The organism is Pseudomonas sp. GW460-LB5 (genome assembly GCF_059423245.1).
The window spans coordinates 1-85461 of the sequence record NZ_JBWKXT010000022.1 but is presented as its reverse complement, the minus strand read 5'-3'; the positions used below and the strand labels follow the sequence as shown (position 1 = coordinate 85461).

Sequence of the window (85461 nt, the reverse complement as noted above, 5' to 3'; positions counted from 1 at the left end):
CAGGTTTCAACGTACGTCGTTTTTTGATGTGTTGGCTGCTCGATAGCCGGAAAATTTCCGGCTATTTCAGACCATCCATAGGCCTCATCATTACAAGAAGAACGGTCATTGCTCATGCTCTTTGCACAGAAATGCTCCATAGGCGCTAAGCTTCTAGTGTTGCCCATCTTGTTCGTGCTTGGCTTACTGTTTGTCTCCACTATGGCCTATTACGGGCTGGCTAGGCAGCAGGCAGTGATCAAAGAAATTCAACAGTTGCGCTTTCAGCAATATCGACAGGTTTTGGACACTACGACTGCCTTGCAGGCGGCGATTGTAGGTGCCTATGCCACGGGCTCACGCATACTTGAATCAGGTGGGAGGACGGCACAGGAGGAACTGGAGTCCTACTTCGAGGACATACGATCTAGTGTCGACGATATGCGTGCCGGCCTTGCCAATGGGGCTCGTGAGACACGCTTGGGTGACGACGAAAAAGCACTCTATCAAGCGGTGCAGGAACAGGCTGCTGTTGTTACCCAGGGTCTGGATGAATTTCAGCGTACAGCCTTAAAAGATCAGACTCAGGCTACTTCGTTGTTAGGACGGATACGCGCCGACAGCGACGGCTTGCAAGCGAAGTTCAACCGCCTATTAGCGATGCAAGCGCAACTGACTTCTAATGCGTTTGCCGCGGCCGATGCTTCGCAGCGTCAGGTGTCAAAGATGCTAATAGTGGTGTCACTGGCCGCCAGTGTTCTGGCATTGCTGGTCAGTCTTTTGTTACGAGGGCAGATCTTGCGCCCCATCCGGGAAATCGAGCAGGCATCGATCAGGTTGCGAGACGGTGATCTGACGTACCGAGTGCGCTTGATCGGTGGCGACGAGATCGCTCACACTGCGCAGGCGTTCAATGAACTAATTGACAGTTTCCAGCAGGCGATGCGTCAGGTTGCCGTGGTAGCCGCCTCGGTCAGTGCATCGGCTGAGACGCTGGTAGGCGCCTCGGCGCAGGTGGCCGAGAGCTCCTCAGCACAGACCGGTGCGGTTGGGGTAGTATCGATGACCATCGAGCAGATGAGCGCCAGTATTGCCGCCATCTCCAACCATGCCCAGAGCCTGCGAGGTTCGGCCGAGGCTAGCTTGCGAGGCACGCAGGACGGACACTTGGCGCTGTCGCGTCTACTCGAAAACATCGACAGCGTACGGCTGGCATTCTTAGCGATTCGCGGCTCGGTAGGTGCTTTTGTCGAAAGCACCTCGGCGATTACCGCCAGTATCACCCAGGTCAAGGATCTCTCTGCACAAACCAACTTGCTGGCGCTCAATGCGGCGATCGAGGCGGCGCGGGCAGGTGAAAGTGGGCGCGGCTTCAGTGTGGTAGCAGATGAAGTGCGTCAGTTAGCGCAACGCTCGGCCCAAGCGGCCAATTCAATCAATGATTTGACAGTTAACCTTGAAGGCCAGTCCGAGGCGGTTGGCGACGCTCTGCATGCAGGCACTGTGGCACTGGATGACAGTGGCAGGCTATTGAGCGAACTGGAGAGCACTTTGCAGCAAGCTGCGGACCTAGTTGGGAACTCGACTAAAGGTGTAGACCAGATCGCTGATGCGGTGAGTGTGCAAAGCGAGGGCGGGCGAGGGATCGCGGAGCACATCGAGCACATTGCCCGTATGGCTGGGGAAGGAGATGCGATTACACGTCAAGTTTCTGGAGCGGTGGTATCACTGCGTGAGTTTTCGGAGGAACTGAGCCTGGCGGTGAGTCGCTTCCGCTTCTAAGGAAACTCCGAACAAGTTGCCCATCAGCCGGAAATGGGCGGCTTGGGGACGCCGAAAAGACCGATTTTCAGCCGCAGATTATTGGAAAACCAAGGCATAGCCTTGGTTTTCTGCCCTCACGGGCGCACCTCTCCTGCCGCCGGCAATAATTGCCGGCGCACCATCCACAGATTCGACAGGGCAAACAGCGTGGTCAGTTGCGCCGTGTTCTTGGCCAAGCCACGGAAGCGGGTTTTCACATAGCCGAATTGGCGCTTGATCACACGGAATGGGTGTTCGACCTTCGCTCGCGCCTGCGCTTTGACCTTCTCGATCTTGCGTCTGGCTTTGTAGAGCATGCTGCGTTTGCTCAAGCGCTTGTAGGTGCTACGACGAGCCGCAATCTGCCAGATCACCGGCCTTTCTTCATGCTCCGGCCGCTTCTCCACACCGGTATAACCCGCGTCGGCACAGATAACATTTTCATCGCCATGCAACAGGTGAGCGACCTCCGTTACATCGGCCACATTCGCCGCTGTGCCGTGGACGTGGTGCACCAGACCCGACTCGGCATCTGCACCGATATGCGCCTTCATGCCAAAGAAATATTGGTTACCTTTCTTCGTCTGATGCATCTCGGGATCGCGTTTACCTTCCTTGTTCTTGGTCGAACTGGGTGCGTGGATGATGGTGGCGTCGACGATGGTGCCCTGGTGCAACGACAGGCCCTTGTCTCGCAGGTAATTGTTGATGGTTTCCAGAATGCCCGCCGCCAACTGATGCTTCTCAAGCAGGTGCCGGAAATTCATGATTGTCGTGTCTTCGGGGATCGGAGCGCTGAGCGTCAGCCGAGCGAACTGGCGCATCGAGGTGATCTCGTACAGCGCCTCTTCCATGGCTGGATCGCTCAACGAGAACCAGTTCTGCAGCAGGTGAATGCGCAGCATGATTTCCAGTGGATACGGCTTGCGGCCACCACCAGCCTTTGGGTAGTGAGGCTCGATCAATGCCGCTAACCCGCTCCACGGAACCACCTGTTCCATCTCGGCCAGGAAACGCTCGCGACGGGTTTGCTTGCGCTTACCGGCATACTCGAAATCGGAAAAGCTCATCTGGCTCATGGGATGGCGGGCTTGTAGAAGGCAGTTGGACGGAGGGCTATTTCAGCACAGGTCAGATGGCCTGTGCTGACTTGATCGGAGAATCCCTAAATCTGATTTTGTGGGGAGCGGCGCATGCGCCGCTCCCCACAAAATCAGTGAGAGCTAACGGTTACGAATCAGTTGTAGGAACTCTTGGCGAGTGTTATACGAGTCGCGCATGCATCCGAGCATGACCGAGGTGCTCATTACCGAGTTTTGCTTTTCCACACCGCGCATCATCATGCACATATGTTTCGCCTCGATCACTACCGCCACACCGGCGGCATGGGTAACTTGGGCAATCGCTTCGGCAACCTGGCGGGTCAGGTTTTCCTGAATCTGCAGTCTGCGAGCAAACATATCGACTATACGCGCCACTTTCGACAGCCCCAGCACTTTGCCTGTGGGGATATAGGCAACGTGCGCCTTGCCAATGAACGGCAACAGGTGGTGCTCGCACAGCGAATACAATTCGATATCACGGACGATGACCATCTCGTCGTTGTCCGAGTCGAACAGTGCGCCGTTGACGATCTGCTCAAGGCTTTGCTGATAGCCATGGCACAGGTACTGCATGGCTTTAGCGGCGCGTCTTGGAGTGTCCAACAAGCCCTCGCGCTGCGGGTTTTCGCCAATGCCCTGCAGAATTTCGCGATAGTTTCGGGTCAGTTCCTCGTTCATTGTTGTCCCTGTTTAGAGTTGAATTATAGAAATTTTGTCGGTGGCTTGGCTGGCGTCGTGAAACTGTGCAGTCGAGCCATTACGCCATTGCTCCAGTAACAGCGCTTGACGCTGGTGGGCATGATGTAGAAAGCGCTCTTTCACTGGCCCGTAACCGCGCACGCTGTTTGGCAGCTCCAGCAGCTCGCGGGCTAGTTGCAGGTTGTCGCTGCGCAGGCCTGCGAACACTTCATCCAGAATGCTTTCATAGTTACGCAACCAGTTACGCTCGACCCTGCGCTCATGGGTATGGCCGAACGGATCGAGCCAGCTGTTGCGCAGTATCTTGAGTTTGGCCAGCAGCTTGAAGCCTTGCAGCATCCAAGGCCCGTAGCAGCGTTTTTTGGGTTCTTTGCTAATGCTGTTATCGTTGAGCAGCGGCGGTGCCAGGTGGAAACGCAGGCGGTAGTTGCCTTCGAACGTTGACTGGATCTTTGTCAGAAAGTCGCCGTTGCTGAACAGTCGGGCTACTTCGTATTCATCTTTGATTGCCAGGACCTTGAAGTAGTGGCGGGCAACGCTTTTGGACAGCTCGTCCGGCTGGCCCAGCAGCCGAGTTTCGGCCTCCATAAACTGCTCTACGCGTTGCCGGTAACGCTGGGCATAGGCTTTATTCTGATATTGCGTCAGGACGCTCATACGCCGCTTAACCATTTCTTCCAGGTTTTGCGAAAGTATGCGGTCGGCGCTTTGCTTTTTGCCGGCTTCCACAATGCTAAGTACCCGTGGCAAATCGTGGGCACTGCGTCGGCCCCAGGCGAAGGCTGCCAGGTTGAAGGCTACCGCGGTGCCATTCAACTCGATGGCCTGTTCCAGCGCCTCTTCGCCGACCGGCAACCAGCCTTTCTGATAGGCATAGCCCAGCATGAAGGTATTTGTAGCGATTGAATCGCCCATCAGAGTCGTGGCAATTTTGCTTGCGTCGACAAAGTCCGCCCGCGCTGCGCCAACGGTTTCGGCTATTTGCGCTGACATGCCTTGCGTATGGAATTGCGGGTCAGGGTGGCTGGCCAGATCACCGCTTTGCGCCTGCAGAGCAAAGGTACGCACGAACGCACTGGTAATGCTTTGCTCGCTGTTGACCAGAGCGTGCGTCACACCTTGGCGCAACTTGGATAACGTTTCGGTGTTGGCACTGACAACCAGATCGCAACCCAACAACAAGGCTGCTTCACCTTCGGCGATCCGCGGGGCGAACAACTGATCCTGGCGGGCAGCGATGCGAATGTGGGACCAGACGGCGCCGCCTTTTTGTGCCATGCCAGCCATGTCGAGGTTAAGCGTTCCCTTACCTTCGATAAATGCCGCCATGCCCAGTAAGGCACCTATGGTTACTACACCAGTGCCGCCCACACCGGTCACCAGAATGCTGTATGGCTCTTCGAGGGCGACGACCGACGGAGCGGGCAAGTCCCAGTCATCGTCGGCCTTGGCTGCCAGGGCCTGTGGCTTGCGCAGCGTTCCGCCTTCGACGGTGACAAAGCTTGGGCAAAAGCCGTTCAGGCAAGTGAAGTCCTTGTTGCACGAAGATTGGTCGATCTCGCGCTTGCGGCCGTACTCTGTGTCCACCGCCACCACCGACATGCAGTTGGACTTGCTGCTGCAGTCGCCACAGCCTTCACATACCGCTTCGTTGATCACCACTCGACGTGCCGGGTCGGGGAACTTGCCGCGCTTTCGACGCCTGCGCTTCTCCGCTGCGCAGGTCTGGTCATAGATGATTGCCGACACTCCCTGGAACTGGCGCAATTGCTCCTGGACCTCGTCCATCTTGTCGCGGCGTACTACCGGGACACTTTGGGCCAGATCATCAGTGCCCTTGTACTTCTCAACATCGTCACTGACCACCACTAAGCGCTGAACGCCCTCTGCAGCCAGTTGGCGGCTGATTTGTGCCACGCTGAGGCTGCCGTCCACTGGCTGCCCGCCTGTCATGGCAACGGCATCGTTGTAGAGAATCTTGTAGGTAATTTGCGCCTTTGCCGCGATGGCGGCACGAATAGCGAGAATACCGGAGTGGAAGTAAGTACCGTCACCCAAGTTGGCGAAGACGTGTTGGGTGGTGGTAAACGGCGCTTGGCCGATCCAGGCCACACCTTCGCCACCCATTTGGCTGAAAGTTTGGGTTTGCGGGTAGATCCAGGCGGCCATGTAATGGCAGCCGATACCGGCCAGCGCGCGGCTACCTTGCGGCACCTTGGTCGAGTTGTTGTGCGGACAGCCAGAGCAGTAGTGCGGCACGCGTTCCATCAGGTTGCTGAACTGGCCTTTGCACGCCAGCTGCGCTTCCAAAAGGGCTAGGCGCATTTGAAGCGAACCGCCTGGGTGCAGGCGCAGGATTCGCTTGGCCAGGGCTCGTGCGATCATCGCCGGCGTCAGGTCATTTATAGCCGGCAGCAGCCAATCGGTGTGCGGCAGGCTCCATTCACCCTTGTCGTCGAACTTGCCAACGATACGCGGACGTACGTCCTCACGCCAGTTGTAGAGCTCTTCCTTGAGTTGGTACTCGATCATGTGGCGCTTTTCTTCCACCACCACAATCTCTTCCAGACCTTCGGCGAACTGTCGCACACCTTCAGCTTCCAGCGGCCAGACCATGCCGACCTTGTAAAGGCGCAGACCGATTTTTTGCGCTTGTGTTTCGTCGATCCCAAGGATGCGCAGGGCCTGGCATACGTCGAGATAGGACTTTCCCGAAGTGACAATGCCAATTCGTGCATTCGGCGAATCCATGACAATGCGATCGAGGCGGTTGGCTCGGGCATACGCCAGGGCGGCATACAGCTTATGCTCCAGCAGGCGCTGTTCCTGGGCCAGTGGTGGGTCGGGCCAGCGGATGTTCAGACCCCCTTCAGGCAACGCAATGGTCGGGATTACAGGCTGTACGCGATGAATGTCGATATCGACGACGGCCGCGCTTTCAACAGTGTCCGCCACAGCCTTGAGGGCGACCCAGCAGCCTGAGTAGCGCGACATGGCCCAACCATGCATGCCATAGTCGAGGTACTCCTGTACGCCGGAGGGCGCCAACACCGGCATCATCACTGCCTTGAAAATGTGCTCGGTCTGGTGGGGAAGGGAAGAGGAGCGGGCGCCATGGTCATCGCCTGCAATGGCCAATACACCCCCAAATTTTGATGTGCCAGCTGCGTTCGCGTGGCGGAAAACATCACCGCAACGGTCTACGCCGGGGCCCTTGCCGTACCACATGCCGAATACGCCATCATACATGGCACCTTCGAACAAATTGACCTGCTGCGTACCCCAGATCGAGGTTGCGGCAAGGTCTTCGTTCATACCAGGGTGGAACACTGTGTGGTGTGCTTTGAGGTAGTCAGGCGGTTGAGCTGCTCCTCGAGCACATCCTGGGGCGTGATCACCACGGTCAGGCTCATCACCGCCTGCTCAGGCAACTGATCAAACAGGGCGTTCAAGGCTTCACCCTTTCGCGTTTCGCCGGTCAGTTGGCCGATGTGCGGTGGCCTGCGCAGCTTGTCGACCACCATCACGGTGTGTGGCTGCTGATCGAAGTACCACAGACCTTGCTCGCTGTCGGAGCGCGGCTCTTGGAAGAACAGCCGCTCGGCGAAATCGTGGTCGAACGGCAGCGGCAGATTTTCGCCGTCATCCACTTCCGGGTAGGGCACACGTCGATAGAACGCGGCGGGGGATTCGCCGGTGAGAGCAGGAGCGGGGTTGAACCAAGGCAGTAACCAAGCGTAGAAATCGCGCCCGGTCAGCCGTCGAGGGCTGACCCCGCAGGCCTGCAGCGAGGCCACAAGGCGATCGCAGGTGCGGCTCAATAGCTGTACCGGGCTCTGCCCATCCTCGTCGGCTTGCTCCCCGAGCCAGCGGTAGACCACCAGGCGAATCCGGCGATTGCTGCCGCGCCAGGGCAGGTGAGACACCACGTGGTCGTCGAACAGCCCGCCCGGTTTGCCAACGGCTTCAAGGTGGCGCTGCATCGACGCGAGAAAGGCCTTGGTGAACGGCGTGCCTCGAGCGCGGGGCGCGATATGGCGCTCCAGGCGATCAAGGTATGGAGCAAAGTCACTGTCGTCCTGGCAGAAGAACTGCACCACCCAGGGCGCCTGGTCGAACTCGTCGAAGCTGTCCTGCAACGCATCTTCCAGCGCATCGCGTGCCGCCATCAGCCATTCGGGCTCGCGACCCTCGGTACCGATCGGCTGCAGCTCGAACACGGCGCCCACGGAACGGTTGTCGTCGAGCAGAAAGCACTGCGCAGCTTCGAGGTATTCGACCCAGGGCATGTGGTCGGTGAAGCTGGGGTTGTGCGCGTACTGGGCGGCCTCGTCGGCCAGCGTGGCGCGCCGACGCTGCACTGCACGCCAAGGCTTCCAGCATGGTGGTTCGCGACTCGCGTCATCGGCCATCACAGATCGTCCAGGCGCTCGCCGGGCAGCGCGTACTGGACCTTCTCGTACAGTGGGAACACGGTCGAGTAGCCTGGCACCGGCGTCTGTTGGGTACCGGCCAGGTGTGGGTACACGTACATGACCAAGTCTGGGTTGGGCAGGCGCGGAAACTGGGCACGGATTTCGTTGGCCGCCGTGCGCGTGTAGGCGCTTTGGTCATTGATCAGGCGCTCGGGATCCAGCACCGGGCGACGCAGTTCGCCACGTGCCTCCAACAGCTGTTGCTGAGTACCGACCGAGCCACCGCCGTTCCAGATATCCAGCATGGTGTGATCGCCGTGGGGCAGCATTTCTTCCTTGCTGGTGGAGCAGCCGGCCAAGAGCAGGCCGAGCAGCAGGCTAATCCAGATCCAGTACCGAGACGGATGGGCTTTCATGGTTCACTCTCCGGCCTTTGGGTTCGTAGTCGATGCTGATTTCGTGGTCCAGATGCAGGGCCACTCTGGCCCCAGGCGGCACGTAGATGGCGGCGAATGCTTCACCGTAGAGCTTGTTGATCCACTCGCGGATGTCGCCAATACCCCCGCTGATCACCGAGTTCAGCGCGCTGTTGCCGCTGTTCTGGGACAGGCCCAGGCTGCCGCTGGCCGAATTGATGAAGGAGGTATTGGTCTGCTCGCTGCCCAGGGCTGCAGCGAAGCCGGCGCCGGCTGCGGTGATCAGACTCTGGCTGCCCAGATACTGCTGGGCGTTGGAGCGGCGCTCGCCGGAAATGCAGGGAATGCCGTAAGGGTCGGAGATGTAGCCCAGGCCGCCGCGGATCTTCTCGGTGTCCGAGGTTTGAGTACTGCTGCGATTGCGGCTAACGATCTTCTGCGGCTGCGGCACCGTGCGGACAGTACCGTCGCTGAAGACGAAGGTGATCGACTCGACCTGGCCGCGCACGCAGGACAACGTCCAGTCGCCGGCGGCGGTGCCGCTCATGACCGCGCCAACTACGTCCGGCAGCTCGATACCGTTAGCGGTGAGGTTGTCCGGCCCCACCAGCACCTTGAACGGATAGGGGTCGTTTACTGTGCCGTCCACCGGCACCCGGCCAATCAGCGCGGTCATAGCGATCGAGCCCATCAGCGTCGAATTCTCGGGGATGGTATAGACGGGCCTGGCGCCTTCGGTACGGTCCTGAGCGTTCTCCAGATCACGCTCGCCTTTGGCGACGGCACGCAAGCGATCCTGGCCACGGTCTATGGCGTTGTTGTCCAGGGCGTGCAGGTCCTTGAACTTCGAGGTCAACGACGACAGCGGTCCGTCGGCTTTGCCGGTGTTCTCTTGGCCTGCGCGGGCATTCGATGGTTCGATCCACTGCACCGCATCTGCCGGTGCTTGAGCCCCTGCAAACTGCTGCTCGTCTCCCGGCTCAAGACCGAATCCCGCAGGAAATTCCGACTTTGCGGCGGGCTTACCGGTGAGCTGATCCTTGAGCCTGGAGAGTAGCCCTTGAGTCTCGCGGTGCTGCTGCTTAGCCTTCTGCCGAGCATCGTTGGCCTGCTGGCGCTGCTCGGTGACCTGTTGGGTGACGCTGCTCAGCGTGCTCTGGATGCGCGTGTCGATGTTGCCTTCGCGCGTGCGCAGCCGGTTGTTCTCGGTCTGCAGCGCATCGTTGCCTTTCTTCAGCGTCTGCATTTCGCTGCGCATCGCTTTGACCTGGCCGATCAGCGTGGCCATGGTGTCGCGCGGGGTGTCGCCGGCGATGCCCAAGGCTTTGGCCTGTTCCGCGCTGAGCGTGGTATTTTCCGGATCGTGAGTGGGCTGGCCATCCGGGGCGGTCACCCAGGATTTGATGATGATCAGCACGATGCCCAGCAGGACCGCAGGCACAAACCATTTCAGCAGGCCGTTAGCTTTCATGATCGGAAGCCTCCCGTTTGGGCGGGGGCAGCAGCAGCGCGTGCTTCAGGTCGCCGCCATGGGTGACGAGATACGCCACGGTGGTGTCTTCAGGCGTACCGGTGAGACCTAAGTCCGAGTGCTGGAATGTTGCGGCGTACAGCGTGGCCTGCAGGTGGCGCGGGTCCAGTGCCACCTTGCCAGGACCGCGATTCACGATCTTCACCGCGGTCACCCAGTAGTCGCCCAGCCGCCAGGCTGCGAGCGCCTTGATCGAAACCCGTTCGGTGGGCAGCAAGGTGCTGAGCGCGGTGGAGTCGCTCAGCGGCACCCGCCGCACACCGGGTAGCGGTGTCACGGTACGCAGGGGCGCATAAAGGTTCTGCGCCGCATAGCGGGTGAGCACCACCGGTACCGGCGTCTCTGCAGGTGACGTGTCCTTCGCAGCTTCCACGTCCGGTGCCTGAGCCTGGGCCACGATCTTGACCGGCTCCAGTGCCTCGCTGCCCTCGAGCGCCTCGATGTCGATCAGGATGATGTCGCCTGATTTCACCGACTGCAGTTGCAACCGGGTAGGGGGAAGGGTGTCAGCGGCGCGCAGGTACACCGTACCGCCGACGGACTGCACACGCAGCTTACCGGCGATCGTGCCCGGCACCCCGACGCGAACATCCTCATCTAGCATCAGGACGCGCTCCTGGCCCACCGTAAGTGGAACGGCCAGCGGCAGGCGATCCCAGTATTTGACCTCGACCGCACCGACTGCAGAGCACCAGCCTGCGGCTATCGCCAGCATCATGATCAGGACACGCATCATCCCGCACCTCCAGGCAGCGTCAGCTTCTGCGGTGTGCCTTCGTAGCAGTCCAGGGTGTGCTCGGGGTCGACGTCGAAGCGCACCACACGCAGCGGGTAGCGCACGACGACGCGTTTCACCGGCTCGGCGGCGTAATACTCGTCAGCGTTGAGGTCGAGCTTCACCAGCCAGCTGTGCTTGTCCAGCTGCTTCACCCGCAGGTCGGGGTCGTCGCTGTAGCCGCGGCCCAGCACCTCGTATACGCCGCGCACCCGGCCGCGGAGTTCGCCCGCGGCCTTGCGGTACTCGAAGTCACCGTCGAAGAAGGTCTTGCACGCCGGTGTCAGGTAGGGCTGCAGAGCAAAGATGGCACGGTGGTAGTCGACCTCACCGTCGGTTGGCCAGCGGTTGAGTTGGCCGAAGATGTACAGAGCGAAGGCGTAGATGTTTTCCGGGGGTACATCCCACCACTTGCGCGTACTGCCAGAGCGCAGATCGGGCGGCACGTGAATGGTCAGCTCGGAAGGCGAGGATTGCCAGCCGTACCAAAGCCCGCAGCACAGCAGTGCCAGGATCGAAACGGCCAGACGCAGGCTGAAGATATGCGCCTGCTGCGCATCCACCTTGTTGCGAAAGCGGCTCATGGCGTGGCCCTCGCATGTCGACGCGTGCGGCGGACGGTCCAAGGGCCTGAGTGGAGGATCAACTGATGAGTGCCGATGCCCCAGTGCACCGCCAAGTGCCACTGCAGACGTCGGTAGAGCCAGGTTTCCGGGCGGGCGCGCTTGGCTCGGCGCATCAGCTTGCCGCCGCCCAGCAACACCAGCGCCATGCAGATGAACATGCAGGTGGGGAGGGTCGCGATGGAGACGGTGGCCACGGCCAGCGGCGCGCCGAGAATCACACCTAGCCCTGCGCCGATGATCAGCGCGACCCACATCTCGTCGCTGGTGAGCCCACGGAGAACGGCCGGGTCACGATTGAGGCGCTCCGGGAGGAAGGTCAGCGTGCCGTCAGGCAGAGTGGCTGGGGCGTCGGACATGGTGACCTCATAGGATCGTCGCGGCTTTGGTGAGGAACCACAGGATCACCACCACCAACAGCGCGCCGACGCCGACCACGGCACCGAGGTCCTTCCAGGTCTTGCGCTGGTTTTGCACGTCGGCGTAGACGGTGAGCGAGTGCCAGGCCACGCCCAGGAAGGCGAGGGTGGCGATCAACAGACCGAGTAGGATGCCGCCGTCGTAGGCGTAGTTCTTGATGGTGTCGATCAGGCCCGAGCCCTCACCGCGAGACGGTGCTTCCATGGTCGGCAGGTCGGCCCAGGCCAGTGTCGAACTCAACAGCATCAGACCGCCGAACAGGGCTTTCGAACAGGATTCCGGCAGCAGAGCGAGCGGGCGATGACAATGACGGGGGAGGTTCATGGCAAAGGTCTCCTGATTACGACAGCATGAAAAACATCAGCACGATTAGGGCGAGGGCCAGGCGCAGCGTGCTGCCGCCGAGCGCACCGAAATTCAGGTTGCCGGCCGCCCAGCCGCGGTAGCCGGTCCACAGGGCCCAGGTGCACCAGAGCAATGCGAGCACCAGCGCTGATGAACGCCATAGCACTGAGCTGAGCTGCGGGGTGAACCCGGCAACGGCAGAGAACGCGCTGAGTTGGGCGTCAGTCATGCTCATCGGAGGTACCCGAGTGAGGCGTTTCAGCACGGTAACTACCAGTCAGCTCGACCAGATCGGCTGGCTGTGCACGCGAAGGAGACAGGTATTTTTGGATGCCTTGGCGCACACGTTGAAGATCCGCTGCGAACCTCGGGTAGTCGAAGCGATAGCGGGGCTCAGCGGTACTGGCTGAGGCGGTACTTGCGCGGGCGGCCAACAGTTCGATGGACGTGATCTGCCGCTGAACCAGAGCGAGATCTGAGCGCTCCGGCGCGTCTTGAGCGACGGCACCGAGCGACACCATCCAAGCAAAAAATAGGACGGAGCAGGTGGTTTTCATAGTGCATTCCAGTCTTGGATCTGGCATTTACCATGAGGAGTTATGTAGTGTTTGGCATGAATTAAAAGGATCTGCGAGCCTTCGCTTTAAAACCGAAGCCAGCAACGAATGGCTCGTGCTTCAAGGCAAGCTGAGCATGCAAGCCAGATGGCCTGGCTGATATCTCGGCGCAAGCTGATGCTCATCCCTACCATCGACCTTAGCCAGGCGATATTGGCACTCTGAACGGCATGGCTCTACGAGGAGCAGCTCCGTGCTTTATTCGGCAGGAATGATCGAAATCTTTCCATTGCGTTCGACAATAGCGAACTTGACCTGCTCAATGTTCTCGATGCCTTGGCTGTCCCGCGCTGATTCAAGGATATCGTCCTCCGTGAGGCGTGCCCGACGCATGCGATGATGCAGAAAGCGCCCATTCTCGACAACCAAGGTAGCGTGCCCATCCAGAAACCTGGCCAAGGGCCTGGAGTTCAGCTTCGCGAGTGAAAGGCCGACGTCCAGAACGATCAGCGTGGCAATCACCAGCATGGCATTGGTGAATGAAAAATCGTCACCCAGAAGCGCCTGCTGGGTGGCTTCCCCGATGATCAGCAACAACACGAAGTCGAAGGTCGTCAAATCGGCCAGCGAGCGCCGCCCGGCCACGCGAAACAGCAGCATGAGGGCGACGTACATTCCGGCTGCGCGGAGGATCGAATCCATGATGCACTCCTAGGGGTAAAGGAATGTGGAGAAGTGAACGGCGCTTTCAGTGCCTGCCCTGACGCTGCCCTTCAGGGTGCCCACGTGCTCACTTCGAAGGGTTAGGTACAAGGTGGCGACCCCATCGTGCTTAGTACCCAACTGGAACAGCATGGCCTGGCCATGCGACATCGACCGTTGCGGCTCCGGTTGTAACGTCTCGATACTGGCGTCACGGAGCAACGATCCCTCGAGTTGTACCTCCACCGGCTGACCAGGAGTACCCTGAACGGTGATGAAAAGGCTGTCTGTCGTGCCGCTTCGACTGAGGCGCTGATACTCAACCCGTACCCGGCCATCCTGGCTCACCACCTCGGCATCGCTCAACGGGCCATTACCGAACAGGCCTGCCAAGGCAAGCAATACGATGGCCACGAGCACGTACCACCCGATGCGCTCGAAACGCCAGACGCGCTGTTGCATCGGCATATCTTCTTGAACAGGGTGACGCCTGGATAGCAGTTCATCTTCCGACATGATCACAGCCCTCAGGTGCGCTCACCGCGTAACCAGCGCTGGTGATAGTGGGAAAGCCGGGTCAACCCGAACATGGCGCCTTGGCGCATGACTTCAGACCGCTCGCCGAAGAAACGTTGAGTGCGCGTGAAAACGGCAATTGGCTCGCCGGCGAAAGCCCACGCAAAGCACATCGTCCCCGGCGGTATCCCAGATTCGGGCGCGGGCCCGGCTACCCCGGTGGTGGCGATCACAGCATTTGCATCGCTGTCTCTCAAGGCGCCCAAAGCCATTTCCCAAGCTACTGCTTCGCTGGTCAAGCCGTACCTTTCGATGGTTTCGGCGCTGACCCCCAGCAGGCGTTTTTTGGCGCTGGGGGAGTAGACGACGTAGCCGCTTTCCAGCACCTCTCCTGTACCCGGTACCGCCGCCAACAACGCCACCAGGCAGCCTGCAGTGCACGATTCTGCTGTGCTCAGAACCAGTTTGTTGTTTTTGAGATAGCCGAGGGCGGCCAGTACAGGATCGTTTTCCATTCCAGAATCGACTCGCTTGTTTTGCGGTGGACGCGATCCTGGGGTAATTGGTTCATCGCACCTATTGCCCGCCCATCTCCTGCTGTGACACTGAGCTGAACTTTGCCCGTTGGATTGGCTTCCCTTGATCAAGGCAAAGGCAAAGGCAAAGGCAAAGGCAAAGGCAAAGGCAAAGGCAAAGGCAAAGGCCAGGAGTAGCGAGTGCCACGAATCATTACCCCAGCGACCCCTGAGCACGAGATCAGCGAGCACAATTCCAGGATGTTTGGCTCTCCCAAGGAGCGTCTGGATTTTTACCGACGTGAGATCCAGTACGAAACCAGCATCCTGGCCAACCGCACGGATGCCTACCTGGCGGCGCAGTCATTCCTGGTCATCGCCTTCGTCTCCTCCATGGGAAACCTCAATAAAGGATGGGGCGAGATGTTCACCCTGATCGTGCCCGCGTTCCTCGCCTTGCTCGGGGTACTGAGCTCGCTCAACGCCTGGCCAGGCATCCGGGCGGCGTACAACATCATCGATCACTGGCAGCTCAAGCAGAGCCACCTGCTGCGCAGCGAGCCGTTGATGGGGTTGGCTTACGACGAGTCGCCGCTGTTCTGTGAGGCGGAAACCTCGCGTGTAGGGCATCGAAAGTCATTGCAGTTCTCGCTACGGACGCCCTGGATCTTTCTGGTGTTCTGGGTGTTATTGGGTAGCTACTCGGTGTACATCCAGCTGGCCTGAACACGTTTGCGTGCAAACATGGAGGTAACGTTTTGAAGACTGAGGTATTACTGACCGAGCTCCTCAACGCCCGAGGGCCGGGCGGACAAGAAGATGAGGTGCGAGACATTTGCCTGCGAGAGCTCAGCCGTTTCTGTGAGCAGGCCCATATTGACCCTGCTGGCAATGTAGTGGGGGTGATTCGTGGGGGCCGCGCTTGTAGCCCCGAGGCAGCCATACGCGTCATGGCCCACCTCGATGAGATCGCGATGATCGTCAAAAATGTGCTGGAGAACGGCACCCTGGAGGTGCTCGCTCTCGGTGGCGCGCAACCGATAAGCTTCGGTGTCTGTCCTGTCGATATCCTGGGCGATGAACACATCCTGCCGGGTGTTTTGTCCTACGGTTCAATGCACAACAGCGGTCGAACTTCGAATGGAAGAGACGTGCTGGCAGGAAATGTTCAGTGGAAAGATGTCTATATCGTCACGCGCAAGACTAAGTCAGAACTCCAGGAGCTTGGCGTTCGGCCTGGTACTCGTGTCGTGCTCAGTCAGCACTGGCGTCAGCCCTTCAAGGTACATGACTGTATTGCCGCTCACTTCCTCGACGACCGAGCTCCGCTGAGCGCTGTCATTCTCTGCGCGGAGCTGCTGAGTGAACGGCGAGAAAAGCTGCAGCAGGACGTCTGGTTCGTGCTTACGACGCTGGAGGAAGAGTCGAATGCCGGCGCCATGTACGCAGCTTCCCGGCTGCCCGGCGACACCACAATCGCCGTCGAGGTCGGCCCGGTACTAGAGGAGTATGGCACGGAGCTCTCGGCCAACCCGATCATCAATACCGGCGACCAGAAGGGATACTACAGCCGCACCGTGGTGCAGGGCCTGATCGCCGCTGGTCGAAAGGCCGGTTATGAGCCCCAGGCGGCATTGCTCGTTGATTTTGCGTCGGATGCGAGTGCGGTATTGAGTGCCGGCATCGATGCCCGGGCCGGTTGCATTGCGATACCGACCGAGAATACCCATGGCTTCGAGATGGTGCATGTGGAAGGGATCACTGCCTGCGCTGAAACACTGTTCGAATTCCTTACAGGAAGTCAGGACAAATAGCACCGAGGCCCCACATGCACAGAATGCGTTACCACCCGCCATTTCGATGGAATTATTTTTTACCGGTTTGCTCAATAGCGCATGACTAGGGAGGGATTCTGATGGTGGGACAGCAGCTCTATGTAATTGAGTACGAGCTTCACAGTGAGCCTCGGACATTCATTATCCGTCTGGAAAAAATAGACAACGGTGTCGCTTGGCACTGGGCCAGTTGCGATGCCGGTGTTGGCATCATCCCGCGATTCAGTCAGCAGAACATCAAGCTGGTCAGTCGCCCGATGGCTGAGCGTTATGGCGTTGCCAAGGTGAAGTGGAGGCTGGCTGGCGAGGGCCCAGAATTCGTTCCGCAACCTATCGATGTCGGCAAATTCTCAGCTGCTACCTAAAGGGGCCTGAAGACCTACATACCATCAACGTGCCTGGAGGTGTTGCCATGCAGCCTAAAAACGGAAGGCTCAGAAGAGAAGGGCCCAAGCGACGTGCCCTTCATTAACGACCCTGAAAAGCCCACGTCGCCGCCACTGAATGATGCCGATGCCACGGATGCAGCTGAGGCTGAAGAAGACATTCAGGACGATGGCCAATCCCTATAGAGAGGAGAACCAAGTGATGGATAGTTATCACCTCAGCCCGACATCGGATGGCTGGGAATTGAAGAAAGCCGGTGCTGAACGCGCCTTCAGACGAGCTGCGACAAAGCAGGAGTTGGTCAGTACCCTTGCAGATTTCTTTGATGGTAAGACGGCGTCGGTGAAGATCCACAAAGCGGATGGCACCCTCGAAGAGGAGCGCACCTATCCACGATCTACTGACCCGCGCAGCAGCAAAGGTTGAAGACCATTACTGCCTGTGACCTTGGCATCGAGGTGACGGATGTAGGTGGCGTGTACAAATGGTTGTTGGCCAGTTTTCTCATGGGAAAGCGCATCCGCTCCACCATAGCAGTGGAGGCGTACCGGATTCTTGTCGATCAGCAGGGCCTGGATACGCCGGTTAAGCTTGCCCAGGCTTCTCATTCAACACTGGTTAGACTCCTCGGCCAGGCCGGCTATGCTCGCTACGATGAATCCACTGCCCGACGACTGCATGATCTTGGCAACAAGGTAGAAGTGGAACTGGTTGTCCAACTTCAGGCATTGCAGCAAGGATCAAATGCTGAGAGATTTGACGAAGTTCGAAGGCCATTGAGCATGTGTGGCCTTTAGCCCCCATCGACGCATGTCCGGATGAGTGAAACACTCGAAAATTGGATTACTGACTGGAGAGAGGGTGATGAAGCTCGACATTGAGGGGTTGTCGCTGTCAGGGAAGACAGTAGTTGTCGTAGAGGATGATCCAACGCTACAAGCCCTTCTGGTGGACATCCTGATCGAGTTGGGCGCCACCTGCGATGCGTTCGATAACTCAGAAGATGCCTTGATTCACTTGATGGGACTCAATAGCGACTGCTCGTTGATCGTTGTCGACCACGGTGTTCCGGGAAGCATCAAAGGTATGGAGTTCATCTCCATGGCACACGAAAGGTGGCCTGGGCTACCCGCCATTCTGACCTCGGGCTATCAGCTGGATGCTTCTCAGGTCACACCACCGGTTACCTACCTCTTCAAGCCGTGGTCGATAGACGAGCTCGCTCAAGCTATTGGCCAGGCGCTTCACCCTGCAAATGTAACTTCAGCTCTCCCGCCGCTCGACCAACAAGGACTCTAGCGCTGCAGGTTATCCCGAGCACAATCGTCCGTCTGATGCTCAGCAGGCGCATGATGGTGGGGATCACATTCGCTGCCCATTGCCTGGTATTGCTTGCGAAGTTTATGGATTTCCCGGTTATCGAGCGCTTCGAGATCCAATACTGATTGCTCCGCAGATTTCGTAGCGCGGATAAGCTCGTCGAGCTTGACGTGGATGATGTCGTTGTCCCGGTTCTGGGTGTTCTGAATCAGGAAAACCATCAGGAATGTAATGATGGTGGTCGACGTGTTGATGATGAGTTGCCAGGTATCGTTGTAGTGAAACCAAGGCCCTGACGCAGCCCACATGGCAATCAACACCACGGCGATCAAAAAGGTGCTCGGTTTACCGGCGTGGTTGGCGAGCCATTGGCAGAACTGGGCAAATTTCATGATGTAATCTCCACTGCGATCTATAGGGTTTGACCGCAGCGTCGCGCTGAAATCTTATTTTACATTCCCTCAGGTGCTGGGTGAGCCCACTAAGCGCAGCGGAACGACGCGGGGTACCGAAAAGTCAAAAAAATACTTGAACACTTTCCCAAGGCTTCTGCGCAGATGACCTTCATCGTCTGGTTCGCCATGCTGGGCGCAGTCTTGCTGCTGCTCGCACTCTCATCCTCCTACCTGCGCTGGATCCCTGTGACCTCGTCTGTAGTGTGCCTTGCCCTGGGTATCGGCCTGGGTACATCGGGGCTGGGTCTTCTTCAGCTGGATCTGAGCAAGTCGAGCGGGTGTAACACTGGTGCTGCATTACGGCCTGAACTTGGGGGGGCATCTCGCTACTGATCGGGGCGATCCTCGCACCCACTGACCCCGTTCTCGCAACCCTGGTGCAGGTGGTTGATGCCCAGGACGATGATCTTTTCCGTTTCAGCTTGTCGGGTGAGGCAGGGCTCAACGACGGCGTGGCGGTTCCTTCGTCATGCTTGGACTGTTCCTGCAACAGGACAATGGCCAGGCCTGGTTCAGTGACTGGTTGCTCAAGGACCTGCTTTGGGCAGTAACCGCAGGCATGCTGCTTGGCTACTGGATGGGGCGCGGCCTGGGCAAGCTCACGCTGTTCTTGCGTCTGCGCAACGACGACAGCACCGTCTCGCCCAATGACTATCTGGCCCTTGCCCTGATTGCGTTGGCATACGTGAGCGCCGAGTCGATACAGGCCTATGGGTTCCTTGCGGTGTTCGCTGCGGGTCTCGGTTTACGGCAGGCGGAGGTTAAGACCGCCAATAGTCCAGAGGAGCCGGCTGCTGAACATCTGGTACAGCCTGTGGTTGGTCACCAGCACCTGGCGCCAGAGCTGGCCGTCAAAGGCGATGTGAAAGGGCTCGACGATTCGCAGGTAGCAGCGGGGATCATGTTGGGTGACATGCTGGCTTTCGATAGCCTGATCGAACGGGCAATGGAAGTGTTTCTGGTGACCCTGCTCGGGGCAGTGCTCATTGAGCATTGGGACTGGCGGGCAGTGCTGGTTGCCGGCGCCTTGTTTTTTGTCATTCGTCCCATCAGCATCTTGCTTTTCCCGGCTCGAGGAATGCTACATATCCGCCAGCGCGGGCTTTTAGGGTGGTTTGGTATCCGAGGTATCGGCAGCTTCTACTACCTGTTCTATGCCCTTAATCATGGGTTGCTTCCCACCTTGGCCGCGCAGAGCATCAACCTGGTGCTGTCAGTGGTGGCGTTGAGCATTCTGCTCCATGGCCTGAGCGTCCAGCCGCTTCTTGCCAGGTACGAAGCATGGAAGGGATAGGGTGCATCCTCTGGATCAGTTTTCTACCTGAGGTAGAAGTGTTACTAGCTTGTTGATTAATAAGGCGAGATCGGATATCTGCCAAGGTTTGGGAAGAAACGCTGTTCGAGCAGGTAACAAGCCAGTGTCAATCACTGCATCGCCCGAAGTCAAAGTGACTGGCAGGGTAGGCCACCTGCGCCAAATCTCGCGCGCCAGGCCCAAGCCGTCCATGCTTCCAGGCATATGGATATCGGTCACCACCAAACTGGGAGCGTTGTCACGGGATAGCCTATCCAACGCCTCGTCAGCATTCGCACAGGGCTCTATGGTAACGGCGTAAAGTGACGAGAGACTCTCAGCGGTGAGGTCTCTGAGAAGGTCGTCGTCCTCCACAATCAGAATGGTTTTCGGCATGAAAGGTCTGCTCTTTTCTCCTATGTGTTAGGGCTCTGGCTTGTTGAGCCGTTGCTCCGAAGCGATGAGTGGTGTGTCATGCGCCGTTATGGATTTACGGCTATCGTAGGAGGCGGTAAGCGAACCGCCTTCACGCTCAAAAAGGAGTTTGGGCGTTTCCCGTTAATCCGGAAGGGAAGACTATGCAGCAGCTACCAGCGGACGAAACAATCCGAACGGCTTTGAAGAAGACCCATGCGCGGCTGCACCGTCAGCATGAACTCGTGGTCGAGTTCGGGGTGATGTCCTTGAAGGCTACTGATTTGGATGTATTACTCACCCATGCATGTGAAGTCGTCGCGGAAAGAATGAAAACTCGATTTTCAAAGGTGCTTCAACCAGTGGCTGACGAAGAAGGTTTTGTCTTGTCCCATGGTGTTGGTTGGGATGCCTCTGACATCGGACGGGCCACGGTGGGTGCCGACGCGGCTAGCCCAGCTGGATACGCTTTGAGTACCTATAGGCCCGTCCTCTCGAATCATTTAGGCACGGAGAGCCGCTTTCGGACACCGGAGTTACTGAAGAAATATGGTATTGAGCGTGCAATGAATGTCCCGATCCGGGGTGTTCTAAGCCCGTTTGGTGTTCTTGAGGCCGATAGCAGTTACGGAGACGATTTTGTAGAGAGCGATCTGGTATTTTTGGAAGGTATCTCGAACGTCATTTCCATGGCCCTCGAACGAATGTCTGCGGGTACGGATGCCCCTCTTGCCGACCCTTATTCGGAAACCCTTTTGAACGCTAGCCCTGATTGGGTTGAGATCTTGACGCCAAGCGGTGAGATCGAATTCATGAACGAAGCCGGGCTTACCTTCCTAGCGGTCCAACTACCAAGGTCAAAGGGTTGCGCTGGTATGACTTTTGGCCCGAGGAGGCTCGCTCTCTCGTCTGGGAAACAGTCGGGAAAGTTCGTGGCGGTGAACCCGCTAGATTTGAGGCATATTGTCCGATATCTCCCGACGTTCCGAAATGGTGGGATGTGACGGTGGCGCCGATATTAGGTACAGACGGCGAGGTCGAGCGAATTATTGCCGTTTCGCGGGATATCACAGAGCGTCATCAGTATGAAGCTGAATTGCTGTCGCTCATCGAGGCTCAGAATAGCAAGCAAAACCGAAGCGACCTCTATCTCGAAGAGATCCACCATCGCGTTAAGAACAGCCTTCACTTGGTAAATACGCTGCTGTTGCTGCAGGCCAATCTCACGCCTGATGCAGCGGTTAAATTGCAGCTTGAAACCGCTGCAGGCCGAGTAGTGACCATTGCCACGGTTCACGAGCGGCTGTACCAAGCTGCCGAAGATCAAGAACTTCGTGCTCGTGATTACCTTACTGCTCTGCTGGGGGATCTGGGCAGAGCCTTAGCCGACCGCAAAATTGTGCTGAAGGCTGATGACTTCGTATTGCCTCCAGAAAGAATGGCGCCCTTGGGACTGGTAATTTCTGAACTGATCACGAATGCCCTCAAGTATGGCAAGGGCGACATTGAGGTGGGCGTCAAGCATGCCGGCGACCATGCCCTACTCACCGTCAGGGATGAGGGCGACGGCTTCCCTGATAATTATCCTAAGCCGACAGGTACGGGGCTTGGCATGCGATTGGTCAAAAGCTATTCCGGTTACGGTAGCGCGGCAGTGGAGGTTGATCGGCAGGATAGTAAAAGCTGTATCCATGTACGCTTCAAACTCTAGGCGCGCCTGCACACACCGATGGCACTTAGCCAGATGCGTATGGTCGTAATCAGGCTGATTCGAGACCTGGCATCATCATTGGAGGAGTAGGGGATGCGTAACTGGGGATGGCTGATGACTGCGGTAGGCTACGCTGGGCTTTCAGGAATGTTGGCCATAATCGGCGCTGCGGCTTCAGGATTTCATAACCTCACTAGCCAAATGCTAGGGCTGAGCCTATTGCTAGCGGCAGCGTCATTGGCGCTAGTGTTCGTTGGCGGTCGTCTTCGAGCGAGAGGCAAACCCTTGTTGCCCATTTCGCTGTCTTCTTAAGACTGCTTTCATTTTCTCAAAAAGTGGCCAGAGTGCTATGCACCCCGGCCAGGCTCATTTCAAGTTAACGGTTTTCGCTACCGCGCCCGCCGCCGTGGCTGCTTTGCCCGCCTTTACGGCCTGCCTCGGAGGCACGCTCACGGTCATTGGCAAAATTGCCGCCTGAGCTCTGCCCGCCTTTGCGACCTGCCTCCGACGCTTTTTCGCGATCATTGGCAAAATTGCTAGGATTGTTCTGAGCAGTACCACCTTGATGGCCACGATTGGTTTGGTTGTTAGCCATGATCTTTCACCTCATGTCGTCACACAGGAAAGTCTGTGTTCAACTCGGACGTCACGGCGGGGGGTGTTTACTCCGTGGGTTTTGGCCGAGGCCGACGGATTGCGCGAAAGAACTGGTGCAGGCGAGTGTGGCGTCCTTAAGCTTTGTTCGCGAACGTTTGGGAAGGAACAAGCTTCGCAGACGCCGACCTTCCGGCCCCGTCGGCGTGAAGCTGAGCGCAGAGCAGTTCCTGGAGCTGGGTTATTGGCCACGGCTTAGGAAGGAACTCCGCACCTGGCGGCAACACTCTCCCTGCAGAGTCGTAGTATCCGCTCATGACAATGATACGCGTCTGAGGTTTTTGCTGGCTTGCCATCCAGGCAAGATCAACCCCATTGAGTAAACCAGGCGTTTGGACATCCGTTATCAGCAGCGTCCAATCTTGCTTCCTCAACGCCTCATTACCGTCATCGGCAGTCGCCACCGCTGTCACCATGGCCCCCCATTCTTCCAGGTACAGGGTCAAAAGCTCTCGAATCATGGGTTCATCCTCAACGATGAGAACAGTTGGGCGAATTATCTTCGCAGCGGAACGCAGCTCTTTCATACGGGTACTCGGACATGCGGCTGCAGGAAGGGAGGGACATCCAGGTCTGCTTGCTTTCTTCCAGCAAGACGTAGCAGCGCGCCATCACTACGACATCGCCAGCGTTCAAGAAATTCAGTCCAACATGAATTAGTGCCATTCATTCCCATCTGTAAGCGGATCTCTAAGGAATTACACCGAGGTCACTCCCGTCAATCTACTCAAGGTGGACCTGCACGGCAACAAGCTTGAAACCTCAGAGTATGTGGGTAATCCAGCTGGTTTTGCCCTGCACTCCGCCGTACATGAAGCGCGGGAAGACATTAACTGCCTGATCCATACACACACAACAGCAGTGAGCGCCGTGGCGCAAAAAGTCCGAGGATTTACTCACGACGATTTCTACGGTGCTCAACTCTACGGCCGAGTGGGTTACCACATCTTCGAGGGCATTACACTGTTTGATGATGAGAAATCACGGATGGTTGCCAGTCTGGGTGATAAGCACGTGCTGGTGCTGCGCAACCATGGAATCGCAGTGGGTGAAAGCAGCATCGAGAAAGCGTTGTTCCTAGCTTGGACTGTCCAGCGCGCTGCGGAAAATCAGTGCGCTGCTGGAGCATTGGGTGGCGAGGACCATATGCTGGAACATGGCATTGCCGCCAAGTGCGCGGGTCTGACGGCCATGCTGATCCGTGAGAGTGGTTTCGCTACACAGTTCTTTAGCGCGATGGTGCGCAAAATGAGCGATGAGCGTGGCTTGCATTGGGGTGTGGTCTGAATGACCTACGCGTCATAAGCGATGGCAGTGGGTTGAGCTGGCAAATAATATGTTTTTGTTCCGACCCACAGCCAATGGCCTGTATAAACATTGGAAGTCGTTGTTGGTTGGTCCCGTCATTTTTTAGAAATCTTGAGTGTCGATGCAAAGAGAGTAAGGCCGCTCCTATTGGGGGGTGATAGATAATCATTGGATTTCAATAGCTCGCAAGTCCGGTGCGAGTCTCGTTACCTGTTGAGTTTAGTTTATGGCTAGTTTGCAGTTGCTGGGGCTCGAATAATCGTTTTAAGGCGGTCTTCCACTTGGTTCAATCTGATTGTTCTTCTTGGTATAGTCATATTCCAGATAATAGCAGCGCGCCTTTAAGTCTCACTCGCAAGTGATTTTGACAATGATCAATGATCTCGAGTATCACACCAAGCTCATGCATCGTGGTCGTCCCGATACGGCGAAAGTCGTGTGTGGCCCATTCTCCCTGTATGCAATTAAGAACTAGCGAATCGTCGTGGCCATTTCAGCCCGCGTCGGCTTGTGTCAAGTGGTTTTGCAACCTGACAATGCATAGCAAGCCCATTCCTCCATAAGTTGTTTTCGTTTTTCCAGCAGATCGCCTCGTCGATACGCTGCTTCAGTAGCACTACTGATTTTATGCGCCAAGGCCATTTCAGGGACGATGTTGGCGAAATTAGTAGTCTCGGCGGCCCAATCTCTGAAGCTTGATCGGAAACCATGCATGGTGATGACTTCGCCAGCTTCATTGCGCCAGCCTGGTCCGTCGTTGGCTAAGGACTTCTCATCCATTCCGCGTATTTTTTGTAGCATTGCCATGTTCGAGAGCGGTCGACTCATGCTTCGACCCGGGAAAAGCAATTCGCTTTTGCTTTCCGCCTTCAGACATCTGAGCGTGTGAAGGACGGCTTCAGATAAAGGTACCCGGTGCTGGCGTCCGGCTTTCATTCGCGCAGCCGGAATAGTCCAAATCTCTTCGTCCAGATCAATTTCTTCCCAGTACCCACCTATCACCTCGCTTGTGCGCAGAGCACACAGAACGGTTAACTTCACCGCAGTTGAACTAAGGTCAGTGGAATGCTCAAGCTCCGCCATGAAGGCTGGCAATTGCTCCCAAGGTAGAGCGGGATGGTTACCACGATCTGTCAGCCTTCTTCTGGGCAGAAGCTTGTCCAGGTGACCTCGCCAGCGAGCGGCATTTTCACCCGTGCGCAGTCGGCGTGCTTTGGCGGCATCGAGAACGAGTTCTAACCGATTCCTGACCCTGGACGCTGTCTCAGGCTTAGCGGTCCATATTGGATTCAGAATCTCCAGGATATCGTCTGTTTCAACCTCGTCGACTGGCTTTTCTCCGATAAAGGGAAATGCATAAGTAGTAAGAGTGTTGACCCATTGTTGCGCGTGTTTTGCGTTTTTCCAGCCAGCTCTATGGGCTTCGATGTAGTCCACCGCACAAGCGCGAAAAGTGTTTTCAAGATTCATCTCTCGAGCAATCCTAGCAGCCTCAGCCTGCTGGAGTGCATCAGCCTTATGTGTCAAGGGGTCGATGCCCTCACGAATCAATGCTCTGTGGGTGTCGGCGCGGGAGCGCGCCTCCTTCAATCCATAGTGAGGGTAAGGGCCCAAGCCGATTTCCTTTTCCAGACTTTCGAATGACAAGGCGCAGGCCATCGCCATCATCGTACTTGCCGTACTCCTTGAGGTTTTCAATCAATTTCGCGGTGAGCTTGGGCATGGTGGTGACCCCCGATCTTTAAATCCGGTCCCCCATTTGGTCCCCCACTCGTAGCCAGGAAACAGGCGGAACTGGGCGGAAGCTAGAAGACTGCGGCAACATTCAAGCTACCCCAAATATGCTGTTCTAGAGCGGCCGGGCGTCGGGTTTTGGATGCCGGTGGTCGGGAGTGGAAATACACTTCGAATGACTACGCTGCATTCGAACTGATTTTCATAAGATATTGATTTTTATCAGTAAAAATTTTGACTTTTGGAGCTGTGCTGTTGAGTTCGAATCCCGCATACTCCGCCAAATTCGTTTGGCGTGTTACGGGAAGAAAGACGACTGGGGCCGTTACCGTTGGGCTTCAATTCAGGGGGCGGCGATTAATCTGCAAGCGCTAGCTTTGTATTGTTCCGAAGCTGATCTAAGTAATTCGCCCACAGTTGCGCGGCTTCCCGGCGCTGACTCAAGAGCTGAGCGCGTGCGTAAACTGCTCCCAGCGCACCTGGCATCCGGTGCGATAGCGACAGCTCCAGTACAATTGGATCGATGCCCAAATGCTCATGAGCGATCGTGCGGTAGGTAGCCCGAAAGCCGTGAGCGGTGATTGCGTACTCAGGCCAGACTTTTTGCAGCGACTTGAGGATGGACGTCGCATCGATTGACCGGCCTGGATAGACAGGCGATCCGAACACCCAGCCGTGACCGGCATCATCAACCAACCGATCTTTGTGCAGCTCGCGCAGTAGGACTAGCGCTTGCTCTGGGAGCGGCACGATATGCTTGCTCTTGTCCAGATGTTTGGTCTTGCTGACCACATATCGCCAATCGGCGCCGATCATATCGACATCCTCCCAGCGCATCTTCACAAGTTCGCCCGGCCGAACCGGCAACAGCACCAGTAGGCGCATCGCATAGGCCACGCTCCCAAGGTTCAGATCATCCAGGCGCAGCAGAAACTTGCCCAGATCAGCAGGCCGCTCAATGGCCGGGTTGCTGGTCACCACGTGGCGGATCTTGAGTTCCTCAGTGTTGCTCAGGGCCACATTTCGCTCGACCCAGCCACGTCCTTCGGCAAAGCCGAGGATGGAGCGAATGATCGTCCGCACGCGCCTCGCCATCGCCATGATTCGCTTGTATCGCAACTCGGTAATGATCGCGGTGATGTGCTCGAGTTTGATTTCGCTGACGGGCCGCTCGCCGATAGCGGGTAAAATGTGGTTCTGCAGTGCGCCGCGAAATCCTGCGACGGATTTGCTGACTAGGTCGGCGGATTTGAACTTCATCCACTCCTCAGCGACGTAGGCGAACGTACGTGACTCATTTAGCCATTGCGCCTCAATCTTGGCTTTTTTGGCTTTGAGTGGGTCGATGTGATTGGCCACGCTATTGCGCGCTGCCCGGGCGAGCTCGCGGGCTTCTTTCAAGCCCACATCCGGATACCTGCCGATCACGAACACGTTTTCCTTGCCGCGAAGACGGTACTTCAGTCGCCAGTGCCGGGAGGGAGATTTGCCAGGCTTGAGCGAGGCACGCACTTGTAGATAGAGACCCGGCACGTCGCCATCGGCGTACTTGCCTGATGTGGTCAACGACCGAATGAATGCATCGCTGAGTTTCTGGCGGAAGGGTGGCGGTTTTTCGGGGGACATGATGTGGGGGTATCTTTTTCAGTTTGGGCTTGGTGTCCCCCAAAGATACCCCCAGTCAAGCTGGAATTGAGTGGATTCCGATGGACGGAAACGGACGATGATTTGCTCTAAGTCTATGCTTTTGAAGCATTATTGGTTCTCAGTGGAACTCGGTCAGAGGCTATCGGGGTCCCCAAAAAACATCTGAATTCGCGACCGCAACCACCGCTCCGCCGGGTCGTTGTCTTGCGCCCCGCGCCAGGCCATGTGCAGTTCGAAACTGCGCACCGATATCGGCAGGTCCTCGGCCCGCAATCCGCCCGCCGCGGTCAGCACATCGGCCGTATAGTCCGGCACAGTGGCCACGATGTCTGTCCCCGCCAGCAAACTCCCCAGCCCGTTGAACTGCGGCACCGCCAGCACCACGTGGCGCTTGCGGCCAATCTCTTCCAGGGCTTCGTCGATGAACCCGGACAGGTCACCGGCAAACGACACCAGCGCATGCGGCCGCGCGCAGAAGTCGTCCAGGGTGATGCTGCCGGGCACACTGTCGGCACGCAGCAGCTTCGGCATGCTGCGGCGCAGTACCTTGCGCTTGGCGTTGGCCGGTAGTTCGCTGGTGTAGCTGACCCCCACCGAAATCTCGCCCGAGGCCAGCAACGTCGGCATCAGCAGGTAGTTGACCCGCCGCACCACCAGCACGATGCCCGGCGCTTCGGCGCGGATGCGCTTGAGCAGCTGTGGTAGCAGGGCGAACTCGGCATCGTCCGACAGGCCGATGCGGAACACTGCGTTGCTGGTGGCGGGGTCGAACTCGGCAGCGCGGCTGACTGCAGTGGAAATCGAATCCAGCGCCGGGGACAGCAGGGCGAATATCTCGTGGGCCCGCGCCGAGGGTTCCATGCTGCGGCCGGTGCGCACAAACAGCGGGTCGTCGAACAGGTTGCGCAGGCGCGACAAGGCCGCGCTGATGGCCGGCTGGCCGAGGAACAGTTTTTCCGCAGCGCGGGTCACGCTGCGCTCATGCATCAGCGTTTCGAACACGATCAGCAGGTTGAGGTCTACGCGACGCAGGTCGTTTCGATTCATCGGTGCGCTTCGCCTAAAGTGGGGCAGGGGTGAATCTTACGGCCAAAGGCTGTTACCCTGCACGGGTTTAGGGGGACCCATTGCAGGGAAAGTCAGGTGCCCAATCGATGACAAGCATGTCGACTATTAATGACCACTGATGGTCTAACCGTCAAAGCCCGGATAAAGTCAGTGGTAATTAGAGGTTCACAAAGGCGAGGTATGCGATGTCCCGCATGATCCGTTTCCACAAGTTCGGCGCTGCCGATGTGCTCCGTTGCGAGGAGCAGGCCGAACCGTCACCCGCTGCCGACGAGGTACAGATCCGCGTCCAGGCGATTGGCGTCAGCTGGTATGACGTGCTCTGGCGCCAGAACCTGGCGCCGTCCCAGGCACGCCTGCCGGCGGGCATCGGCCACGAAATGGCCGGGGTGGTGACTGCGGTCGGTGAAGGGGTCGAGGACATTGCGGTGGGCGACCGGGTCGCCAGCTTCCCGGCCACCAGTGCCAACGATCACCCCGTGTATGGCGATGTCATCGTGCTGCCGCGTACGGCCATTACCCGTTACCCGGATGTGCTCACGCCGATCGAGGCGAGCGTGCACTACACGCCGTTGCTGATCGCCTATTTCGCCTACGTTGACCTGGCCCGGGCCAAGGCCGGGCAGACCGCGCTGGTAACCGATGCCAGCCATTGTGCCGGCCCCGCTTTCGTCCAGTTGGGCAAGGCCCTGGGGCTGAAGGTGTTTGCTGCTACCAAAGAAGCGGAGCAGCGGGATTACCTGTTGGGCCTGGGGGCCGACAAGGTGATTGTCACTGAGGAACAGGACTTGTTGCTGCAGGTTGGCAAGTACACCGATGGCCGCGGCGTGGACATGGTCCTCGATGGTATGGGCGGGCCGCAGATGTCGCTGCTGGGCGATGTGCTGGCGCCACGTGGCAGCCTGGTCCTGTATGGCCTGCAAGGCGGTAACCAGACGCCGTTCCCGGCCTGTGCAGCCTTCCAGAAGAACATCCAGTTCTACGTGCATTGCATCGGTAACTTCACCGGCAAGCCGGAGCTTGGCATCAGCCAGGACCAGGTCGCGCTGCAGCGTGCCTTGCGCGATATCAACCAGTTCACCGCCGACCAGTTGCTGACACCGCAAATCATCAAGGTGTATCCGTTCGAGCAGGTGGTGGAGGCGCATCGTTACATGGACCAATGCCCTTGTGGTGGGCGGGTGGTACTGGACATGGCGCAACACTGACAGCTGTTTGCATTGCTGATGAACCCGGGCTGAGTCCCGGGTTTTTTGTGCGCGAAACAGAATGATTTAAATGCCAACTATAAGAATATTCCTACATTAAAATCAGTCGCGGACTACATATAAGGCGATGGCCTGGCGTTTTGTGGAAATATTCCGCCAACAATTCAGTCTTGAACGATTTCGGCTCGGCGTTCAGTGTATATCCGCCGTCGTGCTGAATGGTTTTTTTACCCCGATCTGTATCTTATATTCGCTCTGCATCCCCCGATAATGGCACGATGATAGTTTGCGCAAGGAGCGTGGAATGAGCATGGCTATGCCTGAGGATGAGCTGTGTTTGGTAGCGGCGGGCTGTCGCGGTGGCGAGTATTTTTCGATGGTCTGGCGACAGTGATGCGTTACGTAATTACTTCAATTTGATTGTAGGAAATTTCTTCCGGGTAAGCGCAGGGCGTGTTGAATCTTGAATACAGGATTCGGCACGCGTTGGCTGCATGAAGTTGATGAGGTGATTTCGTGACGGCTATTCACGATCAGGCAATGCATTATATCTACCAACAAGTGCTCGAGCGTTTGTTGAGCCAAATGTCACAGGCGCAACGCGCGTCCCTTCAATTGCTGATACAACGTTTGCTGGTCGCTGCAGGTGGGCCAGAGTATATCGGTACGTTCCGCGTGCTGGTACTGCAAGGTTGCGATCGCCACAGTGCCAGGTTGCTGGCCATGCTGCGTGCGGCACAACTGAGCATTGCCCTGCGTGCGCCGGTAACCTTTCAGTTGCGGGTACTCGTGGTCAGCCTGCCGGTGGCTGCCAGCGATACGTTGGAATTCCACGAGGGCAGTTTCAGTGCCCTGTTCATGCAGGATGACCCGCGGGTTCAGTTACAGATGATCGAAGGGCGCGAAGTGGTGCCCTTCAGCCGTCGGTCTTCGGCAGCGCCCGACCGCTGGCTGCTGGCGAGAAACGCCCTGCTGATGTTCGGGCACATGGTCGATGCCAGGCCCGAAGCCCTGCTGGGTAGCCGGCTGCACCTGGAGCTGGCGGATGCCGCGTGTTCTGCGCTGCAGGCTGCGACACCGGCCGATGTCTTGATCACCGCCATTCCCGTACGCCAGCGGCGCCGCTACCTGGCGTGGGCCCGGCGTAGTCTGCGCCTGGCAGGGGAGCGCGGCCCCCATGTGTTGCATCACTGCCTGGCGGCGCTGGCCCACGGGCTGAGCCGGTTGCACGGCGCAGCCGATGCCTCGCCGGGCAGCCTGGCGAAGCCCACACAGGGCGATGCCGCGCAGGAGGCATCGTTGCGGCTACTTGCCATAGATGACCTGCTGCCGCATCTGCTTGAAGGGCAGCAACTGGATGCCATGTTGGGTGCTGGTCTCGAAAAGGCCGATGATGCCTGGCCATTGGCGGCGTTCGTCGATCCGAACGCCCGGGCCCAGTTGCACCAACTGCGCGCCCGCAGCCTGGAGCTGCAGGCCGCTCGCCCGGCGCTTTCGCTGGCGAACCCGTCGGGTGATAGCAAGACTCGCGATGGGCACACCCTGGCGCTGGGCAAAGCCTACGGTATCAACCAGACTCAACTGGTGTGCCTGCTGTTCAGTCCCTTCGCCAGGCAGGGAAAGAAGCTCGAGCATTTTCTGCAGTGCCGGCATGCAGACATGCTGGTAGCGCTGCCGTACCTGCACCGGGCCCTGCAAGGCAAACCCTGCCCCGATGCGGTGCGGGACTGGCTGGTGAATACCAGTGGCCTGCCGCTGGTGCAGTTACGGGCAATCTATGAGGGGCGCATGCCGCTGACTGCCTGGCGCTTACAGAGCAACCTGGCCCGCCGCGATGTGCACCTCAGGTTGCTGCCACGGCCTTCGTCGGGGCGCCGCCGTAGCCCAGTGGCGTTGCCTTGAAAGGGCCAGCGGTTCCCGGCGAGTTCGCCTATCGCAAGGTGTACCGCTACCTGGAGGCGTTGATCGAGCAGGGCTCAGGCGTTGGCCCCTGCAAGTTACCGTCGTTACGTGCACTGTCCCGACGGTTGCGGGTGTCATTGGCGACTGTGCAGAGTGCCTACAACCTGCTGGAGGAAGAAGGCCGGGTCCAGTGTCTGCCGAGGTCCGGCTACTACGCTCAGGTCGCTGCAAAGGCGCAGGCAGCGCCCATGTACCCGCAGTCTCCCTTGCCGGTACAGCCACTGCTGGAGCGTGCGCTGCTAGGCCACGAGCGGCGCATGGCCCGTCAGCGCGCCAGCAGCGTTGCACCCAGGGAGATGCTCGGCGACTCCCGTCTGCGCAATGCCTTGGCTGAGCGTTATACCCGTTCCTCCAGCCAGTACTGGCGTGCCGAGGACGTTCAACTGGCCCCTGACGTGCAAGCGTTGCTGGAGACGGTGCTCGCAGGGCTTGCCTTGCAGGGCGGGACGGTACTGGTGCAGTCGCCCTGTTGCTGGCAGGTGTTGCGCGCTTTGGCGCGTGCTGGTATGCGGGTGCTGGAAGTGCCTGCGGATAGCCGCGGCAACCCGGACCTGCGTGCCTTGGCCCGGTTGCTGGGCGGCGAGCCGGTGTGCATGCTGGTCATGCCGTCTTGCCTGGGCATGCCACAAGGGCGGCTGGTGTCGCCGCACTATCAGCAGCAGCTTGGTCAGCTACTGGACCAGCATGCTGTCTGGTTGCTGGAAAACGACCTGGACAGTGAGCACTGTTACAGCGGGCCGCCACACACGCGCTTGCGCGACTGGGTCGACCCCCGCTGGCTGTTGGTGCTGGGGGCATTCGAGGCGGCAGTGGGTGCCGAGGCACCTTACGCCTATGTGCTGGGCCATGACGCGGCACTGGCCAAAGCGTTTGCCGAACGGGCATTTCGGCTTGCGCCGCTGCGCCTGCAAGCGCTTGCCCTGATGCTGGGCAAAAGGCAGATCGAGATGCAGCTTGTCCAGCTGCGTACCGACCTGCACAGGCGTACACAGTACCTGGTACGCGCGCTGGAGTTGCAGTTCGGTCAGCGGGTGGCGTTGCAGATGCCCCAGGGCGGACGAATGCTGTGGGTGCGTTTTCGCCAACCGCTGGAGTGGGATTGCATTGTTGCGGCGTTGGCAGGTTCCGCCTTGCATGCACTGCCGGGCTGGCAGTTCAGCCTGCAGGGGCGATACCAGCAGTACCTGGCACTGGTGTGGCTGGGTGACCAGCCGGGTGACCTGCAACAGGCGGTGGAGCGCCTGGCGCAGGCGCTGGAGCCGCGTTGTGGGCGGCCCGCCGGCGTGTCACGCTGACTGCGCATGCTCTTGCCCCTGGCGCAAGCGGGTACTGAGCAACGCTGCCAGCACCAGCAATGCGGCAATGATCCACAAACCGTTGCGGGTGCTGCCGGTGGTCTGCTCGATCAGGCCCATCACCGACGGGCCGACGAAACCACCAAACAGGCCGCAGGTGGTAACGAACGCCAGGCCCGCCGCCAGGGCGCTGCCACTCAGCCTGCTGGACGGGAAGACAAACAGGATCGACTGCACCACGAACAGCATCAGCGCGGTCAGGGAAAACCCGATCAGGCCGATGAACGAGTTGGCCAGCGACGCCAGCAGCAACCCTGTCGCCATGGTCAGCAGGCCGCCGAACAGCAGGGTGCGGCAACGGCGTGGCGAGGTGGCCAGGCGTGGGAAGGTGGCAGCACCGATGGCAGCAGCAACCCACGGCACGGCAGTCAGCAGGCCTATCTGGAAGGGGGATAGCGCAGCGTAAGTGCCGATAATGCCGGGCAGGAAGAAAATCACGGTGTAAATGGTGATCTGGTGCACGAAGTACACCGAGATCGCCAGCCAGATCTGCCGGTCGCGGAACATCTGCCCCAGCTTGCTCTGCTGGGGCGCGGCAGCCCGTTCGGCCGCCAGGCGGCGTTCGATGTCCTGGGCGTCGGCCGCCGACAGCCAGGGCGCCGAGGCTGGGCCATCGGGCAGCTTTTTCCACACCACAACGGCCAGGGCCACGGCGGGCAAGCCTTCGAGTACGAACAGCCACTGCCAGCCATGCCAGCCCAGTACGCCGTCCATTTCCAGCAGGGCACCGCCCAGTGGGCCGCTGAGGATGTTGGCCAGGCACACGCCCAGCAGGAAGTAACCCGTGGCGCGGGCGCGCTGCTCACGGTCAAACCAGTAGGTCAGGTACAGCATCACCCCAGGAAACAGGCCTGCTTCGGCCACCCCTAGCAGCAGGCGCATGATATAGAACGACGTTTCTCCCTGGACGAAGGCCATGCCCGCCGAGAGCAGGCCCCAGGTGATCATGATGCGGGTAATCCAGAAGCGTGCGCCCACCCGGTGCATGATCAGGTTGCTCGGCACTTCGGCCAATGCATAGGTAAGGAAGAACAGGCCCGCCCCCAGGCCATAGGCCGCTGCTGACAGGCCCAGGTCGATGCCCATGCTGGCTTTTGCCAGGGCGATGTTGGTGCGGTCGAGAAAGCTCATCACGTAGACGACGATGAGCAGTGGCATCAATTTGCGTAACAGCAGGCCATTCAGGCGCTGCTCGGTGGTGGCGGCAGGGGCCGAAGCCGCTGCACGGGTGAGGGTTGTCATTGTTTTTTTCCCCGTGAAAAGTGCTGGTGGTGTGCCCGTAGCGGGCACACCAGGCGTGTTGTTCAGGAACGGTTGATATCGAGCCACACCGCGCCGTTGGGGTACTGGTAGCGCTCCAGGGTCTCGGCATGCATTTCGATGCTGTAGCCCGGGCGTTGCGGTGGCATGTAGCGCCCACGGCGGATCACCACCGGGTCGATGAAGTGCTCATGCAGGTGATCGACGTACTCCAGCACCCGATTGTGCAGCGAAGCAGACACTGCGATGTAGTCGAACAGGGCGATGTTCTGCACATATTCGCACAGCCCGACACCGCCGCCGTGCGGGCACACCGGCACGTCGTACTTGGCCGCCATCAGCAGCACGATCAGCACTTCGTTCAGGCCACCCAGGCGGGCGGCATCCAGCTGGCAGAAATCCAGCGCACCGGCCTGGAACATCTGCTTGAACATGACCCGGTTATGGCAATGCTCACCGGTGGCCACACCGATCGGCGCGATGCGCTGGCGAATGGTGGCGTGGCCGAGAATGTCGTCCGGGCTGGTCGGCTCTTCGATCCACAGCGGTTCGAAGGCGGCCAGGCGGCGCATGTTGGCGACTGACTCCTCCACGCCCCACACCTGGTTGGCATCCATCATCAGGGTGCGTTCCCAACCGATTTCGTCGCGCAGGATGCTGGCGCGGCGTATGTCTTCTTCCAGGTCGGCGCCGATCTTCTGCTTGATGTGGGTCCAGCCATCCTCCACGGCCTCACGGGCCAGTTTGCGCATTTTTTCTTCGCTGTAACCCAACCAGCCTGGCGCGGTGGTATAGCCGGGGTAGCCTTCGCGCAGCATCTGCGCCTCTCGTTGGGCCTTACCCGGTGCCTGGCGGCGCAGCAGGGCAATGGCTTCCTCGGGGGTGAGCACGTCTGTGACGTAGCTGAAGTCCAGGCAGCCCACCAACTGTTCAGGCGTCATGTCCGCCAGCAGTTTCCACACCGGTTTACCTTCGTGCTTGGCCCACAGGTCCCACACCGCGTTGATGATGGCCGCAGTGGCCAGGTGGATCACGCCTTTCTCAGGGCCTAGCCAGCGCAGTTGGCTGTCGCTGACGGTAAAGCGGTGCCAGAAACCGCCCATGTCGGCGGTGATTTCTTCGAGGCTGAGGCCGACGATCAGGGGTGCCAGCGACTGCACCGCTGCTGCGCAGATCTCGTTGCCGCGGCCGATGGTGAACGTCAGGCCGTGGCCCTCAAGGGCCTCGGCGTCGGTGTGCAGCACCACGTAGGCTGCCGAATAGTCGGGGGCGCTGTTCATGGCGTCGGAGCCGTCCAGCGACAGCGAGGTCGGAAAACGGATGTCGCGAACGCTCAGGTGGGTAATACGTATGCTCATGGTCGACTCTTGTTCTGCTCAAGCGCTGGGAGACCTGACTGTAGGTTGTCGAGCGATACAGGCATAATCGCCAATTCTTAATCAGCGATACCGGATTCGATATGTCTCGCTTGCCACTCGACCCCATCCAGGCGCCACCCAGCCTCGGCGCATTGAAGATCTCCAGCCGCCAGATCACGCTGCTGAATGCCCTGGGCGAGTTCGGCAACCTGCGCCGTGCCGCCGCCGCGATGCACACCACGCAACCGGCGGCGAGTCTGTTGCTGCAGCAGCTTGAGGAACGCCTTGGCGTGCGTTTGTTCGAGCGCTTGCCGCGGGGTATGCAAGCAACGCTTTATGGCGAGGTGATGATCCGCTATGCGCAGAACGCGTTACATGAGTTCGAGCATGCCCAGGCACAAATCGCCGAACTGGCGCGCGGGGCCTCGGGCCTGGTGCGGGTGGGCAGCGTCATGGGCCCGGTGCCCGGCGTTCTGACCAAGGCGGTACTGGCCTACAAGCGCGACCATCCCAAGGTGCGCATTTCGCTGGAAGTGGGCACCAGCGATACCTTGCTGCCGGCGTTGTTGCGCGGCGACTTCGACATGGTGGTAGGCCGCCTGCCAGACCAGAGCGACAGCCAGGACCTGAATATCGAACTGTTTGAAGGCGGTGAGCAGATGCGCGTGATTGCCCGCGCTGGGCACCCTCTGGCGGCGGCGGCCGGGTTGCAATTGGCCGATCTGGTGGCCCTGACCTGGATACTGCATCCTATCGGCAGCCCGATGCGCCGCCGCGTTGAAAGTGCGCTGCAGGCCGGGGGCATGGTGCAGTCACTGGACATCGTTGAAACCGCTTCGATCCTGGCGACCACGGCCATGCTCGAAGCCTCCGAAATGATTGCGGTGGTACCCAATGACGTGGCAGAGCATTATGCCCGCTATGGCATGGTTGCCATCCTGCCGGTAGAGCTGCCGCTGACCATGGCCAACCTGGGCGTGCTGACCCTGCGCTCGCGGCCCAACTCGGTTGCCCTGGATACCTTGCTGCGCTACCTGCGGGCGCAATAACCCTGCCTTTTCACCTGCCAGAGGCCTGCCGCCGATGTCGTCGGACATGACCCACTCCAGCTTTTGCAACTGGATCCGCTACAAGCACCTGGTGCTGATCGACACCCTGGCGCGTACCCGCAACATGCACGCAACCGCCACGCGCATGAACCTCAGCCAGCCGGCCTTGAGCAAGATGCTGCGCGACCTCGAAGAGCAGTTCGGCTTCGCTTTGTTCGAGCGCCTGCCACGCAGTATGCCGCCCACCGAGCTGGGTGAATATGTGGTGCGCTATGCCCAGGGGGCGCTGGCCGAATCGCAGCAATTCGTCGACCAGGTCAACCGCCTGCGCAACGGCGGGCACGGTTTTATCCGCGTCGGCGGCATCTTCGCCGCCACTGCACTGGTCCTGCCGCAGGCCATCGCTGCGATCAAGGCGCGCAGCCCGCTGTTGTCGATTGAAGTGGTAGAGCATTCCAGTGATCACCTGCTGACCATGCTCGAGCAGAACAAGCTCGACATCATGATTGGCCGCTTCACCGAAGAGCGCTTCAGCCAGTTGTTCGACTTCCAGCCTCTGGAGCCCGAACCGTTCAGCCTGGTGGTCAACAGCGAGCACCCGCTTAACCAGCTGGAAAGCCCGCCACTGGCGGCGTTGGGCGACTGGCCGTGGGTGTTGTACCCGGTGGGCACGCCGATTCGCAACCGCCTGGAGCAGGCCTTCCGGGTGGCGGGTATCGCCACGCCGGCTGACAGCGTCGAGACCATCTCCATGCCGATGTTCCTGCAGTTACTGCAGTCGGCTCCGATGATTGCCATGTTGCCGCGCTCGATGGTTGCCGCGCAGCTGGCCAGCGGGCAGTTCAGGGAGTTGCGCAGCCCCTTGCACGTACCCGCCCTGGAGTATGGCGTGGTTACCCGCAAGGATGAACCGCTGAGCGCCTCGGCCCGGGCGTTTGTCGAGATTTTGCTGGAGGGCGCCAGGCAGCGGCAAAAGGAAGGTACGGCTGCAACCGCCTCGGGCAAGGCCTGATGGTTCAGGCGCTCCCACAGGGTGTGTGCAGGCCTGAGTAATTGGAGGCAGGCTTTTAGACGATCAGGGATCACCGCCCGATTACAACTTCCGATAACCTTTGGTTATCGCTTGATCGGATCATCTCATTGGGAATGCTGCCCAAGGCTTCTTACAGTGGCAACAGCCATAACAAGAAGCTCGCTGCACTACCTGAGAGGTCCCATGCAACTGATTGCCAAGTCCGGTGACCTTGCCGTCATCCGCCTCAACCCGCTGGACAATGTGCTCATCGCCCGCCAGGCCTTGCCGCAAGGCCTGCATCTGGATGCCGAGGCGATTACCGTGCGTCAGCCGATTCCTTCGGGCCACAAACTCGCGACCGAACGCGTGGAGCAGGGCCAGCCGCTACGCCGCTACGGGCAGATTATCGGTTTTGCTTCGCAGGCCATTGATGCCGGCGACCACGTGCATGTGCACAACGTACAGATGGGTGATTTTGCTCGCGACTATGCCTTTGGTGTCGACACGCGCAGCTTGCCGGGTAGCGAAGCAGTGTTCCAGGGCATCGTGCGCGCCGATGGGCGTGTTGCCACCCGTAATTACATCGGCATTCTCACCTCGGTGAACTGCTCGGCGACCGTGGCCCGGGCTGTGGCCGACCACTTCCGCCGTGACATTCACCCCGAGGTGCTGGCCGACTACCCGAACATCGACGGCGTGGTCGCCTTGACCCACGGTGCCGGTTGCGCAGTGGACCCCAGCGGGGAAGCCCTTGGCCTGCTGCGCCGTACCCTGGGCGGGTACGCCGTGCACCCCAACTTTGCTGCGGTACTGATCATTGGCCTGGGCTGCGAAACCAACCAGATCGAAAGCCTGCTGGAAACCCAGGGGCTGCAAGCCAGTGCGCAGCTGCGTGCCTTCACCATCCAGGGCATCGGCGGCACGTCGAAAACCATCGCTGCCGGTATCGAGCAGGTCCGCAGCCTGCTGGCCGAGGCCAACCATGTCCAGCGCCAACCGGTCAGCGCACGGCACCTGGTGGTCGGCCTGCAATGTGGCGGCTCCGATGGCTACTCCGGCATTACCGCCAACCCGGCACTGGGCAACGCGGTCGACCGTCTGGTGGCGGCCGGTGGTACGGCGATCCTGTCCGAAACCCCGGAAATCTACGGCGCCGAGCACTTGCTGACCCGCCGCGCGGTCACCCGTGAGGTCGGCGAAAAGCTGGTGGCGCGCATCCGCTGGTGGGAAGACTACTGCCAGCGCATGAACGCCGAGCTGAACAACAACCCTTCAGCCGGCAACAAGGCCGGGGGCCTGACCACCATCCTCGAAAAGTCGCTGGGCGCAGTGGCCAAGGCGGGCTCCAGCAACCTGGTCGATGTGTACCAGTACGCCGAAGCTGTGCGTGCCCAAGGCCTGGTGTTCATGGATACCCCCGGTTACGACCCGGTCTCGGCCACCGGCCAGGTGGCCGGCGGGGCTAACCTGATCGCCTTCACCACCGGGCGCGGCTCGGCTTACGGCTGTGCTCCGGCGCCGTCGATCAAGCTGGCAACCAACAACCGGGTGTTCGAACACCAGCAAGAGGACATGGACGTCAACTGCGGCGGCATTGCCGACGGCTCCACCACTATCGAGGAGCGTGGTGCGTACATTTTCGAACAGATGTTGCGCATTGCTTCCGGGGAACGCAGCAAGAGCGAACAGCACGGGTATGGGCAGAACGAGTTCGTGCCCTGGCAGATCGGTGCAGTGACCTGATTGACCGCTTCTGTTCCGCCTACGAGATGACACCCATGACTCAAGCCACACATTTCAACGTGCAAGCGCTCACCACCTTTGTCGAGCAACTGTTCGAAAAGGCCGGCGCCGATGCCGAAGTCGCCCAGGTGGTGACCCAGGTACTGCTCGAGGGTGAACTGCTCGGGCACCGCACCCACGGCCTGAACCTGGTCAGCCGCTACATCGGCGGCATGCTGGAAGGAACGGTCAAGGCCCGTGCGCAGGCACTGGAACAGGTGTCGCACAGTGACGTCTCCAGCGTGTTCGATGGCCACTACCTGCTGGGGCCTTACTGCGTCAGCCGTGCGCTGGATTGTGCGGCAAAGGGGGCGACTGCGCAGGGCATCGGTATTGCGGTGGTGCGCCGTGCTTCGCACATCGGCTGCCTGGCCGCCTATCTCAAGCCCTATACCGACCGGGGCCTGGTGGGGAACAGGGCATGACCCTCTCGCCTGAACTGCTGGCGGACCTCGACCGCCTGGCCGGCCAACTGCAACTGCCGGCACTCTCCCAATAATGCACACCAAGGGTACTCAGATGACTGATCGATCGAACGCCAATCAACCGCTGTCGCTGAACCAGAACGCCAGTGTCTTCGAGAGCGGGAGCTGGGTAGGGCGGGTCTGGCTGGCGGACCAGGGCCCGGCGGTGGTGCTGGTGAAAGCAGGCGCCGTCTACGATATCAGCAGCCACGTGGCGACTGTTTCGGCCCTGCTGGAAGTGACCGACCCGGTGGCCTATCTGCGCGCCTTGCCGCTGGCCGAGCCACTGGTTGCGCTATCGGTGTTGCTGGACAACAGCGATCCGAGCCAGCGCGACCCCAGTCAGCCATGGCTGCTGGCACCCATCGACCTGCAGGCGGTGAAGGCCGCAGGCGTGACCTTTGCGACCAGCTTGCTGGAACGTGTGGTCGAAGAGCAGGCCAAGGGCGACCCGGCCAAGGCCGATGCAATCCGTGACACCTTGGTCAGCCGCATCGGCGCTGACCTGTCGCAGATCGTGCCCGGCTCCGCCCAGGCCGAAGCGCTACGCAAAGTGCTGGTGGAGCAGGGCCTGTGGTCGCAATACCTGGAGGTGGGCATCGGCCCGGATGCCGAAGTGTTCACCAAGGCCCAGCCGCTGTCGGCGGTTGGCCACGGTGCCGCTATCGGCATCCACCCCAAGTCCAGCTGGAACAACCCAGAGCCGGAAGTGGTGCTGGCGGTGTCCAGTGATGGCCGCATCAAGGGCGCGATGCTTGGCAACGACGTCAACCTGCGCGACTTCGAAGGGCGTAGCGCCTTGCTGCTGTCCAAGGCCAAGGACAACAACGCCTCTACCGCCCTGGGCCCGCTGCTGCGCCTGTTTGACGAAAGCTTCGGCCTTGACGATGTGCGCAACGCCGAAGTGGACCTGCGTGTTGAAGGCGAAGACGGCTTCATCCTGTCTGGCCGCAGTTCCATGCGCCAGATCAGCCGCGACCCGCAAGACCTGGTGCAGCAAACCCTCAACGAAAACCATCAGTACCCCGACGGCATGGTGCTGTTCCTGGGCACCCTGTTCGCCCCCAAGCAGGACCGTGACCAGCCAGGCAATGGCTTTACTCACAAGCCGGGCGACGTGGTGACCATCAGCAACCCGCAACTGGGCACGCTGTGCAACCGGGTGACCACCAGCGACCAGGCACCGCAGTGGGCGTTTGGCCTGCGCGCGTTGATCGACAACCTTGGCCGGCGTGGCCTGCTGGAGGTCGCAGCCACCGCCCGCCAGCCCTGAACAACACGCTGCGCCAGGGAGGGGCGCAGCACCCTCGATGGATCGCCAAGGCGCTGACAGCGCGGCAACAATAATAATAAAAGGTCGACACATGAACCCTATGAAGAAGTACCAGCGCAGTACTCGGGTTCGTTCACCACGGCGTTCATGATCAGCGCGGGGGTGGCACTGTGCTCGGCGGTGGCGTACTTCCTGCGGCTGCAGGCGCCGATTGGCAGTGCCAAGGACGCGGCAGGGGAGAGGGTCCCGGCAACCAAGTAACCCGGAAACGTCACGTAATCCCTGTAGGAGCGTCAATGGACTGACCCACGGCTCTTGTCAGGCATGTTTATCTGTATGTATAAACAGTGCCTGATACCGCAATCTGACTTCAGCCCGTGATCGCCCATTCTGTCGACGACCCTTTCTATTACCTGCACAACTTCCGCCAGGTAGTGCTGTGGGTCGAACAACGCTACCAGGACCTGCTCGATGAGCAGGAACTGGCTTTCATCCGTGCCTTCAGCCAACTGCAGGCGCCAGCCCAGGCCTTGATGGTGCGCATGGTCATGCGCAAAGGCGAGTTGTTTCGCAGCGACCGGCTCGACTACGCCGAAATCGGCGACAGCGCGCTGGCGCTGCAGCCGTTGCAGGTTCTTGGCTGGGTGCGGGAACCCGAGCAACTGGAACTGGAGCAGCTGTTTGCCTTGCTGCGCAAGGAGGAGCTGGCCCGCTGCTTCGCCCGGCAACTGAGCCGCCCGCGGGCCGCCAAGCATGAGTTGTTGGCACAGCTGCAGCCTTTGGAGCTGGCGGCCCGATCACTGCTCGAGTGGTTCCCGGACAGCGAGGTGCGCATTCTCCAGTGGTGCTTGCAGCCCCTGTGCGACCGTATCCGGTTGTTGTTCTTTGGCAACCTTTACCAGGACTGGTCAGATTTCGTCCTGGCCGACCTTGGCCTGTTGCGCTACGAGCAAGTACCGTTCAGCACAGATTCCCGCGCCTTGCAGCAACGTGACGATATCGACCTGGCCATGGCTTTGCATCAGTGCGCCGAGCGCCTGGAGCAGGGCGGCGATCCAGTGCCGATCCTGGCGACTCTACAAGGCCTGCACAGCGAGAACCCTTGGTTGGCCAGGCGCCATGCGCGCCTGCAATTCGCCTTGGGCCAACAATGCGAGCGTCTGGGGGAGTGGGACCTGGCCATGGCCGTGTATGCGCAGTGCAACCATGCCCAGGCGCGCATTCGCCAGGTGCGTGTACTTGAGCGCACCGAACAGTGGCCCCATGCCCACGCGCTGGCACTGCAACTTGCTGCGGCACCAGCCAATGCACTGGAGGTGCAAGCACTCGAGCGCATGCTGCCACGCTTGGCGCGTAAGCTCGGCGGCCCGCCACAGCGGCGCCAGCGGGCCACGCCGCTGGAGCTGATCGAGCTCGAACTGCCCCGCGAGCACGCTGCGCTGGGTGTGGAGGAAGCCGTGCGACAACACCTGGCACAAGAAGGCGGCCAGGTGCATTACGTGGAGAACACGTTGCTCAACAGCCTGTTTGGCCTGTTGTGCTGGGAGGCTATCTTTGCGCCGGTGCCCGGCGCGTTTTTCAACCCGTTCCAGGCGGCGCCACAGGACCTGCATGACAGTGACTTCCAGCAACGGCGCAGTGCGCTGTTCGATTTTTGTCTGGGCCGGCTGGACGATGGCAGCCATCGCCAGGCGATACTCGACTGCTACAGGGGCAAGCAGGGCCTGCAGTCGCCGTTCGTGTTCTGGTCCATGCTCAGCGAGCAACTGCTGGAGCAGGCCCTGGCTTGCCTTCCGGCAGCCCAGCTGAAACAGTGCTTTCTGCGCCTGTTGCAGGATATTCGCAGCAACCGCGCGGGCATGCCCGACCTGATTCAGTTCTGGCCAGAGCAGGGCCGTTACCGCATGGTCGAGGTCAAGGGGCCCGGTGACCGCCTGCAGGACAACCAGTTGCGCTGGCTGGAATTCTGCAGGCAACACGGTCTGCCCGTTGCGGTGTGCCATGTGCGTTGGCGCGAAGCGCCATGAGCTACAGCATTGCGGTGCGTGCTCTGTGCGAGTTCAGCGCCAAGGTTGGCGACCTGGACCTGCGTTTCACGCCGTCGCCCAGCGCTCAGGAAGGCATCGAAGGGCATCAGCGGGTAGTGGCACGGAGGGCTGCGGGCTACGAGTCGGAAATCACCCTTGAAGGCCAATTCGAAACCCTCAAGGTGCGGGGCCGCGCCGACGGTTACGACCCTGGCAGCAACCGCCTGGAAGAGATCAAGACGCACCGTGGCGACTTGGCGCGTCAACCCGCCAATCACCGTCAGTTGCACTGGGCACAGGCCAAGGTCTATGGCTGGTTGATGTGCCAGGCACGACAACTGTCCGCCATTGAGGTGGCGCTGGTGTACCTGGACGTGGACAGCGATGAGCAGACACTGTTCAGTGAACACTATGAGTCCGCTGAATTGCGGGCCTTCTTCGAAACCCAGTGCCAGCGCTTTCTAGGCTGGGCCCAATTCCAGCAACGACGCCTGGCCGAACGTGACCAAGGCCTTCAGGCGCTGCGCTTCCCCTACCCACAGTTTCGCCAGGGCCAGCGGCAGCTGGCCGAAACCTTGTACAAGGCGGTAAGCACCGGGCGTTGCCTGATGGCCCAGGCCAGCACCGGCATTGGCAAGACCCTTGGTACGTTGTTCCCGCTGCTGAAAGCCATGGTGCCGCAGCAGCTGGACAAGCTGTTCTTTCTCACCGCCAAGACGCCGGGCCGGGCGCTGGCCCTCGATGCCATGCGTCAGATCACTGATGCTGCGCCACAACCTGCTTTGCGCACACTGGAGTTGATTGCCCGCGACAAGGCCTGCGAGTACCTGGACAAAGCCTGTCATGGCGAGTCCTGCCCATTGGCCGCTGGCTTCTACGACCGCTTGCCGGCAGCGCGTGAGGCCGCCGCAACACTGCCGTTGCTCGACCGTGCCAACCTGCGCGAAGTGGCCTTGGCGCACCAGGTTTGCCCGTATTACCTGGGGCAGGAGATGGCGCGCTGGGTCGACGTGCTGGTCGCCGACTACAACTACTACTTTGATGCGCATGCCTTGCTGTTCGGCCTGACCCAGCTCAACCAGTGGCGCGTTGCGGTGCTGGTGGACGAAGCGCATAACCTGGTTGAGCGTGGTCGTGGCATGTACAGCGCCAGCCTTGACCAAGGGCAGCTGCTGGCCCTGCGTCAGCGCAAACCGCCCGGGCTGGTCAGCGCCCTTGACCGCCTGAACCGGCAGTGGAATGCGCTGTACAAAGAACAGCGTGCGCCGTACCAGGCCAGCGAGTCGCTGCCCGACGGGTTGTTGCGCGCCTTGCAGCAGTGCATCGGCCAGATTCAGGAGCAGATGAATCAGATGCCCGCGCACATGGACCCGCAGGTATTGCAGTTTTTCTATCAGGCCTTGCAGTTCAGCCGGGTTGCCGAGCTGTTCGATGAACACTTCCTGTTCGACATCAGCCAGCGCCAGGGCCCGCGCAAGCGCCGGCTGGCTACCCTGTGCCTGCGCAATGTCACCCCGGCGCGCCTGTTGGCCCCACGCATGCTGGCGGCACGCAGTGTGACGCTGTTTTCCGCCACGTTGAGCCCGCGGCATTTCTACAGCGACTTGCTGGGTATGCCGGCCGATACCGCCTGGCTGGAAGTGGCTGCGCCGTTTCGCGCAGAGCAGCTGGAGGTACGGATTGCCAGCCAGGTGTCCACCCGCTACCAGCAGCGGCAAGCCTCTCTGGTACCGATCGTGGAGCTGATTGCCCAGCAGTATGAGCACATGCCGGGTAACTACCTGGCATTCTTCAGCAGCTTCGAATACCTGCAGCAGGTGGCCGACCTGTTGGCCGAGCGGCATGGGCAGATTCCCCTGTGGGCCCAGGCCCCGGGGATGGACGAGGCCGCCCGCCAGGCGTTTCTTGATCGATTTGTTGCCGACGGCCGGGGCGTTGGCTTTGCCGTATTGGGGGGGGCTTTCGGCGAAGGCGTGGATTTACCAGGTACGCGGCTGATCGGGGCGTTTGTCGCCACCCTGGGGTTGCCGCAGGTCAACCCGGTCAACGAGCAGTTCAAGCAACGCCTGGGTCGGCAATTTGGTGCGGGTTTTGACTACACCTATCTTTACCCGGGTGTGCGCAAAGTGATCCAGGCGGCTGGCCGGGTTATCCGTGGTGACCAGGACCGGGGCGTGCTGGTGCTGATAGATGAACGCTTCGCCCAGCCCCGGGTGCAGCAGATGTTTCCGGCATGGTGGCCCAAGGCTGCGCCGGCCAGCACGCCGGCTGATGACAAAAGCACGCTCCGATTGCGGTAAGATCACGAACCATGCCAGTTGCAAAGCCTTGTATATCAAGGTGATGGCACTTCACAGGGGCTTGATGGAATGCGCGCTTGGCATTCGTCAGGACTTGTTTTTATGTCGTTTCGACTTGCTTCAGGGTTTGCCAGTTTCACGACCGGCCGCCGCTTCGCTACAGGGTTCACGTTTTGTCCGATCTCCCCAAAAATCCGCTGCTGCAGTACATGGACCGCCTGGCCCCCTCCAGCCAGCAAACCATGCGCTACATCCTTCAGGACGCTGCCGACCGGCTTGGCTTTGTCGACTGCAATGTCGTCGACGTGCCTTGGCATCGGCTAGAGCCCGGCCATGTGATTGCCTTGGTGTCGGCCCTGCGTGCCGACGGTTATGCGCCAAACAGTTCGTCTTTGTATGTCAACGCTATTCGTGGGGTGATGAACGAGGCCTGGCGTCAGGGCCTGATCGACCATGAGCAGTTGCTGCGCATTCGTGAGGTCAAACCGGCCACCGGCAGCCGCCTGCCGCCAGGGCGCAACCTGCGCCGCAGCCTGATTCGCGAACTGATGGAGGTGTGCGCATCCGACCCTCGGCCGCAAGGCGTGCGCGACGCGGCGATCATCGCCTTGCTCTATGGCACCGGCATGCGCAAGTCAGAGTCGGTGGACATCGACCTGGCCCAGGTCGATTTCCAGGCGCGCAGCCTGCAGGTGGTGGGCAAGGGTAACCACCAACTGATCAAGTACGCCCCGCCATGGGCGTTCGAGAAGCTGCAGGCGTGGCTGGACTTGCGCCGTCAGGACCTGCCAGCAGGGGCAGAGGACGACCCGTTCCTGTTCAACCGCATCCGCCGCGGTAGCCACATCACCCGGGCGCGTATCACCAAGCATGCGATCTACTACATTGCCCGTCAGCGCGGTGCGCAAGTGGGGGTGAAAATCATGCCGCACGACTTCCGCCGGGCGTTCATCACCCGGGTGATCGAAGAGCATGACCTGTCGATTGCCCAGAAGCTGGCGCACCATGCCAATATCCAGACCACCGCCATTTATGACCGGCGTGACGACAACGAACGCCGGCGAGCCGTCGACCGCTTCGACTACTGAGTCCTTGTGTTTGCGGTCCATTCGCGGGACAAGCCCGCTCCCACAGGCTCCTCGCAGACCTTGAGTCCTGTGTAATACCTGTGGGAGCGGGCGCGCCCGTGAAGGGCTGAAAGCAGCCCTATTTGCACGGGTGTCGGCACTGAAACGGGGCCGACACGCGCCCCCGCTTTGTGCGCCATCTGCGCGCATGCCCGATGCCAGAGCGGCCACAGCTGAAGTTTCATCTGCCTTCACCTGCGGAGTTGGCCCGCAACCTGCTATATCCAGCCTGCGAATTTGATCGAGTGGTCAGGCCGCGCGCGCTAGCCATTGCCCGCGCCGGACCCTCTAAACGGCCAGCAGGCCACGGATTTCAGGGGCCGCAGGATGTCGCTCGCGGAGCAGATCGAACAACAACAAGACGATGCAGGCTGGAGTGCCCACCTGCAGTTGCGCTTTGTCAGGCGTGACGATGTGACCCGCCTTGGTGCGCGTCGGCATTTCGGACCTCTTTTGGTGCAGCGGCCCTTCTACCCGGAAGGTGCACCGTGCCATGTCTATGTGCTGCACCCGCCGGGTGGCATCGTCGCCGGCGACCGCCTTGATCTGGATATCCACCTGGAGCCCGACAGCCACGCGCTGCTGACCATGCCCGGTGCCAGTAAGTTCTACCGCAGCATCGGCCCGACCGCGCGGCTGACCCAGCGTTTTCAGCTGGCTGCAGGCAGCACACTGGAATGGTTGCCGCAGGACAGCATCTTCTTTTCTGGTGCCCGCGCCAGCCTCCACAGCCGCTTCACCCTCGAACCCGGGGCGCGCCTGCTGGCCTGGGAAACCCTGTGCCTGGGGCGCCCTGTCATGAACGAGCGTTTCGAGCAGGGCGCCCTGGACAGCTGTTTGCATATTGAACTACCCGACGACGTTGGCCTGCATGAACGCCTGCGTATCGAAGGCGGCCGCCTGGACAAGCTCGGTGGCCACCCGCTGCTCGCTACGTTCTGTGCAGCACCCGCCGACCAGGCGGTGCTGGAGCAGGTTCGCCCATTGCTCGATGAACTGGCCAACCCGGCCGGCGCGACCCTGTTGGGGTCGTTGCTGGTTATCCGTGTGCTTGACCATGACAACCAACACCTGCAACGCACCCTGCAACGCCTGTGGCATGTGCTGCGCCCGGCCGTCCTTGGCCTGCCAGCCTGCCCACCGCGTATCTGGGCTACCTGAGAGAGCGCCATGGAGCTTACCCCGAGAGAGAAAGACAAATTGCTGCTGTTCACGGCCGCATTGCTGGCAGAACGGCGCCTGGCCCGCGGCCTGAAGCTCAACTACCCGGAGGCCGTGGCGCTGATAAGTGCTGCCGTGCTCGAAGGCGCCCGCGATGGCCGCACCGTTGCCGAGCTGATGAGCCAAGGGCGCGAAGTGCTGACCCGCGAGCAGGTGATGCCCGGCATTGCCGAAATGCTCCACGACGTGCAGGTCGAAGCGACCTTCCCGGATGGCACCAAACTTGTGACCGTGCATGACCCCATCGTCTGAAACTGCCCAGGAGCCCCGCATGATCCCAGGTGAAATCCAGGTCGCCGCTGGCGACATCGAACTGAACAGCGGCCGGGAAACGGTCAGTGTCAGTGTGGCCAACCACGGCGACCGGCCGGTGCAGGTCGGCTCGCACTACCACTTCTACGAAGTCAACGAGGCGCTGGTGTTCGATCGTGCGCCAACCTTGGGCTTTCGCCTGGATATCCCGGCCGGCACCGCCGTGCGCTTCGAGCCTGGCCAGGCGCGCACTGTGCAACTGGTGGCCTACGCCGGCAAGCGTGAAGTCTATGGCTTCCAGGGCAAGGTGATGGGCCCGCTGGAGGGCAGGGTATGAGCCGTATTTCCCGCCAGGCCTATGCCGACATGTTCGGGCCCACCGTGGGCGACCGCGTGCGGCTGGCCGACACGGCATTGTGGGTAGAGGTGGAGAAGGACTACACAATCTACGGCGAAGAGGTGAAGTTTGGCGGCGGCAAGGTCATCCGCGACGGCATGGGGCAGGGCCAGATGCTGGCCGCTGAGGCCATGGACCTGGTGCTGACCAACGCGCTGATCATCGACCACTGGGGGATCGTCAAGGCCGACATCGGCATCAAGCACGGGCGTATCGCGGTGATCGGCAAGGCCGGGAACCCGGATGTGCAGCCGGGCGTCAACGTCCCGGTGGGCCCCGGTACCGAAGTGATCGCGGCCGAGGGCAAGATCGTGACGGCGGGGGGTGTCGATTCGCATATCCATTTCATCTGCCCGCAGCAGGTGGACGAGGCACTGAACAGCGGCGTCACGACCTTTATCGGCGGCGGCACCGGCCCGGCCACCGGCACCAATGCAACCACCTGCACGCCTGGCCCTTGGTACCTGGCGCGTATGCTACAGGCCGCCGACAGTCTGCCCATCAACATCGGTTTGCTGGGCAAGGGCAATGCCTCGCGGCCAGAAGCGCTGCGTGAGCAGATCGCGGCCGGTGCGGTGGGCCTCAAGCTGCATGAAGACTGGGGCTCGACCCCGGCGGCTATCGACTGCTGCCTGGGCGTTGCAGAGGAAATGGACGTCCAGGTGGCGATCCATACCGACACCCTCAACGAGTCCGGTTGCATCGAAGACACCCTGGCGGCCATCGGCGACCGGACCATCCACACCTTCCACACCGAAGGTGCCGGCGGTGGCCACGCGCCGGACATCATTCGCGCTGCGGGGCAGGCCAACGTGCTGCCATCCTCGACCAATCCGACCCTGCCGTACACGGTCAACACCGTGGACGAGCACCTGGACATGCTCATGGTCTGCCATCACCTGGACCCGAGCATTGCGGAGGACGTGGCCTTTGCCGAATCGCGCATCCGCCGCGAAACCATCGCTGCCGAGGACATCCTTCACGACATGGGTGCATTTGCCATGACCTCGTCCGACTCTCAGGCCATGGGCCGGGTCGGTGAAGTGGTGCTGCGCACCTGGCAGGTTGCCCACCAGATGAAACTGCGTCGTGGGCCTTTGGCGCCAGACACGGCCTACAGCGACAACTTCCGGGTCAAGCGCTACATCGCCAAGTACACCATCAACCCCGCGTTAACCCACGGCATCGGCCACGAAGTGGGTTCGGTGGAGGCGGGCAAGCTGGCCGACCTGGTGCTGTGGTCGCCGGCGTTCTTCGCGGTCAAGCCGGCCCTGGTGATCAAAGGCGGGATGATCGTCACCGCGCCCATGGGCGACATCAACGGCTCCATTCCCACACCGCAGCCGGTGCACTACCGGCCGATGTTCGGCGCCCTCGGCGCCGCACGGCATGCCACGCGCATGACCTTCCTGCCCCAGGCGGCAATGGAGCGCGGCCTGGCCGAGGAGCTGAACCTGCGCAGCCTGATTGGCGTGGTCAACGGCTGCCGCCGCGTGCGCAAGCCGGACATGGTCCACAACACCTTGCAGCCGCTGATCGAAGTCGATGCGCAGACCTACCAGGTGCGTGCCGACGGCGAATTGCTGGTCTGCGAGCCCGCTAGCGAACTGCCGCTGGCACAGCGTTATTTCCTGTTTTGAAGGAGCACCGATGATTGTCTTGACCCGCCGTATCACCGACCCCGGCACGCTTGCTGTAAGCGGCACCGTCACCCTGGACGTGGACAGCCGCATCAAGAGCCGCCTGCGGGTAACCCTGGACGATGGGCGCGAAGCCGGGCTCATGCTGGAGCGCGGCCACCTGTTGCGCGGGGGAGAGCTGCTTGCCGATGCTGACGGCAGCCAGTTGATCCGCGTACTGGCGGCGCCCGAAGCAGTGTCGACGGTGCGCTGCGCCGATCCACACCTGCTGGCTCGCGCGGCCTATCACCTGGGTAACCGCCACGTGCCCCTGCAGATCGAGCCTGGTCTGTTGCGCTTCCAGCACGACCATGTGCTGGGCGACATGCTGCGTGGCCTGGGCCTGACGGTAGAGGCCGAACAGGCACCGTTCGAACCTGAAGCGGGGGCCTACCAGAGCGCCCCGCATGGCCACAGCCATGCACACGGCAACGATCACCCGTTCGTACGCCTGCCTGCCCATTCCTGAACTGCCTTGGAGCAACCAATGAAAAAGACGCTCGCATTGTTTCTGCTGATGCTGGCCCTGCCAGCCTTCGCCCACCCTGGCCATGACAGCAACCCGCTGCAGGACGGCCTGTTGCACCCGCTGACCGGCCTTGACCATCTGCTGATGCTGCTGGGCACCGGGGTTCTCGCTGCATTGACCGGGCGCAGCCTGACGTTGCCCCTGGCAACCCTGGCGGCGATGTTTGGCGGCGCGGTGTGTGGCCACCTGTTTGGTGACATGCTGGGCATGGAAACCTTGATCGCCCTGTCGCTGCTGGTGGCTGCCGGGGCAGTGCTGCTGCCGAGCCGCCAGTTGCTGCTGGCCATGGCCATGCCGGTGTTCGCCTTGTTCCACGGCTGGGCTCATGGGGTGGAAGCCACGCCAAGCGCGTTCTGGCAATTCAGCGCAGGGTTTGTCGCGGTCAGCGGCTTGCTGCTGGCGGCGGGCTTTGCGGTCGGTTGCCTGTTGCGCCGCCACAGTGGCCTGCAGAAGGCCTTTGGCGGTGGCTTGCTGGCCGGCGCCGCGCTGGTGCTGGCCGGTTGATGGACAGCGACCTGGCATTGCTGCGCCTGCTGCAGCTGGCCAGCCCCGGCTTGCCGGTGGGGGGCTTTACCTACTCGCAAGGTCTGGAGTGGGCAGTCGAGGCGGGCTGGGTAAGGGGCGCGGACGGTTTTGCGGCCTGGCAGCGGGAGCAGGTCGACGACACCTTGGCCTGCCTCGACTGGCCGGTGCTGGCGCGTCTGTACCACGCTTGCCAGGGCGAGGATGCCGCGGCGTTCGCCCACTGGAGCCGTTTTCTGCTGGCCAACCGCGAGACCGCCGAGTTGCGCCTGGAAGAACAGCAGCGCGGCGCGGCGCTGGCCCGGCTGCTTGATGGCTGGCAATTGGGCCAGGCCCCGGCCTGGCGTGCCAGCCTTGAATTGACTCAACTGGGCGGCATGGCCTGGCTGGCTGCGCACTGGGCAATCCCGCTGCGCCCGCTGGCCCTCGGCTATGGCTTTGCCTGGCTGGAGGGCGCGGTAATGGCAGGAGTCAAGCTGGTGCCTTTCGGCCAGCAGGCTGCCCAGACCTTGCTGCGCGACCTGGGCACCGGCTTGCCGGCAGCCCTCGACCGGGCATTGGCCCTGGGCGATGACCAGCTCGGTGGCGGCCTGCCATTGCTGGCCATTGCGTCATCGCGTCACGAAACTCAATACACCCGTTTGTTCCGTTCCTGAGGACTGCCTTCATGCAAAGCTATCAACAACCCCTGCGCGTCGGTGTCGGCGGCCCGGTCGGTTCCGGCAAGACTGCACTGCTGGAAGCGCTGTGCAAGGCCATGCGCGACCATTACCAGATCGCCGTGGTCACCAACGACATCTACACCAAGGAAGACCAGCGCATCCTGACCGAGGCTGGCGCCCTGGAGCCGGAGCGCATTGTGGGCGTGGAAACGGGCGGCTGCCCGCATACGGCGATCCGCGAAGACGCCTCGATGAACCTGGCTGCCGTCGAGGCGCTGGCGCGCAAGTTTGGCAACCTTGAAGTGATTTTCGTCGAAAGCGGCGGTGACAACCTCAGCGCCACGTTCAGCCCGGAGCTCGCTGACCTGACCATTTACGTGATCGACGTGGCCGAAGGCGAGAAGATTCCGCGCAAGGGTGGGCCAGGCATTACCAAGTCGGACTTCCTGGTGATCAACAAGACCGACCTGGCGCCTTATGTAGGGGCTTCATTGGAAGTGATGGAGCGCGACACCCAGCGCATGCGCCCGCAGCGGCCGTGGACCTTCAGCAACCTGAAGAAGGGTGAGGGGTTGCAGGCAGTGATTGATTTCATTGTCGAGCGCGGGATGCTGGGTGTGCGTGGCTAATAGCGATATCCGTACTGCGCGGGCTCTTGCAGGAGCGGCCTTGTGTCGCGAAAGGGCCGCGAAGCGGCCCCGGCAGTATTCGCGTCCGCGCTGAAATCCGGGGGCTGCTTTGCAGCCCTTTCGCGACACAAGGCCGCTCCAGCAACGATTGCGTCTGGTTTGGTCAGTTGTGGCAGCAGTGTGGCTTGTCTGGCTGCCCTTCATAGCGGTCATGGTGCCGCACCCAGTCCATAGTCCCGCTTTCGTTGCGCCCCAGTGGCGCAATGTCCAGGAAGTTGTACGTGTTGACCAGAATGTCCAACCCGCGGGCGTAGGTGGAGTAGGTGTGGTACACGCTGCCGTCCGGTTCGCGGTAAAACGCACTCAAGCCGGGCAGTTCGCTTTCACTGCCGTCATACGGCGCATAGTTGTACTGCCGTTCACCCTCGCTGGCGACACTGACGCCAAAGTCCTCGTTGAAACCACTGCCCTGTGACGAGTACCAGGGAAACTGCCAGCCCATGCGCCGACGGAACGCCTGAAACTCGGCATACGGCGCTCGCGATACCGCCACCAGCGACACATCGTGGTGAGCAAGGTGCAGGTTGGCACCGTCAAAATGGTCGGCCAGGAACGAGCAGCCGGGGCAGCCTTCGCTCCAGCCCTCGGCGAACATGAAGTGGTAAAGCAACAGCTGGCTGCGCCCCGCAAACAGGTCGGCCAGGCTCAGTTCGCCGTCCGGCCCCTGGAACTGATAGTCGTGCTCGACCCTGACCCAGGGCAGGGCGCGACGGGCTGCTGCCAATGCGTCGCGGTGATGGGTAAAGGCTTTTTCGTGCAGCCACAGTTGCTGGCGGGCCGCCAGCCACTGGCTACGGGAAGCCACCGGATGCCTGCTTTCGCTTGTGCTCATGGTGCTGTCTCCACGCTGGGGGATTCACACACTAGACGAGCACGCTCTGTTCTATTCGACAGGCACCGGTGGCCATGCGATGAGCGGTACGTCGCTCAGCCCGAATGGGCGATATGCCCCTCGGCCAGTTCATCTTCTGCGTCATCTTCGCCGGGCAGCGCGGTGATCACGCTGAAGTCGCTGACTTCAACCTTGCCGCCGCCGTAGCCTAGCAAGTGAAAGGAAAACGCTTTGCGCTCGGTCGGGTTGTCAAAGCTGAACTCCATTTCCAGGGGTTCGTCGGCGGTGACCCTCAGTTCAGCAGGCAAGCCCAGCGGTACGTCCTGTTCCAGTTGCTTGGCCTTGAGCTGGATGTAGGCCACACGCTTGGGGTCCAGCGAGCGCACCTTGACCCGCACGCGGGTATGAGAGCCTCCCGGCATTTCCAGGTACTGGGCGCCGATCAGGTTATCGGCCCAGTCATCGTGAATGCGCTTGCGCAACTTGATCGGCGAAGGGCCGCCGAACTGGTAACGCAGGTTGAGCGGGGTTTGCAGCAGTGACTGGTCGAGCACCCCGGCCAGGGCGCCGATCTGCTGGCCCAGCAAGCTGTCACCCTGGCCCAGGTAGCGGGCCTGGTCGGCAATGAAACCCTCACTGGCGTAACGCCGGCAGCGTTGCTGGAAGTCACACTCGGTGAAGACGCCCTGCCCGTCGTGGTAGCGCAGCATGCCGTTGGTGTAGGAAATCATCTCGCGGCCTGTGTCGTAGTCGCGGTACAGCGAACGGCCGCCAAGCGCCATGGGGATAGGCAGCGCAAAGTAGTCGAGCAGGGAAGTGGCCATATCGATATGGCCGTAGGTGCCGCGTTTGACAGGCGGCAACTGCGCCTGCTCTGGCGCCAGGGTGAGGTTGAAGCCCCAGGACGACGCCAGGCGCACGCCGTCGATGCCATGGGACTCGTCGGAGGTCACTACCACGAGGGTGTCTTTTAGCACGCCTTGGCGTTCGAGGTTGTCGAGGAAAGCCCCCAGCGCGTCGTCCAGGTAGGCAACCGCTGCCTGTTTTGGCGTGGCATAGCGCTCAAGGTACTCGGCTGGGGCGGAGTAAGGCTGGTGGGTACCCACCGTGAGCAGGGTCAGCATCCATGGCTTGTCCTGTTTCTGCAATTGGCCGACATAGTCCAGCGCCCCTTCGAAAAACGCCCGGTCATCCTTGCCCCACGGGAAGTCCAGGTAGTTCTTGTTGCGGAACCACTCCAGGCCATGCACCGAGTCGAAACCGATATGCGGCATGATGCGGTCCTTGGCCATGAAGCGCAGGCCGGCACCTTGCAGGTAGTGGGTGGTGAAGCCAGACTGGCGCAGTTGCGCTGGCAGGCAGGCCTGGTTGCGTTCGTTCTGGGTCAGCAGCTCTACGCCTTTGGGCGTGCCATTGGCCAGCTTGTCGTAATCACCACACAGCATCGCGTACAGGCCGCGGATGGTCTGGTGGGTATGCAGCACGTAGTCCGGGGTGTTCATGCCGCGCTCGGCCCATTGGCTGAGCTTGGGCATCAGGTCTTCGTCGAAGCGGCTGTGCAGGGCCTGGCGGTTGGGCCGCAGGTAGGCGCCGGGGATACCTTCCACCGTGATGACCAGCAGGTTGCGAGCGCTGCCTGGCCCGGCCAGTAGCCGCTGCCCGTTCAGGTCGGATTGGGTCAGGCCACTGCTGGCCAGCGGTGTGAAGGTTTGCGTGTGGCCCATCCAGCCTTCGACCGTGCGCTCCAGGATGCCGACACCGGCTGACATCAGTTGGTGAGTGAGGTTGTACTGCCGCCACTGGTCGGCGTCGGTGGGTGCCAACTGCTGGCTGCCCCAGTGAGCACCGAACAGCAGCACTGGAATGGCCCATGCCTTGCGGGGTAGCGGCATGCTGCGTTGGGTACGGCCGCGCCAGACGGTGACCAGCCAGCCCAGAAGGCCGGCAGTAAGGGTCAGGGGCAGCCAGGGGTGCGCCAGGCCGCCACCTGTCGAATTTTCCATGAATTGCGGGTCGACCAGGTAGGTCAGGTCGGCGCTGGTTGGCAGCCGGCCTACCGCGCTAACCAGTTCGGCCGAGGCCACCCACAGCGCTGCCCAGGCCAGCAGCACCGGCAGGGCCAGCCACCATGGCCGACGGTGTAGCAGCAATACCAGCAGGCTGCCGAGGGCGAGGTCGGACAGGTAGCCGAGCGGGTTGGACCAGCCCAGCATGGCGCGCGTACCCAGTGGGATCACCAGTACCAAGGCTGCCAACGCGGCAAGCCGGGTACGCGGGTGGTCTGACAGGTTCTTCACAAAAACTTCCCTTTTGCCATTAAATCGTCATGCATCTGTGCTGGATGATAACAGGCCGGGGAAGGGAAAGCGGTTTGCTACAAGGCTGGTAACCAAAAGCCGGGCCCGCTAGCGCGGGCCTGGCCGAGGGCAAGCCTCAGAAGTAGTAAGGGAATTTCAGGCTGAAGGAAAAGTCGGGGGCATCGTCGGTCAGACCAATGGACAGGTTGGGTACGATGGTCAGGTTGTTGGTGGCGGCGAAGGTCAGGCCGATGTTGAAGTTGGCGGCGTTGTAGTCACTGTTGGAGATCGACTGCCAGTCGCCACCGTCCGGCTTGATCTTGCTCTTGCGGGCAAACTGGTCAGACACCGAGAACGACATGCTCATCTTCTCGTTCAGGGCAAAAGCGATACCGCCGCCAATTTGCCAGGAGTCGCCCAGCTTCACGTCACCCGGCACCTTGCTGTTGACCTGCGGGCTGATGTCGCTGAACGAGTCCTGCATGTTGTAGGTGTACGAGAGGCTGCCGAACAGCACCGCCGGGTCGAAGGTCTTGACCAGCGAGATGCCTGGCGTGATCGACCACACGCCGTTGCCGGTCGGCAGGCTGTCCGGGACGGACAGGTTGCTGTTGCCGTCCACTTCGCGCAGCTTGATGCCATAGGGGTCCTTGCCGGTCGGCGCCTTGACCCTCAGGGTGGCAACGGCGTCAGGCCAGGTTTCGTCCTCGTCGAGGAACTTATAGGCCACGCCAACGTTGATGTCGCCGATTTCCGGGTCGCGCGTGACGGTTGCATCGGAGGTACTGGCCCCGGCGCCTCCCGCACCGCCGGAAGAGTAAGTTGATTCGCGGTACACCACGGGGACGTTTATGTCGAACTGCCAGCGCTGCGCCAGGTTGTAGCGCGCGGTCATGTCCAGGGTCCAGTTGTCGGCCTTGATCCGGTCAAGGTTGATGCTGCCGAGGAAGATCGAATCCAGCGCCAGGAAGCCATTGAGCGTCAGCGCACGGGTATCGTAATGGGTATAGGTAACACCCGTTTCGAAGCTGAACTTGCCTCCGCCAAAGAATCCGCTGGCTTCGTCATACAGGTTGGAAACGCTTTGCGCCGGTTCGGAATCGGCCGTCAGCGCCTGACCGTAGGAGCTGCCTGTGGCCCCCGGTGTGCCTGACGCGACGGTCTGCGCGCCTTTGACCCCTTCGGCGGGGGACTTGACCAGGCGCTTGGGCGGCGCCGCTGCCGGGGCCTCCTCGACCTGGCGCACCCGCTGTTCAAGTACCATCAGTGCCTGTTGCTGGGCCTCGTAGCGGCGTTTGAGCTCGATCAGTTCCTGTTTCAGCGCTTCCACTTGTGGATCGGCGGCTGCGTAGAGTGCGGTGGCGGGGGCCAGGGTAGTCAAACACACAAAAGCTCTGAGCGTTAAAGATCGGTACATGGAGTTGCCGTCCCTTCCAACTACTTTTGATGAGACTGAGCGTAGATCAGTATCCGAAAGTGCGAAGACCTTTGAGCTGGTCAAGGCTGCCATTGAGCGAAGCCGCTGTCGGCACGTTCTCGCGCATGACGACATTCAACGATGTCATGTTGTTGACCCGGTTGCCGTTGCCGAGCAAAGTCGAATTCTGCATCAGCCCCCCCTGGGCCAGGCGCTGCACGCTGCTGCCCTGGTTGTTGCTGGCATTGATGTTGAGCTGCACACCTACGCCGCTTGAAGACACGCTGAGCGAGCCGGCGCCGTTTTCCCCGAGCAGGGTCTGGCCGGCGGCCAGCACCTGGCCTTGCTGTTGCACGGCGGGGGCCTGGTTGGCCTTGGTAACGTTGATATCGACGTTGTTGTAGGCCGTGTTGTTGTCGCCGGCCGCACGTACCACCTGGGTCACACCCTCGGTAGTAGCAAGGCCATTGCCGCCGGTGACCACGCCAGTCCCGGCAGAGGGCGCACTGGTCGAGGCAGTACCTGTACCTTTTTCATCAATCATCGATACATAGAACTGGGGCTTGATGGTCGATTGCTGAACTTGAAGCGTGGAGGTCGCCCCGATCACATCGCCCTTGGCGTTTTGCCAGGTGCTGCTCATGACGATGCCGAAGCTGACGATCCGCCCCGGCATCACATAGCGGCCACGCAGGTTTGCCAACTCCTGGTCCTTCAGTTCAATGGGTTTCAACGCCTCGGCGTGGCTTGGCAAGCTGGCAGCCAGGCAGGCCATGGCCAGCCACAATGAAGTCTTCATGAAATGCTCCCTGGAGCATCATGCTCCTTGTCATTAGAACAGTCGTTAGAAGAAGTCGCTTTTGATGAAGCCGAAGTCCAGCAGCTCGTTGTCCTTCACCGGGGTGAAGGTGTCCACCCGGCCCTTGGCGGTCAGGGGCAGGGGCGGGTCGAGCAGGATGTTGTTCTTGTCGTAACCCTGACCGATCACGGCGAAGATGATGCCGTTCCAGCCCTTGAGGAAGTCTTCGACTTTGTAGCGTTTGTGGCCCAGTACCGGGTCACCGATGTAGACCCAGCCTTTGTCGACCTTCTGCATGACCACGAAGTGCTTGTAGCCACGCACATCCATCAGCACGACGACCGGGATGCGCACGCTGTGCAGGGTGTCGGGTGCCACGCGGTAACCGCGGGCACGCATGCCCAGGCTTTCGACGTAGCGTTTCATGTCGAGCATCGAGAAGCCTTGCGTGCGCACCAGGTTCTGGTCGGCGTGGGCCAGCATGCCTTCGATGATCTGATGTTCGTCCACATCCAGCCAGTAGGCCTGGCGCAGAATGGTGGCCAGCGCGGCGGCGCCGCAGCTGAAGTCGGTTTTTTGTTGCACCAGGTCGGCGAATTTGCGTTCGCGCACGCTCTGGAGAGGCTTGAACACCACGGCGCCGCCCGGCAGGACGGACAGCGGCATTTGTGCGGCTTCGCTCACGCTGGCCAGGCACAGCAAAAACGCCAAGGCGAAAATACGCATGATCGGGTGCCTTACGGTGTGTTGGAGAAAGGCCCCCCGGAGGGGGCCTCAAGCGCAGCGTTTAGAACGAGGTGTTGGAGATGGCCAGCGAGTTGCTCTGCTGGTTGCCCACACCGGCCGCCACGTTCACGCCCAGGTTGCCGCTGCCACCGTTCACCGAACCGCTAAGGGTTGCAGTATTGGTAACAGGGTTGGCCCAGCCGGTCGGGGTCAGCACTTGGAAGGACACGGTATTGCTCAAGTCGTAAGCACTGCTTTCGCTGTAGCTCTTCGAAACGTCGTTCGAGGATTGTTTCGATTTTTCGCCAGACTTCGAGAAGTCAGACGCCGAAGCATTCTCGTACGAAGAGTCGTGCGACTTGGTGTACGAAGAGTCCTTGGACTTGTCGTACGACGATTGATGCGACTTGTCGTAGTTGGAGTCGAATGCTTTCTCGAACGACGAGTCGTATGCACTTTCGTGCGACTTGTCGACCGATACGTCCAGCGACGCATTCAGCGAACCATCGAAGCTGCTGGAGCGGGTGCGCTCGCGACGGCCATCATCGGTGGTAAGGGTACGCGTAGCGTTGGCTGCTGCATCCAGCGAAGCGTTCAGGTTGGCGCTGCTCGACGAGCTGTTGCTACCGCTGGCAGAGCCGCTGGCACCCCAGCTGTTAGAGCCGCTTGCGGTCGAACTGTTGGACCCGCTGGCATTGCTGGATGCCGAGCCGCTGGAGTTCCAGCCACTGGAGCCGCTGGAGCTGGCGCTTTGCGAGCCGGCCACGCTGAAGCTCGACGACGAGCTGCGGTCGTCGGTCGAGTTGAACGTGCCATCGCGCGAGCTCGAACCGCTTGCCGAGGTGGTGATGGTAATCGTATCAACCCGGTAGGTGCGGTCTGCGCTGTTGTTCACAGTCAGGCCTGGGCCGTCCTGGTTGGCGGAAGCAGTGGCAGTGGCGTTACCCAGTGGGGCACCCGTGTTGGCGATGGCCATGGTGTTTTTCTGTTGGTTGAGGTCGCCACCGGCAATGTTGATGCCGATGTTGCCCTCAGCCCCGCTGGCCGAGCCGCTCATCACAGCCGAAGACTGGGTCGAATAGTTGTCGACCCGGTTGTTTCTGCTGGTTTGCTCAACGTCGGCAGTGGCATTGGCCATGCCGAACACGAAGCTGTTGTCCAGGCTCGACTCGGAGCCGGCATTGGCGATGGCAGCGGCGTTGTCTTGCTGGTTGCCGTTACCGGCGGCGACGTTGATACCAACGTTGCCGCTGGAGCCTGTGCCCGAGTCACTCATCTCGGCTTCGTTGATGGTGCCTTGATTGCTGATGCGATTGTTGGTGCTGCTTTGGGTATCCCAGGCATTGGCCGTTGCATACACAGGGATCTTGGTGGGTGGAGGCGTGTGCTGACCATTGTTATTGTGGCCGTTGTGGTGGTCGTTGCGCCGATCGTTTTGTCCAGCTTGTACAGCAACAGCCATGACCGCAGCAATTGCGAACACCAGAGGCTTGATTGCCATCGAGGGTTTCATGGTGATTCTCCGTACTTTATTAGGTTAAGTGTTGTTCTTAACTGATTGGGTCAATCCGCGACCCGGATGCTCAAGGTGTTGGCCATTCGGTTTCCCACCCCGGCACTCTGATTCAGCTGGATCACCCCACGGCTACCGGTGAATGCCTGGTCACTGGTGGTGACCTGGCGATGGCCGAGTGCGGTGTCAGCTGGATCGGAGTTGTTGAGCAGCGCCACGTTCTGCTGCATGAGGACGCTGTCGTCGATGCTTTGCGGTTGAGCGCTGAGGCTGATGCTCAGGGCATTGGCTTGCTGGGTATTGGCACCGGCGCTCTGGTTGACACCCAGTGCGCCACTGCCGTTGCTGAATGCGTTGCCTTGAATGGTTGAGCGGGCATCCATCGCAGGGTCAGCCGGCGTGTTGAGCCGTTGCCGGATCTGTGTGCTGGCGTTCGCTTGCGGCCCGACGGCGATGGCGCGGGCATTGACCTGTTGCTGCTTGTCACCCGCGGCCTGGTTGACAGAGAGGTTGCCCTGATAGCGGCTGCCGGAATCGTCGATGTCGGCGTTGTTGATGACGGGCACCAGGGACTGGGCGAGGGCTGGCGCACTGCACAGGGTGGCCAGAATCAGCAGCATGTGCTTCATCTCACTTGCCCCCGCCTGTCAGGATCTGCAACGGAGCGAGCCCGCGCTGAACACTTGAGTTGACCATGTTCGCGATCCCGTTGCCCGATCCCCCGGTGCCGCGCCCACCCGACAGGTTGGGCAGTTGGTTCTGATTGCCGAGGTGGCCACCCAGGTTGTTGGTTTGCTGGGTGATCATGTTGCTGATGCCTGCGCCACTGCTGATGCTGGCGAAATCGCCATCACTCAGCTCGTTGGTCTGCTTGAGCACGTAGGCAGAAGGGTTGGCATTGACTGTAGTAGGGCTCGGGTCAGGGATCAGGGGCGGTATCGTCGCATTGCGCACCTGCACATCGCGCTTGATGATGATGATCCCGTTGTCCGCCTGGGCCGTCAGGCTCAGTGACCCGAATACACAACCCAGCAGTACCAAGTGATAGAGGCGTTTGTCACTCTTCCTCACGACGGCAACTCCTTCTTTGTGCGCTGGCCCTGTTCAGCGATGCGAACAACAGAGCAGAAGGTGTGCCGCTTTTGAGAAGCGTTTGCAGATCAATGGGTTAAAGCAAAGGGCTGAGAATCTGCGGCGTATTCTGTCTCAGGGTTGATACAGATAGCCCGGGGGATTGCTGGCCAAGCCAGCAGTGGCTTTGACTGGAAGGGTTTTTGCAGGGGTGTTTCACTGGCTTGACAGTGACCCCGATGCGGGGGCAGGCCCCGCATTTTCGGGGGCTTTGCCCCACCGGTGTGTCTCAGAGGCTTAACACTCGGTCGGGCATGCTGGCGTATCGCTATTAAGCAGTGTAGCAACCGCTTGCAGGGCCAGCAATTGGCGCTGTGGCCAATTGCCTTCAAGTATTTGGTGTGGCTGGTGGTGCCGCTTGAGCCAAGCCAGGCTGTCGTTGAAAAAGCGTTGGCGGTCGTTGAGATCGGGCTGGCTACGCTGGCCATCAGCAACCCAGTCCACGCCTTGTGGGCTCAGCAGCAGGTGCAGGTCGTAACGCCGGGCAAGCAGTGCCTGTTCCAGCCAGGGCGGGCAGTCATCGAACAAGGCGTGGCTCCAGAGCATGTTGCTGAGCAGGTGAGTGTCAAGGATCAGCAGTGGCGGGGCCTGCTCGCGGGCCCGGTCCTCCCAGGCCAGCTGGCCCCGGGCGATGGTGGGGATATCGGCGTAGCAGGTATCGCGGCACTCTTGGTCGATGAAGTGGCGCACGTACTCGGGCACCACCACGCCGCCGAAATGCGCCTGAATCACACCACTGAGCCAGCTCTTGCCACTGGATTCGGGGCCGCACAGTACCAGGACCTTCATGGGCTGCTCTGCGTTCATGCCTGTACCAACGCCGGATCCCGACGCCATTCCAGCCAGCCGCGCACGGCGATCAGGGTAAGCACGGCGAAGAAGCCCGCAGTGAAATACAGCTGCTGGTGCAGGTACTGGCCCACATAGACGATGTCCACCACCACCCACAGCGGCCAGCATTGCAGGCGCTTCTGGGCCATCCACAGTTGCGCTACCAGGCTGAAGCCGGTGAGGGTGGCGTCGAGCCAGGGCAGGGCGGCATCAGTCCAGTTGGCCATGGCTGCACCCAGGGCTGCGCTCAACAGCAGCCCGGCAGCCAGGCCACTGAGCAGTGCAGGGCGTTGCAGGCGGGAGACCTGGCGGGCATCTTCAGCATGGCCGGGGCGCTTCCATTGCCACCAACCGTACAGTTGCAGGATGGCGTAGGCCAGTTGCAGGAGCATGCCCGAATACAGCTTGACTTCGAAGAACAGCCAGCCATAGATCAGCACCATGACCAGCCCGATCGGCCAGCACCAGGCGTTCTGCTTGACCGTTAGCCAGACAGCGGTAACGCCGAGGACGGCGGCGATGAGTTCAAGGCCGGACATCGGCGATCCTTGGAGAGTCTATCGAGGGAAGGGCGCGATTGTAGCGGTTCGGCTGGGGAAGGTGTAGGGCGTCAGGTGGCCGGGGCCGCAAAGCGCCCCCGGCAATCTGAAGGTCAGACCCGGAACTGGCGCAGCAATTGTTCCAGTTCCTCGCTCAACTGCCCCAACGCCACTCCGGCATCACTGGACTGCCGCGCCGCATCGGCAGTCTGCTGGGACAAACCGGCGGTATCCAGCACGTTGCGGTTGATCTCCTCGACCACATGCGCCTGCTGCAAGGTGGCGCTGGCAATGGACGCATTCAAGGCGGTGAGGTTGTTCAGCGCCTGGTTGATGGCATCCAGGCTGGCGCCGGCCTCGCGGGCTTGCTCGACGGTCTGGCGCGAGGCTTCGCTGCTGGTGTCGATCGCCTTGACCGCCGCGTCCGACTGGCTTTGCAGGTGCGCGATCATGGTATGGATCTCGGCCGTCGACTGCGCGGTGCGCTGGGCCAGCAGGCGCACCTCGTCGGCGACCACGGCAAAGCCGCGGCCTTGCTCGCCGGCCCGCGCGGCCTCGATGGCCGCGTTCAGCGCCAGCAGGTTGGTTTGTTCGGCGATGGAACGGATGACATCCAGCACGCCGCCAATGCGCGTGCTGTGCCCGGCCAGGTCGCGGATTACCTGAACGGCCTGATCAATGGTCAGCGACAGCCGATCGATCTGTGCCAGGCTGCCGTGGATGGCCTGTTGGCCGTGCGTCACCTGCTGCTGGGCAGTGCGCATTTCGCCGGCGGCCTGTTCGGCGGTCTTGGCCACGTCTTGCACCGCGTAAGTCACCTCGTTCACGGCGGTGGCCACCTGATCCATCTGTAGCGATTGCTGGGCACTGCGCTGTTGTGCGGCCCCCGCATTGTCACCGACGTGCCCGGCGGACTGGGCCAATGCATGGGCTGCACCCTGCAACTGGCCGACCACCCCTTGGAGCTTGCCGTTGAAACGGTTGAAGTGCTCACCCAAATGGGTGATTTCGTCACGGCCATGCGTATCCAGGCGCCGGGTCAGGTCGCTCTCGCCGCTGGCGATGTTGCCCATGGCCTGCACGGCCTCCTGCAAGGGGCGGGCGATGCTGCGGGCAATCAGCAAGACCACCAGCGCCATCAGCAGGGCAATGCCCACGCCGACCAGCGAGGCGTCGCGCAGCTGGCGGGCGAACTCGGCCTGCACGTCATCGACGTATACGCCCGACCCGATGATCCAGCCCCACGGCTTGAACAGCTGTATATAGGAAGTCTTGGCCACCGGCTCGCTGGCGCCCGGCTTGGGCCAGCGGTAGTTCACCGGCCCGGCGCCCTGCTGGCGGGCCAGTGCGACCATCTCGTTGAACACGGCAAAACCGTCGGGGTCGCGAATGGCCGAAAGGTCCTGGCCGTCAAGCTTGGGGTTGGCCGGATGCATGATCATCTTTGGCCCCAGGTCGTTGATCCAGAAATAGTCGTCGTGGTCGTAGCGCAGCGCTCGCACCACTTGCAGCGCCTGTTGCTGGGCGGCTTCGCGGCTGAGTGCACCGGCCGCCTCCAGCCCCTGGTAATAGGCCAGCACACCGGCTGCTGTCTGCACCACGTGGCGGGTCTTCTCCGCCTTGGCCTGGTACAGGTCACCGTGGATCTGGCGCAGCATCAGCAGGCCCAGCACCACCAGCATGGCCACCGCCACTACAAGGATCAGCCACAAGCGACGGCTGATCGACATTGATCTCAAGGTCTTCATCCACGAGCTCCCGCATTGTTCTTTTTATAGAGGTGCATCCAAGCATGCTTTGCGGCAAGGCCCCACACGACTAATGGCTAGGTGCTATCTTTGTCAGAGTCTGTAGCAGGTCGCGTAAAGCGATTGCAAAGGGGCTCTGTCAGGATTTCGGCCGCGCAAGATGAAACCTTTAGCAGCCGTGAACTTTTCTACTGGCGTTGCGACCAACAGTCGCTGTAAAACAGCCGGGCCGCGTGCGGCAACTTCAAGCAAATCAAGAACAAGGGGCGTGCAACAGGCAGCGCTCCATCCGGGGGAATGATGGATTTTTGGACTGCCTTTCAGGCAATCATCTTAGGCGTGGTCGAAGGGCTGACGGAGTTTCTGCCGATCTCCAGCACCGGGCACCAGATTATCGTCGCCGACTTGATAGGGTTTGGCGGTGAACGGGCCATGGCTTTCAACATCATCATTCAGCTGGCGGCGATCCTGGCAGTGGTGTGGGCGTTTCGCGGCAAGATTCTCGATGTGGTATCTGGTCTGACCAGCCAGCCCAAGGCACGGCGTTTCACCGGTAACCTGCTGTTGGCGTTCTTGCCGGCGGTGGTACTGGGCGTATTGTTCGCCGACCTGATTCATGAGTACCTGTTCAACCCGGTCACCGTGGCGACGGCACTGGTGGTAGGCGGCATCATCATGCTCTGGGCTGAGCGTCGCGAGCACCGCGTGCAGGTCGACCATGTAGACGACATGCGCTGGAGCGATGCGCTGAAGATCGGTTTCGTCCAGTGTCTGGCGATGATCCCGGGCACTTCGCGCTCCGGCTCGACCATTATCGGTGGCCTGCTGTTCGGCCTGTCGCGCAAGGCGGCGACCGAGTTCTCGTTCTTTCTGGCGATGCCGACGATGGTGGGTGCGGCGGTGTACTCGGGCTATAAGTACCGCGACCTGTTCCAGCCAAGTGACTTGCCGGTGTTTGCCATCGGGTTCGTGACTTCGTTCATTTTCGCCATGATCGCGGTGCGTGCGCTGCTCAAGTTCATTGCCAACCACAGCTATGCGGCATTTGCCTGGTACCGCATCGTTTTCGGGCTGTTGATTCTGGCGACCTGGCAGTTCGGCTGGGTTGACTGGTCTACAGCACATGGCTGAGGCGCTGCGCGGGCAAAGGGCTGACGGCGTGCGCAACGTGCGCTTGAAATTGCTGCTGTTGGGCTTGCTTTGCCTGTTGCCCGGCTTGGGAGCGGTACGCATGGGGTGGAGCCATCAGGCCTGGTGGCCGTTGGCGCTGTACCCGGCAATGAGCCTCATCAGCCTGTTGCTGTACTGGCAGGATAAACAGCAGGCGCGTACGCAGGCCTGGCGCACCCCAGAAAAGGTGCTGCACGCCAGCGAATTGCTGGGTGGGTGGCCGGGTGCGCTATTGGCCCAGCAGTTGTTCCGGCATAAAACCCGTAAGGTTTCGTACCAGTTGGTGTTCTGGGGGATTGTGCTGATGCATCAGGTGTTCTGGGCCCACTGGCTGTTTTTTGAGGGGCGTTATCTGCCTTTCAATTGATTTTTGCCTGTATCGGCCTCTTCGCCGGCTTGCCCGCGAAGAGGCCGATACAGGCTGACTAGATCAACAACCCTGCCTGCAACCGCTTGGGCAATCGCCGCACCACCAGTTGATGCGAACGCTGCAACACATCACACAGCTCATCACGCCCCATGGGGTAGGGCAGCGCCATGCTGATCCACCGCGCCCGCGCCAGATAAGGCGCAGGCCGCACCCCTGGGCGATCGCAGTAGCCCAGAAACAGCTCATCGGCCACTTTGAACGACAGCCCCGCACCCGCCAGGTCGAGCACCGCGAACATCTTGTTGCCCGCCACCGAGAACACCCGGATGCCGCCCCACTTGGAGTCTTCCCGTGCACCCGGAAGGCTCAGGCAAAACGCGGCCACCTGGGCTTCGCTCATCTTCCTTTCAGACATACCGCTCTCCACAGGCCTCGAATGATGCCGCCAGGTGATCAATCCACACCCGCACCGCAGGCAGTACGCCGCGCCGGTGCGGGTACACCGCCTGCAGGTAGCCGCCTGGCAGTGACCAGTCTGGCAGCAGGCGCACCAGTTCGCCGCGCTCAAGCTCTTCTTCGCAGAACATGCTGGGCAGCGCGGTGAACCCCAAGCCGGCCCGTACAGCGGCGTTACGTACTACGAAATCATCTATGGCCAAGCGCGGCTCCAAGGCAATTTCATGCTGTTTGCCATGCGGGCCGAGCAGGCGCAAGTGCACCAGCCGGTCTGCTTCGGCGGCGCCCAGTACCGGCAGTGACGCCAGCTCACCCGGTTCGCGGATGTGGTCGGCGAAACCGGGCGCGGCCACCAGTTGCATCTGCGCCTGGCGCAGGCGACGAGTCACCAGGGCCGGGTCTTCGTCGCCCAGGTCGCGTACGCGCAGGGCGACGTCGATGCCTTCGGAAATCAGGTCGACGCGGCGGTTGAGCAGCACCATGTCCAGCTGCACCAGCGGGTACTGGGCAAGAAAGCGGCTGATCACATCTGGCAGAAAGGCATGCGCCAACGCCACCGGGCATGACACCCGCAAGCGCCCGCGCGGCTCGCTGCTCATGCTGGCCACGGCTTCATCGGCGGCTTCGGCCTCTAGCAGCATGGCCTGGCAGTGGTGCAGGTAGCGTTCGCCCACCGCAGTGAGCTTCAGCTGCCGTGTGGTGCGTTGCAGCAGGCGGGTGCCCAGGCGCTCTTCCAGCTCGGCAATCCGCCGCGACAGGCGCGATTTGGGGATGCCCAATTGACGCCCGGCGGCGGCAAAACCGCCGGCTTCGACCACGCGGGCAAAGTAGAAAAGGTCGTTGAGGTCTTGCATGAGAATGTCTCACTGTTCCATCTGTGGGACAAACTAGCGCATATTTGCCGCCTTATCACCCATTACTCATCTCTGTAGGATTCTCTCCATCGTGATCGCCCAACGCTGCGGTCTTCAATCACAGGAGAGTCCCATGAAACTGTTGCACATCGATTCGAGCATCCTGGGCGACAATTCCGCCTCCCGCCAGCTGAGCCGTGAAGTGGTCGAAGCCTGGAAAGCCGCTGACCCAAGCGTGGAGGTGCTGTACCGCGACCTGGCCGCCGACGCCATTGCACACTTCTCTGCCGCGACCTTGGTAGCCGCAGGTACCCCTGAGGACATGCGCGATGCAGCCCAGGCCTTCGAGGCCAAGCTGAGCGCGCAAACCCTGGAAGAATTCCTGGCCGCCGATGCTGTGGTGATTGGTGCGCCGATGTACAACTTCACCGTACCGACCCAGCTCAAGGCCTGGATCGACCGCGTTGCCGTTGCCGGCAAGACCTTCCGCTACACCGAAGCGGGCCCGGAAGGCCTGTGCGGCAACAAGAAAGTGGTACTGGTGTCCACTGCCGGTGGCCTGCACGCTGGCCAGCCGAGCGGCGCCGGGCATGAGGACTTCCTGAAAGTGTTCCTGGGCTTTATCGGTGTCACCGACCTGGAAATCGTTCGCGCCCATGGCCTGGCTTATGGCCCGGAGCACCGCACACAAGCAATTGATGCTGCACAGGCGCAGATTGCCAACGCGCTGTTTGCTGCTGCCTGAGCCAGTCCGTAACCGCCAGCGTGAACATTGGGGGAGCAACCGTCAGGCGTGCTTCAGAATGTTGGCGGTGTGATCACCCAGATCACCACGGCATCCACCTCACCGGGGTTGCCGTAGCGGTGCGGCTCCTGGCTGGAGAAGCTGAAACTGTCGCCTTCACCCAGCTGAAAATGGCGTTCGCCCACCCACAGCTCGAAGCTGCCGCTCAGGATGTAGCCGGCTTCTTCGCCCTCATGGCTGTAGCTTTGCTGGCTGTAGGTGCCTGGGGGGAAGCGCGAGTGCAGGATCTCAAGCTGGCGGTTGGGCTGGGGGGTGAGCAACTGATCGACGATGCCATCTTCATAGTGCACGCTCAGGCGGCTGTTGCGCCGCACGACATAGCCCTGGTCCTCGGGCGCAGGGGTGGCCTCGCTGGCGAAGAACCACTGGATGGTCACGCCCAGGCTGCGGGCGATGTTGAACAGCGCCGGGATTGACGGGTAGGAGAGGTTGCGCTCCAACTGGCTGATGTAGCCGGCGGTCAGCTCACTGTGCGCAGCCAGCTCCGCCAAGGTCATGCCGCGGCGCTTGCGCAGGCCGCGGATGCGTGTGCCCAGAAACTGCGGCGCGGCGCCTCCGGCTTCGCTGGCGGGGGGCAGGGGGAGTTGGCTCATGCACGTCGGTCCATCGCAAAAGCCGCAGTATGTACAGCCTCAGAGCGACCAGGCAACCGTCAGGCCGTCGTGAATCGCTTCTTCGGCGGTACGTGGTGCCAGGCAGTCGCCAATGCGCCGCACTTCTACCAGGCCGGCCAGCTCGCTGGCCAGGCTGTCTTGCGGCTGATGGCCCATGCACAGCACCAGCGTGTCGATGCCTTCGAAGATCATGGGTTCGCCGCTGGCGGTGTGCTCCAGGTACACCGTGTTGTCGTCGCTGCCGTACAAGCGCGCGTAAGGGGTGACAGGGATGCCCAGGCGATGCAGTTCGCCGGCGAGCTGGTCACGCACGTAAAGCGGTAGGTTCTCGCCGCAATGGGTACCGTTGACGGCCAACTGCACCTGGTGCCCCTCGCGTACCAGGCGTTCGGCGATGCCAGGGCCGATCCAGTCGCAGCGCCAGTCCATCACCAGCACCGAACGCCCCAGCTTCACTTCGTTACGCAGTACTTGCCAGGCGTCCACCACCTGCAGCTCGCCGCTGCGCTCGAACGCCGGCCAGTAGGGGGTGGCACCGGTAGCGGCAATGACCAGGTCGGGGTGTTCGCGTTCGACCAGGGCGCGGTCCACCCGGGTGTTGCGCACGACTTCGACACCGGCAAGGGCCATTTCCCGTTGCAGATTGGTACTGGCCCCGCCGAACTCGCTGCGCCGCGGTAGCAATTGGGCCAGCAGCACCTGGCCACCGAGCTGTGGGCCGGCCTCGTAAAGCGTTACGTGGTGGCCGCGGGCGGCGGCCACGGCGGCAGCCTTCATGCCGGCGGGGCCGCCACCGGCGACGAGAATGCGCTTGGGCGTTGTGGTAGGCGTCAGCTGCCCATACTGCAATTCGCGGCCGGTTTCTGGCCGCTGGATGCAGGAGATGGCCAAGCCGCGATGGAAGTGACCGATGCAGGCCTGGTTGCAGGCGATACAGGCGCGTACATCTTCGACCTGGCCGCGTTCGGTCTTGCTCGGCATCAGCGGGTCGCAGATCAGTGCGCGGGTCATGCCGCAAACATCGGCCTGGCCGCGTGCCAGGATCAGTTCAGCTTCCTGGGGCTGGTTGATGCGCCCGGTAACAAACAGGGGTATGGCCAGCTGTTGCTTGAAGGTGCCGGCTTCTCTGGCCAGATAGGCTGGCTCGATGGCCATGGGCGGGACTATGTGCACGGCGCCGCCCAAGGACGCCGATGTGCCGGCGACGATGTGCAGGTAGTCGAGTTGGCCCTGCAGGGCAATGGCTGCGGCCAGCGACTCGTCCTCGCTCAGCCCTTGGCTGTCGCGCTCGTCGGCGCTGATGCGCAGGCCGATGATGAACTGCTCGTCGGTGGCGGCGCGCACGGCGGCCAGCACCTCACGCAGAAACCTCAGGCGCTGTTCCAGATCGCCGTTGTAGCCGTCGCTGCGCAGGTTCACCCGCGGGTTCATGAACTGTGCGGGCAGGTAGCCATGGCTTGCCACCACTTCGACGCCGTCCAGCCCAGCCTGGTGCAGACGCCGGGCCGCACTGGCGTAGCCCTGGACAATTTCGTCGATCATCGGCTGGTCCAGTGCGCGCGGCATCACCCGGAAGCGTTCGTTGGGCACCGAGGACGCAGAGTAGGCAACCGCTAGCAGGCCGTCTGCCGATTCCATGATCTCCCGGCCGGGGTGAAACAGTTGCGACAGCACCACGGTGCCGTGTGCATGGCAGGCTTCGGCCAGCTGTCGATAGCCGTCGATGCAGGCATCGTCGGTGGCCATCAGCACATGCGAGGTGTAGCGGGCGCTGTCATGCACCCCCGCAACCTGCAGCACGATCAGGCCGACGCCACCGGCTGCACGGTCGCGCTGGTAGGCGATCAGCTTGTCGTTGACCAGGTTGTCGGTGGGCAGGCAGGTATCGTGGCCGGTGGACATGATGCGGTTCTTCAAGCGCTTGCCGCGGATCTGCAACGCTTCAAACAGGTGAGGGAAGGCGGTCTGCATACAGGCGGCTCCGGTGCGGTGTTGTTCTTGTTTTGTGTATGAAAGTGTAGCACCAGTAAAAAATCAACTTGTTTTTTTACTGGTGCGCGACTAGGTTTTCATCACCCTCAGCGCGAGGGCGTGACCTCACAACAACAAGAAAACGGGCCCTTGGGGGCACCGGCAGGAGGAAACTTAGATGCAGACAATTGCACGTGTTGCTGGCCTTTGGGCAACGTTGCTGGCCGTTGGCCTGGGCACTGCGCAAGCTGCGCCGCAGATGGTCGTGGTGGGCTATGGCGGCGCCGGCCAGAAGGCTCAGGACGAGGCAATCTTCAAGCCCTTCAGTGCCCAGGATGGCAGCAAGCTGATACAGAGCGAATACAACGGCGAAATGGCGCGGATCCAGGTGATGGCCGACACCGGCAACGTCGATTGGGATGTGGTGCAGATCGAGGGGCCGGACTTGATGCGTGGCTGTGAGGAAGGTATCTACGAACACCTCGACTGGCAGCGCTTGGGCCATGCCGCCGAGCTCATACCCGACGCGGCGCAGGATTGTGGCTCGGCTGCGCTGGTGTGGAGCGTGGCTATCGCCTACGACCGCAACAAGCTGGCGCAGGCGCCGGCCTCGTGGGCCGACTTCTGGGACGTGAACAAGTACCCAGGCAAGCGCGGCTTGCGCAAACGTGCGGTGTATAACCTGGAGTTTGCCCTGCTGGCCGATGGGGTCAAGGTAGAGGACGTCTATCAGGTGCTGTCGACGCCGGCCGGGGTTGACCGTGCATTCGCCAAGCTCAGCGAACTCAAGCCCTATATCCAGTGGTGGGACGCCGGCGCCCAACCTGCGCAGTGGCTGGCTGCAGGTGATGTGGTAATGACTTCGACCTACAGCGGGCGCATCGCCGTGGCGGCGCAGCAAGGCAGCCCGTTGGCCGTGGTATGGCCTGGAAGCCTGTATGGCATGGACTACTGGGCAATCATCAAAGGCTCGCGGCATGTCGACCAGGCCAAGCGGCTGATTGCCTATGCCAATCAGCCGGATACCCAGGTGCGGTATGTGCAGCAGATTCCCTATGGGCCGACCAACACCCAGGCAGCCGTCAGGCTTGGCCCGGCCCTGGCCAGTTGGGTGCCCACCTCGCCGCAGAACTTGCAAGGGGCACTGGCGATGAATGTGGAATTCTGGGTCGACCATGGCGAAGAGCTGGAACAACGCTTCAATGCCTGGGCGAGCAAGTAGTTTCAAGCCTCCTCATCTATAGAGATAACCACCATGATCGCAACGGAACAGCGCTTGCGCCGGGAACTGGCTGCCTGCTATCGGCTGATCGCGCACTTTCGCATGAGCGACCTGATCTTCACCCACATTTCCTTGCGCCTGCCCGGGCCGGAGCATCACTTCCTGATCAACCCGTACGGGCTGCTGTTCGAAGAGATTACTGCCTCCAGCCTGGTAAAGATCGACTTGCAGGGAAGGCCAGTGCAACCTTCGCCACACCCGGTCAAGCCGGCCGGCTTCGTCATTCACAGTGCTATTCATGCCGCTCGTGATGACGCCCAGTGCGTGCTGCACACTCACACCCGCGCGGGTTGCGCGGTAGCCGCGCTGGAGTGCGGCCTGTTGCCGGTCAACCAGATGTCCATGGAGTTTTACGGCCGGGTGGCTTACCACTCCTACGAAGGTATCGCACTGGATATGGACGAACAGCAGCGGTTGGTTGCCGACCTCGGCGACAAGCCGGTGATGATCCTGCGTAACCATGGCCTGCTTGCTACAGGGCGCAGCGTGGCCGAAGCATTCTTGCGCATGTTCTACCTGGAGAAGGCCTGTGAGATCCAGTTGGCAGCGCAGAGTGCCGGTCAACTGATACTGCCGCCGGCCGCAGTGTGCGTGCATACCGAACGGCAGTTCAATGAGCCGGAGCGGGGGTTGAAACAGGGTGAGCTGGCCGACCCGGATGCGCTGCAGCTGGCGTGGGCAGCGTTGTTGCGAATGCTGGAAAAGGTGGCACCAGGTTATCAGGATTGAGGCTGCGACCCGCTGATTTGGCAGGGGTGTGTCAGGCTCGGCACCGGAAAGCCTGCGATGTCACGGCGGGAGTACATGTGTTCTCCTGTGGTTGGCCCCGTACTGGGGGCCAGTAACAGTCACTGTTGCGCAACGACGGCGGGTAACTGTGCTGGTCCGCTTTTGAGGAATAGCCTTATGCTGTAACGAAATATGTCCACAAAGCCTGTAGAAGGAAGTCGCAATGCCGCTCAAGGACCTGCTCATTGCCCTGGTGGTGATTGTCGCCTGGGGAGTCAACTTCGTGGTCATCAAGGTTGGCCTCGACGGCTTGCCGCCGATGTTGCTGGGGGCGCTGCGCTTCCTGTTGGTGGCGTTTCCGGCAATCTTGCTGGTCAAGCGGCCGAAACTGCCTTGGCGTTGGCTGATTGCCTATGGCGCGACGATTTCGCTGGGCCAGTTCGCGTTCCTGTTCCAGGCCATGTACAGCGGCATGCCGCCTGGCTTGGCCTCGCTGATCTTGCAGTCACAGGCTTTCTTTACGCTGGGGTTCGCGGCACTGTTTTTGGGTGAACGGTTGCGCCTGGCCAGTGTGTTGGGGCTGCTGATAGCCGCCAGCGGCCTGGCGTTGATTGGTAGCGAAGATGGTGGCCATGTACCGCTGCTGGCGTTGGTGCTGACCTTGTGCGGTGGTGCCATGTGGGGCATGGGCAACATCATTACCCGGCGTTTTGGCTCGGTTGACCTTGTGGCATTGGTGATCTGGGGCGGGCTGATACCGCCACTGCCGTTCCTGGCGTTGTCCTGGTGGCTGGAAGGGCCTGAGCGCATTGGCCATGCCCTGGCCAATATCAGCTGGAGCTCGGTGCTGGCACTGGTGTACCTGGCCTTCGTCGCCACCATGCTTGGTTACAGCCTGTGGAGCAAACTGCTGTCGCGCCACCCGGCCGGCAAGGTGGCACCGTTCTCGCTGCTGGTACCCGTGATTGGTTTGAGCTCGTCGGCGTTGTTGCTGGGCGAACGGCTGACCGCAATCCAGGGCTGGGGTGCCTTGCTGGTAATGGCGGGGTTGCTGGTGAACGTATTCGGCGCGCGTATCGGGCAAAGGTTGCGGGCGGTCACCGCGTAAGCCGCACAAATATGCTGCTTGGCGCTCTGTTAGAATCGGCCTCTTTATCCAGGTCAACGGAGCGCTTTCATGATCATTACCACGACCAGCCAGCTCGAAGGTCGCCCGATTGCCGAATACTTGGGCGTCGTCAGCTCCGAATCGGTGCAGGGCATCAACTTCGTGCGCGATTTCTTTGCACGCTTTCGCGACTTTTTCGGCGGCCGCTCGCAAACGCTGGAAAGCGCCCTGCGTGAGGCGCGCGAGCAGGCGACCGAGGAGCTCAAGGCGCGGGCACATCAGTTGCGAGCCGATGCGGTAGTGGGTGTGGATTTCGAAATTAGCATGCCGTCGGTGCAGGGCGGCATGGTCGTGGTGTTTGCCACCGGCACCGCGGTGCGGTTGAAGTAGAGCGGTCTGCCACTGGTCGGCTGTCGTGCGATTGTCCGGGTGGTCCGCAAATGACCGGCTAGTCTCTTTTTTACAGGCCGCGTTTTCTGGGCGACTTTTCTGGTTGCCGGCGCGACTGCCACTGGAGGGAGACAGTGCATGAGCGAATCCTTTTTCGAAGACCTGAATGATGCGTTCCCGATCAACAGCCAAGTGCGTTGCGGCCAGGCGGCCTTCCGCCTCGGGTTCGCCCACATGACGCTGGATGATTCCGAACAGCTACAGCCTGCACACCTGCAGCGCAGTAAAAAAGGCCGCTTCATGCCGCGGGTTCCGCTGAAGAAGTGACCCCGCCCCAGTACATAACCCCGCCCAATGGCGGGGTTTTTATTGCGCTTTGTTGATCCGGCTCATGGCATTGCCGGGTAGCGCTCGCCGGCTGGCCAGGGTTGTGGTCTTCTGTCGTGGCATTCCAGCGACGGAGGATCGAATGCTCATGCGAGTCAGGGAACAGACGTATTGGCAGTGGGCCGACGCCCAGTTGCACAGCCGCAGCCACAACGAAGCTCTCAGTGACGGCACAACGCTGGATGTGCAGGTGCGCTTGTCACGTCTGGGGGCGACTCAGCTGTTTTTAGGGCTGTATGGAGCCGATGGGCGGGCAATGCTGGAGGAGTACTACCCTGCGCGGCCCGGGGAGACCATGACCCGTGCCTTGGTGTGGGGTGTGGACCGTGCCCGTGCGATGGCTACCGGTGCCCTGCCATTGCCGCAAAGCCGTTGCCGACGGCGCCAGGCATGAAAAAGCCCGGCCTATGCGGGCCGGGCTCAGATAAAGGTGAGAACCCTCAGTTGAGCGGTTCGATCACCTTGACTGCCTGCCGCTCACGGGCGGCGGGCCATTCTTGTTGCAGGGTCTGCAGCACGCGGCCGACGAATTCGGTATCGGCGGCGGCCTTCTTGCCGACGTAGCCCTGGCCACGGCGGTAGACCTTGAAGCGGGCACGCATGCTGGGCAGGTGCTCTTCGAATTCATCTTCGATCGTATTCGGTGGCAGGCGGTCGAGCCGCACCTCACCGGTTTGGCTAACCCACAGCAGGTGGTCGTCAAGGCTGTCCTTGCGTACAGCGAACAGCTGCGCCAGTTGGTCGATAGTCGGATTGTTGTTCAAGTTCATCATAAAGCCCCCATTACCCATTCGTAGGTGATTTTCACAGTTGGCGCTACCACGGTGTAGCGCACTACCAACGCTGCTACAGCAGCATCGCAACAGGGGCTTTCTCACGCTGCCTTTTGGACAGTTCCCTCTCCACGGACGGCCTGCGTTACCGCGCAAGCCGTCTGGAACACCCTTGCCACCGCTCCCGATCAGGGAGACGGCTTCATCATGCACAAGGGCGATGAGCGGCGTCAATCATTTTGTAGTGAATATTTTTACTCACTACATTTCTGTCTTTTTGTTCGACAATCGCCGTTTCCACTACAGCCCGGACAGTATCTCGAAGGCTGCACGAACCCTGGCTTCGTTCGGGTAATTTCGATTGGCCAGCAACACTATTGCCAGCTGTTCACTGGGCACAAATGCGGCGTAAGCGCCGAAACCGCTAGTTGCACCGGTTTTGTTGTACCAGGCGGCCGGCAGTTGGGGCAGGGCGGGTTGCAAGCGCTTGGTTGGCTGCGGTTCACGGATCAGCCGCGCGCTGTTGCCATCTACCAGGGTGCCCAGCGTGACGGGGTAGGGATAACGCTCCCAGCCCAGGCCTTGGGTCATGGTGCCGACCTGGAAGTAGCCCTGCTGGGTGATGGCGGTTGCTTTAGCCAGTGCCGGTGGCAGGCCCTGGGGCTGCATGTGCAGCCGCACGTACTGCAGCAAATCGCTGGCGCTGGTCTTGATGCCGTAGGCTTCGTCGGCATACGGGCCGGGGCCGACGCGCACCGGTTTGTCGGCGTCGTCGTAACCTTGGGCATAAAGCCCCTGAGCACTGGCCGGGACCTGCAGATAGGTGTTTTTGAGGCCCATTTTTGCCAGCAGCCCCTCGGACATCAGCGTAGAAAACGGTTGATGCTGTGCCCGTGCGGCCAGGTCACCGAACAGGCCAAGGCTGGGGTTCGAGTAGCAGCGCTGGGTGCCGGGTTTGGCACGGGGTTGCCAGTGGCGGAAGAAATCGACGACCTGTTGCGGTGTCTGCACCGCATCGGGGAACTGCAAGGGCAGGCAGTCGGCACTGTAGGCACCCAGTTCCAGCACCGTCGCGTCGCCGATGGGCGCCCCGGCCAGTGCCGGATGATAGTGCTTGGCCGGGGCTTCAAGGTCCAGCTTGCCCTCGGCGCTGGCCAGCGCGGCCAGGGTGGCGGTGTAGGTCTTGCTCAGCGAACCGATCTCGAACAGCGTGTCTCGGCTGACAGGCACATTGTCGGCCTTGCTGGCCACGCCATAGCTGAAGTAGTGCGCGTGGTCGCGTGCGTAGATCGCCACGGCCATGCCGCTGATTCCCTGCGCCTGCATCAACGGGCGGATGATCTGGTCGACCTTGGCCTGCAATTGGTCGTCGGCCTGGGCGGCGGTGTGGCCCAGAATGAGTGTTATGACGGCTGCAAGCGCGGCCGGGCGGGAGAGGGGCATGAGCGGGTCCTTTTGCGGAGCGTGTCCGTTGAGCGATACCGATGGGGGTTCCGGCGTTAGCGGCGGAAAGCCGTAGACCTTATCGTCTGCCCTTGCACAATGACAAGACGGACACTGTGATGAAGTATTTGCGGATGTTATTCGACAATTTCACCCTGGCTTTGCTTGGGGTGGTTCTGATCGCCACCGTCCTGCCTTGCTCGGGCGATGGTGCGGTGTATTTTGGCTGGCTGACCAACCTGGCCATCGGCCTGCTGTTCTTCCTGCATGGTGCCAAGCTGTCGCGCGAGGCAATCATTGCCGGCGCCGGGCACTGGCGCCTGCACCTGCTGGTGTTTTCTTGTACGTTCGTGATGTTCCCGCTGCTTGGCCTGGCGCTAAAGCCTGTGTTCCTGCCACTGGTGGGCAACGAGTTGTACCTGGGCGTGCTCTACCTGTGTGCCTTGCCGGCCACGGTGCAGTCGGCCATCGCCTTTACCTCGCTGGCCCGCGGTAACGTGCCAGCAGCCATTTGCAGCGCGGCGGCCTCAAGCCTGCTGGGTATCTTCCTGACCCCCTTGCTGGTGATGATGTTGCTGGGCGCCAGTGGCGACACCGGTTCTGGCCTGGATGCCGTGCTGAAGATCACCCTGCAACTGCTGGTGCCGTTCGTTGCCGGGCAGGTTGCGCGGCGCTGGATCGGCGCCTGGGTCAAGCGCAATGCGCGTTGGCTCAAGGTGGTGGACCAGGGCTCGATCCTGCTGGTGGTGTACACCGCCTTCAGCGAAGCCGTGGTCACCGGCTTGTGGCACACGGTATCGCCGCAGCACCTGGCCGGGTTGTTCGCCGTGTGCGGGATTTTGCTGGCGGTGGTGCTGTTTGGTACCCGTTTGCTTGGCAAGGCATTGGGCTTCAATCTCGAAGACCGCATCACCATCTTGTTTGCCGGCTCCAAGAAAAGCCTGGCTACCGGTGTGCCCATGGCTCAAGTGTTGTTCGTGGGCAGCGGTATTGGTGCGATGATCCTGCCGCTTATGCTGTTCCACCAGATCCAGCTGATGGTCTGTGCGGTGCTGGCGCAACGTTATGCCAGCCGTGAGCAGGGCGCCGAAGAGGCTTCGGCGGCGTCCTGAGCGCATGCGCAGTCCGCTACCGGAGCGGCCTTGTATCGCGATGGGCTGCAAAGCAGCCCATTTCTACCTGGCTTGGCCTGAAGCGCGTTCGCGCAAAGCCTTGCCGACCTCGGCCTCGATCTTGTAGGCCGGCGCTTCGAGGTCGTCATAGTTGCGCGTATAGCGCCGGGCAAATTCCTCCACCCCCAGCGCCTGATACTGCTGCACATGCTTGAGCTCGTGAGCCCACAGGGCCACGTTGTCCTCGGCGTCGCCGGCCCGGCGGAAGATGATCGTGTCGATCAGCGTCACGGCGTTTACATCGGGGTTCTGCAGTAACGCGTTGGCTGCGCTCATCTGCTGTTCGTCACCCACCCGGAAGCGCGCCGCATCGAGCACGGCAAAGTCGTACCAGGGTTCGAGTTGCGCACGGATATGCAGCGGGATCGGCTCGACGCCGCTGGCGGTGGCCTCATCCCTGGCCTGGCGCAAGGCGAACGTCAGGCTGGACGAGGCCATCACCTCCACATCCTTGAGAATCTGACCGGCTTGCCCCGGGTCAATCGGCGCACAAAAACAGCCCATCAGGCACACTTGGTATTGCCCGGGCGGGCACGCTTGTTCGGCAAGCGCGGGCACCGTCAGCGTCAGGCCCAGCAGCAGGCTAATCCGCTTCATGCAGGGCCTTTTCGACAAACTGGCGGCTTGCATCCAGCACCTGCGATTGCACCCCTTCAGTGGCCAGCATGCGCCCGATCATCAACGCACCCACGCATTGGCTGATCAGCACCCAGGCCAGTTGATCATCCTCCAATGTCGCGCTCCAGGCCTGGTGCAGTTCGACCAGCCAGTGCTCAGCCTCTTCGCGCACCGGCGTTGCGGCCCGGGCGATTTCCACACCCAGCGGCGGGAGCGGGCAGCCGCTTTCGGGATTGTGCAGGTGGGCCAGGCTCAGGTACTGCTGCAGACAGCGGCCCAGGCGTTCGCGGCTGGCGCCCTGGTTGGCCAGGCGGGCCAGCGGGCTGTTGCGCAGCTCCTGGCGCACCACCTCGGTAAACAGGTCGTCCTTGGAGGGGAAGTGATTGTAAAAGGCGCCGCCGGTCAGGCCGATCGCCTTCATCAGCCCGGCCACCCCGGTACTGGCAAAGCCCCCGCGTTTGGCCAGCGCGCCGCTGCTGCTCAGCAACCGTTCACGGGTCTGCTGCTTGTGTTCGTTGGAGTAACGCATTCAATTGCCTCTGCAGGCGGGCTTGACGATGACGGTGATCATAACATAGCGTTCGTTTACTAAACGATCATTTACCAATGGAGGCAGGCATGCCAGAACAACAAAAAGTCGTGTTGGTGATCGGTGCGGGCGATGCCACGGGTGGCGAGATTGCCAAGCGCTTTGCCCGTGAGGGCTACATTGCCTGCGTCACGCGGCGTCAGGCTGACAAACTGCAACCGCTGCTGGAGGAAATACGTGCCGCTGGCGGCCAGGCCCACGGCTTTGGCTCCGATGCGCGCAAAGAGCAGGAGGTGGCGGCGTTGGTCGAGACTATCGAGCGTGATATCGGCCCGATCGACGTGTTTGTCTTCAATATCGGCGCCAATGTGCCCTGCAGTATTCTCGAGGAAACCCCGCGCAAGTATTTCAAGATCTGGGAAATGGCCTGCTTTGCCGGTTTTCTCACGGCGCAAGCGGTTGCCCGGCGCATGGTCCGGCGTGAGCGCGGCACGATCCTGTTCACCGGCGCCACCGCAGGCACCCGCGGTGCGGCGGGTTTCGCGGCTTTCGCCGGGGCAAAGCATGGCTTGCGCGCTCTGGCCCAGAGCATGGCACGTGAGCTGGGGCCGCGGAATATCCATGTCGCGCACGTAGTGGTGGACGGTGCCATCGACACCGCTTTCATCCGCGACAGCTTTCCCGAGCGCTATGCCCTCAAGGACCAGGATGGCATCCTCGACCCGGCGCACATTGCCGACAGCTACTGGTTCCTGCACGCCCAGCCACGAGACGCCTGGACTTTCGAGCTGGACCTGCGCCCCTGGATGGAACGCTGGTAAGCCCCTATCACCAAGCAAGGACTGTCACCATGAACAAGACTGTCGATTTCTTTTTTGACCTGGGCAGCCCGGCCAGCTACCTGGCCTGGACTCAATTGCCAGGCCTGTGTGCCCGCCAGGGGGCTACGCTGCACTTGCGGCCAATGCTGCTGGGCGGGGTTTTCCAGGCTACCGGCAATGCTTCGCCGGCCATGGTCCCGGCCAAGGGGCGCTACATGTTCACGGACCTGGCACGCTTTGCCGCGCGCTATGGGGTACCGTTCGGGCTGCCGCCGGGGTTTCCGGTCAATACCTTGACCTTGATGCGCGGGGTCATGGGTACCCAGTTGCGCGCGCCGGAGCAGTTGGAGTCGTTGCTGTCGGCGCTGTTCAATGGGCTGTGGGTGCAGCGGCGCAACCTGAGCGATAGCGCGGTTCTGGACGAAACACTGAGCCAGGCAGGGTTCGATCCGCAGGCTTTTCATGCGCTGGCGGCCGACGGCGAAGTAAAAGCCGCGCTCAAGCAGGCGACCGAGGTGGCAGTGGAGCGCGGGGTGTTTGGCGCGCCGACCTGCTTTGTCGGTGAGGCAATGTTCTTTGGGCAGGACCGTCTGGACTTTGTCGAGGAAGCGTTAAGTCAGGGTGCCAGCAGCTTTTCGAGCTGAGTGCGTTCCCACAGGCTCAGCAGGTCGACCGGGTTGGTGCCGTAGCGCTGCCACTCCTCGATCCCGGCCTGATGGCCGTCGGGGCAGCGGCAACTGATGCAATGGGCAAGGCCTTCGGTATCCACGGCCAGTGCCAATTGCCAACCCTGGATGTCGACATCGACCAGGCCGCCATCGCGGCGTGCACTCACCTGCAGGTGATGCACGCCAAGTGCAGCGTTACGCAGGCTCTGGTAAATGGCCCGGGTGTTCAGCGAACCGCTGCGCGTCAAGGTCAGAAATTCGCCGGCGTGTTTGCGCTGATAATCTCGGCCTCGTCCGGGCCGATGTTTTTGAAGCTGTGCGGCAGGGTAGTGGGGATGTAGTAGCCGTCGCCCGAGTTGAGCACGCTGACTTGGCCATCGACCCAAAGCTCCACGGTGCCGCGGGTGACCAGGCCACATTCTTCGCCCTCGGCATGCACGATCGGCTCGCCCGAATCCGCACCCGGTGCATACAGTTCGCGCAGCATGCGCATCTGCCGGCCTTCGACACTGGCACCAACCAGCAGCATGCGCAGGCCGTTGCGGCCCAGGTCTGGCTGCTCGGCGCCCCGGAAGACAAAGCGTTCTTCGCGCACCGGCTCGTCGAAACTGAAGAACTCCGCGAGGCTCATGGGAATGCCTTCGAGCAGTTTTTTCAGGGAACTGACCGAAGGGCTGACGCGGTTCTGCTCGATCTGCGAGATCGTCGAATTGGTCAGCCCGCTGCGGCGGGCCAGTTCCCGTTGGGAGAGGTTGTTGCGTTCACGCACCAGTTTGAGTCGCGTCCCCGTGTCCATAGCCGCCTTGTAATCAGAGGTGTAAAAAATAATGAGCGACGCGCATTAAAACACACTCTGCACGCTTGCGCGCTGTGCTTCTCAGACACGCTGGTCGCGCGGCATCGGCCATAGCCCGACCAGCAGCAACAGGGCGGCCACGGCCAGGAATGGCAGGCGCGGATCAAGGGCATAAACCAGGGTGCCAGCCAGCGGGCCGATCACCGCCCCCATGCCTTGGGCCGCACCAATGGAACCGGCTGTGGCGCCCTGCTCGGAGGCGTGCATGGCGTTAGCCGCCAGCGCAGAAAAGGACGGGAAGACAAAGCCCATGCCCGCTGCCGCGATGAAATAGCAGCCCCATAGCGCAGGTGCGGTGGTGGCGAGCGAGCCGCAGGCAAAGCCCAGGGCTGAGACCGTGGCGCCTGTGCGGATCATTTTCAGTGGCGGCCATTCCAGTTTGCGCAGCAATACCTGTGACAGCATCAATGCCACGCCCACCGTGGTCAATGCGATGCCGGCGGCCTGGGCGGCCTCTGCAGGGCCCAGGTGCAGGCGGTCAATGGCGAAGAAACCGACGATGATCTGCGACACGGTGACACTGAGCATGGCGCTGAATGCTACCAGCAGGGGCCGGCGCAGGCGTGGGTCGTTCAAACGCACTGGGCTCGGGGCATGGTTGTGGGGCAGCGCCTGCGGCTTGAGGGTGAACAACAGCACGAGAAAGGCACTGGCCGGCAGCAGCGACATGATATGAAAAGGCAGGCTCAGACTATGCCTGGCCAACAGCGCCGCCAGCGCCGGCCCCACCACCAGGCCGACAGCGTTGGCCGCCCCCAGCGAGGCCATGGCCCGAGCACGACGCTGCGGCTCGACATGGTCGGCGATCAGCGCATTGCAACCTACCGGGATAGCCGCATAGAAGGCACCGATGCAGCCGCGTGCGACCATCAGGCCGATGAACGCTGCGGTCGCCCCCGGCAGCCAGCGCAGCGCGCCTTCCACAAACAGGCATAGCAGCCAATAAGCCAGAGTAAAACCGGCGGTGCCCAGCAGCAGAACGCGCCGGCGCCCCAGGCGGTCTGCCGCCCGGCCCCAGGGCCGCGCCAGCAGCACCCACACCACGCCGGCCACAGTCACGGCGGCACCCGCCTGCCAGGTGGCCATGCCGAGCTGGCGGGCAATCGGGCCGATCAGGGCGACGAAGGCCATCATCGACATGGTACAGGCCATGTTGGCCAGCAGCAGCGGACGCAAGTCCAGGGTGCTGGCAGGTTTAAGGGTTGCAGGATCCTTTGCGACGTTCATTGGGCAGTCCAGGGCAGTAAGGCAATAGAAACCGATATTATTAAGAATTGTTATCGATTGTCGAACGGCCCGGGCTATTGCAATTCATTCGCTGCGGCGCAGGGGGCCAGGCCACATGCTACGCAACACACCGTCGCGGCGCACCCATGCGTGCATCAACGCTGCCGCCACATGCACCAGCACGGTGGCGAACAGCAGGTAGCCGGCCCAGCCGTGTGCCATGCGCAGCACGGCATACAGTTGCAAGTTGTGCGGGGCGATGGCCGGCAAGCCCAGCGGGCGAGGGTAGTCGCCCGCTGACAGCATTGCCCAGCCCAGTAGCGGCATGGCTAGCATCAAGCCATAGAGCAGCAGGTGCGATGCCCCGGCGGCCCAGCGCTGCAGGGTGGGCAGGTCTCGCGGCAAGGGTGGGTGAGGCACGGCCAGGCGCACCCCGATACGCAGCACGACCAGCACCAGCAGTGCCAGGCCGGTGGCCTTGTGCAGCCCGATGAGTACAGGGTGGCGTAGCGACAGGTCTGCAACCATGCTCACGCCAATGAACAGCATGGCCAGGATCAGCACGGCCATCAGCCAGTGCAGCAGGCGGGCGAAAGGGTGGAAGGCTTCGGGTTTCATGGGCGGGCTCCGGTGCTGAGCGATTCACGGCTGCGGCGGTTGAACGATTCCGAGTAGGCAGCCGAACGGGCGGCGAGGATGGGGTCGGCAGATGCCTCTATGCCTCGGGGCAGGATCAACGGGTCGAAGTTGACGTCGCGGCATGCCCCCTGTTCGGGGGCGTCGACCTGTTCCAGCACCAGGGTGCCGGCGTCTACGCTGCGCCGTTCGGCAGGCCAGGGCCGGGCAGGGTCGTCCACAGCATCGCCGGGTTCAGCCAGCACGAGGCGAAGCGTCCAGCGTAACGGGCCCTGGGCCAGGCGTTGCTGCAGGTCGTGTTGCAGAAACTGTTTGTCATCAATCTGGGTGGGCAGCGCGGCAAACGCGGTTTGTGGCTCAAGCTGCCAGCGCACCGGGTGGCGGGCGCCGCTTGCATCTATCAGCTGAAAGGCATTGATGCTGTGGTATTGGGTGCTGGCGAAGCTGTTGCTGGGCTTGTAGCCCGCCGCCCACTGGCGAAATGCTGCGCTTTCCGGGTGGGCTGCGAAGAACGCCTGCATGCTGGCGGGGTTCGGTTTGCCGGTGGCCGGGTCTGGCGTACTCGCCAGTACTTGCTCGTAGAACCCTTGCGGGGTGCTTATCGCCAGCACAGGCGGGGTGTTCATGCCGGTGCGCCAGACCTGCCCGTCGTCGGTGCTCAGCTGAATGGCCAGGCTGCGTACGGGTATGCTTGTGTCCGGGGCATACGGGTTGGCGCCGCCAATGGCGAAGCGGCCGATCACCGGGACACTCGCCTGGCTGAATACGCGCGCCGTGGACAGGTTGGCGGCCTGCCCGCTGGCCTGGAAGTAGCCACTGACACACAGGCCCTTGGCGTGGTTCTTGCGGTAGCCTGGGTAGTGCCCGGCTTGGGCCTCGAAGGTGTCAATGATGCGCTGTGGTGTCAGCCGGGTTTCGCCAAGCCAGCCGGCGGCATAGGCAAAGCCGGCACCTGCGGCCAGCATCACGGCGCCGATGGCAGCCAGGCGCAAGGCTTTCGCCGGGCCGTGCAAAGGTGAGTTCATGGTCATCGTCCGGTTTGGTGAATGTGCCAGTACGACGGGGCAGGGAAAAATTTATTCCATCGACGGGAATAGAATTTCCTGGTGGGCGTCTGCCTTTACAATGACTACTTCAAAGGCCGGGACTTTGCCATGCATGATCTGGACGACCACCAGTGGCGCGAGCTGCTGGCCCGCCTGCGCCGTTTTGCCGTGTGGCTGACCCGCGAGCCGGGCAGCGCCGATGACCTGGTGCAGGCCACGGTCGAGCGGGCCCTGAGCCGACGTGACCAGCAACGCGATGCCGAGGCGCTGCGGGCTTGGCTGTTTACCATCCTCTATCGGCTTTTCCTTGACGGTAAGCGTCGCGACCGCCTGCATGCGCGCTGGCTGTCGTGGTTCGGCCGTGCCGAGAGCGAGGAGGAGCCGCTCGGGGCCAACCTTGAGGCGATTGTCCTGGCCCAGGCCGACTTGCAGGCATTTGCCCGGCTGACGGCCGAACAGCGCGCCTTGTTGCTGCTTATCAGCATCGAAGGCTTGAGTTACAAGGAAGCTGCCCAGGCCTTGGGCATCCCCATCGGCACTGTGATGTCGCGCCTGTCGCGCGCCCGCAGTGCCTTGCGCGAACTGACCGAGGGCAACCCTCAGCCCCCGGCCTTGCGGAGACTGAAATGACGCGTCTGATCCCCAGCGAAGACGAATTGCACGCTTACGTCGATGAGCGCCTGGCGCCTGCGCGCCGGGCCGAAGTGCAGGCCTGGCTGGCGGCCAACCCGCAGGCTGCGGCACGGGTGGAGGGCTGGCGCGCCGATGCCCGCCGGTTGCGTACGGCGCTGGCCGGGTTTGGCGAACTGCCCGGGGCGGCGCAGCTGGACCTTGGGCAGTTGCGTCGGCAATTGCGCCAGCGTCGGCAGCGGCGCTGGGCCACCGCGGCGGTGGTCGTGCTGGCATTGGGCGTCGGAGGGCTGGGCGGCTGGCAGGTGCGCGATGCGTCCCTGGCACGAGCCGACCAGCCCATGGCCGATGCTGTCCAGGCGCACCGGTTGTTTGCCGCCAGCGAGGCGCTGGATATCCAGGCCAGTGATCCAGGGCAGTTGCACGACTGGTTGGGGCGGCATTTCAGCCGCGTTGGGCAATTGCCGGACCTGGCGGGCTATGGCTTCAAACCGGTGGGGGCGCGCTTGCTCAGCAACGAGCAGGGGCCGGCGGCGCTGCTGGTGTTTGAAGATGGCAAGGGCCAGCGCATCAGCCTGTTCCTGCGCTCACCGGGCGAGCTTTATCGGCGCATGCCAGACGGGCAGCGGGTTGATGGCCAGCTGGAGGCGCGGTACTGGTCGCATGGGGCTTACAACTTCGCCTTGGTCAGCGCGGCGGACGATGCGCGTGGGGCC

General features: G+C 61.3%; 85 protein-coding genes and 7 pseudogenes. 44 read left to right on the top strand and 48 right to left on the bottom strand.

Annotated elements, in window-relative coordinates:
• Positions 1–114: 114 nt before the first annotated feature.
• Positions 115–1761, top strand: a complete 1647-nt coding sequence (locus tag AC07XM_RS15360; RefSeq protein WP_086974750.1) for a methyl-accepting chemotaxis protein — start codon at positions 115–117, stop codon at positions 1759–1761.
• 116 nt (positions 1762–1877) lie between these two features.
• Here the strand turns inward: AC07XM_RS15360 and AC07XM_RS15355 are convergent, their stop codons facing one another.
• The 15 genes and pseudogenes from AC07XM_RS15355 to AC07XM_RS15285 all read right to left on the bottom strand — a co-directional run bounded on the left by AC07XM_RS15355 (position 1878) and on the right by AC07XM_RS15285 (position 14399).
• On the bottom strand, positions 1878–2861 hold the full coding sequence (locus AC07XM_RS15355; RefSeq protein ID WP_102690261.1) for an IS5 family transposase: 984 nt from the start codon (positions 2859–2861) through the stop codon (positions 1878–1880).
• 144 nt (positions 2862–3005) lie between these two features.
• Complete coding sequence (gene folE / locus AC07XM_RS15350) at positions 3006–3563, bottom strand: GTP cyclohydrolase I FolE (protein ID WP_046785888.1); 558 nt, start codon at positions 3561–3563, stop codon at positions 3006–3008.
• Between the two features lie 12 nt (positions 3564–3575).
• A complete protein-coding gene (locus AC07XM_RS15345; protein WP_256596990.1) occupies positions 3576–6899 on the bottom strand; it encodes an indolepyruvate ferredoxin oxidoreductase family protein in 3324 nt (1107 codons plus the stop codon).
• A gap of 38 nt (positions 6900–6937) precedes the next feature.
• Positions 6938–7996, bottom strand: a pseudogene (locus AC07XM_RS15340) (TraC family protein); the annotation flags it as partial.
• Positions 7996–8415: a TIGR03751 family conjugal transfer lipoprotein gene (locus AC07XM_RS15335; RefSeq protein WP_102690260.1), complete on the bottom strand. Its 420-nt coding sequence runs from the start codon at positions 8413–8415 to the stop codon at positions 7996–7998. The gene AC07XM_RS15335 and the pseudogene AC07XM_RS15340, both read right to left, overlap by 1 nt.
• Entirely contained in the window at positions 8378–9886 is a 1509-nt protein-coding gene (locus AC07XM_RS15330; protein WP_102690259.1) for a TIGR03752 family integrating conjugative element protein, read from the bottom strand. The genes AC07XM_RS15335 and AC07XM_RS15330 overlap by 38 nt, the downstream gene beginning before the upstream one ends.
• Positions 9876–10682 (bottom strand): TIGR03749 family integrating conjugative element protein, encoded by an 807-nt coding sequence (locus AC07XM_RS15325; protein WP_177010227.1) that lies wholly within the window; start codon positions 10680–10682, stop codon positions 9876–9878. Before AC07XM_RS15325 ends, AC07XM_RS15330 begins: the two co-directional genes overlap by 11 nt.
• Positions 10679–11305: a PFL_4703 family integrating conjugative element protein gene (locus AC07XM_RS15320; protein WP_102690244.1), complete on the bottom strand. Its 627-nt coding sequence runs from the start codon at positions 11303–11305 to the stop codon at positions 10679–10681. Before AC07XM_RS15320 ends, AC07XM_RS15325 begins: the two co-directional genes overlap by 4 nt.
• Entirely contained in the window at positions 11302–11703 is a 402-nt protein-coding gene (locus AC07XM_RS15315) for a TIGR03750 family conjugal transfer protein (protein ID WP_102690243.1), read from the bottom strand. Before AC07XM_RS15315 ends, AC07XM_RS15320 begins: the two co-directional genes overlap by 4 nt.
• A gap of 7 nt (positions 11704–11710) precedes the next feature.
• A complete protein-coding gene (locus tag AC07XM_RS15310; protein WP_102690242.1) occupies positions 11711–12088 on the bottom strand; it encodes a TIGR03745 family integrating conjugative element membrane protein in 378 nt (125 codons plus the stop codon).
• A gap of 16 nt (positions 12089–12104) precedes the next feature.
• On the bottom strand, positions 12105–12344 hold the full coding sequence (locus tag AC07XM_RS15305) for a TIGR03758 family integrating conjugative element protein (protein WP_102690241.1): 240 nt from the start codon (positions 12342–12344) through the stop codon (positions 12105–12107).
• Positions 12331–12666: an integrative conjugative element protein, RAQPRD family gene (locus AC07XM_RS15300; protein ID WP_172455979.1), complete on the bottom strand. Its 336-nt coding sequence runs from the start codon at positions 12664–12666 to the stop codon at positions 12331–12333. Before AC07XM_RS15300 ends, AC07XM_RS15305 begins: the two co-directional genes overlap by 14 nt.
• 258 nt (positions 12667–12924) lie before the next feature.
• Positions 12925–13368, bottom strand: coding sequence for a DUF421 domain-containing protein (locus AC07XM_RS15295; protein ID WP_102690239.1), 444 nt, complete (start codon positions 13366–13368; stop codon positions 12925–12927).
• A gap of 9 nt (positions 13369–13377) precedes the next feature.
• A complete protein-coding gene (locus tag AC07XM_RS15290) occupies positions 13378–13884 on the bottom strand; it encodes a hypothetical protein (RefSeq protein WP_172455978.1) in 507 nt (168 codons plus the stop codon).
• A gap of 11 nt (positions 13885–13895) precedes the next feature.
• Positions 13896–14399, bottom strand: a complete 504-nt coding sequence (locus AC07XM_RS15285) for a CinA family protein (protein WP_102690237.1) — start codon at positions 14397–14399, stop codon at positions 13896–13898.
• A 201-nt stretch (positions 14400–14600) separates the two neighbouring features.
• Between AC07XM_RS15285 and AC07XM_RS15280 the strand changes: the two genes are divergently transcribed.
• The 6 genes from AC07XM_RS15280 (at position 14601) to AC07XM_RS15255 (ending at position 17920) form a co-directional block, all read left to right on the top strand.
• A complete protein-coding gene (locus AC07XM_RS15280) occupies positions 14601–15125 on the top strand; it encodes a hypothetical protein (RefSeq protein ID WP_102690236.1) in 525 nt (174 codons plus the stop codon).
• A 32-nt stretch (positions 15126–15157) separates the two neighbouring features.
• Positions 15158–16213 carry a zinc-binding metallopeptidase family protein gene (locus AC07XM_RS15275; RefSeq protein ID WP_102690235.1) on the top strand — a complete coding sequence of 352 codons (1056 nt, stop codon included), beginning with the start codon at positions 15158–15160 and terminating at the stop codon, positions 16211–16213.
• Between the two features lie 101 nt (positions 16214–16314).
• Positions 16315–16599, top strand: a complete 285-nt coding sequence (locus tag AC07XM_RS15270; protein ID WP_102690234.1) for a DUF6555 family protein — start codon at positions 16315–16317, stop codon at positions 16597–16599.
• 223 nt (positions 16600–16822) lie between these two features.
• On the top strand, positions 16823–17047 hold the full coding sequence (locus AC07XM_RS15265) for a DUF2188 domain-containing protein (RefSeq protein ID WP_102690233.1): 225 nt from the start codon (positions 16823–16825) through the stop codon (positions 17045–17047).
• Positions 17044–17418 (top strand): DNA methylase, encoded by a 375-nt coding sequence (locus AC07XM_RS15260; protein ID WP_102690232.1) that lies wholly within the window; start codon positions 17044–17046, stop codon positions 17416–17418. Before AC07XM_RS15265 ends, AC07XM_RS15260 begins: the two co-directional genes overlap by 4 nt.
• Positions 17419–17485: 67 nt before the next feature.
• Positions 17486–17920 (top strand): response regulator, encoded by a 435-nt coding sequence (locus tag AC07XM_RS15255; protein ID WP_102690231.1) that lies wholly within the window; start codon positions 17486–17488, stop codon positions 17918–17920.
• Here AC07XM_RS15255 and AC07XM_RS15250 read toward each other — a convergent pair.
• The gene (locus AC07XM_RS15250; protein ID WP_102690230.1) at positions 17917–18333 is read right to left on the bottom strand and encodes a low affinity iron permease family protein; all 417 of its coding nucleotides are present in this window, start codon (positions 18331–18333) and stop codon (positions 17917–17919) included. The genes AC07XM_RS15255 and AC07XM_RS15250 overlap by 4 nt on opposite strands.
• A gap of 165 nt (positions 18334–18498) precedes the next feature.
• Between AC07XM_RS15250 and AC07XM_RS15245 the strand changes: the two are divergent.
• Positions 18499–19690 (top strand): annotated as a pseudogene (locus AC07XM_RS15245) (cation:proton antiporter domain-containing protein).
• A 15-nt stretch (positions 19691–19705) separates the two neighbouring features.
• On the opposite strand, the gene AC07XM_RS15240 reads toward AC07XM_RS15245, so the two are convergent.
• Positions 19706–20086, bottom strand: coding sequence for a response regulator (locus AC07XM_RS15240; protein WP_102690229.1), 381 nt, complete (start codon positions 20084–20086; stop codon positions 19706–19708).
• Between the two features lie 182 nt (positions 20087–20268).
• On the opposite strand from AC07XM_RS15240, the pseudogene AC07XM_RS15235 reads away from it, so the two are divergent.
• A pseudogene (locus AC07XM_RS15235) lies at positions 20269–21815 on the top strand (sensor histidine kinase).
• A 376-nt stretch (positions 21816–22191) separates the two neighbouring features.
• Here AC07XM_RS15235 and AC07XM_RS15230 read toward each other — a convergent pair.
• A pseudogene (locus AC07XM_RS15230) lies at positions 22192–22386 on the bottom strand (con-10 family general stress protein); the annotation flags it as partial.
• 160 nt (positions 22387–22546) lie between these two features.
• Positions 22547–22996: a response regulator gene (locus AC07XM_RS15225; protein WP_232862528.1), complete on the bottom strand. Its 450-nt coding sequence runs from the start codon at positions 22994–22996 to the stop codon at positions 22547–22549.
• A 166-nt stretch (positions 22997–23162) separates the two neighbouring features.
• Here AC07XM_RS15225 and AC07XM_RS15220 point away from each other — a divergent pair.
• Positions 23163–23756 (top strand): annotated as a pseudogene (locus AC07XM_RS15220) (class II aldolase/adducin family protein); the annotation flags it as partial.
• 534 nt (positions 23757–24290) lie between these two features.
• Here the strand turns inward: AC07XM_RS15220 and AC07XM_RS15215 are convergent.
• From AC07XM_RS15215 to AC07XM_RS15205, 3 genes are all read right to left on the bottom strand, one after another.
• A complete protein-coding gene (locus AC07XM_RS15215) occupies positions 24291–25445 on the bottom strand; it encodes a tyrosine-type recombinase/integrase (RefSeq protein WP_232862526.1) in 1155 nt (384 codons plus the stop codon).
• Positions 25446–25868: 423 nt separating this feature from the next.
• Positions 25869–27137 (bottom strand): tyrosine-type recombinase/integrase, encoded by a 1269-nt coding sequence (locus AC07XM_RS15210; protein ID WP_054904295.1) that lies wholly within the window; start codon positions 27135–27137, stop codon positions 25869–25871.
• 153 nt (positions 27138–27290) lie between these two features.
• Entirely contained in the window at positions 27291–28205 is a 915-nt protein-coding gene (locus tag AC07XM_RS15205; RefSeq protein ID WP_016486424.1) for a LysR family transcriptional regulator, read from the bottom strand.
• A gap of 206 nt (positions 28206–28411) precedes the next feature.
• On the opposite strand from AC07XM_RS15205, the gene AC07XM_RS15200 reads away from it, so the two are divergent.
• The 3 genes from AC07XM_RS15200 (at position 28412) to AC07XM_RS15190 (ending at position 32691) form a co-directional block, all read left to right on the top strand.
• Positions 28412–29434: a zinc-dependent alcohol dehydrogenase family protein gene (locus AC07XM_RS15200; protein ID WP_016486425.1), complete on the top strand. Its 1023-nt coding sequence runs from the start codon at positions 28412–28414 to the stop codon at positions 29432–29434.
• A 516-nt stretch (positions 29435–29950) separates the two neighbouring features.
• Entirely contained in the window at positions 29951–31336 is a 1386-nt protein-coding gene (locus AC07XM_RS15195; protein WP_016486427.1) for a hypothetical protein, read from the top strand.
• Complete coding sequence (locus tag AC07XM_RS15190) at positions 31333–32691, top strand: aminotransferase class I/II-fold pyridoxal phosphate-dependent enzyme (RefSeq protein ID WP_016486428.1); 1359 nt, start codon at positions 31333–31335, stop codon at positions 32689–32691. The genes AC07XM_RS15195 and AC07XM_RS15190 overlap by 4 nt, the downstream gene beginning before the upstream one ends.
• Here the strand turns inward: AC07XM_RS15190 and AC07XM_RS15185 are convergent.
• Together AC07XM_RS15185 and AC07XM_RS15180 are read right to left on the bottom strand one after the other, a co-directional pair.
• Positions 32683–33993, bottom strand: a complete 1311-nt coding sequence (locus tag AC07XM_RS15185) for an MFS transporter (protein WP_016486429.1) — start codon at positions 33991–33993, stop codon at positions 32683–32685. The genes AC07XM_RS15190 and AC07XM_RS15185 overlap by 9 nt on opposite strands.
• A 62-nt stretch (positions 33994–34055) precedes the next feature.
• On the bottom strand, positions 34056–35369 hold the full coding sequence (locus AC07XM_RS15180; RefSeq protein ID WP_102689207.1) for an L-fuconate dehydratase: 1314 nt from the start codon (positions 35367–35369) through the stop codon (positions 34056–34058).
• Positions 35370–35470: 101 nt separating this feature from the next.
• Between AC07XM_RS15180 and AC07XM_RS15175 the strand changes: the two genes are divergently transcribed.
• The 17 genes and pseudogenes from AC07XM_RS15175 to ureG all read left to right on the top strand — a co-directional run bounded on the left by AC07XM_RS15175 (position 35471) and on the right by ureG (position 52297).
• Positions 35471–36418, top strand: coding sequence for a LysR substrate-binding domain-containing protein (locus AC07XM_RS15175; RefSeq protein ID WP_102689208.1), 948 nt, complete (start codon positions 35471–35473; stop codon positions 36416–36418).
• Between the two features lie 34 nt (positions 36419–36452).
• Positions 36453–37430, top strand: a complete 978-nt coding sequence (locus AC07XM_RS15170) for a LysR family transcriptional regulator (RefSeq protein ID WP_102689209.1) — start codon at positions 36453–36455, stop codon at positions 37428–37430.
• A gap of 204 nt (positions 37431–37634) precedes the next feature.
• Positions 37635–39176 (top strand): UxaA family hydrolase, encoded by a 1542-nt coding sequence (locus tag AC07XM_RS15165; protein WP_016486433.1) that lies wholly within the window; start codon positions 37635–37637, stop codon positions 39174–39176.
• Between the two features lie 35 nt (positions 39177–39211).
• Positions 39212–39625: pseudogene (locus AC07XM_RS15160) on the top strand (Ldh family oxidoreductase); the annotation flags it as partial.
• 109 nt (positions 39626–39734) lie between these two features.
• Positions 39735–40952 carry a fumarylacetoacetate hydrolase family protein gene (locus AC07XM_RS15155; RefSeq protein ID WP_016486435.1) on the top strand — a complete coding sequence of 406 codons (1218 nt, stop codon included), beginning with the start codon at positions 39735–39737 and terminating at the stop codon, positions 40950–40952.
• 117 nt (positions 40953–41069) lie between these two features.
• A pseudogene (locus AC07XM_RS15150) lies at positions 41070–41213 on the top strand (MFS transporter); the annotation flags it as partial.
• Between the two features lie 116 nt (positions 41214–41329).
• Complete coding sequence (locus AC07XM_RS15145; RefSeq protein WP_102689210.1) at positions 41330–42979, top strand: VRR-NUC domain-containing protein; 1650 nt, start codon at positions 41330–41332, stop codon at positions 42977–42979.
• Positions 42976–45279, top strand: coding sequence for an ATP-dependent DNA helicase (locus tag AC07XM_RS15140; protein ID WP_102689211.1), 2304 nt, complete (start codon positions 42976–42978; stop codon positions 45277–45279). The genes AC07XM_RS15145 and AC07XM_RS15140 overlap by 4 nt, the downstream gene beginning before the upstream one ends.
• Before the next feature lie 173 nt (positions 45280–45452).
• The gene (locus tag AC07XM_RS15135) at positions 45453–46367 is read left to right on the top strand and encodes a site-specific integrase (RefSeq protein ID WP_016486438.1); all 915 of its coding nucleotides are present in this window, start codon (positions 45453–45455) and stop codon (positions 46365–46367) included.
• A 366-nt stretch (positions 46368–46733) separates the two neighbouring features.
• Positions 46734–47567, top strand: coding sequence for an urease accessory protein UreD (locus tag AC07XM_RS15130; protein WP_023047955.1), 834 nt, complete (start codon positions 46734–46736; stop codon positions 47565–47567).
• Between the two features lie 9 nt (positions 47568–47576).
• Entirely contained in the window at positions 47577–47879 is a 303-nt protein-coding gene (locus AC07XM_RS15125) for an urease subunit gamma (RefSeq protein ID WP_016486440.1), read from the top strand.
• A 19-nt stretch (positions 47880–47898) separates the two neighbouring features.
• Complete coding sequence (locus AC07XM_RS15120) at positions 47899–48216, top strand: urease subunit beta (RefSeq protein ID WP_016486441.1); 318 nt, start codon at positions 47899–47901, stop codon at positions 48214–48216.
• Complete coding sequence (gene ureC, locus AC07XM_RS15115; RefSeq protein ID WP_060516646.1) at positions 48213–49916, top strand: urease subunit alpha; 1704 nt, start codon at positions 48213–48215, stop codon at positions 49914–49916. The genes AC07XM_RS15120 and ureC overlap by 4 nt, the downstream gene beginning before the upstream one ends.
• 10 nt (positions 49917–49926) lie before the next feature.
• Positions 49927–50424: an urease accessory protein UreE gene (gene ureE / locus AC07XM_RS15110; RefSeq protein WP_016486443.1), complete on the top strand. Its 498-nt coding sequence runs from the start codon at positions 49927–49929 to the stop codon at positions 50422–50424.
• 18 nt (positions 50425–50442) lie between these two features.
• A complete protein-coding gene (locus tag AC07XM_RS15105) occupies positions 50443–50988 on the top strand; it encodes a HupE/UreJ family protein (RefSeq protein ID WP_016486444.1) in 546 nt (181 codons plus the stop codon).
• Positions 50988–51662: an urease accessory protein UreF gene (locus tag AC07XM_RS15100; protein WP_060516645.1), complete on the top strand. Its 675-nt coding sequence runs from the start codon at positions 50988–50990 to the stop codon at positions 51660–51662. The genes AC07XM_RS15105 and AC07XM_RS15100 overlap by 1 nt, the downstream gene beginning before the upstream one ends.
• A gap of 11 nt (positions 51663–51673) precedes the next feature.
• Positions 51674–52297 carry an urease accessory protein UreG gene (gene ureG, locus AC07XM_RS15095; protein ID WP_010953755.1) on the top strand — a complete coding sequence of 208 codons (624 nt, stop codon included), beginning with the start codon at positions 51674–51676 and terminating at the stop codon, positions 52295–52297.
• A gap of 163 nt (positions 52298–52460) precedes the next feature.
• Here the strand turns inward: ureG and AC07XM_RS15090 are convergent, their stop codons facing one another.
• From AC07XM_RS15090 to mcpP, 11 genes are all read right to left on the bottom strand, one after another.
• On the bottom strand, positions 52461–53189 hold the full coding sequence (locus AC07XM_RS15090) for a DUF899 domain-containing protein (RefSeq protein WP_023049176.1): 729 nt from the start codon (positions 53187–53189) through the stop codon (positions 52461–52463).
• 95 nt (positions 53190–53284) lie between these two features.
• Positions 53285–55486 carry an LTA synthase family protein gene (locus tag AC07XM_RS15085; protein WP_102689213.1) on the bottom strand — a complete coding sequence of 734 codons (2202 nt, stop codon included), beginning with the start codon at positions 55484–55486 and terminating at the stop codon, positions 53285–53287.
• A gap of 136 nt (positions 55487–55622) precedes the next feature.
• Entirely contained in the window at positions 55623–56903 is a 1281-nt protein-coding gene (gene fapF, locus AC07XM_RS15080) for a fibril amyloid transporter FapF (RefSeq protein ID WP_016486448.1), read from the bottom strand.
• Between the two features lie 46 nt (positions 56904–56949).
• Positions 56950–57702 (bottom strand): fibril amyloid subunit FapE, encoded by a 753-nt coding sequence (gene fapE, locus AC07XM_RS15075; RefSeq protein WP_016486449.1) that lies wholly within the window; start codon positions 57700–57702, stop codon positions 56950–56952.
• Between the two features lie 45 nt (positions 57703–57747).
• Complete coding sequence (gene fapD, locus AC07XM_RS15070) at positions 57748–58428, bottom strand: fibril amyloid maturation endopeptidase FapD (RefSeq protein ID WP_016486450.1); 681 nt, start codon at positions 58426–58428, stop codon at positions 57748–57750.
• Between the two features lie 61 nt (positions 58429–58489).
• The gene (fapC, locus tag AC07XM_RS15065; protein ID WP_016486451.1) at positions 58490–59941 is read right to left on the bottom strand and encodes an amyloid-like fimbrin subunit FapC; all 1452 of its coding nucleotides are present in this window, start codon (positions 59939–59941) and stop codon (positions 58490–58492) included.
• A 50-nt stretch (positions 59942–59991) separates the two neighbouring features.
• Positions 59992–60570 carry a fibril amyloid subunit FapB gene (gene fapB, locus AC07XM_RS15060; RefSeq protein ID WP_016486452.1) on the bottom strand — a complete coding sequence of 193 codons (579 nt, stop codon included), beginning with the start codon at positions 60568–60570 and terminating at the stop codon, positions 59992–59994.
• Position 60571: 1 nt separating this feature from the next.
• Positions 60572–61012 carry a functional amyloid chaperone FapA gene (gene fapA / locus AC07XM_RS15055; RefSeq protein ID WP_016486453.1) on the bottom strand — a complete coding sequence of 147 codons (441 nt, stop codon included), beginning with the start codon at positions 61010–61012 and terminating at the stop codon, positions 60572–60574.
• 297 nt (positions 61013–61309) lie between these two features.
• Complete coding sequence (locus tag AC07XM_RS15050; protein WP_016486454.1) at positions 61310–61879, bottom strand: AAA family ATPase; 570 nt, start codon at positions 61877–61879, stop codon at positions 61310–61312.
• Complete coding sequence (gene pnuC / locus AC07XM_RS15045; RefSeq protein WP_016486455.1) at positions 61876–62442, bottom strand: nicotinamide riboside transporter PnuC; 567 nt, start codon at positions 62440–62442, stop codon at positions 61876–61878. Before pnuC ends, AC07XM_RS15050 begins: the two co-directional genes overlap by 4 nt.
• A 113-nt stretch (positions 62443–62555) precedes the next feature.
• Positions 62556–64190, bottom strand: a complete 1635-nt coding sequence (gene mcpP / locus AC07XM_RS15040; RefSeq protein ID WP_016486456.1) for a methyl-accepting chemotaxis protein McpP — start codon at positions 64188–64190, stop codon at positions 62556–62558.
• A gap of 300 nt (positions 64191–64490) precedes the next feature.
• On the opposite strand from mcpP, the gene AC07XM_RS15035 reads away from it, so the two are divergent.
• Positions 64491–65321 (top strand): undecaprenyl-diphosphate phosphatase, encoded by an 831-nt coding sequence (locus AC07XM_RS15035; protein WP_031312576.1) that lies wholly within the window; start codon positions 64491–64493, stop codon positions 65319–65321.
• Positions 65314–65727: a DUF1294 domain-containing protein gene (locus AC07XM_RS15030; RefSeq protein ID WP_016486458.1), complete on the top strand. Its 414-nt coding sequence runs from the start codon at positions 65314–65316 to the stop codon at positions 65725–65727. The genes AC07XM_RS15035 and AC07XM_RS15030 overlap by 8 nt, the downstream gene beginning before the upstream one ends.
• A 58-nt stretch (positions 65728–65785) precedes the next feature.
• Here the strand turns inward: AC07XM_RS15030 and AC07XM_RS15025 are convergent, their stop codons facing one another.
• Positions 65786–66145 carry an MmcQ/YjbR family DNA-binding protein gene (locus AC07XM_RS15025; RefSeq protein ID WP_102689214.1) on the bottom strand — a complete coding sequence of 120 codons (360 nt, stop codon included), beginning with the start codon at positions 66143–66145 and terminating at the stop codon, positions 65786–65788.
• The gene (locus AC07XM_RS15020; RefSeq protein ID WP_060516636.1) at positions 66138–67040 is read right to left on the bottom strand and encodes a LysR substrate-binding domain-containing protein; all 903 of its coding nucleotides are present in this window, start codon (positions 67038–67040) and stop codon (positions 66138–66140) included. Before AC07XM_RS15020 ends, AC07XM_RS15025 begins: the two co-directional genes overlap by 8 nt.
• Before the next feature lie 133 nt (positions 67041–67173).
• On the opposite strand from AC07XM_RS15020, the gene AC07XM_RS15015 reads away from it, so the two are divergent.
• Positions 67174–67785, top strand: coding sequence for an FMN-dependent NADH-azoreductase (locus AC07XM_RS15015; RefSeq protein ID WP_023049322.1), 612 nt, complete (start codon positions 67174–67176; stop codon positions 67783–67785).
• A 53-nt stretch (positions 67786–67838) separates the two neighbouring features.
• Here AC07XM_RS15015 and AC07XM_RS15010 read toward each other — a convergent pair whose 3' ends face one another.
• Both AC07XM_RS15010 and AC07XM_RS15005 read right to left on the bottom strand, forming a co-directional pair.
• A complete protein-coding gene (locus AC07XM_RS15010; RefSeq protein ID WP_016486514.1) occupies positions 67839–68438 on the bottom strand; it encodes a helix-turn-helix domain-containing protein in 600 nt (199 codons plus the stop codon).
• A 39-nt stretch (positions 68439–68477) separates the two neighbouring features.
• Positions 68478–70430, bottom strand: a complete 1953-nt coding sequence (locus AC07XM_RS15005) for an oxidoreductase (RefSeq protein ID WP_060516635.1) — start codon at positions 70428–70430, stop codon at positions 68478–68480.
• A 178-nt stretch (positions 70431–70608) separates the two neighbouring features.
• On the opposite strand from AC07XM_RS15005, the gene AC07XM_RS15000 reads away from it, so the two are divergent.
• From AC07XM_RS15000 to AC07XM_RS14975, 6 genes are all read left to right on the top strand, one after another.
• Entirely contained in the window at positions 70609–71652 is a 1044-nt protein-coding gene (locus AC07XM_RS15000) for an ABC transporter substrate-binding protein (RefSeq protein ID WP_096425994.1), read from the top strand.
• Positions 71653–71685: 33 nt separating this feature from the next.
• Positions 71686–72441 (top strand): class II aldolase/adducin family protein, encoded by a 756-nt coding sequence (locus AC07XM_RS14995; RefSeq protein WP_102689215.1) that lies wholly within the window; start codon positions 71686–71688, stop codon positions 72439–72441.
• A gap of 223 nt (positions 72442–72664) precedes the next feature.
• Positions 72665–73549, top strand: coding sequence for an O-acetylserine/cysteine exporter (locus tag AC07XM_RS14990; protein ID WP_016486518.1), 885 nt, complete (start codon positions 72665–72667; stop codon positions 73547–73549).
• A 69-nt stretch (positions 73550–73618) separates the two neighbouring features.
• Positions 73619–73939, top strand: a complete 321-nt coding sequence (locus AC07XM_RS14985; RefSeq protein ID WP_016486519.1) for a YbjQ family protein — start codon at positions 73619–73621, stop codon at positions 73937–73939.
• Positions 73940–74077: 138 nt separating this feature from the next.
• The gene (locus AC07XM_RS14980; protein ID WP_003253897.1) at positions 74078–74266 is read left to right on the top strand and encodes a hypothetical protein; all 189 of its coding nucleotides are present in this window, start codon (positions 74078–74080) and stop codon (positions 74264–74266) included.
• 142 nt (positions 74267–74408) lie between these two features.
• Entirely contained in the window at positions 74409–74720 is a 312-nt protein-coding gene (locus AC07XM_RS14975) for a hypothetical protein (protein WP_016486520.1), read from the top strand.
• A gap of 46 nt (positions 74721–74766) precedes the next feature.
• Here the strand turns inward: AC07XM_RS14975 and AC07XM_RS14970 are convergent, their stop codons facing one another.
• Positions 74767–75099 (bottom strand): hypothetical protein, encoded by a 333-nt coding sequence (locus tag AC07XM_RS14970; protein ID WP_016486521.1) that lies wholly within the window; start codon positions 75097–75099, stop codon positions 74767–74769.
• A gap of 300 nt (positions 75100–75399) precedes the next feature.
• Positions 75400–76542, bottom strand: coding sequence for a class C beta-lactamase (ampC, locus tag AC07XM_RS14965; RefSeq protein ID WP_023049134.1), 1143 nt, complete (start codon positions 76540–76542; stop codon positions 75400–75402).
• 119 nt (positions 76543–76661) lie between these two features.
• Here ampC and AC07XM_RS14960 point away from each other — a divergent pair, with 119 nt between their 5' ends.
• On the top strand, positions 76662–77654 hold the full coding sequence (locus AC07XM_RS14960; protein WP_102689216.1) for a bile acid:sodium symporter family protein: 993 nt from the start codon (positions 76662–76664) through the stop codon (positions 77652–77654).
• A 63-nt stretch (positions 77655–77717) separates the two neighbouring features.
• Here the strand turns inward: AC07XM_RS14960 and AC07XM_RS14955 are convergent, their stop codons facing one another.
• Together AC07XM_RS14955 and AC07XM_RS14950 are read right to left on the bottom strand one after the other, a co-directional pair.
• The gene (locus AC07XM_RS14955) at positions 77718–78311 is read right to left on the bottom strand and encodes an eCIS core domain-containing protein (RefSeq protein WP_016486524.1); all 594 of its coding nucleotides are present in this window, start codon (positions 78309–78311) and stop codon (positions 77718–77720) included.
• Positions 78298–78861 (bottom strand): TetR/AcrR family transcriptional regulator, encoded by a 564-nt coding sequence (locus AC07XM_RS14950; RefSeq protein WP_023049133.1) that lies wholly within the window; start codon positions 78859–78861, stop codon positions 78298–78300. Before AC07XM_RS14950 ends, AC07XM_RS14955 begins: the two co-directional genes overlap by 14 nt.
• Positions 78862–78950: 89 nt before the next feature.
• Here AC07XM_RS14950 and AC07XM_RS14945 point away from each other — a divergent pair, with 89 nt between their 5' ends.
• Both AC07XM_RS14945 and AC07XM_RS14940 read left to right on the top strand, forming a co-directional pair.
• On the top strand, positions 78951–79682 hold the full coding sequence (locus tag AC07XM_RS14945; protein ID WP_070086510.1) for an SDR family oxidoreductase: 732 nt from the start codon (positions 78951–78953) through the stop codon (positions 79680–79682).
• A gap of 29 nt (positions 79683–79711) precedes the next feature.
• Positions 79712–80326: a 2-hydroxychromene-2-carboxylate isomerase gene (locus AC07XM_RS14940; RefSeq protein WP_016486527.1), complete on the top strand. Its 615-nt coding sequence runs from the start codon at positions 79712–79714 to the stop codon at positions 80324–80326.
• Here the strand turns inward: AC07XM_RS14940 and AC07XM_RS14935 are convergent.
• From AC07XM_RS14935 to AC07XM_RS14915, 5 genes are all read right to left on the bottom strand, one after another.
• A complete protein-coding gene (locus AC07XM_RS14935) occupies positions 80299–80598 on the bottom strand; it encodes a DUF7693 family protein (RefSeq protein WP_023049131.1) in 300 nt (99 codons plus the stop codon). The two genes, AC07XM_RS14940 and AC07XM_RS14935, sit on opposite strands and share 28 nt — an antisense overlap.
• 2 nt (positions 80599–80600) lie before the next feature.
• Positions 80601–81146 (bottom strand): cupin domain-containing protein, encoded by a 546-nt coding sequence (locus AC07XM_RS14930; protein WP_016486529.1) that lies wholly within the window; start codon positions 81144–81146, stop codon positions 80601–80603.
• A gap of 81 nt (positions 81147–81227) precedes the next feature.
• Positions 81228–82433 (bottom strand): MFS transporter, encoded by a 1206-nt coding sequence (locus AC07XM_RS14925; protein ID WP_016486530.1) that lies wholly within the window; start codon positions 82431–82433, stop codon positions 81228–81230.
• Between the two features lie 84 nt (positions 82434–82517).
• On the bottom strand, positions 82518–83051 hold the full coding sequence (locus AC07XM_RS14920; RefSeq protein WP_016486531.1) for a cytochrome b: 534 nt from the start codon (positions 83049–83051) through the stop codon (positions 82518–82520).
• The gene (locus tag AC07XM_RS14915; RefSeq protein ID WP_102689217.1) at positions 83048–84100 is read right to left on the bottom strand and encodes a catalase family peroxidase; all 1053 of its coding nucleotides are present in this window, start codon (positions 84098–84100) and stop codon (positions 83048–83050) included. The genes AC07XM_RS14920 and AC07XM_RS14915 overlap by 4 nt, the downstream gene beginning before the upstream one ends.
• Positions 84101–84223: 123 nt before the next feature.
• Here AC07XM_RS14915 and AC07XM_RS14910 point away from each other — a divergent pair, with 123 nt between their 5' ends.
• A complete protein-coding gene (locus AC07XM_RS14910; protein WP_024717967.1) occupies positions 84224–84745 on the top strand; it encodes a sigma-70 family RNA polymerase sigma factor in 522 nt (173 codons plus the stop codon).
• A partial coding sequence (locus tag AC07XM_RS14905; RefSeq protein WP_102690334.1) for an anti-sigma factor family protein occupies positions 84742–85461 on the top strand: 720 nt, incomplete at its 3' end. The genes AC07XM_RS14910 and AC07XM_RS14905, both read left to right, overlap by 4 nt.

Excerpts from the sequence above, each read along its gene's own strand:
- AC07XM_RS15360 (WP_086974750.1), top strand. The coding sequence starts at position 115 with ATGCTCTTTGCACAGAAATGCTCCATAGGCGCTAAGCTTCTAGTGTTG.
- AC07XM_RS15355 (WP_102690261.1), bottom strand. The coding sequence starts at position 2,861 with ATGAGCCAGATGAGCTTTTCCGATTTCGAGTATGCCGGTAAGCGCAAG.
- folE (WP_046785888.1), bottom strand. The coding sequence starts at position 3,563 with ATGAACGAGGAACTGACCCGAAACTATCGCGAAATTCTGCAGGGCATT.
- AC07XM_RS15345 (WP_256596990.1), bottom strand. The coding sequence starts at position 6,899 with ATGAACGAAGACCTTGCCGCAACCTCGATCTGGGGTACGCAGCAGGTC.
- AC07XM_RS15335 (WP_102690260.1), bottom strand. The coding sequence starts at position 8,415 with ATGAAAGCCCATCCGTCTCGGTACTGGATCTGGATTAGCCTGCTGCTC.
- AC07XM_RS15330 (WP_102690259.1), bottom strand. The coding sequence starts at position 9,886 with ATGAAAGCTAACGGCCTGCTGAAATGGTTTGTGCCTGCGGTCCTGCTG.
- AC07XM_RS15325 (WP_177010227.1), bottom strand. The coding sequence starts at position 10,682 with ATGATGCGTGTCCTGATCATGATGCTGGCGATAGCCGCAGGCTGGTGC.
- AC07XM_RS15320 (WP_102690244.1), bottom strand. The coding sequence starts at position 11,305 with ATGAGCCGCTTTCGCAACAAGGTGGATGCGCAGCAGGCGCATATCTTC.
- AC07XM_RS15315 (WP_102690243.1), bottom strand. The coding sequence starts at position 11,703 with ATGTCCGACGCCCCAGCCACTCTGCCTGACGGCACGCTGACCTTCCTC.
- AC07XM_RS15310 (WP_102690242.1), bottom strand. The coding sequence starts at position 12,088 with ATGAACCTCCCCCGTCATTGTCATCGCCCGCTCGCTCTGCTGCCGGAA.
- AC07XM_RS15305 (WP_102690241.1), bottom strand. The coding sequence starts at position 12,344 with ATGAGCATGACTGACGCCCAACTCAGCGCGTTCTCTGCCGTTGCCGGG.
- AC07XM_RS15300 (WP_172455979.1), bottom strand. The coding sequence starts at position 12,666 with ATGAAAACCACCTGCTCCGTCCTATTTTTTGCTTGGATGGTGTCGCTC.
- AC07XM_RS15295 (WP_102690239.1), bottom strand. The coding sequence starts at position 13,368 with ATGGATTCGATCCTCCGCGCAGCCGGAATGTACGTCGCCCTCATGCTG.
- AC07XM_RS15290 (WP_172455978.1), bottom strand. The coding sequence starts at position 13,884 with ATGTCGGAAGATGAACTGCTATCCAGGCGTCACCCTGTTCAAGAAGAT.
- AC07XM_RS15285 (WP_102690237.1), bottom strand. The coding sequence starts at position 14,399 with ATGGAAAACGATCCTGTACTGGCCGCCCTCGGCTATCTCAAAAACAAC.
- AC07XM_RS15270 (WP_102690234.1), top strand. The coding sequence starts at position 16,315 with ATGGTGGGACAGCAGCTCTATGTAATTGAGTACGAGCTTCACAGTGAG.
- AC07XM_RS15265 (WP_102690233.1), top strand. The coding sequence starts at position 16,823 with ATGGATAGTTATCACCTCAGCCCGACATCGGATGGCTGGGAATTGAAG.
- AC07XM_RS15255 (WP_102690231.1), top strand. The coding sequence starts at position 17,486 with ATGAAGCTCGACATTGAGGGGTTGTCGCTGTCAGGGAAGACAGTAGTT.
- AC07XM_RS15250 (WP_102690230.1), bottom strand. The coding sequence starts at position 18,333 with ATGAAATTTGCCCAGTTCTGCCAATGGCTCGCCAACCACGCCGGTAAA.
- AC07XM_RS15240 (WP_102690229.1), bottom strand. The coding sequence starts at position 20,086 with ATGCCGAAAACCATTCTGATTGTGGAGGACGACGACCTTCTCAGAGAC.
- AC07XM_RS15225 (WP_232862528.1), bottom strand. The coding sequence starts at position 22,996 with ATGAAAGAGCTGCGTTCCGCTGCGAAGATAATTCGCCCAACTGTTCTC.
- AC07XM_RS15215 (WP_232862526.1), bottom strand. The coding sequence starts at position 25,445 with ATGATGGCGATGGCCTGCGCCTTGTCATTCGAAAGTCTGGAAAAGGAA.
- AC07XM_RS15210 (WP_054904295.1), bottom strand. The coding sequence starts at position 27,137 with ATGTCCCCCGAAAAACCGCCACCCTTCCGCCAGAAACTCAGCGATGCA.
- AC07XM_RS15205 (WP_016486424.1), bottom strand. The coding sequence starts at position 28,205 with ATGAATCGAAACGACCTGCGTCGCGTAGACCTCAACCTGCTGATCGTG.
- AC07XM_RS15200 (WP_016486425.1), top strand. The coding sequence starts at position 28,412 with ATGTCCCGCATGATCCGTTTCCACAAGTTCGGCGCTGCCGATGTGCTC.
- AC07XM_RS15185 (WP_016486429.1), bottom strand. The coding sequence starts at position 33,993 with ATGACAACCCTCACCCGTGCAGCGGCTTCGGCCCCTGCCGCCACCACC.
- AC07XM_RS15180 (WP_102689207.1), bottom strand. The coding sequence starts at position 35,369 with ATGAGCATACGTATTACCCACCTGAGCGTTCGCGACATCCGTTTTCCG.
- AC07XM_RS15175 (WP_102689208.1), top strand. The coding sequence starts at position 35,471 with ATGTCTCGCTTGCCACTCGACCCCATCCAGGCGCCACCCAGCCTCGGC.
- AC07XM_RS15170 (WP_102689209.1), top strand. The coding sequence starts at position 36,453 with ATGTCGTCGGACATGACCCACTCCAGCTTTTGCAACTGGATCCGCTAC.
- AC07XM_RS15165 (WP_016486433.1), top strand. The coding sequence starts at position 37,635 with ATGCAACTGATTGCCAAGTCCGGTGACCTTGCCGTCATCCGCCTCAAC.
- AC07XM_RS15155 (WP_016486435.1), top strand. The coding sequence starts at position 39,735 with ATGACTGATCGATCGAACGCCAATCAACCGCTGTCGCTGAACCAGAAC.
- AC07XM_RS15140 (WP_102689211.1), top strand. The coding sequence starts at position 42,976 with ATGAGCTACAGCATTGCGGTGCGTGCTCTGTGCGAGTTCAGCGCCAAG.
- AC07XM_RS15130 (WP_023047955.1), top strand. The coding sequence starts at position 46,734 with ATGTCGCTCGCGGAGCAGATCGAACAACAACAAGACGATGCAGGCTGG.
- AC07XM_RS15125 (WP_016486440.1), top strand. The coding sequence starts at position 47,577 with ATGGAGCTTACCCCGAGAGAGAAAGACAAATTGCTGCTGTTCACGGCC.
- AC07XM_RS15120 (WP_016486441.1), top strand. The coding sequence starts at position 47,899 with ATGATCCCAGGTGAAATCCAGGTCGCCGCTGGCGACATCGAACTGAAC.
- ureC (WP_060516646.1), top strand. The coding sequence starts at position 48,213 with ATGAGCCGTATTTCCCGCCAGGCCTATGCCGACATGTTCGGGCCCACC.
- ureE (WP_016486443.1), top strand. The coding sequence starts at position 49,927 with ATGATTGTCTTGACCCGCCGTATCACCGACCCCGGCACGCTTGCTGTA.
- AC07XM_RS15105 (WP_016486444.1), top strand. The coding sequence starts at position 50,443 with ATGAAAAAGACGCTCGCATTGTTTCTGCTGATGCTGGCCCTGCCAGCC.
- AC07XM_RS15100 (WP_060516645.1), top strand. The coding sequence starts at position 50,988 with ATGGACAGCGACCTGGCATTGCTGCGCCTGCTGCAGCTGGCCAGCCCC.
- ureG (WP_010953755.1), top strand. The coding sequence starts at position 51,674 with ATGCAAAGCTATCAACAACCCCTGCGCGTCGGTGTCGGCGGCCCGGTC.
- AC07XM_RS15090 (WP_023049176.1), bottom strand. The coding sequence starts at position 53,189 with ATGAGCACAAGCGAAAGCAGGCATCCGGTGGCTTCCCGTAGCCAGTGG.
- fapF (WP_016486448.1), bottom strand. The coding sequence starts at position 56,903 with ATGTACCGATCTTTAACGCTCAGAGCTTTTGTGTGTTTGACTACCCTG.
- fapE (WP_016486449.1), bottom strand. The coding sequence starts at position 57,702 with ATGAAGACTTCATTGTGGCTGGCCATGGCCTGCCTGGCTGCCAGCTTG.
- fapD (WP_016486450.1), bottom strand. The coding sequence starts at position 58,428 with ATGCGTATTTTCGCCTTGGCGTTTTTGCTGTGCCTGGCCAGCGTGAGC.
- fapC (WP_016486451.1), bottom strand. The coding sequence starts at position 59,941 with ATGAAACCCTCGATGGCAATCAAGCCTCTGGTGTTCGCAATTGCTGCG.
- fapB (WP_016486452.1), bottom strand. The coding sequence starts at position 60,570 with ATGAAGCACATGCTGCTGATTCTGGCCACCCTGTGCAGTGCGCCAGCC.
- AC07XM_RS15050 (WP_016486454.1), bottom strand. The coding sequence starts at position 61,879 with ATGAACGCAGAGCAGCCCATGAAGGTCCTGGTACTGTGCGGCCCCGAA.
- pnuC (WP_016486455.1), bottom strand. The coding sequence starts at position 62,442 with ATGTCCGGCCTTGAACTCATCGCCGCCGTCCTCGGCGTTACCGCTGTC.
- mcpP (WP_016486456.1), bottom strand. The coding sequence starts at position 64,190 with ATGAAGACCTTGAGATCAATGTCGATCAGCCGTCGCTTGTGGCTGATC.
- AC07XM_RS15035 (WP_031312576.1), top strand. The coding sequence starts at position 64,491 with ATGGATTTTTGGACTGCCTTTCAGGCAATCATCTTAGGCGTGGTCGAA.
- AC07XM_RS15030 (WP_016486458.1), top strand. The coding sequence starts at position 65,314 with ATGGCTGAGGCGCTGCGCGGGCAAAGGGCTGACGGCGTGCGCAACGTG.
- AC07XM_RS15025 (WP_102689214.1), bottom strand. The coding sequence starts at position 66,145 with ATGTCTGAAAGGAAGATGAGCGAAGCCCAGGTGGCCGCGTTTTGCCTG.
- AC07XM_RS15020 (WP_060516636.1), bottom strand. The coding sequence starts at position 67,040 with ATGCAAGACCTCAACGACCTTTTCTACTTTGCCCGCGTGGTCGAAGCC.
- AC07XM_RS15015 (WP_023049322.1), top strand. The coding sequence starts at position 67,174 with ATGAAACTGTTGCACATCGATTCGAGCATCCTGGGCGACAATTCCGCC.
- AC07XM_RS15010 (WP_016486514.1), bottom strand. The coding sequence starts at position 68,438 with ATGAGCCAACTCCCCCTGCCCCCCGCCAGCGAAGCCGGAGGCGCCGCG.
- AC07XM_RS15005 (WP_060516635.1), bottom strand. The coding sequence starts at position 70,430 with ATGCAGACCGCCTTCCCTCACCTGTTTGAAGCGTTGCAGATCCGCGGC.
- AC07XM_RS15000 (WP_096425994.1), top strand. The coding sequence starts at position 70,609 with ATGCAGACAATTGCACGTGTTGCTGGCCTTTGGGCAACGTTGCTGGCC.
- AC07XM_RS14995 (WP_102689215.1), top strand. The coding sequence starts at position 71,686 with ATGATCGCAACGGAACAGCGCTTGCGCCGGGAACTGGCTGCCTGCTAT.
- AC07XM_RS14990 (WP_016486518.1), top strand. The coding sequence starts at position 72,665 with ATGCCGCTCAAGGACCTGCTCATTGCCCTGGTGGTGATTGTCGCCTGG.
- AC07XM_RS14985 (WP_016486519.1), top strand. The coding sequence starts at position 73,619 with ATGATCATTACCACGACCAGCCAGCTCGAAGGTCGCCCGATTGCCGAA.
- AC07XM_RS14980 (WP_003253897.1), top strand. The coding sequence starts at position 74,078 with ATGAGCGAATCCTTTTTCGAAGACCTGAATGATGCGTTCCCGATCAAC.
- AC07XM_RS14975 (WP_016486520.1), top strand. The coding sequence starts at position 74,409 with ATGCTCATGCGAGTCAGGGAACAGACGTATTGGCAGTGGGCCGACGCC.
- AC07XM_RS14970 (WP_016486521.1), bottom strand. The coding sequence starts at position 75,099 with ATGATGAACTTGAACAACAATCCGACTATCGACCAACTGGCGCAGCTG.
- ampC (WP_023049134.1), bottom strand. The coding sequence starts at position 76,542 with ATGCCCCTCTCCCGCCCGGCCGCGCTTGCAGCCGTCATAACACTCATT.
- AC07XM_RS14960 (WP_102689216.1), top strand. The coding sequence starts at position 76,662 with ATGAAGTATTTGCGGATGTTATTCGACAATTTCACCCTGGCTTTGCTT.
- AC07XM_RS14955 (WP_016486524.1), bottom strand. The coding sequence starts at position 78,311 with ATGAAGCGGATTAGCCTGCTGCTGGGCCTGACGCTGACGGTGCCCGCG.
- AC07XM_RS14950 (WP_023049133.1), bottom strand. The coding sequence starts at position 78,861 with ATGCGTTACTCCAACGAACACAAGCAGCAGACCCGTGAACGGTTGCTG.
- AC07XM_RS14945 (WP_070086510.1), top strand. The coding sequence starts at position 78,951 with ATGCCAGAACAACAAAAAGTCGTGTTGGTGATCGGTGCGGGCGATGCC.
- AC07XM_RS14940 (WP_016486527.1), top strand. The coding sequence starts at position 79,712 with ATGAACAAGACTGTCGATTTCTTTTTTGACCTGGGCAGCCCGGCCAGC.
- AC07XM_RS14930 (WP_016486529.1), bottom strand. The coding sequence starts at position 81,146 with ATGGACACGGGGACGCGACTCAAACTGGTGCGTGAACGCAACAACCTC.
- AC07XM_RS14925 (WP_016486530.1), bottom strand. The coding sequence starts at position 82,433 with ATGAACGTCGCAAAGGATCCTGCAACCCTTAAACCTGCCAGCACCCTG.
- AC07XM_RS14920 (WP_016486531.1), bottom strand. The coding sequence starts at position 83,051 with ATGAAACCCGAAGCCTTCCACCCTTTCGCCCGCCTGCTGCACTGGCTG.
- AC07XM_RS14915 (WP_102689217.1), bottom strand. The coding sequence starts at position 84,100 with ATGACCATGAACTCACCTTTGCACGGCCCGGCGAAAGCCTTGCGCCTG.
- AC07XM_RS14910 (WP_024717967.1), top strand. The coding sequence starts at position 84,224 with ATGCATGATCTGGACGACCACCAGTGGCGCGAGCTGCTGGCCCGCCTG.